This is a genomic window from Pandoraea horticolens, assembly GCF_902459555.1.
In the GTDB taxonomy this organism is placed as follows: Bacteria; Pseudomonadota; Gammaproteobacteria; order Burkholderiales; family Burkholderiaceae; genus Pandoraea; species Pandoraea horticolens.
In genome coordinates this window covers 1-114,497 of sequence record NZ_CABPSM010000005.1, presented here as the reverse complement: position 1 = coordinate 114,497, position 114,497 = coordinate 1, and the positions used below count along the sequence as shown (strand labels likewise).

Here is a 114,497-nt window from a genome sequence, read left to right as displayed (position 1 = left end):
GCCGAGTGCGACGACCACGTCGGCCTGAGCGAGCAGCTTCATCGCGGCCTTCGAGCCTTGATAGCCGAGCGGGCCGCACCACAGCGGATGGCTGGCCGGGAACGAGTCGTTGTGCAGATAGCTGTTCACCACCGGCGCACCCAGGCGCTCGGCGAGCGCCTTGCACTCCTCGACGGCGTCGGCCATGACCACGCCGCCGCCCGAGATGATGACCGGGAACCTGGCTTGTGCGAGCAGTTCGGCCGCTTCGTTCAGGCGTTCGTCACCGCCAGCGCCACGGTCGAGACGTTGCGGGCGCGGAATCTCGGTCTTGATCTGACCGTAGAAGTAGTCGCGCGGGATGTTGAGTTGCGTCGGCCCCATTTCGGCCATTGCGCGATCGAAGCAACGGCCCGTGAATTCGGCCATGCGGGCCGGGTGCGTCACGTGACCCTGATACTTCGTGAACTCCTGGAACATCGGCAATTGCTTCGCTTCCTGAAAGCCACCGAGGCCGATGCCCATCGTGCCGGCCTCCGGCGTGACGATCACGACCGGGCTATGGGCCCAGTAGGCGGCGGCAATGGCCGTCACGCAGTTGCTGATGCCGGGGCCGTTCTGGCCGATCACGACACCGTGACGGCCCGACACGCGAGCATAACCGTCGGCCATGTGACCGGCGCCTTGCTCGTGCACCACCGGGATCAGGCGAATGCCGGCCGGCGCAAAGATGTCCATCGCGTCCATGAAGGCCGAGCCCATGATGCCGAACATCTCGCTCACGCCATTGGCGACCATCGTTTCGACGAAGGCTTCAGACGGCGTCATGGCCTGCGGGCCGTCGTCGGCGGCAACCGGTTGCTGGGGGGCCGTAGCCGGATCTTTGGCATTCATGGGTGTCTCCAGTGAAAAATAAACGGAACAAATAATTCCGATTTCAGTGTGTAAAGCGAAATCTAGGGGATCTGTTTGTCATGGTCAATCAGTATTTTTATTATTTGGTACGTTTTGTATTGAAAAACGAAATAAATTGCAACCAATGCCATTGGCGCTGCGAAGGTGACGAATGCGCGTCAGAACGCGGGGCGGTCTTTACGGAAGGCGTTCTTCACCTCGATCTTGCCGTCGCGCAGGGTGAAGACGTCGACCATGCGCGCCTCGACGCGACTGCCGTCGGCCTTCGTGCCGCGGAATGTCGATTCGGATACGCCGCGATTTCCGGTGACGAAGTGCACGCCCTCGGTCCACGACGCATCAGGGAAGTTCTCCCACGCGGACGCAAATGCGGCGCGCACGGCGTCGCGTCCTTCGAAGGTGCGGCCCAGCACGTCGGGGCCGGCCACGGCGTGAAACACACAGGTGTCCGTCATGCAGGCCATGAGGGCGTCGATGTCGTGGTGATTCCAGGCGTCGTTGAAGGTCTTGAGCAACTGGATGTCGGCGGATTCGTTCTGAGTCGTCATTGCGGCGTCCAAAATATATGGGATGGAGATGGATCAACGCGCTTCGTCTTGCGCGTGATATCGCTGATAGAGAAAGCGCTGGCCGATGCGGCGGAACGGCGCGAAGCCTTGCCACTGCACGGCACCGAACACGTTCGGGTATTGCAGGGCCGAGTCGTAGATCGGCAGATCCCACGACGGGTCGCGCTGACCGGCGATGCGTTGTGCGAGGCGGCGTCCTGCGTGCGCGGAGAACGACACGCCGTTGCCGCCGTAGCCCACGGCGTAGAAGAGGTTCTGGCGCGGATCGGGTTGCGTGACGCGCGGCATCATGTCGTGGCTCACGTCGACCCAGCCCCACCACGAGTAGTCGATATGAATGCCCCGCAGCGCTGGAAATTTGCGATGCAGTCCTTCGACGAGCACCGCCATGTGTTTCGGATTTTGCGCATCCGCGCCGGTGATCGAGCTGCGGCTGCCGATCTGCAGGCGGTTATCCGGCAGCAGACGGTAGTAATAGCGCAGCGTGCGCGTATCGGTGATGACCTCGTGGGTGCGGAAATTCGTCGCCGCGATTTCGTCCGGCGTGAGCACGCGGGTGACGAGCGAGTTCGACAGAATCGGCATGATCTTCGCGCGCAGCGCCTTGGTCACGTCGTTGCGCGTGTAGCCGCCTGTCGCGAAGGCGACGGCCTTGGCGCGCACGATACCGCGCGGCGTGCGCACGTGATGCACGCCCTTGATCGTCTCGACACTCAGCACCGGGGTGGACGGATGCACGCGAGCGCCGAGCGCGCGCGTCATGCGCAAATAACCGAAAGCGAGCTTGAGCGGGTGCACACCGATGCCGTCGGGTTCATGCAAGGCGCCGCAGTTTTCCTGATCGTCGACGTACTGCTCGCTGACTTCGGCACGCGAGAGGATGCGTGTGTCGTAGCCGAACACGTCGTGCATGACCTTGGCTTCGTTGCGCAGAAATTCCATCTTGCGATCGCGGTGGGCGATATAGAGATGGCCACCCGGTTGCGGGTCGCACTCGGGCACTTCGGCCACGAGCGACTTGAACGTGTTGAAGCCCTCGCGGATTTCGGCGTCCAGCCGCAGCGCGGTGTCTTTGCCCCAGCGCGCAATCCATTGCGAGCGATAGAGTCGTCCGCTCGCGTTCTGCCCCTGACCGCCGTTGCGGCTGGTGCAGCCCCAGCATGTGCGGTTCGCTTCGAGCACCATGGCGCGGATGCCGTGTTCGCGCGCGAGGAATAGTGCGGTGGACAGACCGGTGAAACCGGCCCCGACGATGACCACGTCGACATCGGCATCGCCGGGCAGCGGGCCGTCGTCTTCGGGCGGTTCGCCGGCCGTGGCGACCCAGTAGGTTGGTGCGTAGTCCATGCCCAGGCCGGGGCCGGACGAGACCAACGGATCGTAAAGCGGATCGTATGGTGCAGCTTCGGAGCGACGATCCAGCGCGAAGGATTCAATCGTACCCACGTTAGGCTCCTGACGGAAATGAGCCCATACTGCCAAGAACATTTTCCGGGGATTAGTACCACCGCCGCTTTGTGATGGTGCCAGCGCAAAGCAGCACCGCCGCAGCGTTTTCGCACCGTTCGGCAGGGCTCGCTGGCACTACATTTTTATGGTGTGTGGTGCCACATGCCGCAAAAGAAAATGGCTGGCGGCAGAGTGTCTGCCGCCGGCCATCATCTGGACGCCCGTATTAGATTTCGAAGCCCGGATCGGGCGAGCGCAGCTTGCGCCAGATCGAACGCACGGTGAAGGCAACGAGCAGCATCGTCAGGCTGGCGATACCCAGCGCGAGCGGCGTGCGCTGGTCCGGAATGAAGGCCATTGCGGCGACGATGGACAGCATGCCGATAATCGCGATCCAGGTGAGGTACGGATACCCCCACATCCGAACCTTGAGCTTGCCCGGCGCCTCGCGTTCCAGCCGTTTGCGCAACTTCAATTGCGAGAACGCGATCAGCACGTACACGAAGATCGCCACCGTGCCGTAAGAATTCACGAGGAAGGCAAACACCGTGTCGGGCGAGACGTAGGACATCACCACGGCGACATAGCCGAACACCGTACCGACGAGAATCGCGCGAACCGGCACGCCATGCGCGTTGAGCGTAGCAAGCGAGCGTGGCGCGTCGCCACGGCGCGTGAGCGCGAAGAGCATGCGTGACGAGGCGTACAGGCCCGAGTTCAGCGCCGAGAGCACGGCTGTGAGCACGACCGCATTCATGATGTGCGCGGCCGCCGGGATGCGCATGGCTTCGAGCGCGCTCACATACGGCGTGGCCATACCGGCCGAGTTCCAGGGCACGAGCATCACCACCAGCAGGATCGAGCCGATGTAGAAGAACAGCACCCGTCCGATGACCGAATTGGTCGCGCGTGCCACCGCTTGCTGAGGTTCGGCGGCTTCGGCGGCGGCAATCGTCACGATCTCCGCCCCGAAGTAAAAGCCGGTGGCCGCGACGGCGCCGGCCATCACGGGGCCGATGCCGTTGGGCATGAAGCCGCCACGCGAGAGCAGATTGCCGGTACTCGCCATCGCGCCAGGCCACAGACCGGACACGAAGAGTGCACCGAGGAACAGGAACACGACGATGGCCGCGACCTTGATCGACGCAAACCAGAATTCGAACTCGCCATATGACGCTACCGACACCAGATTGGTCAGTGTGAGCACCACAAGCAACGCGAGGCTGATGGCCCACGCGGGAATGTCCGGCAGCCAGAACTGAATCAGGTTGGCACCCGCCACGGCTTCCACCGCGACCACGATCACCCAGAAATACCAGTACATCCAGCCCGTCAGAAAGCCAGCTAGCTCGCCGCCCACCGGCTTGTCGTTCCACGCCAGCCGTGCGTATTCGTAGAACGATCCGACGGCGGGCAGCGCACACGCCATCTCGCCGAGCATGCGCATGACGAGCACCACGAGCGCACCGGTAATGAGGAATGACAGCACCGCCGCCGGGCCAGCGGCGTGCACGACTACGCCGCTGCCGACGAAGAGTCCGGCGCCGATCACGCCACCCAGCGCAATCATGCTCATGTGCCGTTGCTTGAGGCTCGATTGCAGACGCGCGCCGTTGTCACGATGGGTCATGACGACCTCCCGTGAGATGGCACGCGATCGGTACGGCGTTAGGGGAGAGACGAGGGGAACGGGGAGAAAGAACGAACCGGGGGGAAACGGCTACAGCGGCTACAGCGACAACAGCAACAAAATGCCGCTCGCGGGCAAGACGCCCGCTCTGCAATGTCTCGACTGCCACACAACCTCCTGAATGCCTTGTTTGACGGCAGGTGCGGCGGGGGAGCCGCCCTGCGTTTTTTTGTCATGACCAACGGACCTGCTCTGCCATGGCCTGCTTTGTCAGACCTTGCCTTTCCAGGGCACGAGCACACGCTCCAGATAGCGCATGATCAGATCGAAGCCGAAGGCGAAGAAGCCGATCACGATGATCCCCATAATCACGATGTCCGACGCGAGGAACTCTGCCGCGTTGAGCACCATGAAACCGAGCCCGCTCGATGCCGCGACCATTTCGGCGGCGACCAGCGTGGTCCAGCCCACACCGATGCCGATACGCATGCCGGTGAAGATCTCTGGCAGCGCCGACTTCACGATCACGTGCATGACGATCTGGCGCGGCGAGGCGCCCATCGAATACGCGGCGTGAATCTGTTCCATCGAGACCGAGCGCACACCCGCACGCGCCGCGATGGCGAGCGGGGCGAAGATCGCCAGATAAATCAGGAACACTTTCGAGAACTCGCCGATGCCGAACCAGATGATGACGAGCGGCAAATAGGCCAGCGGGGGCAGAGGACGGTAGAACTCGATGGGCGGATCGAACACGCCACGCGCCACGCGCGACACGCCCATCAGAATGCCGACCGGGATCGCCGTGACGCACGCCAGCGCGAAGGCCCCGAACACGCGATACAGACTCGCGAGGGTGTGTTGCCACAGCGTCGAGCCTGCGAATCCCTCGGTCATGACTTGCGTGAATTTCTCGACAATGGCGCGCGGTCCCGGCAGGAACAGCGGCTTGATCATGCCCGACGAGGTAATGGCAACCCACAGCAGCAACAGCACGATCACCGTCACGATGCTGATCGCGAGGCTGGGGCCCTGGCCAGGGGCGCCGAACGATTCTCCTGCCTTGACTGGGCGTGGCGCGAACATGCGGGCGAACCAGCCGCGCCGGCGTGGCGTGCGGGGCGTACTGGGCGGCATGGCGGGGCGTTGCACGCCGCTGCCGGGCGCCGCGCCGGTGGATGGGGCGTGGGGAGTGGTGACGGGTTTGGTCATCATGATGGCAACGTCTCCTGCGTCGGTCAGGCGGCGACCGCGCGGGTGCCGGACGTCGCCGTCTGGCCTGCACGTTCGTCGCCATAGATGATGCCGAGCACGGTTTCTCGCATGGCGATGAAATCGGGGCTCGACTTGATCGCGCGCGCATCGCGGCATTCGAGATAGCGCTGATTGAAGTCGAGTTCGTAGGTGTGTGTGATACGGCCGGGACGCGGTGACATCACGATCAGACGGCTCGCGAGAAACAGCGCTTCCTCCACGCTGTGCGTGATGAAGAAGATCATCTTGCCGGTCTCGCGCCATACGTCGAGCAGCAGTTCCTGAATGGTCTCCCGCGTGAGTGCGTCCAGGGCGGCCATCGGCTCGTCCATGAGCAACATCGATGGGTTGCAGGTGAGCGCGCGTGCAATGCCCACCCGTTGCTGCATGCCGCCCGAGAGCTGGTAAATCATGTGGTTGTGAAAATCTTGCAGGCCGACGAGCGCGAGATTGCGTGCCGCGCGGGCGCGCCGTTCCGTCTTGGGGATGCCTTGCAGCTTCAACCCGAATTCGGTGTTCTCCATCACGTTGAGCCACGGCAGCAGCGCATGCTTCTGGAACACCACGCCGCGGTCGGCGCCGGGGCCTTCGATGGGGGCGTCGCCCAGCAGCAATTCGCCGGAAGTGGGCGCGATGAAGCCGGCCATCAGACTGAGCAGCGTGGTCTTGCCGCAACCCGAGGCGCCCAGCGCCACCACGAAATCGCCGGGGGCGATGCTCAGATCGACGTGAGCGAGCGCCTGCACCTGCTCGCCGGGACGCCGGCCGGGATAGACGACGCTGACGTCGTTGACGATGAGTTGTTCCATGAAGCCCTTCTCCTGTCGATCCAGCGATCGGGGAGGGGCGGTCGCACCAGTGACATCCGGCGTGGCCGCCCCGGCACGGCTTACTTCAATTTGAGTGCGGCGTCGACGTAGCGCGACGTGACGTACGGTGTGTAGTCGGTCTTGACGGCGTTGATCTTCTGCTGGCTCTTGAGGAACTCGGCCGTGTCCTTGAGGGCCTTGGCCGCGCGGCTGTCCTTGCCGCCGCCCAACCAATCGCCGGAGGCCTGTTGCTGCGCCGACGGATAGGCGTAGAGCGAGAGCGCGCCGGGAACGTCTTCCGGCTTGCCGCCGATCATCTTCACGATGGCCTTGACCTGCGGCGAACCGGCGGACCATGCGGCCTGATTCTGGCGATACGCGGCGTCCGCGTCGGCAATCACCTTGACGAATTTCGCCATGAAGTCGGCGTTTGCTTCGCCCCATTTGCGGTCGACGGCGATACCGTCAAACGTCGGTTTGCCCTGCTTCGACAACTCGCCGGACGTGATCAGCACATGGCCGCTTTGCTTGATTTGCGCGAGCGCCGGGTCCCACACATAGGCCGCATCGATGTCGCCGCGCTCCCATGCCGCCACGATCTGGTTCGGTTGCATGTTGAGCACCGTCACCTCGCTCGGCTTGATGTTCCACTGTTGCAGCGCAAACATCGTGTGGTAGTGCGTGGTCGAGACGAACGGCACGCCGATCTTCTTGCCCTTCAGGTCGGCCGGCGCCTTGATGTTCGACGCGTTGCGCACCACCATCGCTTCGGCCTGGTTGATGTCGTCGAGAATCCAGAACAGTTGCAAGTCCAGCCCTTGTGAGACGGCCGCCGCCATGGGGCTGGAGCCGAGCACGCCGATCTTGATGTCGCCCGAAGCCAGGGCCGTTGCGACCTTGGCGCCGGATTCGAACTGACGCCAGTGAATCTTGTAACCGGTGGCTTTCTCGAACTCGCCGCCGGCAATCGCGACCAGCCACGGATCGACGATCTGCTGGTACGCAATCGTCACCTCTTTTTCCTGCGCCTGTGCCGTGGCCGGCAGCGTCAATCCGAGCGTCAGGGCGGCGGGTAGCGCGGCGGCGGCCAGCGCGGTGGCAGCGAACACCCGTCGCAGCCGGTTCGGAAGTCCATTCATGGTTCACCTCTGATCGGGAAGTTATCGGTGGAACACTCGGTTGACGCAACGGTGGTGACGAATCGGCGTCAAGTGACTGCATCATTGCTGCCCGTATTTTTGTTCGTTAGAGCCAGTTGGCCGTATTTGATGATGCCAACTGGTCCAGATGGCGAGAAATCGGCTCGTAAGCCGCATGGATGCTGGAATTCGACCGGATTCCGCGCGACTGCGGATAAACCCGAATTCGGAATTAACGTCACCTTCTCATGAGTAATAATTGACGTTCTGGAAGTGACATGAAGAGAGGGCGCGATGTCGAGCCGGATTTCTGCGGCGATGTGGAACCAGTTGTTTTTGATGTCGGCGCGCGCTGGCATGGGGTTGCAGAGCCAGATTCGCCAGATGCTGGTGTCGGCGATTCTGGACGAGCGGTTGATGCGCGGTGCTGCCGTGCCTTCGTCGCGCGAGTTGGCCGAAGGGCTTGGCGTGGCGCGCAACACGGTGGTGCTGGCCTATCAGCAACTGGTCGACGAGGGATATCTGATCGCACGCGAGCGGCGCGGATACTTCGTCAACGGCGACATCCTCGCGCCGCGCGTCGGGTCGCAGAGCGCGCCCGTACGCGCCCCAGCGCCGGTGCCGGCGGCTGGCACCATCGCGCCACTCGCCCCGTCGACCCCGGACTGGGAAGGCCGCTACGTGGTGCGCCCATCGGGGCAGCGCAACATCGTGAAGCCCATCGACTGGCAGCAGTACCAGTACCCGTTCATCTACGGTCAGTTCGATCCGACGATGTTCCCGACGGCCGACTGGCGCGAGTGCTGCCATAAGGCGCTCACCGTCATGGAGATTCGTGACTGGGCACCGGACATGATCGCCCGCGACGACGAGACGCTCATCCAGCAGATCCGCACTCGCGTGCTGCCACGACGTGGCGTGTGGGCCGACGCCGACGAGATCGTACTCACCAACGGCGCACAACAGGCGCTCTATCTGCTGGCGGATTTGCTCGTCGGGGCGCGCACGACGGTGGGGATCGAAGATCCCGGCTATCCGGATGCGCGCAACATCTTCGCGATGCGAACGCCAAAGCTGGTCGGCCTGCCTGTCGACGAACATGGGGTGCCCGTCGACGACCGGCTGTCGCAATGCGACTACGTGTACGTCACCCCCTCGCATCAGTGTCCGACGACCACCACGATGCCGCTCGCCCATCGCGAAGCGTTGCTGCGTCGCGCAGAAGCCGAGGACTTCGTGCTCATCGAAGACGATTACGAGAGCGAGAACAGCTATTCGGACATCCCGATTCCGGCGCTCAAGAGCCTGGATCGCAGCGACCGGGTGATCTATATCGGGAGTTTGTCCAAATCGTTTGCGCCCGGCTTACGGCTGGGGTACATCGTCGCGCCTGCGGCGTTGGTGGCCGAGTTGCGTGCGCTGCGGCGTTTGATGATTCGCCATCCTTCGGCGTTCATTCAGCGCTCGTTCTCGATGTTCCTCGCGCTGGGCCATCACGACGCGTTGCTGCGCCGGCTGGCGGACACCTACGCCCATCGCGCAGAAGTGCTGAGTGTGGCGCTCGCCACGCATATGCCGGAAGTGTCGTTCGTGCAGGTGAAGGGCGGGGCGTCGTGCTGGGTGCGGGGGCCGGAGACGCTGAACGCGAACGTGCTGGCGACGCGCGCGAAGTCGCGCGGCATTCTGATCGAGCCGGGCGACGTGTTCTTCATGGGCGATGCGCCGCCGCGCAACATGTTCCGGCTGGGCTTTTCCTCGATACGGCTCGAGCATATCGAGGCGGGCATTATTGCGCTGGCCGAGGTGTTGCGCGAGACGTTGGCGGCGGACTAAGAGACTCTAACAAAATGAATTTTGAAGATTGCGCCAGCAGATGATGCAGCAGGCGATTTTCATAAAGGCTTCGTGAACGATGGCAAGGCGCACGAAGCGAACGCGCAAGCGCCTGAAGTTGTGTAGCCAGGCGAAGGTGCGCTCGCCGACCCATCGGGTTTTGCCGAGGCCGCTGCCATGTGGCTCGCCGCGACGCGCAATTTCGGTGGCGATGCCAGCGGCGTGAAGCGGTTTGCGGTACTTGTCGTGGTCGTAGCCGCGATCGGTGGGGGTGGGGCCTGTTTTTGACCCGACCTCACGGATGGACGAGGAATCGACGACGACACGCGACCAATCGATGCGCTCGGCCGCACGCAATTTGGCTAACAGCACTTCGTGCAGATGCTCCCAAACACCGGCATGCTGCCACGCGTGCAACCGTCGCCAGCAGCTCATCCCGGAGCCGCAGCCCATTTCCTTGGGCAGCATCTCCCAGGGAATACCGGACTGCAGCACGAAGAGGATGCCGGTGAGCACTGCCCGATCGTCCAGCGTCTTGCGCCCGGGATGGCGGAAGCGCTGGGGGTTGGGCGGTGGCAGCAGGGGTTCAATGAGCGCCCACAGATCGTCGTCGAGTATTGGCTCGGCCATGTCCTTTGCGTGGGAAAAACAACGCAAAAGCTAACAAAAATCGCTGGAAGTTAACAGCCCTATAACTTCATTTTGTTAGAGCTTATAAGTGAACAGCGGTTCGGTGGCAGGCATTTGAAGTTGCCGATAGTAGCTTGCCTCAGCTTCGGCGGGCGGGATATAGCCGAGGGGTTCCATCAGCCGGTGGTAATCGCGAAGCTGCGCGGCATGGTGCCGATAGCCCGACGGGGCAATCCGCAAGACCTTGCAGATCGGCTCGACCCGGAACATGTCGCGATGCTGATCCACAAAGACTTTCAGGCTTGGTTTGCTTGCTCATAGGCTCCATCTCCTGGCAGAGACGTACACGACTTCCAGCGTGGTGGCGCCCCGATGCTCGTTTTTTGATAGCCGCCCATGCGGTTCATCCTCCAACATTCGCCTATCCAACGGATGATGGCTGTACGCTGGCATCCCGTCGCACAAGCGAAGCTGGCTGCTGACAACGTAGAAACGATGCCAGAGCGACCTGCTTCAAGCAGAGCAGAACCGTTGGGAAACCTCAGCGGCGATGCTGCGCTCCACTGTCATTCCACCCATGATGCCGATCACGCACACCGGATCACCTTCGCTAGCTCAGCTGTTAAACGCGACGCCCTGCTCGCCCCGGCAAGTCAATGAAGCGAAAAGGCTGGTGCTTGAGTATATGGGCCAACGCGACGATCCGGGTCATGAACGGCGCTGCACGGCGTTATTAGCCGCACTTGCCTGGACCCATCGCCAGTTCGGCCAGACGGGCGGTGCCGACATCAAGTCGGTGTGCCGGGACCTGACGCAGCACCTAGCGCGCTCGTGCCGCGAAGGTGTAGACGCTGAGGCATTGGTTGACGCTCTCGTAAGCCTTTGCTCGGAAAATTCGCGCGGTAGCCACTCCACCGAACCCTCACCCGCGTATGTTCAGCTCGCTCGTGATGTACTCGCCACGTTGGAGACTCAAGTTGACGCGAGCAAGCTCCTAAGCGAACTGATCGGGAACATGCCTGAGCGGCAAGAGGGGCAAGGCAGTGGCGTCGACGAGCTCTACCGGTCTGCCTTATGCGCATGGGTAGCCCTTATGCCGCCGGGGTGGGCTATGAATTACCGAGCGCGTGTGAAGGACCTCATCCTCAACATGGCAGATGGCAAACTGGATTTGCGTGGATTAAGGTTGGAAAGCCTGCCGGAATTGCCCGCGGGTCTCACGGCGCTTAACGTAAGCGGCAATGGATTGACTGAGCTGCCAGCCTTGCCCTCTGGCCTTAAGACGCTTGATGTAAGCGTCAATAAACTCACCCACCTGCCGGAATTACCCACGGGCCTCAAGAGCCTTGACGTAAGCACCAACCGGTTGACGGTGCTACCGGCCTTGCCTCCGAGGCTCGAGATACTTGACGTCACTGCCAACCACCTCGTCGAACTGCCGGAATTGCCCTCCCGCATCAGGATGCTCCACGTCAGTGATAACCAACTGCGTCGGCTCCCGGCCCTGCCCGCCGCTCTCACAGAGCTCGCCGCGTATCGCAACCAGTTGACCGAGCTGCCGCCCTTGCCTGCGGGACTCGCTTACCTCAGCGTGTATGAAAACCGCCTGCGCTGGCTGCCGGAATTGCCTGCGGGCCTCACAATGCTTGACGTCCGTAACAATCAGTTGGTCCACCTGCCGCCAAGCGCATTGAGCATGCGGCACAAGGGACTGGTCTATGTCGATGGCAACCCGTTGTCGCCTGACTTCCTGCAGGGGCTGCGTGAGACCACGTCTGCGCTGGGGTACAGCGGGCCTCGGATCTACTTCTCCATGGCTGCTCCCGACAAGTAGCGTGTCCGCTTCACGAAGCGATTCGGGACTGATTCAGCAATGAAGAGCAAGCCCAGGTGGTCCAGTGGCAAGCGCACAGCGAGGAGGTAAGCTGCGCTGACCGGTTGAATCTGCCTTTGTCGTGGTCGTAACCGCGATCGGCCTGCACGATGACGCGCTTTGACAGAGGCCGCCCGCGCTTGCCACGGATGCGCGGAATGGCCTCGATCAGAGGCAGTCGTTGGGTGACGTCGATGCGATCGGCTGCACGAAGCGCAGCCGGTTAACGGCCCCCGACACTCATCTTGTTCGAGCTTTTATAAGCAGAACCCGCCGCAGGTGCCGTCAGGGCGTTCCGTTGCGCCCATAGCGACGAAAGCCTTCCCTGGACGACAGACGTTCGTAATAGGTCGCGACCGCGTCGAGCGGGGGATGCTCGATGGGCGTGACGAACCAGCGATGCACGGCCAGACCGATGGCGATGTCCGCGAGCGTGAACCGGTCGCCACAGACGAACGCTTGTGTGGACTGCAATTGCTGATCGAGCACTTGCATGAGTTCACGCCATCGCACCACACTGGCGGCAATCCTGTGGGTGTCGTCGTAGCCGGGGGCCTGGCGAACAAGCGCCTTGAACGGGTACACCCATGCCGGGTTCAGGTCCGAGGCTTGCCAATCGATCCACTGATCGACACGCGCGCGCTCACGCGGCGCAATCGGGTAAAGATCGGCGCGTTCGCGCGTGGCGGCGAGGTAACGCAGGATGCTGTTGGATTCCCACATGACGAAGCCGTCGTCGTCGATCACCGGCACCATCTTGTTCGGGTTGAGGGCAACGAACGCTGGGGCGTCGAGCTTGCGCGACGCATCGCCGTCTCCCCAGGGCACATTGTCGAATGGGATGCCGAGTTCATGACACAACCACAACACCTTGCGAACATTGATGGACGACGGTCTGCCGAGGATGCTGAGCATGAGGAGCCTTTATCGGTTGGAAAGGGACGGACGGCTCCATCTTAGTGACGACAGCGGCACGGGAATAGATACAGATTCGCGACCTTCCGGGCATAGCAGTTCGCGCGGCGGCGGCCGACCGAAGTCGCCTCGCCGTTGTGCGCCCGCGAGGTACGTCTTATGCCGGCATGGCGTAAGTGCGGCAGTTTTGCAAAGCCCGGCAATACCGGGGCGGCTAGGATGTGGCACTTTCCTATGTGCATCCGACTTCCGGGAGACTGTATGCAAGCCATTCGATGGGGTGCGGCGCTGGCCGTTTTGACGTTCAATGCGGCCGCGCAGGCGGCTTCGCCCTGCGACAATCCGACGGACCAGACGACGATGAATCAGTGCGCCGGCAAGGCGCTCGCGGCATCGGACAAGCAGCTCAATGACGTCTATCGGTCGCTCAATCAGAAGGTCAGCCCCGAAGGCAAGGTGGCGTTGCAGCGATCGCAGCGTGCCTGGATTGCCTGGCGCGACGCCCAGTGTGCATTCGAGACGATTGGCACGGCTGGTGGCAGCGTGCATGCGGCAATGTATGCGTCCTGTGTCGACGAATTGACACAGGCGCAGACCAAGCGGCTGAGCGCCGTGAATACGTGTCAGGAAGGCGACGTGTCTTGCATTCACCGGTAATCGGACGTCGCTCGACACCAGTGTTGCCATAGCGCGCGCCGGAACACCGAACGGCATGCCCGCTACGCCGTTCCGTCAGGGCTTCGCAGCCTCGGGACCGGAATTCTCCGGCGCAGCAAAGCGGCTTTGCACGGCGGCCAATTGATCGTCGGTGGTGGCCACTAGCCACAAGCGTGCTTGCTCCACGACGTGGCGATTGTGGTCCTTCAACGGCCCCATCGCGGCGGCGGCTTTCCAGACCACCGGCCCGATTTTGCTTTTCCTGCCGGACGGCGCGCCCACGAGCAGGCAGTGCGGACCCAGCGGAAACGATACGAGGGGGAGGGCGGGGCTGGGGAGCGCGCGCCAGTCGATGAAAGGCGCGTCGCCGATGAGCAGCGGTGTGGGCAGGCCGTAAAGCACACTGAAATCGTATAGCGCCAGTTGCGCCCGCATGCCCACATAGACGCGCCGGATATCGTCCACGACCGCCGCGCGGATTTCATCCTCGAACATCGGCTCTTGCGCGTAGCGGGCAAGGGCCTCACGGGCGGCTCCCTGATAAGCGCTGAACAGTCCCAGTTCCAGGCAATCGGCAACGGCCCGCTGAACTTCGGCGACTGATCCCGCTTCCTCCGGCTTGCCCAACTGCGCGGCTTTCAGAAAACGGGCAAGCCCCGCTTCCTGAATCGCGGGGCCATCCACGGACGGATCGTCGACAGCGTTCTCGCCCAGGGGCACGTACACATAATCTTCGGCCGCAAAGTGCGACTTCTTGCCTTCGTCGAACTTGATTTCGCCATCGACGCAATCCAGATAGCGAGTGCCGATTCGGCCATGCTCCCAAACCCAGTTTTTCAGGAACGGGCGTAGCGGATGCAGCGTGTCGTGAGTAGCCATGCAAATCTCCAAGGTGCCCGGTATCGTGCCAACCGGTCACTTGTTCGGGTGGGGGCGTGGCGACGAAATCCGTCGTCGGTTCAGATGGCCGGTTTGCGCCACACGCTCGCGAGCCAGGGCTGCTGCTCCCGCGGCAAGCCGTCGGGGCGGTAATAGTGTTCGAGTTCGACGAAGCCGGCATTCGTCATATATCGACGCCATGATTCCAGATCATGGAACGTGCCGTAGCGGCCGTGATGCCAGCCTTCCTGATTTGCGCCGCGCGGGTTGGAACTGAATAGCACCCCACCGGGCTTGAGCGTTGCGTGCAATTGCCGCAGCACGCGCGGCAGATCCTGACTCGGGACATGGAATAGCACGGCGTTGGCGAAAATGCCGTCAAAGCGTGCGTCCGGTAAATCGAGGTGCAGAAAGTCCTGATGCCAGACCTCGCAACCGGTTGCGTCGAGCGCCATTGCGACGAAGCGTTCGGCGCCGTCGAGACCGATTGTGTGATGTCCCAGTGCCGTGAACGCCTTGAGATCTCTGCCGGGGCCACATCCAAAATCGAGAATCGTGAAAGGCGGCGTTACGTCGATATGACGTAACAGCGCCGCAATGTTCTGCGTGACGTCATGATCGCGCGTGCCTTCCCGGAAGTCTTCGGCATTGGCGTTGTAGTGCTGCAACGTCCCGGTACTGATTTGCTCGAGATCGCGAGGGGTGAGTTTCATGGGGACACCCAAATCTTGCCGGGCTTTACTGGATAGGTGGATGGATGTCGAACTTAGCCGTCAGTATGCCACCGAAGGCTTCGTCGAATCGTTCGGCGCCGCTAACGCCTACGTCGCGCAGGATCGCGACACCTAGCAGGGAAATCCGTCGGTAAACGCGCCGCGCAGATAATCGACGAAAAATTTGACGGCTCGTGGCACATGGGAGGCATACGGGCGCACCACATAGATTCTCTCGGCGAATGCGCCGACCGGACGCCATTCGGGCAACAGCACGATCAGCTTGCCGGCGCGAACGGCAGCCTGTGCCGTGAAATCGGGCAGCAGCGCGATACCCAGATCGTCCAGCGCGGCATCGCGCAGTGCTTCGCTGTTGTTCGCCGCCACCGGGCCACTGATATTTACCGTGACAGGGCTCGCGGCCGATTTGCGGCTCGTATTCGGTTCAAACGACCACGTGTTCGCCGATTGCGCTCGCGGATAGGAGAGACAATCGTGCGCCGTCAGATCCCAGGGCGAGGCGGGCGTGCCGCGACGCTTCAAATACGCGCGCGTGGCGACGATGAGCGAACGTGTGTCGCACAGCTTCCAGGCCACGTGGGTCTCGGGCGCGTTCGTACTGTGCCGGATGGCGAGATCGAAGCCCTCCGTGGCGATCGAACTCAATCTGTCCGACAGGTCGAGCTGCACGCGAACCTCGGGGTGCGCGCGCAGGAACTGCGACAGTCTTGGAATCACCTGCTGCCGCCCGAGCGCCACCGGTATCGTGACGCGAATCAATCCTCTCGCCACGCCGGCCTGATCCCTCACATTCGAAAAACTGGTCGCGATGTGTTCGTACTGGCCTCGTGTGTCGTCGACGAGTTGTTGTCCCGCCTCCGTAAAACGGACACTGCGCGTGGTGCGCTGCACAAGCGACACGCCTGCGGCGCGCTCCAGTTCCGCGATGCGCTGACTCATCGCCGCTTTGCTCACGCCCAGACGGGCTGCGGCCGCTGTAAAGCTGCCCTGTTCGGCGAGCACCGTCAGCCAGTGAAGGTGCGTCCAGAGGCCTTCAATTTTTTCCGGATCCATCAATCGATTGTTCGCCAATGTAAACAATGAATTCAATGATACCGCCTATGCGTCGACCCCGGCGATTCATACACTGCTGGCATCGTTCATCCATTCATGAGGAGTCGAAATGCAAGCGTTCAACGATACCGCCGACGTGGTTCACTACATACAGGGCCAACGCGTGAAGGGGAACAGCGAGCGGACTCAGCCGGTTTTCAACCCGGCGACCGGCGCCAGCGCGCGTCGATTGGTGCTGGGGGAGACGTCTGACGTCGATGCGGCCGTGGCCAGCGCCAAGACGGCGTTCCCGGCATGGAGCGACACACCGCCCATTCGCCGCGCACGCGTCATGCTGAAGTTCCTCGAATTGATGAACAAGCATCGCGACGAACTCGCCGCGATCATCACCGCCGAGCACGGCAAGGTGTTTTCGGACGCGCAGGGCGAAGTCTCCCGTGGTATCGACGTGATCGAATTCGCCTGTGGCATTCCGCAATTGCTCAAGGGCGACTATACCGAGCAGGTGTCGACCGGTATCGATAACTGGACGACGCGTCAGGCGCTTGGCGTTGTTGCCGGCATTACGCCGTTCAACTTCCCGTGCATGGTGCCTTGCTGGATGTTCCCGGTGGCCATTGCCGCAGGCAACGCCTTCGTCCTGAAGCCGAGCGAGCGCGACCCGTCGGCATCGCTGTTCATGGCCGATCTGCTCAAGCAAGCGGGCTTGCCGGATGGCATTTTCAACGTGGTGCAGGGCGACAAGGTGGTTGTCGATGCGTTGCTCACGCATCCGGACGTCAAGGCGATCAGCTTCGTCGGTTCGACTCCGATTGCCAACTACATCTACGAGACCGGCGCGAAGCACGGCAAGCGCGTGCAGGCACTGGGCGGCGCGAAGAACCACATGGTCGTGATGCCCGACGCGGATCTCGATCAGGCCATCGACGCACTCGTCGGCGCGGGCTACGGTTCGGCCGGCGAGCGCTGCATGGCCATTTCGGTGGCGGTGCTGGTCGGCGACGTTGCCGACAAGATCATGGATCGTCTGGCAGAGCGCGCACGCACGCTGGTCATCAAGAACGGCATGGAGCCGGACGCCGAGATGGGGCCGATCGTGACCCGGCAATCGCTCGAGCGTATCGAGCGCTATATCGCGCTGGGGGTGGAAGAGGGCGCCAAGCTAGTGGTCGACGGCCGCGGACTGAAAGTGCCGGGCCATGAAGCGGGTTTCTTCACCGGCGGCACGTTGTTCGACCATGTCACACCGGAAATGCGCATCTACAAGGAAGAGATCTTCGGCCCGGTGCTCGCATGCGTGCGCGTGAAGGACTTCACCGAAGCGGTCGATCTGATCAACGCGCACGAGTTCGGCAACGGGGTGGCGTGCTACACCCGAGACGGCCACGTCGCGCGTGAGTTCGGCCGCCGTATCGAAGTGGGTATGGTTGGCATCAATGTGCCGATTCCCGTACCGATGGCATGGCATGGCTTCGGTGGCTGGAAGCGCAGCTTGTTCGGTGACATGCATGCCTATGGCGAAGAAGGCGTGCGCTTCTACACCAAGCAGAAGTCGATTATGCAGCGCTGGCCGGAGAGCACCGAAAAGGGCGCCGAGTTTGCGATGCCGACGGCGAAGTAAATCGCAGGTACAGTGTTGGATTGCCGTTCCTGGGCGGTGCAACGGGTTATCCCGTTGCACCGCTTTGTTCGTGGCATGTCGCGGTGGGTGTGAGGGCGCGTGGCTGGCTTCACAAAAGCACGCACTGCCCCGTAAAGCGAATGCCGCTCCAGGTGATGTTGAGGGGGCGAGCCGGGTCTTTGCAGATGAGCGTTTGCAAGGTGCCGAACCGGTCGGCGTGCAGCGACAACTGTTCACCCGGCGATAGCCCGTAGAAGCCCGAGTAGTTCTTTTCGCATCGCGCCGAGTCGTCGGCCGCATTATTGGCGCTCACGCACCACGCGACATTGACGGCATAGCCGCAGGTATTCCTGACACCTGTCTCGACTTCGTACCAGCCGACATAACCCTTGGCTCCCCGTGGGATTCGCACTTGTTCGACGCAGCCTGTGATGGGATCGGTCGTCTTGCGTCCCGCGCTTGCCGCATTGCCGCCAGCGCTTGCGCCGTAGTTGCCCGACGGCGTGACCGGCAGCGGCATGGCCGACGGTGGCGCGGCCGTCCCCGAGGTGGCTTGCAGCGCCGTGGCGACAGCCTGATATTGTGCGGCGTTGCGTCCGCCGCCGCTTGCGACACCTTGCGCCGCTGCGCCCAGTAGACCCGCGACGAAGGACAGTACGCCGGGGCCGTCGTCGGATGACGTGGCGCTTGTGCGTACCCCGTTGGCATAGGTGGCGATGAGTGTGCCGTCAGCACGGGTGTCGGTGCCGTCGTAGATCTTGCCTTTGACAAACCGACCCGCACGCACGGAACCATCGGATGCAAAGGTGATGACGCCGGGGCCGTCGAACGTGTTGTTGAGCCACCGACCGCGGTAGGCGTTGCCGTTGGGTTCGCGTTGGTCGCCCTGACCGCTCAGGGCGCCGTCGACAACGTCGCCTTCATACCGCTTCCCGTTAGCCCATACGTAGATGCCTTTCCCGGTGCGTTTGCCTGCGATGAAATCGCCCTCGTAGGTATCGCCGTTGACCCAGAAGAGTTTCCCCTTGCCGGTGCGTTCGTCGTTGACGAAGGGGCCTTCGTAGCGATTGCCGCTTGCCCATGTGTAGGTGCCGACGCCGGTTCGTTTGCCTTTGCTCAGTTCACCTTCCAGACGCTGATCGAATACGCCGTCCTTGAACCACTCCTGCACGCCCGGCCCATCGGCGTAGCCATTTTTGCAGGGGCCGCTCCACGTCGAGGTCCAGGTGATGCCGGTGTTGCTCGGATCGTTCGACCAGACTTTGCAGTCTTTGTTGGCGACCGTGATCCAGCCCTCGGCATGCGCCGAGGCGCTGCCCAGCAGGCCGTATACGCCTGCCGTACCGAGCGCGAGCATCGCGCCGCGCCGGAGGTTTCGCCCGTGAGCCATGACTTTCTCCCCAATCCTTCATGTGCGACTGTTCGCCCAGGACGATATCGAATGATCGCGCTGCCCCGCATCCTCCATTTGGGGGATGTTTTCGTCACAAACGGACGATCGCCCGCGAAATACTATTTTTTTCTCTTTGACACTTTATTTTCGTTTACATAATTTACTGAAACATAAGTTCCAAGAATGCCATGCTGTTGAAACGTGCGATGCAAACGGCACGGTCAATGGCAGCATGCTGGAACCCGCAACTTTGTGCCCGCCGGCAACGGACGGGCGACTGGAAAACACCATGAACGGCACGCTTCAAGACCGGATCCTGCAACTGCAAGACGATTTCACGCCCAGCGAGAAGCGTCTGGCGGATGTGACCCTGGCCCACTTGCCGCAGTTGGCCTCGTATTCCGCCACCGAGCTGGCCGAGATGGCCGAGGTCTCGAAGGCTTCGGCGGCACGCTTCTTCAAGCGTCTTGGCTATGAGACGTTCAATGACCTGCGCACCCGCATGCGCGACGACGCCGATCACGGCTCACCCCTCTTCGCCCTGGCGGGCATTACGGCACCGCAGGCCGAAGACGACGCCCCGGAAGGCGCGCTCGGCGCGCATCTGGCGACCGATCTGCAGAATCTGGCGCACACCTTTGAGCGTATCGACGCGGCCGATATCGAGCGAGCTGTGGAAATCGGCGCCCGTGCGCGGCGTGTCTTCATCGCGGGTTTCCGCAACGGCCGGGTGCTCGCGCAATACATGTGGGCATTGCTCACTCAGGTGCGCGACGGCGTGTTGCTCGTGCCGGGCGCGGGCCTGAACCTGGCGGAAGACCTGGCCGACATGGGCGCCGGCGACATGCTCGTCATGATGGACTTCCGTCGCCGCGTGACGCTGCTGCGTCCGATGGTCGAGCACGCCAACCGCGTGGGCGCACACGTCGTGATTCTGACCGATCCGACCGCGACTGAACTGCCGGCGCGTAGCGACGTCGTGCTGCGCTGTGTGAATCGCACGACCGGCATGTTCGATTCGTATGTCGCCGTCATGAGCCTGATCAACCACCTTTGCACGCGTCTGGGCATCGCCCTGGGCGACGCGGCGCGCGAGCGCCTCGCTCACATCGAGCGTCTGCACGACGACTACGGCGACTTGCGCCGTTAGCCGGTAGTTCACCGACAGATCCATCCAGAGAAACGAGGAGATTGTATGACCCACCCCCTTCCCAATCTGCGCCTGCAGCGCTTCGTGAACCCGGCCGTCGAGCCCGGTGCACCGTATGGCGAAGCGCGCCGCGCGATTCTGGGCGGAGACGCGTTTGCCACGGCATCGCGTGAAATTACGCGCTGGCCCGGCTACGCCGAGACGCCGCTCGTGGCGCTCGACGGGTTGGCACGTACCGCTGGCGTGGCACAGATCCGGTACAAGGACGAGGCCGGCCGGTTCGGTTTGGGAAGCTTCAAGGCGCTGGGGGGCGCATACGCCGTGAGCCGTCTGCTGATCCGCGAGATCGAGGCGCGCACCGGGAAGAAGGGCATCACCGTGGCAGACCTGCTGTCGGGACGCTTTGCCGATCTGACCCGCACGCTGTGCGTCACTTGCGCCACCGATGGCAATCACGGCCGTTCGGTGGCCTGGGGGGCGCAACGCTTCGGTTGCCAGTGCGTGATCTACGTTCACGCGACGGTCAGTCAGGGCCGCGTCGACGCCATTGCGCACTACGGCGCCGAGGTTGTGCGCACGGCGGGCAACTATGACGATGCCGTGCGTCAGGCGGCGGAAGATGCGGCTCGTCTGGGCCGCTTCGTGGTGTCCGATACGTCATACCCCGGCTACATGGACGTGCCCAAGGACGTGATGCAGGGCTACGCCGTGATGGCCGACGAAGCGCTGCGTCAGTTCCGCGACGAAACGGGACAATTGCCGACGCACGTCTTCCTGCAAGGGGGGGTGGGCGGCTTGGCGGCTGCCGTGCTGGCCCATTTCTGGGAAACGCTCGAAGCTGGCGGCGAATCGCGTCCGCGCTTCATCGTGGTCGAGCCGGACAAGGCGGCGTGCCTCTTCGAGAGCGCACGCGCCGGCAAGCCGGTGGCCGTCCATGGCGATCTCGACACCGTGATGGCCGGGCTGGCGTGCGGCGAAGTGTCGTTGCTCGCCTGGGAAATTCTGCGTCCGGGTGCGCACGCCTTCCTGACCATCGATGACGAGTCGGCATTGGAGACCATGCGCATCCTCGCGCAGGGCCGTTTCGGCGACGCCCCGATGGTGGCGGGCGAGTCTGCCGTGGCGGGTCTTGCGGGTTGTCTTGGCGCCGCAGCCGATGCGCGGTCGCGGGCCGAACTCGGTCTCGACGCCGCGAGCCGCGTGCTGGTCTTCGGCAGCGAAGGCGCGACCGACCCGGTGCTGTTCGAGACGATCGTCGGCAAATCCGCCGAAGCCGTGACAGCGGCCGCCGTCAAACAAGCCGCCTGACTACCGGAGCCGGAACGCACCATGAGCATGCTTTTCTCTGCCACTTCCTCAGACGGCGCGATGTCGGACCCGCGCATCGACTTGCCGCGCCTGCTTGCCCGCATCGCTGCGCTGGCGGAAGTTGGCGCGATCGATGGCGGGGGTTGCAGCCGTCTGGCGCTCACCGACGACGATGGCGAGGGCCGCAAGCGCGTCGTCGGCTGGATGCGCGACCTCGGGCTGACGGTGAGTGTGGACGCCATCGGTAACGTCGTGGGCGTACGTGCCGGTCGCGAAGACGGTCCGCCGGTGATGACGGGGTCGCACATCGATACCGTACGCACGGGCGGTCGTTACGATGGCAACCTCGGCGTACTCGCCGGACTGGAGGTCATCGCCGCACTCAACGACGCTGGCATTGTCACGCGCCGTCCGCTCGCGGTGGGCTTCTTTACGAACGAGGAGGGCGCGCGCTTCTCGCCCGACATGATGGGCAGCCTGGTCTATGTGGGCGGTATGCCGTTGGACGACGCGCTCGACACCGTGGGAATCGATGGCACCACCGTGAGCGAGAACCTCACCCGCATCGGCTTCGCCGGCCAGCATCCGGTTGGCAAACCCGATGTGCACGCGTTCGTCGAGCTGCACGTCGAACAGGGGCCGGTGCTGGAGCACGAGGGCATCACGATTGGCGCCGTGACGGGGGTGCAGGGCATTCACTGGACCGAATTCACGGTCGAGGGAGTGTCGAACCACGCGGGCACCACGCCGATGCGCATGCGTCACGACGCCGGCTACGCGGCCTACGCCATCGCCAGCTTCGCTCGCGAAGTCGCGCGTGAGCTGGGCGGCGCGCAGTTGGCGACCGTGGGACATGTGTCCGTCTCGCCGAACCTCATCAACGTGATTCCGAACCGCGCGGTCTTCACCGTCGACCTGCGCAATACCGATGCCGAGGTGCTCGCCGAAGCCGTGCGTCGCGTTTTTGCGAAGGCCGATGCGGTGGCCGAGACCGAGGGTGTACGCATCACGCATCGCTCGCTGGCGGACTTCGCGCCGGTGCAGTTCGACGAGCGCATCGTCGCGCGTGTCGAATCGCTGGCGCGGGCGCGAGGGCATTCGGTGCGTCGCATGCCGAGTGGCGCGGGCCACGACGCGCAGATGCTTGCCCGCGTCTGCCCGGCCGGCATGATTTTCGTGCCGAGTGTAAAGGGTCTCTCGCACAACGTGGCCGAGTTCACCCAAGACGCCGATATTGGCGCCGGGGCCAATCTGCTGCTCGCGATCATGACCGAGCTCGCAGCGTAGTTCACGCAATTGTCTTGCAGTCCCCCTGAAGGAGGCGCCCGGAATACCGGCCGCTCAGGGGTTCGAGATTCATCAAGGAGATAACGAAATGTCCCGTATCGTCAACGTCGCCGCCGCGCAGCTCGGACCGATCCAGCGCGCTGATTCCCGAGCCGACGTGATGGAGCGTCTGCTCGCTCATCTGCACAATGCGCACGCGATGGGCTGCCACCTTGTGGTCTTCCCCGAGCTTGCGCTCACGACGTTCTTCCCGCGCTGGTACATGGAAGACCCGGCCGAGATCGACGCATTCTACGAGCGCGAGATGCCCGGCCCGCAGACGCAGGTGCTGTTCGACACGGCCAAACGTCTGGGTATCGGCTTCTACCTCGGGTATGCCGAGATGACGCTCGACGACGCCGGTCGTGCGCGGCGCTTCAACACCTCGATCCTGGTGGGCGCCGACGGCAACATCATCGGCAAGTACCGCAAGGTGCATCTGCCGGGCCACGCTGAGAACGAGCCGTGGCGCGCGTTCCAGCATCTGGAAAAGCACTACTTCGAGCCGGGCGACTCGTTCGACGTCTGGCGCGGCTTCGGCGGCGTGATGGGCATGGCGCTGTGCAACGACCGTCGCTGGTCGGAGACCTACCGCGTGATGGGGTTGCAGGGCGTCGAGATGATCCTGCTTGGCTACAACACGCCCGTGCACAACCCGCCGGCGCCGGAGCACGACGACCTGTCGATGTTCCACAATCAGTTGGTGATGCAGGCCGGGGCGTACCAGAACGGTACGTGGGTGGTCGGTGTTGCGAAGGCGGGCAAGGAAGAAGGCTGCGAGATGATCGGCGGGAGCTGCATCATCGCCCCGTCGGGGGAAGTGGTGGCGGCGTGCTCGACCAAGGGCGACGAACTCGCCATCGCACGCTGCGATCTCGACCTGTGCAACTCGTACAAGAGCACTACGTTCAATTTCGCGAAGCACCGCCGCCCGGAGGCGTACCGCATGATCGTCGAGCGGCGCGGTGCTGTAGCGCCGGAGGCTTGATGCCGCCGGCATGCAAGGCGTGAGGCGCGAAAGCGTCTGACGAGGGGGCGCGCGGCAGGCAACGCGACGCTTCCAGATTTCCCCAACCCCATAACAGGCATGCAGGCCGCGAGGCCCGCAGGGGAACGTGTTGCCCGAAGCTTATGCCGAAGTCTTCGTGCGCATCACGCCTGGCCAACAGTTCGTCACGATTATTTTCGCGCTGGAGCCTATGATGAAAAACGCACCATCCCCTGTATCCCTTGCGGGCAGCTCGCCCGAGCAACGCATGCATGCCGACCCTCGCGTCCTGAGCGACGCCGACGACAATACGCTGTATCGCCGCGTGGCATGGCGGCTGGTCCCGTTCCTGATGCTCTGCTACGTGGCCGCGTTCCTCGATCGCGTGAACGTTGGTTTCGCGAAGCTGCAGATGCTCGACGATCTGGGCTTCTCCGAGACCGTGTACGGCCTGGGTGCGGGCATCTTCTTCATTGGCTACTTTCTTTTCGAAGTGCCCAGCAACGTGCTGATGCATCGCATTGGCGCCCGGAAGACACTGGCGCGCATCATGGTTCTGTGGGGCGTGATCTCTGCCGCCATGGCCTTCACGCAAACGCCCACCCAGTTCTACGTGCTGCGCTTTCTGCTCGGTGCAGCCGAAGCCGGCTTCTATCCGGGCATCATTCTGTATCTGACGTACTGGTTCCCGTCGGCGCGTCGCGGCCAGATCATCGCCATCTTCATGACGGCGGTGCCGTTCGCCGGCATTCTCGGCGGCCCGCTCTCGGGCTGGATCATGCAGACGTTCCACATGGGGCACGGCATGGCCGGCTGGCAATGGATGTTCGTCATCGAAGCCGTGCCGTCGCTGGTGCTGGGTGTCGCGGTGCTGGCCTACCTCGACGACCGTATCGCTGACGCTTGCTGGCTCAACGACGCGGAGAAGGCGCGTCTCGCCCACAATGTCGCTGCGGAAACGCACGAGAAGGTCGAGCACGTTTCGCTGTGGAAGCTGCTGCAGGATCGACGCGTGCTGCACATGGCGCTGATTTGCTATTGCACGGTGTCGAGCCTCTCGGGCCTTGCGTTCTGGATTCCTTCGGTGATCAAGTCGACCGGCGTGAAGTCGCTGCTGGAGATCGGCTTGCTGACTGCCGTGCCCAACGCCTGTGCGGTGGTGTCGATGGTGCTGGTGTGCCGTCATTCCGACAAGACGCGCGAGCGCCGCTGGCACATGGTGATTCCGTTCGCCGTCGGGGGCACGGGTCTGATCCTGTCGACGTTGTTCGGTCATAACCCGCCGGTCGCTGTTGCGATGCTCTCGGTGGCTGCCGCCGGCTGCATGGTCTGCTCGCCGCTCTTCTGGAGTTTGCCGACGGCCTTCCTCGAAGGGCGCAGTGCTGCTGCGGGCATCGCGGGCATCAACGCCTTCGCCGGTCTGGCCGCGTTCGTCAGCCCGTATGCGATCGGCTGGATCAAGGACACCACCGGGTCGACCGACTGGGGCATGTACTTCCTCGCGAGCTTTGCGTTCATCGGTGCCTTCCTGGTGCTGAGAGTGCCGGCGCGGCTCGTCAATCGCTAAGCATGGGGAGCCGGAACGACATGACGATCGACGTCATTGCCCTGACGCAGGAAATGGTGCGCACGCCGAGCCTCTCGGGCGACGAGGGAAGCATGGCGGCGCTGGTGGAGCGGCGCATGGGGGATCTCGGTTTCGACGAGATCCATCGCGACGAGAACGGCTCGGTGCTGGGCCTCATCGGGCCGGCAGGCACCGATGTTGCCGTACTGTTCGACGGCCACATGGATGTCGTGCCGGTGGTCGGCCAGTGGAGTGTCGAGCCTTTCGGGGGCGAGATTCGCGATGGCCGGCTCTACGGGCGCGGCAGCACCGACATGAAGGGAGGCATCGCGGCGGCCATGTGCGGAGTCGCACAGGCGGCGGCCACGGGGCGCCTCACGCAACGCGTCGCGGTGTCGGCCAGTGTGATGGAGGAGGTGATCGAAGGCTTTGCACTGGCACCGGTCCTTGATCGATGTTCGCCAGCGGCCGTCATCATCTGCGAGCCGTCGAAGTTGCAGATCAAGTCGGGGCAGAAGGGGCGCATGGAGATTCTGCTGACGTTCGAGGGCACGCCCGCGCATGCGGCGTCACCCGAGTGCGGCGTGAATCCGTTGCACGCGGCTGCGCAGGCCCTGATCGCCTTGCAGGATCTGCAATTGCCGACGCATTCGTCGCTGGGAGAAGCGTTGCTGGTGCCGACGGACATCGTATCGACACCGTATCCGTCGATCTCGATGATCCCGACGGCGGTGACGATCCGTTTCGACCGGCGCACGTTGCCGGGCGAAACATCGCAGGACGTACTCGCTGCCATCGAATCGCGACTGCACGCGGCGGGACTGGAGCGCTTCACGCTCGCCGTGACAGGCGACAAGGTGAGGACATTCACCGGTTGCTGCGCGCGGCCATTCCGATGGCTGCCCGCGTGGCAGATGGCGGATGACCATGCGCTGGTGTCGGCGGCGGGACGCGCGGTTCGGGCGGCGGGGCGTGTCGCCAGTCTCGGTACATGGCGTTTCTGTACCAATGGATCGGAGTCTGCGGGCCGCCGCGGAATTCCGACAATTGGGCTAGGGCCCGGCAACGAGGAGGACGCGCACACGATAGATGAATCGATCGCCCTCGATCAACTCAAAGGCGCGTGCGGCATCTATCGAGAACTGGCACTTCAACTGGCGGCGCGGTAGTGGTGCGGGGGCGCATTCTCACGGCTGGCACGACGCAGCCCCGCAGATCAGGGGCGGCGTCTGCTGTGGCCACCCGCAGGTTTGCCAGCGGGCTTGCGTGAACCCGTAGCCGGCTTGCTGGAAGGCTGGCTACGCGGCTTTTTCGCACCGAATGGGTTGCCGTTGGATACGCTTGCGGTTTGACTCGCGTTTGCGGTGCGCTGCACGGCGGGTTTGCGTTTGCTCTCGCGACTTTGACGACGCGGTTGCTTGCTTGGCGCCGGCACGCCGCCCGGCGTAGCCTGCGGCACTTTGGGCTTCTTCGGCTTCTTGGGTTTCTTGATGACCTGGCCTGTCGCGTTCGTCTGCGGCACGCGGTGCTCGGCTTCAAAACCCGACACTTCTTCGCGGGGCAGCGTTTGCCGGATCAGCGCTTCAATCGCGGCGAGTTGCGGCGCTTCGTCCGCACACACGAGAGACACCGCCACGCCGCTGGCGCCCGCGCGGCCGGTGCGGCCGATACGGTGTACATAGTCTTGCGCCACGATCGGCAGATCGACGTTGATCACTAGTGGAAGGTCGTCGATATCCAGCCCGCGCGCGGCCACATCGGTGGCGACCAGCATCTGGACTTCACCCGTCTTGAAGCGATTCAGCGCACGCAAGCGCGCGGGTTGCGGTTTGTCGCCATGGATGGTGTCGACCGCATAACCGGCTTCATCCAGTATGGCTGCCAGGTAATCTACGCCGTTGCGGGTTTTGACGAACACGAGCGCGTGCTGCCAGTGGTTCTCGGCCACGAGGTGCATGAAGAGGTCGGGCTTGTTCTTTTTATCCACTGTCACCACCCACTGCTTGACCTTGCTGGCCGTGGTATTGGGCGGGCTGACGCTGATATTGACCGGGCCGCGCAGAATGCTCGACGCCATGGCGCGGATGTCATCGGTAAACGTGGCAGAGAACAGCAGGGTCTGGCGCTGAGCGGGCAAGGCCGCGAAGACGGCGTTGAGTTCGCGTGAAAAGCCCAGATCCAGCATGCGGTCGGCTTCGTCCAGCACCAGCGTTTGTACTTGATCGAACTGCACGGCGTTCTGGCGGTTGAGATCGAGCAAACGGCCCGGCGTGGCAACGAGCACATCCACGCCTTTGCGCAACTTCATCATCTGCGGGTTGAGACTCACTCCGCCATAGGCGGCCAGAAATCGTAAGTCGAGGCCTTTGCCGTAAGCGACGAAGCTCTGCAGCACTTGCTCAGCCAGTTCACGCGTGGGCACCACCACCAGAACACGCGCACGGTTGCTTGAGACGGCAGGGCCGTGTTGCACCAGTCGCTGCAACAGCGGCAGCGCAAAACCGGCTGTCTTGCCCGTGCCTGTCTGCGCTTCAGCCATAACGTCCTTGCCACTGAGCACAGCAGGAATCGCCTTGGCCTGCACCGGCGTAGGTGTCTGGTAATTGAGTTCCTGCAGATTGCGCAGCAACGGATCGATCAGGCCAAGCGAGGCGAAAGACATGGACGTAGTCGGGGCGAAAACCGTAATTCTAGCCGTTACCGAACCGATTGCATCGGCGAGACTCTTCGTCAAAAGGATCGGCGTCGATGCCTTGTCCCCAACGCCCTTTCTCGATCCATTCACGAACGCCAAAGGTTCAACCACGACCGGCAGGAATGACGACCTCGTGCACGCCGAACTCATTCGGCGCCACGGCCTCGTGAGTCTCGCCGCAGATTGCGAAGCTCAATGCTTCTGGAGGTGTCGTATTGGGGGTGCGATAAATGTGAGGGATTGCGAACACCGCATTCCAGACCTGCCAGTTCGGTTCCTTCCTGAGCGCACTCGGCGTCGTACCGAATGCCCGCCTGAACGCGCTGCAAAATGCCTCGGGACTTTCAAAGCCCGCACCGAGTGCGGCGTTGAAGCGTTTTGTGTACGCGAAGTCGGTCGGTATGTCGGACCCTGGGAAAGGCTTCCTGGAAGTACGGTTGGCACTAGAGTCGACTATCGCGGCGCAAACGCGCCTAGCCGCGCGTGCTCAAGCACATTTGGGTTGGCCGATGCGATCTCTTCCATGGCGTTCCTCTATCGGTTGAGCAACTGTTAGCCGTTGACGCTGGCCCCCCGCTCATCCAGGACCGAGTCCATTTTCAGCTGTGCCAGCGCGATCAGCTATTGGGGCGGATCCGTTCATAGCCGCATGGGCCGCTCGGAAAATACGCTCCAGTTGAGCGGGAGCTGATTGCAGCGGCTGATGCCTGCCACTGAAGTACCCATATCTAGGCGGACCGGCAGTGCTCGGCAGCGTGCATTGCCAGGTAGGCTTTGAGGTTTTCGTCACCTATCCCCAAGGTGTATAAGATCTCAGCCATGAAACTGACCGGAGCGGTACCCGGGGCTGTAATTACGCGCTTATCGGCGATCGCATAGGGGACATCCTGATAGTAAGCCGCTCCACCATAATTCAGTTTCGACAGGTTCTCAGCCGAGTTGGATGTGTGGCGCAGGTTATCGAGGACGCCCGATTGTGCTAACACACGGGTACCATCGCAAATGCCGGCGAGGATGATGTCTCTTTCATGGGCCGCGACAATCAGGTCCGTGATATTCGGGGCCTGATCGGTCTGCCAAAGGCTACCACCACATATGATTAGCAGGTCGAGTTCATCGAGCTGTATGGCTTCGATCGCCAAGTGTGGAGTGACGATTATCCCTCCAGAGGAGGTGACCTGGGTGCCCCCTGGGGTCGCAAAGCGTGTATCGAAGCCGTAGTAGGCGCGACCGGTGGAGTTGATCAGGGCTGTTTCCCAATCTGAGAAATTCTCGGTGAGAATAGTAACGGCACGTGTCATTAGAATCCTTCTCTTACGGCATTGATAAGCATCTGAGGGTGCCTTTCCCTCGTGGGCCCAAAGGGTAACAAATATGATCGTCAGTTTTTGTCAGTAGCATGTGGGGCATGCGTAGTGCTGGCGCCAACTTCCATGCGGCCCCGGGTTTTGAGAAGCGCTTTTCGGCGCTGGGGGCGTGGTTCATGCAGGCGTGCCGTCAGCAACAAACCGAAACCCATGCAAAGCAGTCAAGGAGGCATGTTGATATTTTTTGATGTCTCTCGAGCATTACGCGTTTTCGGTCGGGCAGGGCGATTTTAAAAAAGTAACCGCACAGCTGCGATCACTTCGCGTCATTGAGTGGAAAAGTAATTCGAGCGAAGGTGGTTCATTTTATTTTTTAGACCTTGATGGCCGTCGGCTAAAGGTGCATGCGGGCACCCATGTTTCTCGACTTGACCAATGTCGGCTGCGACCGTACGAGGGTATGGCGTTTTTCGACTGACCGCTGTTGGCTGTGGATTCAAGCCGTCGTCACCTTGACCTACGCGCGTGGTATGCACTTGCTCAAAGTTCAATTCGGCTCGTTCCCCCGCGGCTGAGGGATACCCCGCCCCGCTTTGCCCCCAACTAACAACTCAGCTTGCAAGCCCCCCGCACCTGACGTGCTAAAATATTTGACCGATCAAACATTGATCCGTCCAAAAAATGGCTCCCAGTCCCAGTACTCCGCATTCGGCGGGGCAGGTATTGCCCTTCCGGCAGTCGCTCGTGGCGATGCTCGGCCTTTGTTTCTGCACGATGATGGTGGCGCTCGATCAGACGGTCGTCGGCACCGCATTGCCAACCATCGTTGCGGAACTCAAGGGGTTCGAGTACTACGCGTGGGTCGCAACGTCATATCTCCTGACCTCCGTCATCACCGTGCCGATCTTCGGCCGGCTCGGGGATTTCTACGGACGCAAACCGTTCGTCGTCGCCGCCATCATCGTCTTCACGGCGGCCTCCGTCCTGTGTGGCGCCGCCACCAGCATGCCGTTCCTCGTCATCGCGCGGGCCTTGCAAGGCATCGGCGGCGGCATGCTCGTCGGTACCGCGTTCGCCTGCATCCCGGAACTGTTTCCCGATTCGCATGTGCGTCTGCGCTGGCAGGTCATGCTCAGTTCCGCATTCGGTATCGCCAACGCCATCGGCCCCTCGCTCGGCGGCTTCCTTACCGAAGGCTACGGCTGGCGCTCGGTCTTCTACGTCAACGTGCCGGTCGGTCTGCTCGGCCTTTGGTTCGTCGCGCGCCACCTGCCGCATATGCGCGCCGAAGGCCATGGCAAGGCGAGCCTCGACTGGCTCGGCGCGCTTCTCATCACCGCCGCGCTCGGCAGTTTGCAGATGCTCGTCGAATGGCTGCCCGCCGACGGTCTTTCGCGCGGCGTGGTGACGTTGTTCGTCGTGTTGGTCGTCTCGTCGTATGCACTTTACTGGTGGGAGAGGCGCACGTCGCATCCGATCCTCCCCTTCGAGATGTTCCGCGACAAGAGTCTGGCGCCGCTCTTCGTGCTGTCCGTGTTCGCGGGCTTCGCCATGTTCGGCGTGCTCTTCTACGCGCCGCTGATGCTGCAAGGCGGTTTCGGACTCTCGCCGCGTGAAACCGGTCTGCTCATTACACCGATGGTGGTGTGCATCACCGTGGGCAGCATCGTGAACGGCCGGCTCATCACCCGCTTGCGGAACCCGAACGTCATGCTCTACGGCGGCTTCTTCCTGCTCGCGCTCGCTTGCGCAGGCGTCGTCACCACGCATCGCGGCACACCTCACGGTCTGATCGCGACCTATATGCTGCTCGCCGGCCTTGGCCTCGGCTTCGTCATGCCGAACCTCACTGTCTTCGCGCAGGAAGTCGCCGGGCGCGCGCATCTCGGCATTGCGACCGCACTCATGCAATCGCTGCGGATGATCGGCGGGATGCTCGGCACGGCCATCGTCGGCACGCTCGTGAATCACAGCTACACCGCGCGGGTGAAGGAGGCCCTTGCCGTCAGCGAGGGCACGCAGTGGACCGCTCAACTCTCCGACCCGCAGATTCTCGTGAACACCCAGGCGCAAAACGACTTCATGATGACGCTCGCGCACATGGGGCAGAACGGCGCACTGTTCATCGAATCGGCGCGCACGTCGCTCGTTGCCGCCATTCACAACGGACAGATGGTCTCGCTCGCGGCCGCGCTTGCCGGTCTGTGGTTTGTGCGGCGCGTGCCGCTCATTCGTCTGACGCGCGGCGCGAAGCCGCAGGCGCCAGCCGGGGAGTGACGCGATGCCTATACCACTGAAACGTAACGTCATCCAGCAACTCAGCCTGACGTATCGGGCGATGATGCTCGCGTTCGACGCGCAGGTCGGTCACCCTCTGCCACGCTGGCGAATCATTCTCGCGCTGGCAGAACGTGGCACCTGTTCGCAGAAGTTTCTTGCAGAACACTGCCGGCTCGACCCCGCGTCGCTCACGCGTCAGTTGCAGTCGATGGAAGCGCTCGGCTGGCTCTCGCGCGCGACGGATCCGCAGGACAATCGCCTCACGAACGTCACGCTCACCGCGGCAGGCATGAGCGTGTACGACGAAGCGACGCCGCGCCGCCAAGCCTTTTTCGACGACGCGCTCGCAGGCATGACACCCACCGAGATCGCAACGCTGGAAAGCGCGCTTAGTCATCTCGAGGCGCAGTTCAAGGCGGTGGCGACCCGGGCGAAAGAGGCCGAGCCGGTCGAGAAGGCCAGTGGCGAGACCAAACGACGAACCGCTGCCGCCCCGACCGAACAGGCCCCGCCCGTGCCGGTCGCGGCACCGCGCAAACGTGCGTCGAGAAGCCAATCGTAAGCGTGTGCATGCGACGGCGCCGTGAGACGAAAAAAGCCGCCCATCGGGCGGCTCTTCATTTGGGGCAGAGTCTGCGAATTTCGCGTTTCAAACGCGCCGGCATTCAGAAGAACGTCTGTACGATCTCGATGACGTTGTAGTCGCTGTCGACGACCGGTAGATGACGCCATTTGTCGAACGTGAGGCACGGATGCGAAATGTCGAACGCGATCATGTCGCCGACGCGGACATCGTCGCCCGGCGCAATGCGCAGGTACGCGTGCTGATCCATCATGCCGGTGATTTCCCAGTGCGCGGGCGTCGCCTTCGGTGTCTTGCTCTGCCCCGGACGGAACTGTTGCGCCGGCTCCGGCATGCCCGCATCGAACGCCGCATCGCGCTTGCCGAGGGCAATGATGGCGCGCTCCGGTTCGGGGATCGACTGCACGTACGCCCAGAGTTGCAGCGCCGGTTGCAGTTGCGAGCGCATTTGCTTCGCGATCGGGTTACGTGTGGCGATCTGCGCCTGCGCGGCCTTGTAGATGCCGACATCGTGCGTGAGGTAGCAGCCGGGACGCAGAACTACGTCGAGCGCCGTGCCCACGTCCTTGTGCGCAAACTCGTCCGCGACCACGTCGTACCACGCCGAACCCGCGCCGGAGAGTACCGCCGGGCTGCGCTCAATGCGACCCGCCGCGACCAGCTCGCGCGTCATGCTCACCGCACGTTGCAGGAACGCACGAATGTCCGTCTCGGTGCTGAGCACGCCTTCATAGACTTCCACGCCTGCCAGCTTGACGGCGTCGTGGTACTGCGTCAGCGCGTCGAGCACGGCTTGCTGCTGCGCGGCGTCGCGCACGCCGGTACGTCCGCCCGTCACGCCCAGTTCGATCAGGACTTGAATCGGCTGACCGCGCGCGCGGAAGAACTCGCCCAGATGCGCCACCGCAGCGGCAGAGTCCACCAGGCAGAAGAACTCGAAATCTGGGTCTTTCAGCAGATCGGCGATCACCGCCATGTTGCGCTTGCCGACGAGCTGGTTCGCCATGAGGATGCGTCGCACACCGTGGTGATACGCCGCATTGGTCTGCTGCGCCGTGGCAAGCGTGATGCCCCACGCACCACCGTCGAGCTGACGGCGGAACAGCTTCGGCGCCATCGTCGTCTTGCCGTGCGGCGCGAGCTTCACACCGTACTCATGAACGAACCGCTGCATCCACGCGAGGTTGTGACGAATCTTGTCTTCATAGAGCACGGCGGTCGGAAGACTCAGGTCTTCGTTGAGCAAATTCCAGCCCAATCCGGCCGTTGCAGACGGCGCAAGCGGGGCATTCAACGCACCCAAACCCTTGTTGAGGGTATCGATCATGCCATGTTGATAGTTTGTATCATTCATTGGGAATCCTCCACGTGACAATGCGCCGACAATCGCCGGATGGCTCCTATAATAGCTTTTAATTACCGGTCTTTGACTGGTTTGTTATAAAGTACCAAAAATTAGCGGATCTTTCAAAAAGGCATCCCGGCGAATCGTCGCGGGCGCCGCACAGACCAGAGATATGGCCGAAACCTTCGATATCGTGACGCGCGTTGCCGAGCGCAGTGACGCCCTGAGTCAGGCAGAGCGCAAAGTCGCGCAGGTGGTGCTGGAAGACGTGGCGGGCGCGGCGGCGGCATCGATCAATGTGCTGGCCGAACGCGCAGGGGTAAGCGAGGCGAGCGTGACGCGCTTTGCCAAAGCGATGGGCTGCCGCGACGTGCGCGATCTCAAGCTGCGTCTGGCCCAGGCGGCCGTGGTCGGTCAGCGCTTTTTCGGCGCGAACGCGGCGAACGGGCAAGACGGAGCGGGCGAGACCATCGACCGGATCGCCGACGATATTCAGACCACGTTGCAGGTGCATCGTGGCCTCATCAAGCCGGAAGTGGTGCGGCGTGCGGCGGGGCGGTTGTTGTCGGCCCGCATGGTGTACGCCTTCGGCATGGGCGGCGGTTCGTCGCTGATGGCTGACGAAGCGCGCTACCGGCTCGTGCGTCTGGGGCGGCCTGTGGCGAGCTATCAGGACGCCGTGATGACCCGTATGGTTGCCGGCACGCTCGGCCGCGACGACGTCGTGCTGGCCTTCTCGGTGAGCGGCCACACGCCCGAGCTGGTCTCCGCATGTGAGATCGCGCGGGAGTACGGCGCACAGGTGGTAGCGATCACCGCGACAGGCTCGCCGCTCGCGGCGTTGGCCGACGAGGTGTTGCCGATCCGTGCACTGGAAACGGATTTCATTTTCAAACCGTCGTCTTCACGTTACGCGATGCTGCTGGCGATGGACGTGCTGGCCACGGAACTGGCGTTGCTCGCCAAGCCGCAGAGCCAGGCGCTGTTGCGGCGAATCAAGTACGTGCTCGACACGCATCGTGGCGGCGGCGATCGCCAGCCTCTGGGAGATTGATATGACTAACAGCCTTGCGAACCGGACGGTCGACACCCTCATCACGAACGTACGTCTGGCGGACGGCTCCGGCGCGCCGATGACCGACGAGCGTTTCGATGTCGCGCTACGCGACGGTCGTATTCACACGATGGCGAAGGCAGGTGCAGTGTCCGGTTGGGATGCCGCGCAACAGATTCACGGGGACGGCCACGTGTTGAGCCCGGGGTTCATCGATGTGCATACCCACGACGACACGAACGTTGTGCGCGCACCGGAAATGACGCCCAAGCTCTCGCAGGGCGTGACGACGGTTGTCGTCGGCAACTGCGGTATCAGCGCGTCGCCTGTGGTACTCAAAGGCGATCCGCCCGACCCGATGAACCTGCTGGGAGACGCCGGCGCGTTCCGGTATCCGACCTTCGCCGCCTATGTCGACGCGCTCGAGAAAGCGCAGCCGGCGATCAATGTGGCCGCGCTGATCGGCCATACCGCATTGCGCAATAACCATATGGACCGGCTTGACCGGCCTGCGACCGAGGCGGAAATCGAGGGCATGCGCGCGCAATTGCGCGAAGCGCTCGAACACGGTGCGTTGGGACTGTCGACCGGTCTTGCCTACGCGAACGCGAATGCCGCGCCGACCGAGGAAGTGCTCGCGCTGGCCGAGCCGCTCGCCGAGGCGGGTGGTCTCTATGCGACGCACCTGCGCACCGAATTCGCCGAGATTCTCGAAGCGCTCGATGAAGCCTTCCGCATCGGACGTCACGCGCGCGTGCCGGTCGTCGTCTCTCACCTGAAGTGTGCGGGCGTGGACAACTGGGGACGCAGCGCAGAAATTCTCGAGGCACTCGACAAGGCGCAACGCTTTCAGCCGGTCGGCTGCGATTGTTATCCGTATACGGCCAGTTCGTCGACGCTCGATCTCAAACAGGTGACGGACGACTTCGACATTCTCGTGACGTGGTCGCAACCGCACCCGGCGCAAGGCGGCAAGCTGCTGGCGACGATTGCCGGCGAGTGGGGCGTCGATCTGATGGAGGCGGCAAAGCGTCTGCAACCGGCGGGCGCCGTGTATCACTGCATGGAAGAGGACGACGTGCGCCGCATCCTGCGTCATCCCGCGACCGTTGTCGGCTCGGACGGGCTGCCGAACGATCCGTTGCCGCACCCGCGTCTGTGGGGCGCGTTCCCGCGCGTGCTCGGCCGCTATAGCCGCGAGCAGCAATTGTTCTCGCTCGCCGAAGCCGTCCACAAGATGACGGGCCTTTCGGCCGAGCGTTTCGGATTGACGCAGCGCGGTTTCGTGCGCGAGGGCTACTGGGCCGATCTGGTGTTGTTCGATCCGGCTACGGTGGCCGATGCCGCCACCTTCACCGATCCGATGCAGCCGGCGTATGGTATCGCCGCCGTATGGGTCAACGGGGTGTTGTCGTGGCAAGACCGCGCGCCTACGCAGAATGCGCGCGCGGGCCGTTTCGTGCGTCGCGGCAAGCCTCAGCCGGTGCTTTGAGTCAGTGTTTGTTGAAGCCGTTTTGTCGAAAGGAGCGATGATGAGTATCAAGCGATATGGCGTGGAAGGCGGGCAGGGCACAGGTGGCCAGCGCATGCCCTTTGCACGCGCAACCGAAGCCGATGGCTTCCTGTTCGTTTCGGGGCAGACCCCGATGAAAGACGGCGAAGTGATTGATGGGGGCATCGTCGCCCAGACGCATCAGGCCATTCAGAACATGCTGGCGATACTCGCCGAGGCCGGTTACGGCACCGAGCACGTGATGCGTTGCGGCGTATGGCTGGACGATCCGCGCGACTTCGCGTCGTTCAACAAGGTATTCAAGGAGTACTTCGGCGAACACCCGCCGGCGCGCGCTTGCGTGGTGTCGAGCATGGTGATCGACTGCAAGGTGGAGGTGGACTGCGTGGCGTACAAGAAGCCTGCCGCCTAAGCTTATTTCCACATCGGCGGCCCCCCGGGTACCTGTTTCACAAAGTCTACGGTTTGGCTTCGATGGCACAGTAGGAGAAGGGCGTGCAGGCTTGCGTTTCCTAACCTGTGAGGAGACGAACCGTGAGACTGGACCCAAATTTGACACCGGCTGTACACCACGCCACGACACCGCAGCGTTCGGAGGGCGCGAACCAGAACGATTCTGCGATCACCATCGACTTCCCGCCTGCGCCCGACGATGTACGCCTTCATCGGCAAATGGGAGGCCGGGTATGTCAGGAGGGATGCTCGTCATTGTTGACGGGGCTGGCTGTGACGATTCTCGGCTTAGCGGGCGTTGTGAGTGGTACGTATTTTATTGTCGACGCTGCGGCGACGGTTGACGATTCGTCGCTGGCGCGAAGCAATCAGAGGGCTGAATACACCGCAGGCGGGTCACTTCTCGGGCTCGGGGTGATGGCTGTCACGATCGGTCTCAGCCGGCTTTGCGCCGGGTGGGAGGAACGTCGTGCGTCGGCGGTCGAAATACGCGAATTGCGCGTGGGGACGCAGTACGAAATGACAGGAGGGGATGCACGTGAATACGCTTGAGGCACCGATCGGTGATACCCCTTCGTCGAAACACATCGCCATCACGATCGATTCGGCGCTCAATCTGGTGCGCGACGCCAGCAAAAAATACGAAGCACTGGGTTTGCCGCAACCCGGTGAGTGGGATGCGACACAGTGCGACACCGCTTACCGCCACGGTTACGGCGCATTTGAGCGTGGCGATTATGCGCAGGCCATCGAGTGTTTTGCTCCCCTGCTATCGGCGTGTCCGCTCGAAGCCGACTACGCACTTGCGCTGGCGCTTTCGGTGCAGAGGCATGGCGAGCCCGAGGTGGCGTTATCTTTGTTCATGGCGGCGGCATTGATGGACGAGGAGGCGCCCGGGCCGATGTATCGCGTTGGTGAATGTCTGATCGAGCTACAGCACTTCGAGGCGGCGTATCGCGCCATGAAGGAGACGCTGCATCGATGTGCCGATCAGCCGAAGTATGCAGACGTAGGCAATGCCGCGCGAAAATTGATGGTCAAGGTCAGCTCCATGAGCTAACTGGTAAGCAAGCACTCCTGAGATGAAATGGCGACGGGACTCACTCACCCGTCGCCATTTTTTTGTGCGTCCAGATATCGATGGAGGCACCGTTGCCCAGATACATCGAGCCATTCGGAACATGCTGGCGATACTTGCCGAGGCCGTTTACGGCACCGAGTACGTACTGCGCAGGAAGCGAGCGGCCGGCGATTTCGTTGGCCGTTTTCGTTTTTCCACCACGCTTTCACATTGACGGGCACCTTGGTAACCGTTTCGCAAAGTCTGCGGTTTGCCTTCGATGGCCGGCGACTTCGGTTGAGCGCAGTCTTCAGTTTTCCCATCAGAAAGGAGACGGACTGTGAGACAAGGGTCAATTTCGGGAGCGGGTCTGCAAGTGCCGCAGCACCGCGAGCCAGTCGAATCCGCCGAGCAGGCGCAGGTCAACATCGATTTTCCGTTAACGCCCGACGAGGTGCGTGTTCGATTTCGGGCGATAGACCGTCTCGCCGCCGCGGGGTGCGCCTCCGGACTGGTGGGCTTTGCGAGTACCGTCCTGGGATTGGCGGGGCTCGCGAGTGCCGCGTACGTCTGTCTCGAGGCCGACTCGCAGCCCGACAACTCGATCGCCGCGCACAACCGCCGGTGGCTGGGATACAGCTTTGGCGCGGGCATGGGATTCGTGTCGACGGTCGCGGTGACGTTCGGTCTCACCCAGGTGTGTCAGTCGTTGCGAAAGCGTCGCGCGGTGGCGCATGAAATCGGTACGCTGAGCACGCGTGTGCGATTCGCGAATGCTAATGCGGAGGACGTCCGGCGTGAGCCCGTTTGAAATTCCCCAAGGCAAGATGCCATCCTCACAGGACATCGCCAATGAGATAGACGTGGCGCTTGCTGCGGTGCGTGACGCCGAAAAGCAGCGCGAGGCGATGGGAATGCCACGTCCCGGCGCGTGGGACGCGATGCAGTGCGATACCGCCTATCGCTGCGGCTACGGCGCGTTCGAGCGCGGCGACTACGCGCAGGCCATCGAATGTTTCGCGCCGCTGCTATCGGCGTGTCCGCTCGAAGCCGACTATGCGGTGGCCCTGGCGCTCTCGGTGCAACGGCATGGCGAGCCCAGGGCAGCGCTACCGTTGTTCATGGCCGCGGCGTTGATGGACGAGGAGGCGCCCGGTCCGATGTATCGCGTTGGTGAGTGTCTGATCGAGCTACAGCATTTCGAAGCGGCGCACCGGGCCATGAAGGAGACGCTGCATCGATGCGCCGGTCAGCCGAAGTATGTGAACGTAGGAAATGCCGCGCGCAGGATGATGGCCAGGGTCAGTTATCTGAGCTGAATGCGCTGAACGATACGCAAGGACTCCTGAGGTGGATTGGGCGACGGGACTCACTCACCCGTCGCCATTTTTTTGCGTCGCGTTCAGATCGCGTCATTGACGCGCAGTGCGCGCGTTGTCCGGCATCGGCAGCGTGAAGTTGGTGCGAAACGGGTTGATGTCCAGTCCGCCGCGTCGCGTGTAGCGGGCGTAGACGGCCAACTGGCTCGGTTTGCACTGACGCAGGATGTCCATGAAGATGCCTTCCACGCATTGCTCGTGAAAGCCGGTATGGCGCCGGTACGAAATCACGTACTTGAGCAGGCCTTCCTGGTCGATCGGCGGCCCGACGTAGCGAATTTGCAGGCTGCCCCAGTCGGGTTGCCCGGTCACCGGGCAGTTGGACTTGAGCAGGTTCGACACGAGTGTTTCGTCCACGTGCGGCTCGCCTTCAGCAGCCTTGAGCAATGTGGCATCGGGTGCGTAGACGTCGGTCTCGATGTCGAGACGGTCGACGAGCAGGCCGTCGAGTTCGTCGAGCTCGAGCTTGACGAAGGCGGCTGGCTCGACGAGGCGCACTTGCACGGCTGCGCCCGCAGCTTCCGACAGGTCTTGCTGAATCAGCGCACGCGCGGCATCGACATTCGCCAGCTTGGTCTGTGCGAATGAGCCGAGATACAGCTTGAACGACTTCGACTCGACGATGTTGGGCGAGTCGGCCGGCACGATGGCGGTGAGCAGCGCAATCTGCGGTTTGCCCTTTTCGTTGAGCCATGAGAGTTCGTATCCGTTCCAGATGTCCGCGCCGAAAAACGGCAGGACGTCGGGCACCCCGATGGCCGCGCGCGCCGGAGCGCGTGCGATCGGAAAGAGCAGGGACGGCGCGTACTGCTCGGTGTAGGCAACTTCTTTGCCGAGTGGAGATTGGTCAGGCGTTGTCATGATTTGCAATGCCACTGATGACGTGTCCGGTCGGGCTGACCCGCGCGGCCGACTCGCAGTGGCGTGTCTGATCGTCGAAGAAGAAATCGGGCTCGAACTCGCGCAGGAATGTGCCTTTGTCCAGCCCGCCCAGGAACATCGCTTCATCGATGTCGATTTGCCAGTCCATCAGCGTGCGAATGGCGCGCTCGTGCGCCGGGGCGGAGCGTGCCGTCACGAGCGCGGTACGGATTCTGACCGGCACTTCGTGACCCGCAAGCGTCTGCAAGCGGTGCAGTGCCAGCAACAACGGTTTGAACGGACCCGGCGGCAGCGGGGTGGCGGCGCGTTCGATTTCATGTTGCTGGAACGCGTCGAGGCCGTTGCTCTGGAAGATCCGTTCGGCTTCGTCGGAGAAGAGCACCGCATCGCCGTCGAAGGCGATGCGGATTTCGTCGGGATGAAGCTCCGCTTTTTTGGCCGAATCGGGATACACGCGCGCTGCCGGAAAGCCGGCTGCCAGTGCACTGCGCACGTCGCGCTCGTTGGCTGACAGGAACAGGTGTGCGCCCAGCGCGTTGAGATACCCGAACGGATCGCGTCCGCGCGTGAACACGCCGCGCTCGATTTTGAGGTCGACCTGACGCGCCGAACGAAACACGCGCATGCCGCTCACGGGGTCGTTCCGCGAGAGCACGACGACTTCGACGCGATGCTTATCGATCTCGTTGCCGTCGTTGAACGCGAGCAGCTTTTTCACGAGCGGGAACGCCACACCGACCCGCGCGGGCACGTCGAGGCGTTCGAGCTGGTAGCGCATGTAGGACTTGTCGTCGCCGTGCGCCACGCCGGTCTCGTACACGCGGTTCTCTTCTTCGAAGTCGAACAGCGCGCGCGAGGATATCGCGACGACGAGTTTGTTCTCGAGCGAGATCGGCATGGTGGCTGCGTGGTCCTGTCGTGATGCGGTGGCGGGAGGCGTCTACGCGGTTCCGGCTTACGCGAGGAACAGTTTGTAGACGGGGTTGTCGCTTTCGTCCCAGTAAGGATAGCCGAGCGTGGCAAGGAAGTCGCGGAACGCGGCTTTCTCGTTGTCCGGCACCTGAATACCCACGAGGATGTTGCTGTAGTCGGCCCCCTGATTCCGGTAATGGAACAGGCTGATGTTCCAGTTCGGGCTCATGGCCGAGAGGAATTTCATCAGTGCACCGGGGCGCTCGGGGAACTCGAAGCGGTACAGCACTTCGTGGCTGGCGAGCGCCGAGCGGCCACCGACCATGTAGCGGATGTGCTGTTTGGACAGTTCGTCGTTGGACAGATCGAGCGTGGGGAAGCCGTGGCGCTCGAAGCCCGCTTTGATGCGGTCGCCTTCGTCGCGATTATGCATCTGGATACCCACGAAGATGTGGGCGCTCGACGCTTCGCTAATTCGGTAGTTGAACTCGGTCACATTGCGGCTGCCCACCACTTCGGTAAAGCGCTTGAAGCTGCCGCGCGCCTCCGGAATGGTGACGGCGAACACGGCTTCACGCGCCTCGCCGACTTCGGCTCGCTCTGCCACGAAGCGCAGGCGGTCGAAGTTCATGTTCGCACCGGAGGTGACTGCCACGAGCGTTTCGCCTTTGAGCTTCTCGCGATCGCTGTACAGCTTGGCCCCCGCCACGGACAGCGCGCCGGACGGTTCGAGCACGCTGCGGGTGTCCTGGAAGACATCTTTGATCGCGGCGCAGAGCTGGTCGGTATCCACGCGCACGACTTCGTCGAGGTAGGCCTGACACAGGCGGAAGGTTTCTGCGCCGACGTATTTCACGGCCGTGCCGTCGGCGAAGAGGCCAACGTCGCCCAGCAACACGCGCTCGCCTGCGTGGATGGATTGCGCCATGGCATCGGAGTCGACGGATTGCACACCGATGATCTTGATCTCGGGGCGCACCGCTTTGACATAGGCGGCGATACCGGCCGCGAGACCGCCACCGCCGATGGGCACGAAGATGGCGTGCAGCGGCCCCTGATGCTGGCGCAAAATTTCCATGGCGATGGTGCCCTGGCCGGCGATGACGTCGGGATCATCGAACGGCGGCACGAAGGTGAGGCCGCGCTCTTCCTGCAACGTCATGGCGTGAGCGTACGCGTCGCTATAGGAGTCGCCCGCGAGCACGACTTCGACGGCGCGCCCGCCGTGGGTTTTCACGGCGTCGATTTTCAGTTGCGGCGTGGTGATCGGCATGACGATGACGGCTTTGCAGCCCAGACGTGCCGCCGAGTACGCCACACCCTGCGCATGGTTGCCGGCCGATGCGGTGAGCACACCGCGTTCGCGCTCGGCTTCGCTCAGGTTGGCCATCTTGTTGTACGCGCCCCGAATCTTGAAGGAGAACACCGTCTGGTTGTCTTCGCGCTTCAGATAAATTCGATTGTGCAGCCGCATGGATAGCGTGCGCGCCAATTCGAGTTCGCTTTCTTTGGCGACGTCGTAGACTTTTGCGGTCAGGATCTTCTTCAGGTAGTCGGGAGCTGCGTCGGACATGATTTAAGGCTTCTTCAGGTTAGGCACATCAAGGAACAAAAGGACAATGATAGACCAGCACGTCCGCCGGGGCGGTCGCGCTTGTCTCTCGGGAAAAAACGGGAAAGGGGAGTGCGCGCCCTAGCGAAGGTCGTCTGGGGTGTCGATGTCGCGCACGATTCCGGCGTCGTCGACATCGACGATCGTAATGTGCTCGCTAATCAACAGGTCGCGCGCGCCAATGTCGCCGTCGAGGGCAGCCAGACGCGAGGTAAAGGCAGAACCGAACGCGACGGGATGGCCACGTTGTCCCTGGTAGCTCGGCGCGACGATGGCTTCGGGCGAAGTGAGCCCGCTGGCGATCGCACGCACGGTATTCGGGTGGATATACGGCATGTCGGCCAGCGCAACGAGCCAGCCATCAAGATGCTCAAGCCCAGGGGGCGGATCTTCATCGACGCCGGACTGGATGCCGGCAGCGAGCGTCGCACCCATGCCGCGCTTGCTCGCGTGGCTCATCACGACTTCGCAACCCGCCTGCAACAGCACGTTCTCCAACTCGGCCGAATCCGGACGCACCACCGCAATGACGCGCGGCAATACCGCCAGCAGCGCATGGGCGCTGGCAAGGGCAACGGATCGGTTCAGCGGATCTCCGGGCAGCGGCGCGAGCAGCTTGTTCCGGCGCCCAGCCGCATCGAAGCGGGTACCGAGTCCGCCAGCCAGTAGAATGGCCACGGGCGGCGTCAGGAGGCGGGTCATGGTCTCGCATTATGCGCCAGACTTTTTGATTCTGCCAAACGACATGCGCTCGCGCGCATTGTGAATGTGCCGACCGTCCGGTCGGTCACGGGGCAGGATTCGCCTCTCTTTTCGATTGGTTTTGATTTTTCCGGAGTTGCATGGAGTCGTTCATCACCTGGCTGCTAGCCGCGCTCGCTCTGCCCGGCATCGGACTGCCCGCCATTTTTCTAGTGTCGTTTCTGTCCGCCACATTGCTGCCCATGGGCTCGGAACCCGCGCTATTCGGGTATGTGGCCCTCAATCCCCACATGTTCTGGCCCGCCATCGCCGTGGCAAGCGTGGGCAACACCGCCGGCGGCATGCTCGACTGGTGGATGGGCTTCGCCGCACGACGCGGCTTGGTCCGTCTCAAGGCCCGCCAGCGAGCGCACGCGCGCGCTGCTGTGCTCGTCAGTGGGGACGCGGCGACAGCGGTGACTGTCACCGCTGACGACGACGACGGCAAACGCGCCGACAGCAAAGCGCCAATGTATGATCGCTATCACCGCTGGATGCGCCGCTTCGGCCCACCCCTCCTCCTCCTCTCCTGGCTCCCCATCGTCGGTGACCCCTTCTGCACCCTCGCAGGGTGGCTTCGACTCTCCTGGCGCACCTGTCTCTTCTATATCGCCGTCGGGAAGACGCTTCGGTATATCGCGATTACCTACCTCATGCTTCGTGTGCCCGAGTCCTTCTGGCAGGGCTTTTTTGCACCGTTCAAACATTTGCTGGTCGGGTAGAGGTGATTAGCTCCCCCCCCCCGCCCCGGAGTTCTGACCGAAGTCCGGGGAGCGGGACCGGGGCCCCTTTCCGCCTCTCAGACATAAACCCAACTCGCTGCAGAAAGGAGCCCCAGTCCCGCTTTTCATCTCTCTTTCTTCACCCCTCTCCCCCCTCTCTCTCTCTCTTTTCTTTATGTCTGCGCCACTTCGAACGGTAGTGCTCGCTGCCGCTTGCCCGTCAACGCAAAGAGCGCATTCGCATACGCCGGCGCCAACGGCGGTAAGCCCGGTTCGCCCATGCCCGTCGGCGCATCCCCAGAACTGACCACGTGCACGCTGATCGCCGGCATGTCCGTCAACCGCGCCACCATGTACTGATGGAAGTTGCTCTGCTCCACTTCCCCATCCTTTAACGTAATGGCCGCACCCGGTAACGTCGTGCCCAATCCCATCAGCGCCGCACCCTCTACCTGTGCTGCCACCGTCAACGGATTGACCGCGAAATTGCAATGCACCCCCGCCGTCGCACTCACCAATCGCGGCGACCCATTTCGCATCTCCGCCACCACCACGTACGCCACCACGGAATCAAAGGACTCATGGACCGCCACGCCCCATGCTTGTCCCCCCGGCAGCTTGGTCTTTCCATAGCCCGAGCGCTCCACCGCCAATGCCAACGCCTCGCGGTGACGCGGATGCTTGTCCCCCATCAACGCATATCGATACGCCACCGGGTCCTGCCCGGCATTCTTCGCCAACTCGTCTACCAGCGTCTCCACGACAAACGCCGTGTGTGTGTTACCCACCGACCGCCACCACAACACCGGGACGTTGACCTGCGGACTGTGCAACGTCAGACGCAATGGCACGGCGTACGGGGTTCCCGACACACCCTCCACACTGGTGCCGTCGATCCCGTTCTTGACCATCATTTTTTCAAATGGCGTGCCCTGCAAAATCGATTGGCCCACGATGGTGTGATTCCACGCCAGTACGTTGCCCTTGGCATCAAGTCCGATCTCGGCTCGATGCACATACATCGGGCGGTAGTAGCCCCCGCGAATGTCGTCCTCGCGGCTCCAGATCACTTTGACCGGCTCAGGGTGCCCCGCACGCCGCCACGCCTTCGCCACCTGTGCCGCCTCAACACCATAGTCCGACGTCGGCACCGCCCGGCGGCCAAATCCGCCGCCCGCCATCAAGGTGTGCAACTTGACCTGCTCAGGCTTCAAGTCGAGGGTGCGCGCAATGGCCGCCTGATCGACGGTCTGGAACTGCGTGCCCGTCCACACTTCAGCCCCCTTGTCGGAGAGCTGCACGGTGCAGTTCAAGGGCTCCATCGGCGCATGCGCCAGATACGGGAAGCTGTACTCCGCCACGAGCGTTTTGGGTGCACCCTCGAGTTTGGAAATGTCCCCATCGATGGCGACCGTGCCCGGCGTCTTTGCCATCTCTTTGAATTTGGCCAACTGCGCCGCGGTGTCTACGTGCTCTACGCCGCTGGTGTCCCACGTGGCATTGAGCGCGTCACGGCCAGTCTTGGCCTGCCAGTAACCGTCGGCAATCACCGCCACCGCAGTGCCGCCTCGGTCGTCCGGGATCTCCAGCACGTCACGCACACCCTTGACCGCACGCGCCGCTTTGGCGTCGAAGCCTTTTACCTTCGCACCGAAGACCGGCGGACGCGCCACGACGGCCACTTTCAGGTTCGGCAGCTTGAAGTCCATGCCATACATCGGCACGCCGGTAGATTTGGCGCGCGCATCAAGCCGGCCAGTCGGCTTGCCAAGCAATCGGAACGCCGATGGATCTTTGAGGGCGACGTCAGCCGGCACCGGCAGCGCCTGTGCACGCGCGGCGAGGCTGCCGTACGTGGCGCGCTGGCCGTTCGGACCCAGCACGACGCCATTTTCGGTGCGCAACCGTGCCGCCGGAACTTTCCATTGCTGCGCCGCCGCCGCGATGAGCATGGCGCGCGCAGATGCCCCGATGCGCCGGTACTGAAGCCACGAGTGGGCGACGGAACCGGAGCCACCCGTCATCTGGATGCCGAACAGCGGGTCTTTGTAGACATCGGCCGCAGGCGCCAGTTCGCTTCGCACGTTGGACCACTCGCAATCGAGTTCTTCCGCGACGAGCATGGGCAGCGCCGTCTGCACACCCTGTCCGAAATCGAGGCGGTTGACTTGGATGGTGACGGTGTTGTCCGTGCCAATGTGTACGAACGCCGACGGCACGACGGGCATGGCCGCCGCCCCCTGAGCACTGGCGGTGCGCGCCGCTCCGGGCAGCGACATCTCGAGCATCAGGCCGCCGGCAGCAACGGCCGACGTCTTGAGAAACGCACGGCGCGTCAGGCCGGTGAAGTCGCCCACAGCAACGCCAGGGCGCTGGGAAAAACGAAGTTCACGCATGGTGATGTCTCCTCGCCTCAGGCCAGCGACGCCGCAGCGTCTTTAATGGCCGCCCGAATGCGGGCGTAGGTGCCGCAGCGGCAAATATTGCCCGCCATGGCCGCGTCGATCTGCTCGTCGTTCGGCCGCTTGTTCTCGCGCAGCAACGCAGCGGCAGACATGATCTGGCCGCTCTGGCAGTATCCGCACTGGGGCACGTCGTGCTTGACCCAGGCATCCTGCACGGCGCGTCCGACAGGGTCTGCGCCAATGTTCTCAATGGTGGTGACTTTTTTGCCCGCGACGGCAGAAATCGGGGTGATGCAGCTCCGGATGGGCGCACCGTCCAGATGCACGGTGCACGCTCCGCACAGCGCCATGCCGCAACCGAACTTGGTGCCGGTCATATTGAGCGCATCGCGCAGAGTCCAGAGCAAGGGCGTGGCAGGGTCGACATCGACCTGCACGGGACGGCCGTTCAGTTGAAACGTAACCATAGAGACACCTCTTGACGGGTGGATGGATCGGGGGACCGGCCAAACATACTCCCATTCGTTGGAAATTTCAGCCCAGAAGTAGGGCGCAAGTCGTTGTGTTTAAACGAATATAGCGCTATACGGGGATCGCGCGATCGCCCTGGAGGATTCGTGGAGCGAGCGGTCGTGGACGCACCGTCAACGCTGCAATGAATCTGCCGGGGCGCGGCAGAGGAGGGGGGGCGGAGGGGAATCGCGCGCCGCCAGGGGGAATTCGCTGCGGCGCCGACGTGTTGCGGTGCAATGAAGTACAATTCTGACTACATTCCCCTACCAACACTTTCCAAGCCGGAAGAAAGATCTGGGCATGCGCACCAACTGCCTCACCCCTCTGTGCTTCTGCTCGATGACCGGACACGATTCGTCATCGGCGTTTTCGCACGGCAGTCGTCGATCTCGCTGACCGCAGATCGTCTGTTGCCGGCGCACGCGCATCCGTCGCGTCTGCCGTCGGCATTCTTAGCGCATACCCGATTTTGACTTTCGGCGCGTCCCGCGAGACGAACGCCGACGGCGGATGCACCGCCGCACTGACGAGCCCGACAAGATGAACGCACCCTTGCCTGCCTTCGAGCCGCACGACGCAAAGCATGCCGTAGCTGCACAGCCCGCGCGACTGCGCGAGATTCCCTATAACTACACGTCGTTTTCGGATCGCGAAATCGTCATGCGCCTGCTGGGCGCCGACGCCTGGGCCATCCTCGATGAACTCCGCGCAGAGCGCCGTACCGGCCGCTCGGCCCGCATGCTGTATGAAGTCCTCGGCGACATCTGGGTGGTTCGCCGCAATCCCTATCTGCAAGACGACCTGCTCGACAACCCGAAGCGTCGCAAGCTGCTGATCGACGCCCTCGACCACCGGCTCAACGAGATCGACAAACGTCGTCGTGCCGACGTGGCCGAGCACGCTGATGCGACTGGCCGCGAACGCGCCGCCCGCGTCGAGCAACTGGAAGCGGCCGCTCGCCGCGCCGTAGCGGACTTCGCCGCAGAGTTCGGCAAGATGGCCGATCTGCGCCGCCGCGCGAAGAAGGTGCTCGGCCGCACGACCGCTCACGACAACATCAAGTTCGACGGACTGTCGCGTGTCTCGCACGTGACGGACGCCACCGACTGGCGTGTGGAGTACCCGTTCGTTGTGCTCACACCGGATAGCGAGGCCGAGATGGCGGCGCTGGTGAAGGGCTGCTTCGAACTCGGGCTGACGGTCATTCCGCGCGGAGGCGGCACCGGTTATACGGGCGGCGCCATTCCGCTCACGCCGTTTTCGGCCGTCATCAATACGGAAAAGCTCGAGCAGCTCGACGAGGTCGAGTATTCGGCCCTTCCGGGTGTCGACAAGCCGGTGCCGACGATTTTCTCGGGCGCGGGCGTCGTGACCCGACGCGTCGCCGAAGCCGCCGAACGTGCCGGCCTGGTGTTCGCGGTCGACCCGACGTCGATCGACGCGTCGTGCATCGGCGGCAACGTGGCGATGAACGCCGGTGGCAAGAAGGCCGTGCTGTGGGGCACCGCGCTCGATAACCTCGCGTGGTGGCGCATGGTTGACCCGCAAGGCAACTGGCTTGAAGTCACCCGCCACGATCACAACCTCGGCAAGATTCACGACATTCCGGTCGCTCGCTTCGAATTGAAGTGGTTCGACGGCAATCAGGCGCCCGGCGCCGTGCTGCTGAGGACGGAAATGCTGGAGATCGAGGGCAAGCGCTTCCGCAAGGAAGGCCTCGGCAAGGACGTCACGGACAAGTTCCTCGCCGGTCTGCCCGGCATTCAGAAGGAAGGCTGCGACGGGCTGATTACGAGCGCACGCTGGATTCTGCACAAGATGCCCGCGCACACGCGCACGGTTTGTCTGGAGTTCTTCGGCCAGGCGAAGGAAGCCATTCCGAGCATCGTCGAAATCAAGGACTACATGTTCGCCCAGACGGCGGCGGGCGGTGCCATTCTGGCCGGCCTCGAACATCTGGACGAACGCTATCTGCGCGCCGTGGGCTATGCCACGAAGTCGAAGCGCAACGCGTTCCCGAAGATGGTGCTGATCGGCGATATCGTCGGAGACGACGACAACGCGGTCGCACAGGCGACGTCGGAAGTCATTCGCATGGCCAACGGCAAGAGCGGCGAAGGCTTCGTCGCCGTGTCGGCCGAAGCCCGCAAGAAGTTCTGGCTCGACCGTTCGCGTACCGCCGCCATCGCGCGCCACACCAACGCCTTCAAGATCAACGAAGACGTGGTGATCCCGCTGCCGCGCATGGGCGAGTACACGGATCACATCGAACGCATCAACATCGAACTGTCGCTCAAGAACAAGCTGCAACTGGTCGATGCGCTCGAAACGTTCTTCGAAGCCGGTAATCTGCCGCTGGGCAAGACCGACGACGCGAACGAAATTCCGTCGGCCGAACTGCTCGAAGATCGCGTGCAGACGGCGCTCACGCTGTTGCGTGACGTGCGCGCACGTTGGGTGTTCCTGCGCGATCACTTCGAACTGCCGCTGGCCGAGGCGATTCCGCTGCTCAATCGTCACGGTATCCGCGACATGAACGTGGCGCTGAACGACAGACTGAACAAGCAGCCGCAAACGCGCCTGATCGATCTGCTGCAAGATCGTACGATCCGCGTGTCGTGGAAGCAGGAAATTCGCGCCGAGCTGCGCCAGATTTTCACGGGCGGCGAGTTCAAGCCGATCCTCGACGAAGCGCAAGCCATTCACAAGCGCGTGCTGCACGGCCGTGTGTTCGTCGCGCTGCACATGCACGCAGGCGACGGCAATGTGCACACGAACATCCCGGTGAACTCGGATAACTACGAGATGCTCCAGGACGCGCACAAGGCGGTGGCTCGTATCATGGGCATCGCTCGCTCGCTCGACGGTGTGATCTCGGGCGAACACGGCATCGGCATCACCAAGCTGGAGTTCCTGACGCAAGAGGAGATCGGCGAATTCCGCGCGTACAAGCAACGCGTGGACCCGGAAGGACGCTTCAACAAGGGCAAGCTGCTCGACCTGCCCGACCTGCCCGCCGATCTGCGCAATGCCTATACGCCCAGCTTCGGGCTGATGGGCTACGAGTCGCTCATCATGCAGCAGTCGGACATCGGGGCGATTGCCGACAGCGTGAAGGACTGCCTGCGCTGCGGCAAGTGCAAACCGGTGTGTGCCACGCATGTGCCGCGCGCGAACCTGCTGTACAGCCCGCGCAACAAGATTCTCGCGACCTCGCTGCTCATCGAGGCGTTCCTGTACGAGGAACAGACGCGCCGTGGTGTGTCGATCAAGCACTGGGACGAGTTCAACGATGTGGCCGATCACTGCACGGTCTGCCACAAGTGCGTCACGCCCTGCCCGGTGAAGATCGACTTCGGCGACGTGACGATGAACATGCGCAACCTGCTGCGCAAGATGGGCAAGAAGAAGTTCAATCCGGGCGCCGCCGCCGGCATGTTCTTCCTGAACGCCACCAATCCGGAAACGATCAACATCACCCGTAAGGTGATGATCGACTGGGGTTACAAAGCCCAGCGTTTCGGTGCGGACATCTTCAAGAAAATCGCGAAAAAGCAGACGGCGCGCCCGCCCGCGACGGTTGGCAAGCCGCCCCTGCGCGAGGAGGTGATCCACTTCGTGAACAAGAAGATGCCGGGCAATCTGCCGAAGAAGACGGCGCGCGCACTGCTCGACATCGAAGACAACAAGGTGGTGCCGATCATCCGCAATCCGAAGACCACGACGGTGGATTCGGAAGCGGTGTTCTACTTCCCGGGTTGCGGCTCGGAGCGTCTGTTCTCGCAGGTCGGACTGGCCACGCAAGCCATGCTCTGGCATGTGGGCGTGCAGACGGTGCTGCCGCCGGGCTATCTGTGCTGCGGTTATCCGCAGCGCGGCTCGGGGCAGGGAGATAAGGCCGAGAAGATCGTGACGGACAATCGCGTGTTGTTCCACCGTATGGCGAACACGCTGAACTACCTCGACATCAAGACCGTGGTCGTGTCGTGCGGCACTTGCTACGACCAACTCGCGGGCTATGAATTCGAGAAGATCTTCCCGGGCTGCCGCATCATCGACATCCACGAATACCTGCTCGAGAAGGACGTGAAGCTCGCAGGCGTGAACGGCACGCGCTACATGTATCACGATCCGTGCCACACGCCGATCAAGACCATGGACCCGGTCAAGCTCGTGAACCAGTTGATGGGCAGCGAGAACGACGGCTACAAGATCGAGAAGAACGATCGCTGCTGCGGCGAATCGGGTACGCTGGCGGTCACGCGCCCCGACATCTCGACGCAGATCCGCTTCCGCAAGGAAGAGGAAATGCGCAAGGGGGCCGCGAAGCTGCGTGCAGATGGCAAGGTCGACGATGTCAAGATCCTCACGAGCTGTCCGTCGTGCCTGCAAGGTCTGTCGCGCTATAACGAAGACGCTAACGTCACGGCCGACTACATCGTCGTCGAGATCGCCAAGCATGTACTGGGCGAAGAGTGGCTGGTGGATTACGTCAAGGATGCAAACAACGGCGGTATCGAACGCGTGTTGGTCTGATGCACCTCCTGGGGACGCGGCCGATGCTTGACCGACGGGCCACGGAGGTGGCATGGAAGTAGTCTACACAGCACTTATCCTGCTGTTCGTGGTGGCGCTGACCGGCGTGCTGGTCAGCTTCATGCGATTCCTGCCGGTACCGCTCGTGCAGATCGCCGTGGGCGCCGCGCTCGCCTACCCGGGCGCGGGGCTGCACATCGATCTGGACCCCGAGATTTTCTTCCTGCTGTTCATCCCGCCGTTGCTCTTCGCCGACGGCTGGCGCATGCCCAAACGCGAGTTCTGGCACCTGCGCGTGCCGATCATCGCCATGGCGCTCGGCTTGGTGATCTTCACCGTGCTCGGCGTGGGCTATTTCATCCACTGGATGATTCCGTCGATTCCGCTCGCCGTGGCGTTCGCGCTCGGCGCCGTGCTCTCGCCGACCGACGCCGTGGCTGTCTCCGCGCTCACCGGACGCATGCGCATGCCCACGCGGCTGATGCATGTGCTCGAGGGCGAGGCGATGATGAACGACGCGTCGGGCCTCGTCGTCTTCAAGTTCGCGCTCGTTGCCGCCACCACGGGACTCTTCTCCATCGGCAGCGCGACGTTCTCCTTTTTCGTCATCGCGCTGGGCGGGTTGCTCGCCGGCTGGGCCGTGACGTGGCTCTTCACGCAATTCCATCGCCGGGTGATGCACGCGTCCGCGGAAGAGCCCGCCACTGTCGTGCTGCTTCTGCTGCTGCTGCCGTTCGCCGCCTATTTGCTGGCCGAACACTTTGGTTTTTCCGGCATTCTCGCGGCCGTGGCCGCTGGCATGACGGTTAGCTCGACAGACTTGCTCAACTCCCGCACCGCGACGCGCATTCTCGGTAACGGCGTGTGGTCGATGCTCGAATTCGTGTTCAACGGCGCCGTGTTCGTGCTGCTCGGTCTGCAATTGCCGGACATCGTGCGCGCCGCACTGCCCCCGGGCGAGCCTCTGTGGGGCACGCTCACGAATCTCGGCGAGTTGATGTTCTACGTCGGCGCGATTTCGGCGGTTCTCATCGTGCTGCGCTTCTGCTGGGTGTGGGTGGCGTGGCGGGCGATGTATTTCCTCGGCATGCGACGCGGTGAAATCACGATGAAGCCCGGCATGCGCTTTACCGGCGTGACGGCCCTCTCGGGCGTGCGCGGCGCGGTGACGTTGGCCGGCGCGCTCTCGGTGCCGCTGGCATTGCCGGGCGGGGCGCCGTTCCCAGGGCGCGATCTGCTGATCTTTCTGGCCGCAGGCGTGATCCTGCTCTCGCTGATCGGGGGCAGCGTCGGGTTGCCGATCTTGCTGCGCGGCGTTCGCTGGCCCGCGGAGGACATGCGCAATCGCGAACTGAGCGAAGCGCGGCTGGCGGCCTCGGAGGCCGCCATTCGGGCCATCGAATCGTTGCAAAAAGTGATCGCCAAGTCGGGCGACGAACTCGATACCGCTGTTTGTGCCGAAGCCGCCGCGCGGGTCATGGGACGCTATCGCCGCACGCTCAACGTGTCGAGCGCCACCGACGAAATGCGCGCGCGTGCGGTGCGCGAGGTCGAAGTCGAGCGTCGGTTGCGGGCGGCGTCGCTGCAAGCCGAGCGCGTGGAGTTGTCGCGTTTGCGCATTACCCATCGAATCAACGACGAGACGTTGCGTGAGTTGCTCAGTGAGATCGATTTCGCCGAACTCGCGCTCGGACCGGTGGACCCAGCCACTGGCAAGCGCAAGAAGAGCAGGAAACACTGACGCGAGCCGGTTCCGGTGGCGGTACCGGCGTCGGCGCATGTCAGGCTAACAAAGGGAGAACGATCATGGAGTGTCCGTTTTGCACGGGGGATGGCGGGGAAGTCGTGTGGCGCGATCCGGTGCTGCGCGTGGTGCTTGCGAACGAACCTGGCTATCCGGGCTTCGCGCGGGTGATCTGGCATGCCCATGTTGCAGAGATGAGCGATTTACCCGAAGCCGCGCGCGAACACGTGATGCGTGTGGTGTTTGGCGTCGAGACCGCCCAGCGCACGGCCATGTCGCCCGACAAGGTCAATGTGGCCAGCCTGGGCAATATGGTGCCGCATGTGCATTGGCACGTGATTCCGCGATATCGGGACGACGTCCATTTCCCCGGTTCGGTCTGGAGTGCGCCGCAACGCGAGGTGCCACAGCCAGTGCTGGCCGAACGCGCGGCCTGGATGCCCGCGCTGCGCGGGGCTATCGTGGCAGAATTGGATCGTGTTCCGGCGTGGCCGGCATGACCGTTGGGACCTGAGCGGCTATACTGCCGGCCGATGTGCCGCATGTCGGCACACCGACCGATTCTTCTGGAGCAAGACAATGGCTGGGCTGGAGAAAGACACGCCGATTCCCGTTTCCCTGACGCTGCATCGCGCATCAAAGGTGCTGGAACTTGGTTACGAGGACGGCACGCACTACCGCCTGCCGTTCGAATTGCTGCGCGTGCTCTCGCCATCGGCGGAAGTGCGCGGTCACGGGCCGGGACAGGAGACCCTGCAAACCGGCAAGCGTGACGTCACGCTGAACGGCCTCGAGCCCATCGGCAACTACGCGGTGCGACCGGTCTTTTCGGACGGCCACGACACCGGTATCTATTCGTGGGATTACCTCTACGAGCTGTGCGTGCGTCAGGACGCCCTGTGGCAGGAATACCTGGACAAGCTCGCGGCGGCGGGTGTCGACCGCGACACGCCGATGCCGTCGCCGGCTGCCGGCGGCTGCCACCACCATTGAGGCCCCGGCGGGGCGCCCGCCGAGTGTGCGCCCGCTCACATGATTTTGGAGATTGCAATGGGCCAACAGACCCACTTCGGTTACGAAACCGTCGACGAGAAGGAAAAGGCCGGCAAGGTTGCCGAGGTGTTCCATTCGGTCGCGAGCAAGTACGACATCATGAACGACCTGATGTCGGGCGGCCTGCACCGGATCTGGAAGGCCTTCACGATCGGGCGCGCTGCCGTGCGCCCCGGCTTCAAGGTGCTCGACATCGCGGGTGGCACCGGCGATCTGTCGAAGGCGTTCGCCCGTGCCGCCGGCCCGACCGGCGAGGTCTGGCTCACCGACATCAATGAATCCATGCTGCGCGTGGGCCGCGATCGCCTGCTCGACGCGGGCATCGTCACCCCGACTCTACTGTGCGACGCCGAGAAGCTGCCGTTCCCGTCGAATTATTTCGACGTGGTGACCGTGGCGTTCGGCCTGCGCAACATGACCCACAAGGACGCCGCCCTCGCGGAAATGCGCCGTGTCATCAAGCCGGGCGGCAAGGTGATGGTGCTGGAGTTCTCGAAAGTCTGGCAACCGCTGGAAAAGGCGTACGACGCCTATTCCTTCAAGGTGTTGCCGTGGCTGGGTTCGCGCATTGCGGGCGACGCCGAGAGCTACCGCTATCTGGCCGAGTCGATTCGCATGCATCCCGACCAGGAAGCGCTCAAGACGATGATGGAAGAGGTCGGTCTGGAGCGCGTGGAGTACCACAACCTGACCGCCGGCGTGGTCGCGCTGCATATCGGACGCAAGTTCTGACGCGTCGGAAAACTAAGCACTCACTTACCTGATTCGCCCCAGTGCCTCGGTTTACGGAAAAATTCCGCGCCGGGGCGCTTCTCTAAGTACAAGCTAATTTTGCTGTGGCAGAATCGGTCGTCGCCTAATCCGGTTTCAATACGTAAAAAAGTGCTGAACCATTCGGGTTGACGCATGTCAGTAGACAGCAACCTATAAACTCCACGGAGAGACCAGAACGATGTTCCAGTTCCTGAAAAACAAGCTGTTGTTGGGCGTAGTGGCCGGCGTATTGGCGGTCGGCATGACGATCGCGGATGCCGACGCCAAACGCGTTGGCGGCGGCCGGAGCATCGGCAAGCAGTCCAACACCGTGACGCAACGCCAGCAAACGCCGCAACAACCGGCGCAAGCCGCACCGGGCGCTGCGCCGCAGCAAGCCGCGCCGGCTGCCGCAGGTGCGGGGGCCGCAGGGGCCGCCGCCGCCAAGCCGGCCAATCGCTGGCTCGGCCCGATCGCCGGTCTGGCCGCTGGCCTCGGTATCGCGGCGCTGCTGTCGCACTTCGGTATGGGCGGCGCCTTCGCGAGCATGATGGCCAACGTCATCATCATTGCGCTGATCGCTTTTGCCGCCCTGTGGCTGATCCGTCGTTTCCGCGGCAATAAGTCGCAGTCGCAGACGCCGGCCTATGCAGGCGCAGGCAACGATGCGTCGAACAACACCCTGCGTCAGTCGTGGGACAGCCAGCAGCAACCGTCGTCGCAACCGGCGCCGTCCGCTCAGCCGTCGCTGTCGGCTGTGCCGGCCGCCGTTGCCGGTGCTGCCGCTGCTGCCCCGTTCGGGGTGCCGGCCGGCTTCGACGTCGAGGGTTTCCTGCGTAGTGCCAAGGTGTACTTCAACCGTCTGCAAGCCGCATGGGACAAGGGCGATCAGGCCGATATCAACGAGTTCACCACGCCGCAGATGTTCGCGGAAATCAAGATGGACCTCGAAGAGCGCGGCAAGTCGACTAACCGTACGGACGTCGTGCAACTCGACGCCGAACTGCTCGGCATCGAGCAAACGGCGACCGAGTACATGGCAAGCGTTCGCTTCTCGGGCCTGATCCGCGAAGCCGAAGGCGCACCGGCCGAGCCGTTCAACGAGGCGTGGAACCTGACCAAGCCGGTCGCCGGCAGCGGTGGCTGGGTGCTCGCCGGAATTCAGCAGCTCTAAGCCTCGCGCCGTTTTTGCCGTAACCTGCCTTACAATGAGAGCCCGCGTTTGAAGCGCGGGCTCTTTTGTTTTTGCCGTCCGCAATGCATCGCCGGGCGGCGTCTTTCGGTACGACCGGTGTTCAGTCCGGCCGGCCGCCAAGCTCATGACCGTAGCCGCCAAAGCCTTTGCCGCCACCGTGAACCACCTGCTTGCCCGCGAACCGTGGGCGCGCGAGCGCTTGCGCCATCATATCGGCGCGTCTGCCCGGCTCGCGATGTCGGCTATCGACCTGCGTCTGCGCGTGGGTGACGACGGCTACCTTGCCGCCGCCGAGGCCAACCTGCCTTGCGACGTCAGCATCTCGGTGCCACCGGCAGCGCTCGCCGATTTCGCGGGGGGCGGTCAGGCCGCCGTCATGCGCCACGTCAAGATCGAAGGCGATGCCGAGTTTGCCAACACTGTGTCGTATCTTGCCCAGCACCTGCGCTGGGAGGTGGCCGAAGACCTGAGCAAGGTCATCGGCGACGCCGCCGCCCATCGGGTGACGCAGACCGGCAAGGCCGCCGTGGCCAGCGCGCGCCGCACCGGCGACACGCTGGCACGGTCGCTCGCCGATTACCTCGTGGAAGAGAATCCGCTGCTCGTGGCGCGTGGGCGCCTCGACGCGATACGTAACGATATCGGTACATTGCGCGACGACCTCGCGCGTCTGGAGAAACGCATCGAAAAGCTCGAACGCCAGAAGGGCGTGCGCGACAGCGCCCCCGCCCCGGCATCCCGCACTCAGGGAGGCCGCTGACCGATGCGTCTTCTGCGCCTGATCAAGATCTTTTTCGTCTGCTATCGATACGGGCTCGACGAGTTGGTGCTCTCGAGCATTCCCCATCCCTTCGCGCGCGGCGTGTTGCGCGTGCTGTCGTTCGGACGCAGCGGACTGAAGGCCCCGCGCGGCGAACGCCTGCGTCTCGCTCTCGAATCGCTGGGCCCGATCTTCGTGAAGTTCGGACAGGTGCTCTCGACGCGCCGCGATCTGATGCCGCCCGACATTGCGCAGGAGCTGGCCCGACTGCAGGATCAGGTGCCGCCGTTCGATCCCGAGGTGGCGCGCGCCGCCATCGAGAAGTCGCTGGGGCACCCGCTCGAAGAGGTGTTCGTGGAGTTCGAGCGCACGCCGGTTGCGAGCGCGTCGATTGCGCAGGTGCACTTCGCACGCATTCGTCATGGCGAACATGCGGGCAAGGAAGTCGCAGTCAAGGTGCTGCGCCCGAACATGCTCGGCGTGATCGACAGCGATCTGGCGCTCATGCGCGATCTGGCGGGCTGGGTGGAGCGCCTGTGGCCGGACGGCAAGCGTCTGAAGCCGCGTGAGGTGGTTGCCGAATTCGACAAGTATTTGCATGACGAACTCGATTTGATGCGCGAAGCCGCCAACGCAGCGCAGCTTCGCCGCAATTTCCTCGACTCGGGCATGTTGATGGTGCCCGAGATCTACTGGGAGTTCAGCTCCAGCTTCGTTCTCGTGATGGAGCGTATGCACGGGGTGCCGATCAGCCAGATCGAAGTGCTGCGCGAGGCGGGGGTCGATCTGAAGAAGCTCGCCCGCGAGGGTGTCGAGATTTTCTTCACGCAGTTCCTGCGCGACGGCTTTTTCCACGCCGACATGCACCCAGGCAACATTCTCGTCAGCCTCGACCCCGCAACGTTCGGCCGTTACATCGCGCTTGATTGCGGCATCGTCGGCGCGCTGTCCGAATTCGACAAGAATTATCTGGCCCAGAACTTCCTTGCGTTCTTCCGTCGCGACTACCACCGGGTGGCTTCGCTGCACCTCGAGTCGGGCTGGGTGCCGTCGGACACGCGCGTCGAAGAACTGGAAGGGGCCATTCGCGCGGTCTGCGAACCGTACTTCGACCGGCCGCTCAAGGAAATTTCGCTGGGGCTGGTGCTCATGCGTCTGTTCCAGACGTCGCGCCGCTTCAATGTGGAGATTCAGCCGCAACTCGTGCTGCTGCAAAAGACGCTGCTCAATATCGAAGGACTCGGTCGTCAGCTCGATCCGGATCTGGATCTGTGGAAGACGGCCAAACCGTTCCTCGAGCGCTGGATGGCCGAGCAGATCGGCCCGCGCGGCTGGCTCGAACGCCTGAAGACCGAGGCGCCGCAGTGGAGCAAGACGATGCCGCAACTGCCGCGTCTCATTCATCAGGCGCTGGCGGCCCATGCACGTCCGCAAGACGACACGCTGCTGCTTGCGCTGTTGCAGGAGCAACGCCGCACCAATCGGTTGCTGACGGGCGCGTTCTGTCTGGTGGGCGGGCTCGCCATCGGCGTGCTGGCGGCGTTCGTCTGGCTCTATAGCTGATTCCCAGACAGGAGCCGACGGTGCCCTTCGCTCGGAAGATGTATGTCATGCCCGCTGCGCCTCGCGGCGATGACCGCCCGGAGGCGGGCGGGGCACCCGTGCCACCAACCGTGCCGTCGACGCCATCCGTGCCGTCCGCTTCATCTGCTCCATCTGCTCCATCTTTTTCCCACCGCGATCCTTCGCGCGCGGAATTCTGGGATGAACGCTTCGCAAACGCCTTCATGCCGTGGGATGCCGCCGGCGTGCCGCAGGCGCTGCGCGATTTCGTGGCGGCCGAGAGCGTACCGCGCGCCACGCTGATTCCAGGTTGCGGCGCGGCGTATGAAGCAGCGTGGCTCGATGCCCAAGGTTGGCCTGTGCGGGCCATCGACTTCTCTCCGGTCGCCGTCGAATCGGCGCAGGCCCAGCTGGGGCCGCGTGCGTCGCTTGTCGAGCAGGCCGATTTCTTCACCTACACCCCGCCGTTCGCGCTCGACCTGATCTATGAGCGGGCGTTTCTCTGCGCCTTGCCTCGCACACTCTGGCAGGACTATGCCCGCCGCATGGCGCAACTGCTGCCGCAAGGGGCGCGTCTGGCCGGATTCTTCTTCCTCAAAGAGACGGTAAAGGGCCCGCCGTTCGGCATCGCTCCCGACGCGCTTGACACCCTGTTGGCCCAGGACTTCGTCTGCGAGACGAATCGGCGGGTCGACGACTCGGTGCCGGTCTTCGCTGGGGCCGAACACTGGATGGTCTGGCGCCGCCGCTGAGCCGCAACCTACCGTTGCGGCGAACTGACCGTAGCCAAGCGTTGACGCCAACTGCCGGTAAGTCGCTCCGGACACTGGGCATTTCCCGATATTTGCCATGATCCACGAGGGGAATTGTGATTTTTTCCCCGCGCGTCTTTCACGCCGCTATAATCGGCCGGAAATTTTTTCGCCAGGTGGCAAAACGGGCGCCCCCGAGTGCTGAATCGCATCAGCCCCGTCATGCTCGACCTGATTTTCTGTTGCCCGGAAGGCTGCGGCCCAAGGCTCGGTATCGTTAGCTCGCGCGGCGGCTTCATGCGGCCGGATCACGCCCGTGCTGACGCCGCTCCGCCATGACCGTCGCCCTGGGGCTTGGCTGGGGCCGCGTTATGCTGATTTGGTTTGTCATTCTGTATTGGGTCATTTCGGTGGCCATCGGACTGTTGGCCGCCCTCAAGGTCCGCAATACCAAAGATTTCACTGTTGCCGGCCGCCGTTTGCCCTACGGTATGGTCGTGGCCGTGGTGTTCGCCACATGGTTCGGCTCGGAAGCGGTGCTCGGCATCCCCGCCACCTTCCTCGGGGAAGGGCTGCGCGGCGTGGTTTCCGATCCGTTCGGGTCGTCGATGTGTCTGGTTCTCGTGGGCATGTTCTTTGCCCGCAAGCTGTATCGCATGAACCTGATGACGATCGGCGACTTCTACAAGCTCAAGTACAACCGCACGGTCGAACTCGTGACCAGCATCGCCATCGTGATCTCGTACCTCGGCTGGGTCGGTGCGCAGATCAAGGCGTTGGGCCTCGTGTTCCATACCGTGTCGGGCGGTGCGATGTCGGAGCCGACGGGCATGATCGTCGGCGCGGTCTCGGTGCTGGCCTACACGCTGCTCGGCGGCATGATCTCGGTGGCGGTGACCGACTTCATCCAGATGATCATCATCGTTGTCGGCCTCGTGTACATCGCCGTGGTCGTCTCGGGTATGGTGCCGGGCGGGGCGAGCGCCGTGATCGAGCACGCGTCGGAGGCCGGCAAGTTCGTGTTCCTGCCGGAGATGAATCCTGCGGACGTATTGGCGTTCATTGCGGCCGGCGTGACCATGATGTTCGGATCGATTCCGCAGCAGGACGTGTTCCAGCGTGTCATGTCGTCCAAGTCGGAGAACATCGCGGTTTCCGGCTCGGTGACGGGCGGCGTGCTGTATTTCTTCTTCACGTTCATCCCGATCTTCCTCGCCTACTCCGCGCTGCTGATTGCCCCGTCGATGGTGCAGAAGTACATCGGTACCGATCCGCAACAGATTTTGCCGCAGTTGGTGCTCACTAGTGTTCCGATCGTCGCCCAGGTGATGTTCTTCGGTGCGCTGCTCTCGGCGATCAAGAGCTGCGCGTCGGCCACGCTGTTGGCGCCGTCGGTGACGTTTGCCGAGAACATCGTTCGCCCGATGCTCAAGGGCCGTATCGACGACAAGCACTTGCTGCGCCTCATGCGCATCGTTGTGCTGTGCTTCACGGCGCTCGTGCTGGTGTACGCACTGAATTCGAAGGCCTCGATCTTCCAGATGGTCGAAAGCGCGTACAAGGTCACGCTCGTGTGCTGCTTCGTGCCGCTGGCGTTCGGTCTGTATTGGAAGCGTTCGAGTTCGCTGGGCGGCACGCTGGCCGTCTTCTTCGGGCTGATCGTGTGGATCGCCTGCGAAGCGATGGCGCCCGATGCGCTGGTGCCGCCGCAACTGGCCGGTTTGCTGGCGTCGATCACCGGCATGGTGCTCGGCTCGCTCCTGCAACCCGCGTCGGCGCGCGATCAGCCGCCGGAGCAGCAGATTTCGACGATCTGACGGCATGTGACGGCAGGAGGCGTACCCGCTACGCCAAGTGCGGGCACGCTGCCGTCTTGATCTTGCTCGACCGTGGCCCCATATATCTCCGACAAATCCCGAAAGCCTTGTGAAGCGGTTATAATTCAAGGCTTTGCGCGCCTTTTCCCGTCGGAAGAATCATGCCTATCTACGCTTATCGTTGCGAAACATGCGGTTTCGCCAAGGATGTGCTGCAAAAAATGAGCGATGAACCGCTCTCCCAATGCCCGGAATGCGGCAAGGACACGTTTCGCAAGCAGGTGACTGCGGCCGGGTTCCAGCTCAAGGGGTCGGGATGGTATGTGACTGACTTCCGCGGTGGTTCGGGCGGCACGAGCGCCCCGGCTGCGGGAGCGTTGTCGTCTGCGGAGGCACCGGCGGCAGCGTCGGGCGAGAGCGCGTCGTCGGCATCGTCGTCCGGCGGCGAGTCGTCCGGCACTCCGGCGGCAAGCTGTGGTGGCGGTTGCGCCTGCCACTGAACGAGACAAGACATTGCACGCCGAGCCTGGCGGCCTGGCGTGCGGATAGTACGAAGCAGCCACCGGGCGCCCGTGGCGCCTGGCGCTGTGAAGCCCCGTTGACACCCCATAGCCGCCAATATTCGCGAGTCCTGCCATGAGCGTTAAGAAACCCGCGCTGAAGACGATTTTCCTCACCGGCCTGCTGGTGCTGGTGCCTCTCGCCATCACGCTGTGGGTGCTGGGCCTGATCATCGGCACGATGGATCAGACCTTGCTGCTGCTGCCGGACGAATGGCAGCCGTCGCGCCTCATCGGCATGCGCGTGCCGGGCTTCGGCGTGGTGGTCACGCTGGCGTTCGTTTTCGTCGTCGGTCTTCTGGCGCATAATTTCATTGGCCAGAAGCTGGTCGGCTGGTGGGAGGCCGTTCTGACGCGCATTCCCATCGTTGGACCGTTGTACGGCAGCGTCAAGCAGGTGTCCGACACATTGCTCTCGAGCAACGGCAACGCGTTTCGCAAGGCGTTGCTCGTGCGTTATCCGCATGCGGATTCCTGGACCATCGCCTTCCTGACCGGCGCGCCGGGCGGCGATGTGGTCAATCACTTGCAGGGCGACTACGTGAGCGTCTATGTCCCGACGACGCCGAACCCAACGTCAGGCTTCTTCCTGATGATGCGGGCGAGCGACGTCGTTGAGCTCGACATGTCGGTCGACGCGGCCCTCAAGTACATCGTATCGATGGGCGTGGTGGCGCCCGCCCACAACCCGCGCCAGCAACGTCCCGGCCCGCTCCTATGAGCCACCGGGAATCGCCGGCGCCATTTTTTGAAAATCGGAACAGCAAAATGTCCATGCGTACCTCCTACTGCGGTCTGGTGACCGAGCAACAACTGGGCCAAACGGTCAAGCTTTGTGGCTGGGTCAATCGCCGCCGTGATCACGGCGGGGTCATCTTCATCGACCTGCGCGATCGCGAGGGTCTGGTGCAGGTCGTGTGCGATCCGGACCGCGCGGAGATGTTCAAGGCCGCCGAAGGCCTGCGCAATGAGTTCTGTGTGCAGATCACGGGCCTGGTGCGCAGCCGTCCGGCCGGCACCGAGAACGCCAACCTGACGAGCGGCAAGATCGAAGTGCTGTGCCACGCGCTGGAAGTGCTCAACCCGTCGGTCACGCCCCCGTTCCAGCTCGACGACGAAAACCTGTCGGAAACCACGCGCCTCACGCATCGCGTGCTGGACCTGCGTCGTCCGCAGATGCAATACAACCTGCGCCTGCGCTACAAGGTGGCGATGGAAGTGCGCAAGTATCTGGACGCGCAAGGCTTCATCGACATCGAAACCCCGATGCTCACGAAGAGCACGCCGGAAGGCGCGCGTGACTATCTGGTGCCGTCGCGTGTGAACGCCGGCATGTTCTTCGCGCTGCCGCAGTCGCCGCAGCTGTTCAAGCAGTTGCTGATGGTGGCCGGCTTCGACCGCTACTACCAGATCACCAAGTGCTTCCGCGACGAAGACCTGCGCGCCGACCGTCAGCCGGAATTTACCCAGATCGACTGCGAAACCTCGTTCCTGTCGGAGCAGGAAATTCGCGATCTGTTCGAGAACATGATCCGCCACGTATTCAAGGAAGCGATCAACGTGGATCTGGACACCAAGGTGCCGGTCATGGAGTACTCGGAAGCGATGCGTCGCTTCGGCTCCGACAAGCCCGATCTGCGCGTGAAGCTCGAGTTCACCGAGCTGACCGATGTGATGGGCGACGTGGACTTCAAGGTGTTCTCGGTGCCGGCCACGACCGAGGGCGGCCGTGTGGTCGCGCTGCGCGTGCCGGGCGGTGCGGAGATCTCGCGTAGCGAAATCGACGCTTACACCGAGTTCGTGAAGATCTACGGCGCAAAGGGGCTGGCGTGGATCAAGGTCAATGAAGTGGCCAAGGGTCGCGACGGTCTGCAAAGCCCGATCGTGAAGAACCTGCACGACGCTGCGGTTGCCTCGATTCTCGAACGCACCGGCGCACAAGACGGCGACATCATCTTCTTCGGTGCCGACAAGGAGAAGGTTGTCAACGACGGTATCGGCGCACTGCGTCTGAAGATCGGTCACTCGGAATTCGGTAAGAGTCACGGCCTGTTCGAAGCCGGCTGGCGTCCGCTGTGGGTCGTCGACTTCCCGATGTTTGAGTACGACGAGGAAGATGCCCGCTGGGTTGCTTGCCATCACCCGTTCACGAGCCCGAAGGACGAGCACATCGACTATCTCGAGACCGATCCGGGCAAGTGCCTGGCGAAGGCCTACGACATGGTGCTGAACGGCTGGGAAATCGGTGGCGGTTCGGTCCGTATCTTCCAGGAAGACGTGCAGAGCAAGGTGTTCCGCGCGCTCAAGCTGGGTGAGGAAGAGGCCCGTGCGAAGTTCGGCTTCCTGCTCGACGCGCTTCAGTACGGCGCGCCCCCGCACGGCGGTATCGCCTTCGGCCTCGACCGCATCATCACGATGATGGCGGGCGCCGATTCGATCCGGGACGTGATTGCGTTCCCGAAGACGCAGCGTGCACAGGATCTGCTCACGCAGGCGCCGTCGCCGGTCGACGAGCGTCAACTGCGCGAATTGCACATCCGTCTGCGTCAGCCGGAAGCGCCGAAGGCCTGACGGCAGCCATGACGGCACTGGCAAACGCCGGTGTGCTGAACTCGAACCCCCTCGGCCGAAAGGCGAGGGGGTTTTGTCTTTGGAGGGGAAGATGATCGTTAGTGCCAAAGCGATCTTGCGACGAGGCGACACGGTGTTGTTCGCCCGGAATCCTCGCGACGAATGGGAACTGCCAGAGGGCCAGCCCGAGCCGGGCGAATCGCTCGAAGACGCGGTGCGGCGCGAAGTGCTGGAAGAGTGTGGTTGGCAAGTGGCGGGGGTGAGCTATGCGGGGAGCGCGGCTTTCGAGGTCATTCCCGCGCGCCACGTCATGCTCGTTTTCTTTGAGTGCCATCGCGAAGCCGGCGACGGCTCATCGCTGGCCGGCAGTGAGGAACACTCGGCGTTCGCGTGGATCGATGTGAGCGCAGCGCGCCCTGACGATCTGCCGCTCAGCTACTGGAACGCCGTGCAGCGGCGTATTTCGGACTAATACGCGGCATTGCAGCAACGAGACAGTGCCATTGCCCATTACAATGAGGCGCTCAAACCGGTCTTCGTCGCTGGTCTTCCGTTGTTCATGAGTCGAACCCAAGCTACCGCCGCCTGCATGAAGCCCTTCAAGATTCCCGAATCCGTGCTTGTCGTGATTTATACGCCGGCGCTCGACGTCCTGCTCATCGAACGTGCCGACGCCGAAAATTTCTGGCAGTCCGTCACTGGCAGCAAGGATCGGCTCGACGAGCCGCTGGTCGAGACGGCTGCGCGCGAAGTGTTCGAAGAGACCGGCATCCGCGTGGCGGACGGGACGGCAGTGCCCACGACCGCCCTGACCGACTGGCAGCACAAAATTCAGTACAACATCTATCCGCGCTGGGCGCATCGCTACGCGCCGGGTGTCACGCGCAACACGGAGCACTGGTTCGGACTGTGCGTGCCGGAGAATACCGCCGTGACGCTCGCGCCGCGCGAGCACGTCGCCTACGCCTGGTTGCCATGGGAAGAGGCCGCTGCGCGCTGTTTTTCACCCTCGAACGGCGATGCCGTCCGGCAGTTGCCGTTGCGCGTGCGCTAGCCGCTGCGTCGCGCGCCGATGAGCAAGTATCTTCCGTTCTCTCACAACAATGATCTGACGCTGCTCTACCTCGGTCAGAACTACTTCACCGCACTTGTCGCGGCGATCGACGGCGCCACTCGCGAAGTTGCCCTCGAGACGTACATCTTCGAGGCCGACGAGGCTGGGGCGAACGTCTCGGCGGCGCTGCAACGGGCTGCACAACGTGGGGTTGAGGTACGTGTCATCACCGATGGCCTCGGTACCAGCCAGCGCCTGGCACTATTCGCCGACTGGCGTGAGAGCGGGATGACGCATCGCATCTACAATCCGCGTCTTTTCGGCAAGTTCGGTTTCTCGCGTACGCACCGCAAGCTTGCCATCATCGATCACGAAGTGGCCTTTGTCGGTGGCATCAATATCGTCGACGACTTCAACGGTGGAGGTGGTGCGCGCATGAGCGATCCGCGTTGGGACTTCGCCGTGCAATGCCGGGGGCCCATCGTTGCCGAGATCGCCATTGCATTTCATGTTCAGTGGCAGCGTCTCGCACCAGGGTATCTGGGCACGCCGTTTCGTCACCGGCGTCGCGGGCAACGCGGACGACTACATGCGCCGTATGGCGGTCAGGCCGCCTTCGTGGCGCGTGACAATCTGCACAATCGCCGCGCGGTCGAAAAAGCCTATCTGATGGCACTGGGTCACGCTCGTCATGAAGTCTGGCTCGCAAATCCCTACTTCGTGCCCGGCCGGCGGCTGCGGCGCGCACTGACACAGGCGGCCAGGCGCGGTGTGTCAGTGCATCTGCTGATCGGTCGCAAGGAGTTTCGTCTGCTCGACACGGCAGTGCCATGGCTTTACGCCAAGTTGCTCGACGCCGGCGTTCGTATCGGCGAGTACGACATGCGGCAACTGCACGGCAAGGTGGCCGTGGTCGACGATGTCTGGGCAACGGTCGGCTCGTCGAATCTCGACGCCTTGTCCCTGTTCGTGAATCACGAAGCCAATGTGGTCGTGCTCGACGACCCGGTGGTCATCGAGCTGCGCGACCATATCCGCCAGGCCTTCGCCGAGGCGCGTCTCATCGACCCCCACTGCTACGGCGGACGCTCCCGCTGGCGGCGCTTGCGCCAATGGGCGGCCTACCGCCTCTATCGCCTTGTGATGAAGGTTCTCACACGCGGTAAGTACGACTGACCCACGACTGACGACCGACCGGCTGCCGGCGGCTTTCCGCCTGCCTGCTATGCCTGCGGCCCTTGTGCAGTCACGGCCGAAGCCCCTCTGGGCAACAAAACCGATTAGGTATTCCGATCTAATAAATTCCTTGTTCGCCCATGGGCGCCCCCCAATAATAGGACGGCCGTTCGATTTTTTGGTTAGCATCGGGGAACGGATAACGATAGCGATGCCATACACATGCGAAAGGGTGAACAGACACGTGCCGCAATCCTGAATGCCGCGCTGGAGCTGGCGGGGCGGGACGGACTCGAGGGACTGACGATCGGCTTGCTGGCCGATCGTATGCAAATGAGCAAGAGCGGCGTCTTCGCGCACTTCGGTTCCCGCGAAGACTTGCAGATCGAAGTGCTGATGGAATACCACAGGCGCTTCGAGGAAGAGGTGTTCGCTCCCAGCATGGAAGCACCGCGCGGCCTGCCGCGTCTCAGAGTGCTGATGGACCGCTGGATAGACAAGCGTATTCGCGAAGTGACGACGGGCTGCATTTATATCAGCGGTGCGGTCGAGTACGACGACCGCGCGGCCAGCCCGGTACGCGAAGCCTTGGTGAAGAGCGTGCGGTTGTGGCGATCTGCCCTGCTGCGCGCCATCACGCAAGCGAAGGAGGAGGGACATCTGCGTGCGGACACCGATCCGCGCCTGATGCTTTTTGAAATGTACAGCCTGACACTCGGCCTGCATCACGACGCGCGTTTCCTTCGGGAGCCCGGCGCCGTCGACATGACCCGGGTGGCACTGGAAAAACTGATTTCGTCTTATCAGCGCGGGTGAGGCGCGAGCCGTCCGCGATTCAATTCGATTTGTTCGGAGGAGTAGGTCATGGGACAGTACAACGCGCCCCTGCGCGACATGCAATTCGTGATGCACGAACTGCTGGGCGTGGAAAACGAATTGAAGGCATTGCCGAAGCACGCGGACATCGATGCCGACACCATCAATCAGGTGCTGGAAGAAGCCGGAAAATTCTGTAGTGAAGTGGTCTTCCCGCTGAATCAAGTGGGCGATCGCGAGGGCTGCAAGTACGCGGGCGACGGTGTCGTCACCACGCCGACCGGCTTCAAACAGGCCTATCGTCAATACATCGATGCCGGCTGGCCGGCACTGGCGTGCGATCCCGAGTTTGGCGGGCAGGGCCTGCCGCAGGTCATCAACAACGCCCTGTATGAGATGCTCAACTCGGCCAACCAGGCATGGACGATGTATCCCGGCCTGTCGCACGGCGCCTACGAGTGCCTGCACGCCCATGGCACCCCCGAACAACAAGCCAACTACCTGCCGAAGATCGTCTCCGGCGAGTGGACCGGCACGATGTGCCTGACCGAGCCGCACTGCGGCACCGATCTGGGCATGCTGCGCACGAAGGCCGAGCCCAACGGCGACGGCTCGTATGCCATCTCCGGCACGAAGATCTTCATCTCTGCCGGCGAGCACGACATGGCCGCCAACATCATCCATCTTGTGCTGGCGCGCCTGCCGGATGCGCCGCCGGGAACGAAGGGCATTTCGCTGTTCGTCGTGCCGAAGTTCATCCCCGACGCGAATGGCGCACCGGGCGAGCGCAACGGTATCAAGTGCGGTTCCATCGAGCACAAGATGGGCATTCACGGCAACGCCACCTGCGTGATGAACCTTGATGGCGCCCGTGGCTGGCTTGTCGGCGAGCCGAACAAGGGCCTGAACGCCATGTTCGTGATGATGAACGCCGCGCGTCAGGGCGTTGGCATGCAGGGGCTGGGGCTGACGGAAGTCGCTTATCAGAACTCGCTGGCGTATGCGAAGGAACGCATTCAGATGCGCTCGCTCACCGGCCCGAAGGCACCGGACAAGCCGGCCGATCCCATCATCGTGCATCCGGACGTGCGCCGCATGCTGCTCACGCAGAAGGCCTATGTGGAAGGCGGCCGCGCGTTCTCGTACTGGACCGCGCTGCATATCGACAAGGAACTGTCGCATGGCGACGAAGCCGAGCGTCGCGAGGCTGCCGATCTGGTCGCGCTGCTCACGCCGATCATCAAGGCGTTCCTGACCGACAACGCGTTCGAGTGCACGAACCACGCGCTGCAGATCTACGGCGGCCACGGCTATATCGCCGAGTGGGGCATGGAACAGTACGTGCGCGATGCGCGTATCAACATGATCTACGAAGGCACCAACTCGATTCAGGCGCTCGATTTGCTGGGCCGTAAGGTGCTCGGCGACATGGGCGCGAAGCTCAAGAAGTTCGGCAAGCTCGTGCAGGACTTCGTGGAAGCCGAAGGCGTGAAGGAAGAGATGCAGGAGTTCGTCAACCCGCTTGCGGACATCGGCGACAAGGTCCAGAAGCTGACGATGGAAATCGGTATGAAGGCGATGGCCAACCCGGACGAAGTCGGTGCGGCAGCCGTGCCGTATCAACGCGTGGTCGGTCATCTCGTGTTCGCCTACTTCTGGGCGCGCATGGCACGTATCGCGCTCGACAAGCAAGGCAGCGGCGACAAATTCTACGAGTCGAAGCTCGCCACCGCGCGGTTCTACTTCGCCAAGCTGCTGCCGGAGACCGCGTATCACATTCGCGTAGCTCGCGCTGGCGCGAAGACGCAAATGGAAGTCGACGTCGACCTGTTCTGAGAGCGGAGGAGATTACCGTGAGTCAAACCAACAAACCCCTGATCGTACGCAAGGTCGCCGTGCTCGGTGCCGGCGTAATGGGGGCGCAGATCGCCGCGCACCTCGTCAACGCGAAAGTGCCCGTTGTCCTGTTCGATCTGCCGGCCAAGGAAGGCCCGAAGAACGGCATCGTCACGCGCGCCATCGACGGTCTGAAGAAGCTGAGCCCCGCGCCGTTTGCCGACAAGGCCGACGCCCAATACATCGAAACGGCGAACTACGAGGACGACCTCGAGAAGCTCGCCGGCTGCGACGTCGTGATCGAAGCGATCGCCGAGCGCATGGACTGGAAGCACGACCTGTACAAGAAGGTCTCGCCGCATCTGGCCAAGCATGCGATCTTCGCATCGAACACGTCGGGCCTGTCGATCACCGAACTCTCGGAAGGCTTCGACGCCGACCTGAAGTCGCGCTTCTGCGGCGTGCACTTCTTCAATCCGCCGCGCTACATGCATCTGGTCGAGTTGATTCCGACCGCGACGACTGCGCCGGCGATTCTCGATCAGCTCGAAACGTTCCTCACGTCCACGCTCGGCAAGGGCGTGGTGCGCGCGAAGGACACGCCGAACTTCATCGCCAACCGCGTGGGGGTGTTCTCGATTCTGGCGGTGTTCGCCGAAGCGCAGAAATACGGCATTCCGTTCGACGTCGTCGACGACCTGACCGGCAGCAAGCTCGGCCGCGCCAAGTCGGCCACGTTCCGAACGGCCGACGTGGTCGGTCTGGACACGATGGCGCACGTCATCAAGACGATGCAGGACGGTCTCAAGGACGACCCGTTTGCCCCGACGTACGCCACTCCGCCCGTGCTCAAGGCGCTCGTGGAGAAGGGCGCACTGGGTCAGAAGACGGGCGCCGGTTTCTACAAGAAGGAAGGTAAGGTCATCAAGGTGCTCGACCCGCAATCGGGCGAGTACGTCGAGTCGGGCAAGAAGGCCGACGAAATGGTCGTGCGCATTCTGAAGAAGGCCCCGGCCGAGCGTCTGCGTCTGTTGCGCGAGTCGACCAACCCGCAAGCACAGTTCCTGTGGGCCGTGTTCCGCGACGTGTTCCACTACATCGGCGTGTATCTTGAGCAGATCGCCGACAACGCACGTGAAGTGGACTTCGCGATTCGTTGGGGCTTCGGCTGGAGCACCGGTCCGTTCGAGGACTGGCAGGCTGCGGGCTGGAAGGATATCGCGCAGTGGGTGCAGGAAGACATCGACGCAGGCCGCGCGCTGTCGAGTGCACCGCTGCCCAAGTGGGTGACGAGCGGCAAGGTCGCCGAGGCGGGCGGTGTGCACACCGCTGAAGGCTCGTACGCGCCGGCCAAGGACACCTTCGTGCCGCGCAGCACGCTGCCGGTGTATCAGCGTCAGGTGTTCCCGGCCTCGCTGGTGGGCGACGCCAGCGCCGATCCGCGCAAGTTCGGCAAAACCATCGAAGAGAACGAAGCCGTGCGCCTGTGGGTCGACGAGACCCCTGGTCAGGACGACGTGCTCATCGTCTCGTTCAAGTCGAAGATGAATACCATCGGGCCGGACGTCATCGACGGCCTGACCCGCGCCATCGATCTGGCCGAGCAGCAATATCGCGCCGTGGTAGTGTGGCAGCCGACGTCGCTGCAACTCGGCGCGCCGGGCGGTCCGTTCTCGGCCGGTGCCGATCTGGCGGCCGCCATGCCGGCCTTCATGATGGGCGGTGCAAAGGGGATCGAACCCTTCATCAAGAAGTTCCAGGACGGCATGATGCGCGTGAAGTATGCGCAGGTGCCGGTCGTCTCGGCGGTCTCCGGCATTGCGCTGGGCGGCGGATGCGAACTGCTGTTGCATAGCGCCAAGCGCGTGGCGGCGCTCGAGAGCTACATCGGTCTTGTGGAAGTCGGCGTGGGTCTCGTGCCGGCGGGCGGCGGTCTGAAGGAAGCGGCGATTCGCGCGGCCGACGCCGCAAATGCCGCGAGCAGCGTGCAGTATCTCCAGTTCGTGACGAAATCGTTCACCAACGCAGCCATGGCGAAGGTCTCGGCCTCGGCGTTCGATGCCCGCGACATGGGCTACCTGAAGCCAACGGACACCATCGTCTACAACGTGCACGAACTGCTGTCGGTCGCCCGCAATGAAGCACGCGCGCTGTCGGTGGCCGGGTATCGTCCGCCGCTCAAACCGGCCGGCATTCCGGTGGCAGGCCGCTCGGGTGTTTCGACGATCAAGGCGCAACTCGTGAACATGCGTGACGGCAACTTCATTTCGGCGCACGACTTCCTGATCGCCTCGCGCATTGCCGAAGCCGTGTGCGGCGGCGACGTGGAAGCGGGCAGCCTCGTGAACGAAGAATGGCTGTTGACGCTCGAGCGCCGCGCCTTCATCGAATTGCTGGGCACGTCGAAGACCCAGGAACGCATCATGGGCATGCTGCAATCCGGCAAGCCGGTGCGCAACTAAGCCGATCGGAGACTGACATGAGCAAACAACTGCAAGACGCCTACATCGTTGCCGCCACGCGTGCGCCGATCGGCAAGGCACCCAAGGGCAGCTACAAGAACACCCGTCCCGACGATCTGCTCGCGACCATCCTCAAGAGCGCGCTCGTGCAGGTGCCGGATCTCGATCCGAAGGTGATCGAAGACGCGATCATCGGCTGCGCCATTCCCGAAGCCCAACAAGGTCTGAACGTGGCGCGCATTGGTGCGCTGCTCTCGGGCCTGCCGAACACGGTGGGCGGCGTGACCGTCAACCGCTTCTGCGCCTCGGGCCTGACGGCGCTCGCCATGGCCGCCGACCGCATTCGTGTGGGCGAAGCCGACGCGATGTTCGCCGGCGGTGTGGAAAGCATGAGCATGGTGCCGATGATGGGCAACACGCCGTCGCTTTCGCCGTCGATCTTCGAGCGCGACGAGAACGTGGGCATTGCCTACGGCATGGGGCTGACGGCCGAGAAGGTGGCGCAGCAGTGGGGCGTGACGCGCGATGCGCAGGACGCCTTCGCGCTGGCCTCGCACCAGAAAGCGATCAAGGCGCAACAGGCCGGTGAGTTCACCAACGAGATCACGCCGATCGAGATCGTCGAACGATTCCCGAACCTCGCAACGGGCGAATTGTCCATCAAGACGCGCACGCTCTCGCTCGATGAAGGTCCGCGCCCGGATACGTCGATCGAAGGGCTGGGCAAGCTGCGTCCGGTGTTCGCGAACAAGGGCTCGGTCACGGCCGGCAATAGCTCGCAGACGTCGGACGGCGCCGGTGCGCTGCTTGTTGTGAGCGAGAAGATTCTCAAGCGGTTCAACCTCACGCCGCTCGCCCGTTTTGTATCGTTCGCCGTGCGCGGTGTGCCGCCGGAGATCATGGGCATCGGTCCGAAGGAGGCCATCCCGGCCGCGCTGCGTGCCGCAGGGCTCACGCAAGACCAGATGGACTGGATCGAACTGAACGAGGCGTTCGCGGCGCAGGCCCTGGCCGTCATCAAGGATCTGGATCTCGATACCAGCAAGGTCAACCCGATGGGCGGCGCGATTGCCCTGGGCCACCCGCTGGGTGCGACCGGAGCGATTCGTGCGGCAACGGTGGTGCATGCACTGCGCCGTCACAACCTGAAGTACGGCATGGTGACGATGTGCGTGGGTACCGGCATGGGCGCCGCGGGGATTCTGGAGCGTATGTAAATAGGTAAGCGCAGACGGCCGGCGACGGCTCAGGGCGCCGGGGTGCGGGTTCGCGAATGCGGGGCCGCCCCCGGCGTTGTCATCTACAGCGGGCGATGATCCGGCGCCCCTGGATTTGCGGAAAACCCGAGGAGACACAAGAGATGGAAGACGTATTGGTGCAGCGTCAGGGCGCCGTGCAGGTGCTGACTTTCAACCGCGCGCACAAGAAGAACGCGATTACCGCCGAGATGTATCAGGCCATCGCCGAGGGTATTGCCGAAGCGGAGGCCGACTCCTCGCTGCGCGTGATCCTGATTCAGGGGCAGCCGGAGGCCTTTTCGGCAGGCAACGATCTCGAGGATTTCCTGAAGCATCCGCCGAAGGACGACGATGCGCCGGTGTTCCAGTTCCTGCGCGCGATCAGTCAGGCGACCAAGCCGATCGTCGCGGCCGTGTCGGGCAACGCGGTCGGTGTCGGCACGACGCTGCTGCTGCACTGCGACGTGGTGTATGCGGCCGATACGGCACGCTTCTCGCTGCCGTTCGCGCAACTGGCGCTGTGCCCGGAGGCGGCGTCGAGCTGGCTGCTGCCGCGCGTGGCGGGTTACCAGCGTGCGGCCGAGAAGTTGCTCTTCGGTGAGCCGTTCGACGTGAACGAGGCAGTGGCGATGGGGTTCGTCAATCGCATCGTGCCAGCGGCCGAACTGGCGGAGTACGCCGCGAAGCGCGCCGCGCAACTGGCCGCCATGCCGGCGGGATCGCTGCGCGCGACCAAGCAGTTGATGAAGGGCGACAGCGCACGCGACGTGCAGGCGCGTATTCGCGACGAAGCGCTGGAGTTCGGCAAGCGGCTGGTGTCGCCCGAAGCGCGCGAAGCTTTCACCGCGTTTTTCGAGAAACGTAAGCCGGATTTCGGCCAGTTCTCGTAATACAGACCACCGTCACCGGACTTCCCGGCGGGCGGGCAGAAACACGAACACCGCACGCCCCGGTTCGCGAGGCGGCGGCGTTTGTCGTTCGAGGGCTGCTCAGATCAGCGTTTCGAGTTCGGGCAGCGGCCGCGGACGGCGATTTTCGTCAGTCGCCACGTAGGTCACCATCGCTTCGGTGACTTTGACGATCTCGTGCGACAGGCGCATACGCTGCGCATACGCCTCGACGTAGACGGTGATCGACGTGCGGCCTGTCTTCACGATCGTGGCGTAGAAGCTCAGCAGATCGCCGACGAAGACCGGCTCCTTGAACAGGAACGAGTTGACGGCGATGGTCGCCACGCGGCCGTTGGCACGCTGCGCGGCGGGGATCGAGCCGGCAATGTCGACCTGCGACATGATCCAGCCGCCGAACACGTCGCCATGGGCATTGGCGTCGGCGGGCATGGGCAGCACACGTAACGCCAGTTCTTTTTCTTCAGGCAGGGCCGTGAGGGCAGGGGTTGGGGTACTCATGAGATTCCTTGCGTGAGCGGGAAAAGCCGGAAACCGCGGGGACGACGGGTATTGGCAGGCGCCACCGGTCATTCCGCGGCCCTTTACAGGCGGGGAGGGCCGCCCGGCGTCGGCTCAGCATGAGACGCCGGGTTCTGCGAAAATACGCCATCGACGATTTTAGCGGAAAGCCCTCTCGCGAGCCGGACGCCGCCCCAACCCAATCATGAGACGTTTCACTCCGGCCGAGCCTGCGCCGGCGGCCCCCGGCGCTCCCAAGCCTTCTCGCGGCGACTGGCAAGTCATCAAGTCGCTGTTTCCCTACCTGCTCGAATTCCGTGGACGCGTTGCGCTGGCCCTGTCGTGCCTCGTTCTGGCCAAGGTGGCGAACCTCGGTGTGCCCATCATCATGAAGCACATCGTCGACGCGCTCGGCCCGGTGACGGCACTCTCGGCCACGGCCCGCGCGACGGGCGACGCGAGTCTGATCGTCGTGGGCAGCCTTGGCCTGCTGGTTATCGCGTACGGGATCGTGCGTCTGTCTACGTCGCTCTTCACCGAGTTGCGGGAAATGCTGTTCTCGAAGGTGACCGAGAGCGCGGTGCGGCAAATCGCGCTCAAAGTGTTTCGGCACCTGCATGCGCTGTCGCTGCGCTTTCACCTGGAGCGTCAGACGGGCGGCATGAGCCGCGATATCGAGCGCGGCACGCGGGGCATCCAGTCGATGATCTCGTATTCGCTCTACAGCATTCTGCCAACGCTCATCGAAGTGGCGCTCGTGCTGGGCTTCTTCGTCGTGCGCTACGACGCCTTCTACGCCATCGTCACGCTCATCGCGCTCGCGTTCTACATCGTGTTCACGGTGAAGGTCACGGAGTGGCGCACGCACTTTCGCCGCACGATGAACGAACTCGACTCGAGGGCCAATGCCCGCGCCATCGATTCGCTCATCAACTACGAGACGGTGAAGTATTTCGGTAACGAAGCGTTCGAGACGCAGCGTTACGACGAAAACCTCAAGCGCTATCGTGCAGCGGCGATTCGGTCGCAGAACTCGCTGTCGGTGTTGAATTTCGGGCAGCAGGTCATCATCGCGGGCGGGCTCATCCTGATTCTCTGGCATGCCACGCAGGGCGTGATGAGCGGACGCATGACGCTTGGCGATCTGGTGCTCGTCAACACGTTCATGTTGCAGCTCTACATTCCGTTGAACTTTCTCGGCGTCATCTACCGCGAACTCAAGCAGGCGATGACCGACATGGACCGCATGTTCACGCTGCTCGATGTCAATCGCGAAGTGGCCGATCCGCCGGGGGCGAAGCCGCTCGTCTGCCGTGGCAGCACGGTGCGTTTCGAGCACGTGAATTTCGGCTATGAACCATCGCGTCAGATTCTGCACGACGTCGATTTCACGGTGGCGGCGGGGACGACCACGGCGGTGGTCGGACACAGTGGCTCGGGCAAATCGACGCTCTCTCGCCTGTTGTTCCGCTTCTACGATGTTGGCTTCCCCGGCGTGCCGGCGGGGCGCATCACTATCGACGCTCAGGACATTCGAGACGTGACGCAGGATTCGCTGCGCGCGGCCATCGGTATCGTGCCGCAGGACACGGTGCTGTTCAACGACACCATCTACTACAACATTGCCTACGGCAATCCGTCGGCATCGCGTGAGCAGGTGATCGCGGCGGCCCGTGCGGCGCACATCCACGACTTCATCGAGAGCCTGCCGGCCGGTTACGAGTCGATGGTCGGTGAGCGCGGCCTCAAGCTCTCCGGGGGCGAGAAGCAACGTGTGGCGATTGCCCGCACCATCCTCAAGAATCCGCACATCCTGATTTTCGACGAAGCGACCTCGGCGCTGGATTCGCGCTCCGAGCAGGCAATTCAGTCGGAGTTGCGCAACATTGCCCGCGAGCGCACAACGCTCGTCATCGCGCACCGGCTCTCGACGGTCGTGCATGCGGCGCAGATCATCGTGCTCGACAAGGGGCGTATCGTCGAGCGCGGTACGCACGACGAACTGCTGCGTGCCGAAGGGCTCTATGCGCAGATGTGGGCGTTGCAGCAGCAACGTCGCGGCGGGGAAGGGGATACCGAGGCGTCGCACTTCGCGACGGTAGTGTCCTGAACCTTGGCGGGGCAGGCGAGAGTGAGACGAAGGCGAGGGCAGTGACGGCGAGCGGGACGATGGCCTGACGCAGGATGATGGGCGCAGGCCTGTCATCCGGGCGGGCGATTGAGTAGACTAGCGCGCTGACATTGCCGACGCGGGAGTACCGCATGGAAATCAAATGGCTCGAGGACTTCGTGTCGCTCGCCAAGACGAACAGTTTCAGCCGTTCGGCCGAGTTGCGCCATGTGACGCAGCCGGCGTTCTCGCGCCGCATTCAGTCGCTCGAGGCGTGGCTCGGCAGCGAACTGATCGACCGTTCCAGCTACCCGACGCGTCTCACCTCGGCCGGCGAGGTGTTCTACGAGCAGGCGCTTGCACTGCTCTCTCAGGCGCAGGAAGCCCGCGCCCTGCTGCGCGAACAGCGCTCGGCCGATCATTCGGTGCTTGATTTCGCCGTGCCGCATACGCTGTCGATGACGTTCTTCCCGCGCTGGCTCAAGACGCTGGAAAAGCGCATGGGCCTGCTGCGCAGCCGTCTGCGCGCGCTCAACGTGCACGACGCCGCCATGTCGCTCACCGACGGCGGCTGCGATCTGCTCATGTGCTACTACCACCCGAGCCAGCCGCTGCAACTCGATGCGGCACGCTACGAGATGATCGTGCTCGGCAGCGAACGCTTCAGCCCCTACAGCGCACCGACGGCGCAAAAGCGCGCCCGGTTCAGGCTACCCGGCACACCGGACGCTCCGGTGCCTTATCTGGCCTACACGTCGAATGCCTACCTCGGACGGATGGCCGATCTGCTTGCCGGGGATGCATCGAGTCCGCCATATCTGGACAAGGTTTACGAGACGGATATGGCCGAGGCGCTCAAGGCGATGGTGCTGGCCGGGCACGGCGTGGCCTTTCTTCCGGAAAGCGCGGTGATCGATTCGGTCGCGCGCGACGAACTGATTGATCTCGCACCCCCAGGCAAGGCGGCCGCACCGTGGCACCTGGATATGGAGATCCGCCTGTATCGCGACCGCCTCGCCTATACCGATGCCAGCAACCGGCGCGAGCGCGCCAAGCGCGATGTCGTGGAGGCGTTCTGGCAGGCCGTGCGCGATCAGGTCAAAGGCTGACGCCGCGTCGGCGCGGCGTTCCTCTCGCAGGGGACATTCCCCAGCATTTTCCATCCTTTCCGGGACGAGACCCGTCCCAAAGTCGGGGCTCGCAGGCACGTGGGGCGTTCGAGGGTTTTCGCAGGCATTCGCGTGGCATAACGGCGGAATAGCCATCAAGTCGCCACCAAGTCGAAACTATGCACAAAACGCATAGATACATGTTTATTCGGCATTGGATTGTTCTTCGCGGTTCTTTGTAAAGTGCCAGCCATTCGTGCCGTGCGTGCGGCACTGAATGATCAAGCCGGAGAATCCAACGATGTCGCAAACGTCACATGTCTTGCCCTCTTACCTCGACGCCGAGCACCTTGGCCCGTGGGGTAACTACCTTCAACAGGTGGATCGCGTCACGCCCTATCTGGGCCCGCTTTCGCGCTGGGTCGAAACCCTCAAGCGTCCGAAACGTATCCTGATCGTCGATTGCCCGATCGAACTTGATAACGGCACTATCGCCCATTTCGAGGGCTATCGTGTCCAGCACAACACCTCGCGCGGCCCCGGCAAGGGCGGCGTGCGCTTTCACCAGGACGTCACGCTCTCCGAAGTCATGGCCCTGTCGGCCTGGATGTCGGTCAAGAACGCCGCCGTGAACGTGCCGTACGGTGGCGCCAAGGGCGGTATCCGCGTCGATCCGCGCAAGCTCTCGCGCGGCGAACTCGAGCGTCTGACACGTCGTTACACCAGCGAAATCAACATCATCATTGGGCCGACGAAGGACATTCCGGCACCGGACGTCAACACCAATGAGCAGATCATGGCGTGGATGATGGACACCTACTCGATGAACGAGGGTTCCACGGCCACGGGTGTCGTGACCGGCAAGCCGATTTCGCTGGGCGGCTCGCTGGGCCGTCGCGAAGCGACCGGCCGCGGCGTGTTCGTGGTGAGCTGCGAAGCGGCCCGCCGTCTCGGCATGGACGTGCGCGGTGCGCGCGTGATCGTGCAGGGCTTCGGCAATGTGGGCGGTATCGCCGCCCGCCTGTTCCAAGAAGCTGGCGCCCATGTCATCGGCGTGCAAGATCACACCGGCACGATCTACAAATCGGACGGCCTCGATGTGACGAATCTGCTCAAGCACGTGGCCGAGACCGGCGGCGTGGGCGGTTTCCCGGCCGCCGAGACCATTAAGGACGACGAATTCTGGTCGCTCGACTGTGAATTCCTGATTCCGGCGGCGCTGGAAAACCAGATTACCGAGAAAAACGCCGCCAAGATCCGCGCGAAGGTCGTGGTCGAAGGCGCCAACGGCCCGACAACGACGGCAGCCGACGACATTCTGCGCAGCAAGAACATTCTTGTCGTGCCGGATGTCGTGGCCAATGCCGGTGGCGTGACGGTCTCGTACTTCGAGTGGGTGCAAGACTTCTCGAGCTTCTTCTGGACCGAGGAAGAGATCAACCACCGTCTGGAGCGCATCATGCGCGAAGCGTTCGACGGGGTGTGGAATGTGGCGCAGGAACACAAGGTTTCGCTGCGTACTGCCGCATTCATCGTCGCGTGTACCCGTATTCTGCAAGCCCGTGAGATGCGCGGCCTGTATCCCTGATAAGGGGGGCTGTCGAGCTAAGTAGTAATACGCATTAGTGCGTGAAAACAGAATGTTCGGGGCGATTTACGTCAAAAAAGACGTACGTTCCGAACATTCGAGAATAAAAAAATGGGCAATTGCAGTGCTAAAATGCATTCGTTTTGTGCCAAGGAGACCAAGGAATGACCCTCTCGAAAATTGCGTTGGCGATGTGCTGTGTGGGCCTGATGGCAGGTGCTGCTCAGGCGCAGGAAAGCGGTACCCTCAAAAAAATCAAGGACACAGGCATTATCTCGCTGGGGAACCGCGAGTCGTCGATCCCGTTCTCGTTCTATGACAACAACCACAATGTCGTCGGCTATGCCAACGATGTGGCCATGGCGATCGTTGCCGAAGTCAAGAAAGAGCTGAAGCTGCCGAAGGTGGAAGCCAAGCAGACCCCGATCACGTCGCAGAACCGCATTCCGCTGGTTCAAAATGGCACGATCGACATCGAGTGCGGTTCGACCACGAACAACGCTGATCGTCAGAAGCAGGCTGCGTTCTCGAACACGTTCTTCATCATCGGCACGCGCCTGCTGGCGAAGAACAGCTCGGGCATCAAGGACTTCGCCGACCTCAAGGGCAAGAACGTCGTGACCACGGCGGGTACAACCTCCGAGCGTCTGCTGCGCGAGATGAATCAGAAAGAAAACATGGGCATGAACATCATCAGCGCGAAGGACCATGGCGAAGCAGCAATCACGCTGCATTCGGGCCGTGCCGTCGCGTTCATGATGGATGACGCCCTGCTCGCCGGTGAGCGTGCCAAGTTCAAGGACGCCAAGGACTACAGCATTGTCGGCAAGCCGCAATCGTACGAAGCCTACGGCTGCATGATGCGCAAGGACGATCCGGCCTTCAAGAAGCTGGTGGACAAGGCTGTCGGTGACTACCAGAAATCGGGCCAGGCGCAAAAGGACTACGCCAAGTGGTTCCAGCAACCGATTCCGGCACTGGGTGGCGTGAACATGGACTTCCCGCCGTCGGCTGAAATGGCCGCCCTGTGGAAAGCGCCGAACGATAATGCTGACGTTCAAGGCACCAAGTAAGCCTCGCCGGCTTGATGGAACGCTGAGCACCGTCAGTGCGTAATGCCGAAGCGGAAGGAGTCAATCCTTCCGCTTCTTTTTAAGCAAGACAAGTAGAAAAGGGGAGATCATGGCTCTCGGTCTCGATTTCAGTTTTTTCTTCCAGCCGGTAGCTACCGGCGAGGGCGCGACCTACTTCGGGTGGTTGCTCTCGGGCTTCAAGCTCACGCTTGCGGTCGGCCTTGGCGGCTGGATCATTGCGCTAATCGTGGGCTCCGTGCTCGGCGTGATGCGTACCATTCCCAACAAATGGATTTCCGGCTTCGCGGCAGGTTACGTGGAGCTATTCCGGAATATCCCGCTGCTCGTGCAGTTGTTCTTTTGGTATTACGTGGCGCCCGACTTCCTGCCGGAAGGCGTCCGCCAATGGCTGTTCTCGCTCAATCCGGCGAATGTCTCACTGCTGACCGGGGTGATCGGCCTGGGGCTCTTTACGGCAGCCCGGGTGTGTGAACAGGTGCGCTCCGGTATCAATTCGCTGCCCAAGGGCCAGAAAAATGCCGGTCTGGCCATGGGGCTCACGCTGCCGCAGACGTATCGCTTCGTGCTGCTACCGGTGGCCTTCCGCGTGGTGATTCCGCCAATCACCTCGGAATTCGTCAACATCTTCAAGAACTCGGCCGTGATCTCGACCGTGAACCTGCTCGAACTGACAGGTCAGGGCAAGCAGCTCATCGATTACACGGCGCATAGCTACGAATCGTTCATCGCGGTGACGCTCGCGTACATGCTCATCAACATCGTCGTGCTCACGTTCATGCGTTGGCTCGAATCGAAGACCCGCCTGCCGGGCTACATCGGGGGCAAATAATGGGTGAAATCTTCGCTTGGGGCGGCGCGGTCGATGCGATGCCGCTACTCGTCAAGGGCATGATCACCACGCTGCAAGTCACGGGTCTTGCAGTGGTCGTGGGTATCGTCTGGGGCACATTGCTCGCGATGATGCGCCTGTCCGGCGTGACAGCGCTGAAGTGGTTTGCGGATCTGTATGTGAACGTGTTCCGCTCGATCCCGCTGCTGATGGTGCTGCTGTGGTTCTTCCTGATCGTGCCGCAGGTGCTGCGGACGCTGCTCGACGTGCCGCCTACGTGGGACATCCGGATGGTCTCCGCGCTCGTCGCCTTCTCGCTGTTCGAAGCGGCGTATTATTCGGAAATCATTCGTGCGGGTATCCAGAGCGTGTCGCGCGGACAGTTGTCCGCCGCTTTCGCGCTGGGCATGTCGTACTGGCAGGCGATGGGGCTCGTGGTGCTGCCGCAGGCGTTCCGCAACATGGTGCCTCTGCTGCTCACGCAGGGCATCATTCTGTTCCAGGATACGTCGCTCGTGTATGCGATTGCTTTGTCCGATTTCTTCGGCATGGCGTATCAGGTGGGCCAGCGTGACGGCACGCTGCCTGCGATGATTGTGTTTGCCGGAGCGGTCTACTTCGTGATCTGCTTCTCGGTTTCGATGTTGGTTAAACGTCTTCAAAAGAGGTTGGCGAAATGATTACCCTTAAAAACGTCTCCAAGTGGTACGGCCAGTTCCAGGTGCTCACGGACTGCTCCACTGAAGTCAAGAAGGGTGAAGTCGTGGTGGTGTGCGGCCCGTCGGGTTCGGGCAAGTCCACGCTCATCAAGACCGTCAACGGTCTCGAGCCGATCCAGCAAGGCGAGATCATTGTCGATGGCACGTCGGTCGCCGATCCGAAGACGAACCTGGCCAAGCTGCGCTCGCGTGTCGGCATGGTGTTCCAGCACTTCGAACTGTTCCCGCACCTGTCGATCACCGAAAATCTGACGCTCGCGCAGATCAAGGTGCTCGGCCGCAGCAAGGACGCCGCTCGCGACAAGGGCCTGAAGCTGCTCGAGCGCGTGGGCCTGAAGGCGCATGCCCACAAGTTCCCGGGCCAGCTCTCGGGCGGTCAGCAGCAGCGTGTGGCCATCGCCCGTGCCTTGTGCATGGACCCGATCGCCATGCTGTTCGACGAGCCGACCTCGGCACTCGACCCGGAAATGATCAACGAAGTGCTCGACGTGATGGTCGAACTCGCTCAGGAAGGCATGACCATGATGGTGGTCACGCACGAAATGGGCTTCGCCAAGAAGGTCGCGAACCGTGTGATCTTCATGGATCAGGGCATCATCGTCGAAGACGACAAGAAGGACGAGTTCTTCGCGAATCCGAAGTCGGACCGCGCCAAGGACTTCCTGGCCAAGATCCTGCACTGATTCCGGTCAGCCGCTGAAATGAAAAAGCGTGCCTTCGGGCACGCTTTTTTTATGGGCGTCGCAGGCAGACGGATGTCCGCCCGGCGCTGTCTGCCTTACTGGCAGGCCGTGTTTTGCGCGTTGCGCAGGCGCACCGCTTCCGGAATCGGCACCACCGTGCGCAGCGACGGCGCGCCCTTCTCGAACAGGATCAATTCGCCTGGCTCGAAGGTCGTCCAGACTTCGTTGTCCGTGAGCGGCGCGGTGGCGATCACGGCGACGCGATCGGCCGGCGTGGTGAACTTGGCGAAATCGATTTCCCAGTCGGCGTCGATCAGATGCGCCTTCGCGAACGGCCATTGGCGAGCGATGAAGTGCAGCCGCGTCGAGCAGTGGGCGATAAGTGCCTGGCCGTTTGAAAGCACGAAGTTGAACACGCCGTGCCGGGTGATCGTGCGTGTAATGTCTTCGACGGCGTGGAACAACTCGTCGAGCGGCGGTTGCGAGCCGGGGAAGCGCTTGCGCAAGCCCTGCATGATGTCGCAGAAGGCGCGCTCGCTGTCGGTCGTCCCCACAGGCTGATAGACGCCCGAGAGAAACGGGTCGTAGTCGTGCAGATCGCCGTTATGCGCGAAGATCCAGTGGCGTCCCCACAGTTCGCGCTGGAACGGATGGCAGTTCTCCAGCTCAACGATGCCTTGCGTCGCCTTGCGGATATGCGCGATGACGTTTTTCGACTTGATCGGGTATTTCTTCACCAGTTCGGCGATGGGCGAATTCGCCGCCGCCTGATGATCGATGAAGAGGCGGCAGGCCTTGTCTTCGAAAAACGCGATGCCCCAGCCGTCGGCATGGTGATCCGTACCGCCCCCACGCGCCGCGAAACCGGTAAACGAGAACGTGATATCGGTCGGTTCCGCGCAATTCATTGCGAGCAGTTGGCACATGGGACGGGCTAATCGAAGATTGGCTGCGCACGTCGTGTCTGAGCGCCGCTGCCGTTACAATATGGGGTTGCACAAGCATAGCACCGGCCCCTGTGCACGTACATTCCCGCCCAAGAAGTCCGTCGCGCCGACGCGTCACCACGCAGCCGCGGTTTCATGGGCCAGCAGCCTTCCCAGCCCCCGGAAAACGCCCATGATCACAGAACTGACAATCACCCGTCCCGATGACTGGCACTTGCACGTGCGCGACGGCGCCGTGCTCAAGAGCGTGCTGCCCGACAGCGCCCGCCAGTTCGGCCGCGCGATCATCATGCCGAACCTCAAGCCGCCGGTCACCACGACCGAACATGCGGCGGCGTATCGCGAGCGCATTCTCGCGGCGCGTCCGGCGGGCAACACGTTCGAGCCGCTGATGACCCTGTACCTCACCGACAACACGCCTGCCGACGAGATCCGTCGCGCGAAGGCGTCGGGCTTTGTGCATGCCGTGAAGCTGTATCCGGCGGGCGCAACGACGAATTCGGACGCCGGCGTGACCGATCTGGCCAAGTGCCGCAGCGCGCTCGAGGCCATGCAGGACGTCGGCATGCCGCTGCTCGTGCACGGTGAGGTGACCAGTTCCGACATCGATATCTTCGACCGTGAAAAGGTCTTCATCGACAAGGTCATGTCACCACTGCGCCGCGATTTTCCGGGCCTCAAGGTGGTGTTCGAGCACATCACGACGAAGGATGCCGCCGAGTACGTCGCTCAGGCCGAAGGCCCCATCGCCGCGACGATTACCGCGCATCACCTGCTGTACAACCGCAACGCCATCTTCACGGGCGGCATTCGTCCGCATTACTACTGCTTGCCGGTGCTCAAGCGTGAGACCCATCGCGAGGCGCTGGTGAAAGCGGCAACCTCGGGCAGCCCACGCTTCTTCCTGGGCACCGACAGCGCGCCGCACGCGCGTGGCGTGAAGGAAGCCGCCTGCGGCTGCGCGGGCTGCTACACGGCACTGCACGCGGTGGAGTTGTACGCCGAGGCGTTCGACAAGGCCGGCGCGCTCGACAAGTTCGAAGGATTCGCCAGCTTCCATGGCCCGGATTTCTACGAACTGCCGCGTAACGCCGGCAAGATCACGCTGGTGCGCGAAGACTGGGAGCTGCCGGCCGAACTGCCGATGGGCGACGAGACCGTCGTGCCCCTGCGCGCTGGCGAAGTTATCGGCTGGAAGCTCAAGGGGTGAGTGTGGGCGGCGCCGTGGCGCCCGCGGGGTGCGCCCCTTCCGGCTTGCCGGAGATCGACTGGCGCTCACCGTGGTTCGACGCCGTATCGGAACGAGGCCAGGCCGCATTGGCCGACGGCGATTGGCGCGAGGCGCTTTCGGCCTATGCCGCCGCAGCCGGGCTCGTGAGTGGTCAGGGACGGGCGCTTCGCTTCGTCGCGCAGGAAGACCTGCCCGCCGCCACGGCCTACGAGGCGTTCATCGCGGCCACCGGCGGCGTGCCAACGCGCCAGAACCTGCACGACTTCTTCAACGCGCTGATCTGGCTGACCTATCCGCGCGGCAAGGCGGCGCTCAACGCGCGTCAGGCGGTAGCGATCGCGGCCGAAGGCGTGCAGGCCACGCGCGGCGCTACGCGCGACGCCGCGACGGTCTTCGATGAGAACGCCGTCCTCTTCGCCTGCAGCGACGCTGCCCTCGGCGAGGCGCTGCGCGCATTCGACTGGCACACGCTGTTTGTCGCGCGCCGTGCCGACTGGGGCCGCGCCTGCGAAGTCCAGCTTTTTGGGCATGCCTTGCTGGAAAAGCTTGTCGCGCCCTACAAATCGGTGACAGCGCATGCCTGGATCGTGGGCGTTCCCCATGCCTATTTTGGCTGGACGCCATCTGAGCGTCGCGCCTGGCTCGACGGCCGGATAGCGCCGGCGCTTGCCAGCGCCGCGTGGACCACACGCGACTTCGCGCCGTTGCCGGTGCTTGGCATTCCCGGTTGGTGGCCTGCTAACGACGACCCTTCCTACTATCAGGACCTGTCGGTCTTTCGGCCGGGGCGGCGACAAAAGGGCGAATGACGTCGGCCGAGCGTGGTCTCGGCGCGCATGACCGACGGGCAATGATGGCGGTCCGCGTGCTACACTTCGGCCCGCAGAGTCGGCCAGACAATCGCCGCTTCCCTTTGGGAGGGGGAGGAAAGTCCGGACTCCACAGGGCAGGGTGATGGCTAACGGCCATCCGTCGTGAGACGCGGAACAGGGCAACAGAGAACAGACCGCCGATGGCCCCTGGCGCAAGCCAGGCGGATCAGGTAAGGGTGAAACGGTGCGGTAAGAGCGCACCGCGGCGTGCGGCAACGCACACGGCACGGTAACCTCCACCCGGAGCAATTCCAAATAGGCAGGTGAGCGGCATTCGCCTCGTGCGGGTGCCGGCAACGGGGCCCCCGGGAGCCTGCGGGTAGGAAGCTTGAGCGGCGTAGTGATGCGTCGCCTAGAGGAATGATTGTCAGGCGCGGCGCGAGTCGCGTTCACAGAATCCGGCTTATCGGCCGGCTCTGCATCCCAACAAAACACAAAAGGCTCCCGGTGGGAGCCTTTTGTGCTTCATCGCCAGTGCAAACGAATCTTAGCCTTCGACGATCTCGACACTGTGCGTCAGCTCGGCGGTCTTGGCGAGCATGATCGACGCCGAGCAGTACTTGTCGTGGGAGAGCGTCACGGCGCGCTCCACGGTGGCGGGGTTCAGGTTACGGCCCGTGACGGTGAAGTGAAAGTGAATCTTGGTGAAGACTTTCGGGTCTTCGCTTGCGCGTTCTGCCTTGAGCGCGACGCTGCAGCCCTTCACTTCGGCACGGCTCTTCTTGAGAATCAGCACCACGTCATAGGCGGTGCAGCCGCCGGTGCCGACCAGCAGCATTTCCATCGGGCGCGGTGCCTGATTGTGGCCGCCGCCTTCCGGCGCGCCATCCATCGCGACGATGTGGCCGCTACCCGTCTGAGCGACGAAGGCCATACCCTCCTGGCCCATCCAACTCACCTTGCATTCCATATTTCGAAACCCCGATATGCCGTTCAAGCAAAAATTGTAGCGGCTTCCGCAAACTCGCGTACCGCCGCCCGCAAACCCTGACAGTCATCCATTCTGGCCTTGGTTGCTGCGTCGCAATATTGGCGCTTTTTTGATCGAGTTTTCAGAGGGATAAACCCTAAATTCAAATATCAAGCGCGATTTTTCGGAGCGTGGCACATGATTTTTATTTATAAATTATTGATTTTTAAGGAAATGATGTGGTTCGCTCGGTTTCGTCGAAATTTCATATTATGGTAATGTGTTTCGCACTATAAATTTTCTTGCGTCGCACAATTCGATTTGCTAGACTGCAGTCATTGGTTGTTGTGCTTCACAGCAATCCTGCAAGTGTCTCCTCCACCCTCCTCCTTTGGTGGATTTAACCCGGACCCATGAGGTTCGGGTTTTTTTTGTGCGCCGGAAATGCCGTTTACCTGCGGCGCTTTACCGGTGGGTGGTTTTTTCTGTATAATCAACGACTTTTCCGGAAATGCCCACGGAAAAAGCATCAGGGAGAGCCTGCAAGCACAGGACTGCGCCATGCGACCCAAATCGCAAGGACGCGGCCGGCAGACAAGCAGGAAGTTGGTGTTAATGGGGCAAATGCATTTTATTTGGATCGATCATGAAGACGTTTTCCGCTAAGCCGGCAGAGGTGACGCGCGAATGGTTTGTGATTGACGCGACGGACAAAGTCCTCGGCCGTGTCGCCAGCGAAGTGGCACGCCGTCTGCGCGGCAAACACAAACCGGAATTCACGCCGCACGTTGACACGGGTGATTACATCATCATCGTCAATGCTGCCAAGCTGAAAGTTACGGGCGCAAAGCAAACCGACAAGAAGTACTACCGCCACACGGGTTACCCGGGCGGTATCTACGAAACCACGTTTGGCAAGATGCAAGAGCGTTTCCCGGGCCGCGCGCTCGAGAAAGCCGTGAAGGGCATGCTGCCGAAGGGTCCGCTGGGCTACGCGATGATCAAGAAGCTGAAGGTTTACGCCGACGGTAATCATCCGCACGAAGCGCAGCAACCGAAGTCGCTCGAGATCTAAGGGCCAGCCATGTTCAAAAACGATTGGAATTACGGCACCGGCCGTCGCAAGAGCGCTGTTGCTCGTGTGTTCATCAAGGCTGGCAAGGGCGACATCGTCGTCAATGGCAAGCCGATCAAAGAGTACTTCGCTCGTGAAACGTCGCTGATGATCGTTCGTCAGCCGCTCGAGCTGACCAACCACGCTGAAACGTTCGACATCAAGGTCAACGTTTCGGGCGGCGGTGAAACGGGTCAGGCCGGTGCGGTTCGTCACGGTATCACCCGCGCCCTGATCGACTACGACGCGACGCTCAAGCCGACGCTGTCGACCGCAGGCTTCGTCACTCGCGACGCCCGTGAAGTCGAACGTAAGAAGGTTGGTCTGCACAAGGCCCGCCGTCGCAAGCAATTCTCGAAGCGTTAATCGCCCGGGTGCTTGTGGGCATCTGCCTCTGGCAGGTGCAGAGAAAGGCCGCCTCGCGCGGCCTTTTTTCTTTTTTCACCGTGTTTTGTCCGCGTGTAAAAGGGAGGCGCCCGTTGGGTCACCGTCTCACGCGTGTCGTGGAAGCTTGATAGAATCGCATTTCCGATTGAGAGGGGGTAGGGCATGGTCAAGGTAGGTATCGTAGGCGGCACCGGCTATACCGGTGTGGAACTGCTCCGTTTGCTGGCGCAGCACCCGGAAGTGCAGTTGACGGCGATCACTTCGCGTAAGGAAGCGGGCACGCCGGTCGCCGATATGTATCCGAACCTGCGAGGCCGTGTCGACCTGGCGTTTTGCACGCCTGACGATGCCCGTTTGACCGATTGCGACGTGGTGTTTTTCGCCACGCCGCACGGGGTTGCCATGGCGCAGGCGCGCGAGCTGCTTGCTGCTGGCGTGCGCGTAATCGATCTGGCGGCAGACTTCCGCCTGAAGGACATTGCCACATTCGAGAAGTGGTACGGCATGCCCCATGCCTGTCCGGACATTCTCGAGGAAGCCGTGTACGGCCTGCCCGAGATCAACCGCGAGCGAATCAAGAGTGCCCGCGTGATCGGTCTGCCGGGCTGCTATCCGACGTCCGTGCAACTGGGCTATGCGCCGCTGTTCGCCGGTGGCCGGAAGCTGGTCGATCCGAAGCATCTGATCGCAGACGCCAAGTCGGGCGCGAGCGGTGCCGGCCGCAAGGGCGAGACATCGCTGATCCTCGCGGAGACGGCCGACAACTTCAAGGCGTATGGTGTGAAGGGCCATCGCCACCACCCGGAAATCAAGCAGGGTCTCGAGGCGATTGCCGGTTACCCGGTGGGGCTGACGTTCGTGCCGCACCTGCTGCCGACGATTCGTGGCATTCACTCGACGTTGTACGCGACGATCCTGCCCGAAGCGCGCGACACGGACTTCCAGGCGCTGTTCGAGACGTATTACGCAGGCGAGCCGTTCGTGGACGTGCTGCCGGCCGGCTCGATGCCGGAAACGCGCTGGGTGCGCGCGTCGAATTATGTCCGTATGGCGGTGCATCGCCCGGGCAATGAAGATACGCTGGTGATCCTCGTGGTCGAGGACAATCTGGTCAAGGGCGCGTCCGGTCAGGGCGTGCAGTGTATGAACCTGATGTTCGGCTTGCCGGAGAACATGGGGTTGACCCATATTCCCGTACTGCCGTAACGGTATTTATCGTCCCTAAGCCATTGATTTTCCAACTATCGGCACAATTTTGGATTAGGGACTAGAATGGTACCGAACCGCTTTTTGGAGATTTGCGATGAACGCACCGCTTGAGGCTGCCGTCACGGAAATGCCCGCATTCCTGGTCTTTACTGACAGCGCTGCGGACAAGGTCAAGCAACTGATCGACGAAGAAGGCAATGCCGAGCTGAAACTGCGCGTTTTTGTGCAGGGTGGCGGTTGCTCCGGCTTTCAGTATGGTTTCACCTTCGATGAAGATGTCAACGAAGACGATACCGTGCTCGACAAGAACGGCGTGTCGCTGCTGATCGACTCGATGAGCTATCAATACCTCGTCGGCGCCGAGATTGACTACAAGGAAGACATCAACGGCGCACAGTTCGTGATCAAGAATCCGAACGCAACCACCACCTGTGGCTGCGGTTCTTCGTTCTCGGTCTGAACGACGCGCTGGAATTCCGTTGGTTGTTCCTTTGAGCACAGCTCAAAGGAACGCCAAGATTCGGGCATTCTGCACCCCTCCGTGAGAGGGGTGTTTTTTTGTGCCATGGATGACGCGATGGGGTGTCCCGTACGACGCAAAGTCGAAGGGCTATACGTCGAGAGGGTTAAGCGCTACCCAGCGCCTGAATGAGATCTTCTTTGAGATCGTCAACATGCTCAATGCCGACGGAGTAACGAATCAGATTGGCTGGAATTGGTGCGGTTGCCGGTCGTGTTCCCAACCACATCGTGGCGACATGAATCACAAGGGAATCGACCCCGCCCAAGCTACCGGCATTGAAAGGGATGCGAAGCGCAGAAACGACACGCTTTGCCGTATCGGGGCCTTCGCGTAATCCAAAGGCAAACACGCCGCCAAATCCCTTCATTTGCCGATGCGCCAAATCGAACTGAGGATGCGTTTCCAGTCCCGGGTAGATAACGCGTTCGATGCTTGGGTGTTGAGAAAGAAATCTCGCCAGCGTCAATGCGTTTGCATTGATTCGTTCCATCCGTATCGGCAGCGTACGTAATCCACGCAGCAACAGCCATGCATCCATAGGAGACAGCACCGATCCAAGGGTAACGTGTGTGCGCCAGATCTGTTCGGCAAGGGAGCGGCTTGTGCAAACCACGCCGCCCGTCAGGTCGTGATGCCCACCGAGATACTTGGTTGCGCTATGGACAATGATGTCGATGCCAAGCGCATGGGGCTGCTGATTTATTGGAGACGCAAACGTATTGTCTGCAACGGTGAGGATGCCGTGCGCACGCGCGATCTTGGCGACACCCTCGATATCCGTCAATTCGAGCAATGGATTGGCGGGAGATTCCAGCAAAATGAGTTTTGTATTTTGTCGAATCGCCGACATAAATGCGGACGGTTGTGTCTGATCGACCAATGAGACTTCTACTCCCAATCGACTCAGCATCTCGTCGAATAGGTTCGCCGTGCTCATGTAATGGTGGGTTTGAGCGATGACGTGATCTCCCGCACTGAGCAGTGCAAGCAGTGTGGTGACCATTGCGCCCATGCCGGAACTCATCACCAAGGCGGTTTCGGTGCCTTCAAGTGCGGCCATGATCGACTTGACTCTTTCGTGAACCGGGTTGCCATAGCGAGTGTAGTTCCGGGCATGCTGAGGCACGCTCGACATCTCTGCGAATTCGTCGCTATCGGATGCGGCAAAAACCGCAGAATAATGAATTGCCGGCGCAACGCCTTTTTCGCCCGTAATCTTCCGGTCGCCGATGATTGAGGTGGTTTCGATGCGCGACATATCTAACGCTCCTTTGTCGCGGGCTCTGCGGCTATTTTTGACGGGCGGATTTTCGCCAGATAGGCCTTGCCCTCGTTATTGGGCAGTTCTTTGAATCCAGTGATCCATTTTCTGCAGTTGGGCGCCCCGCACTGGCACTCGAACTGCCTGAAGAGAAAATCTTCCGTGGACGCATAGTCCATCGTCAGAAACTCACCCGCCTCAATATCCCGCAGCGCCCAGACTTCCAGCCGCTGCATATCAAGACCGACAGATGGCGAGCATGAGTGCAGGAACAGGCCGGAAAAGTAGGGGTCGTACAAGTGGATCGTCTCCGTCACCTGCAATGTATGCAGCCTGCGCCTATTGGAAATCAGCCCGGTCATTCGACTGACGAGTTCTCCACGCGAAAACGGCGCCAGTGTTCGAACGCCATACCCTTGCCCTTCCGAGTTCAAGGCCACTTCGAATCTGGCATTCGATGTGGGGCGCTCTTCGTCAAGCCATTCGATTGGATAAAGGAATTTCTTTTCTGTCATGGCAAAGGAATGATGAGTGAGATTGGACTTCCTGTACTTCCCGGTAATGTCGTGACGACGCCTGAAGAGTTGCATGTTGGGGGCGGGGAACAAGGGAATCCGCTGGTTTTTTGGGGTGAATCCTATATTTGGGATTTCGTAAAAACAGCGGGGGATACACGGAATTTGCGCGTCGAAGAGGGCCGTGAAATCACGTTGCCGAGCGCTATCGGCAGCCGGATTCGTGGTGTAAAGCGAGGGGAAGAGGAGCGTAGGCCCGGATCAATGCCGGGCGCCGGACATCGTCACAGGAGTATTCCGCGCATGATGCGCGAAGTGCGGTGTGGGAGGGGTGTCGGCAATCCGTTGCGATCGCCACATTGCAGACCGCAAGCTGTTTGTACGGCGTGGCCTGCCTTTAGTGGGGATAGATTGCGCCAAGAATGCGCGGGCCGTTCGCGCCGGTCACGGTGGGCAGATTGCCCGGTTGTCGCGCCAGGCACCGCTCGGCCAGCCATGCAAACGCGAGCGCTTCGACTTGATGGGGCGGCACGCCAAGCGCCTGCGTTGTTGCCACGGTCACACCCGGCAGGCGGGCCGCGATGGCTTGCATGAGCGCTTGATTGCGAGTGCCCCCGCCGCAGGCGTAAAACCCCCGGCAGCCGCAGGCATAGCGAAGTACGTCGTTGGCGACGCACTGGGCGGTGAGGGCGACGAGCGTTGCCTGAACGTCTACAGGCGTGACTCGCGGGAATGCCGCCAACCGGGTGTCGAGCCACCTGGCATGGAACAAATCGCGCCCGGTGCTCTTGGGGGGCGTTTGGGAGAAATAGGGTTCGCTTAGCAGTGCAGCCAGCAGGGTGTCGTCAACGCTTCCGCTCGCCGCCCACGCGCCACCGTCGTCGTAGGTCTTGCCGAGGTGGCGTGCGGCCCAACCATCGAGTAGGGCGTTGCCGGGGCCGCAATCGAAGCCGCAGACCGGTTTGCCTGACGCGGCCGAAGGCAGAATCGTCACGTTGCTGATGCCGCCAAGATTACAGACGACACGCGTTTGCCCCGGGTCCGAAAACACCGCCTGATGATAGGCCGGCACGAGCGGCGCACCCTGGCCGCCGGCTGCGACGTCCCGGCTGCGAATGTCCGCGACGACATCGATGCCAGTCAGTTCGGCGAGCAGCGCGGGAGCATTGAGCTGGCGCGTATAGCCAACACCGTCGAATTCACCCGGGCGATGGCGGATCGTCTGCCCGTGCGCGCCGATGGCGGCGACGGCCGATGCGGGCACCCCCGAAGCCGCCAGCAATTCGCGCACGCAATCCGCATAGACGCGCGCCAGGGCGTTTGCCGCCAGCGCCTCGCAATGCAATTCGTTTTCCGAAGGCGCTTGCAGCACCATCAGCGTTTCGCGCAAATCGCTCGGGAACGGAAGATAGGCTTCTGCGAGCACCCGGCCATCCGCCGACGCTACCAGCACGCCGTCAACGCCGTCGAGGCTCGTGCCGGACATCAGGCCGATGAAATGGGCGGCGGAATTCGGAGAGCGGGAGTGATGAGCGATGTCGGTCATGAGCGAAGCGCGAGCGCGTGGGGAGCCGAAGAAATCAAGTCCGCGCCGGCAGGGCAAGCATGTCGAACACATGTTGCTCGCGCAGCGCGGCTTCCAGCATACCTTAATCGCGCTCGGCGACCTGTACCGTGCGCATCAGATCGATGCGCTTGAGCAGGTTCTCGGCGTACATGTCGAACACTCTCAGGCGGGCGCCTGAGAGCGGTGCGACGGCCGCGACATCCGTCGAGAACGGATTGCGCGGAACGCCGTTGTAGCGCAGTTCGTAATGCAGATGGGGGCCTGTTGCCCAGCCTGTCTGACCGACGAAGCCGATGACCTGGCCCTGCGTGACCCGAGTGCCGGCCTTCATGCCCTGTCCGAAGCCGGACAGGTGGGCGTAACGCGTCTGGTAGTTGCCCGCGTGATCGATCGTCACCAGATTGCCGTAACCGCCCTGCGTGCCGACGAACGTGACGACACCGTCACCCGCCGCGAACACGCGCGTGCCGATGGGGGCAGCCAGATCTATGCCCTCGTGCTTCTTCCACTGGTGCTGGAACGGATGCTCGCGACCGCCGAACGCCGACGAAATCCGCGAAAACTCGACTGGCGTGCGCAGGAATGCCTGCTTCAGGTTGCGGCCGTCGAAGCCGTAGTAAGCGCCCTCGGGCGCTCCCTGCGGTTCGGCGTACCAGATGGCCTGATGCGTCTTGCCCTGATTGATGAACTCGATGGCGAGCACGCGCCCGGTGCGAACCGTACGATCCTGCTGCTTGACGACTTCGTACACAAGGCGGAAGCGGTCGCCGCGGCGCACGTCGCGCTGGAAGTTGATCACGCCGGAGAAGATATTCACCATCTGCGCGACGACGGCGTCGGGTACGCCCGCATCGTCCATCGCGGTGAAGAAGTTATTCGCAATGGCGCCGGAGCGCATGGCCCATTCGGTGTCGTTCGTGAGCTGTTCCACGCGCGCGCGCAGACGGCCGTCGTCGTTGCGCTCGATCACCAACTGCTGGGCACCGGTGCTGCCGGTCGACAGGACGGTGGATAGCGAGACGAGTTTGCCGTCGTCATCCGTTTCCGCCTGCACGACTTGCCCGGAGGGCACGCCGATAAGACGCCGGGCGACGGCGTTCTCACGAATGAAGCGTTCTGCGGTGGGGTCTTGGATCGACAGGCGCGAGAGCATGTCGCCAAGGGTTTCGCCACGTCGCAGCGCCACCTGATGGATAAAGGTCTGGGATTGCGCGTCGAGCTGCTGGATCTGTTTGGCCAGGTCGGGGAAGGTGAGCGGTAAAGTCACGCTCGCACCGTTGCGCGCCGCTTCGGGCACCATGGGTGCCACGCCGAAGGCGGTCACCATTCCCAACGTCAGGGCCGAACCGACCGTTGCCACGATTTGCACCTTTCTGCGACGGTGCTTCGGCTGCGTGGGATCGATCAGGGTCAGCAGTTCACGCGCAAAAAAATCACGGAGTTTTGGCCACATCACGTAAAATTCTGCGCAACTTACGAAAAAAGCCCGGGCGGAGCGACACGCTTCGAGATTGCCTGCCGGAATTCCGGGGCAACCCGGCGTCGCTTCGGCCCGAGCCGAGAAATTGAGCGGCAATTATAGCAGACCCGCCGCTGCCTCCGCCTTTACTGGCTGGCTAAGGGAAACCCTGAACCAGTCTGGACAATGATGTTATGACAAGTGAACACGTACTCACATCGGAAAAGAAGTACCCCGTGACCGACGCCACGCGGGCCGCTCTGGCGATCGCCAAGCGCGGTTGCGACGAGCTTCTCGTGGAAGAGGAGTTCCTGCAGAAGCTGGCGCGCAGCGAAGCGACCGGCAAGCCGCTGCGCATCAAGTTGGGGCTCGACCCGACGGCGCCCGACATCCACATCGGTCATACCGTGGTGCTCAACAAGATGCGTCAGTTGCAGGATCTGGGGCACACGGTCATTTTCCTGATCGGCGATTTCACCTCGCTGATCGGCGACCCGTCGGGCCGCAACAGTACGCGCCCGCCGCTCACGCGCGAGCAGATCGAGTCGAACGCCAAGACCTATTTCGAGCAGGCCGCACTCGTGCTGGACCGCAACAAGACCGAAATCCGCTACAACAGCGAATGGTCGATGAAGCTGGGTGCCGACGGCATGATCAAGCTCGCGTCGCGCTACACCATGGCGCGCATGCTCGAGCGCGAAGATTTCACGAGGCGCTTCCAGGGCGGTGTGCCCATCGCCATCCACGAATTCCTCTACCCGCTCATGCAGGGCTACGACTCGGTGGCACTGGAGTCGGATCTGGAGTTGGGCGGTACGGACCAGAAGTTCAACCTGCTCGTGGGCCGCGAACTGCAAAAGCAGTACGGTCAGGAGCCGCAGTGCATTCTGACGATGCCGCTGCTCGAAGGGCTGGACGGTATCGAGAAGATGTCGAAGTCCAAGGGCAACTACGTGGGCATCAGCGAGAAGCCGAGCGAAATGTTCGGCAAGCTCATGAGCATCTCGGACGATCTGATGTGGCGCTACTATGAGCTGCTCTCGTTCCGTTCGCTCGAAGAGATTGCCCAACTGCGCAAGGACGTCGAAGGCGGGCGCAATCCACGCGACGTGAAGGTGCTGCTCGCGCAAGAGATCGTGGCGCGTTTCCACTCGCAGGCCGACGCCGAGCACGCACTTGAGGATTTCAACGCCCGCGCCAGGGGCGGCGTGCCGGACGATATTCCGGAAGTTTCGCTCGACGGCGCGCCGCTGGGCATCGCACAACTGCTCAAGCAGGCGGGGCTGGTGCCGTCGACGTCGGAAGCCAACCGCAACATCGAGCAGGGCGGTGTGCGCATCGATGGCGAGGCCGTGTCCGACAAGGGCGTGAAGATCGATGCCGGCAGCTATGTCGTGCAAGTCGGCAAGCGCCGCTTCGCCCGCGTGACGCTCGCCTGAGCGTCGCCGGCCCGATGTTCCCGCTGCCGTACATGATGAATCGCTCGCGATGATTGCGCTCATCCAACGTGTGCTCGAGGCCTCGGTAACGGTCGATGGCCGCACGGTCGGTGTCATCGGCCCGGGCCTGCTCGCGCTGGTGTGCGCCGAACGCGGCGACACCGAGGCGAGTGCTGACAAGTTGCTGGCGAAGCTGCTCAGCTATCGCGTGTTCCCGGACGAGGCGGGCAAGATGAACCGCAGCGTGTCGAGCCTCGACGGGAACGGGGCGGCGGGTGGTTTGCTGCTCGTCTCGCAGTTCACGCTGGCCGCCGACACCAACAGCGGCACCCGCCCGAGTTTCACCCCGGCGGCGAGTCCGGCCGACGGCAAGCGACTCTTCGATCATTTCGTGACGCAGGCGCGCGCGCGCCATCCCATCGTGGAAACGGGCGAGTTTGGCGCATACATGCGCGTCTCGCTCGTGAATGACGGACCGGTCACGTTCTGGCTTCAGACGCGCCCCGACGCCGTTTAAGCCTTTTGCGGCGGCACGGCGCCAGACGGCGCCGCCCGCGCCACCAGGCTTATCCCGAAAATCGCTCGGAATCGTCCTGATGTGTAGGACCCATCGCGCGCGATTCGCATCGGTGTGATACCGTCGTTGGGTTCCGAAATATCAATGCTTGGGAGAATCTGATGAAAGTCTGGAGTGACTCGTTCGCCGACAATGCAGCAATGGATGCACAGTTCGCCTTCGGCAAACCGGATGCGCAGTCGCACGTCGCGCTGTCGCAGAACAAGAATCCCCATCTGACCTGGTCCGACGTGCCCGCCGGTACGCGTTCGTTTGTCGTGATCTGCACCGACAGCGACGTGCCGAGTCAGGGGGACGACGTCAACAAGGAAGGCTGCGAAGTGCCGGCAGACCTGCCGCGCGTCGATTTCTATCACTGGGTACTCGTTGACGTGCCGGCATCGGTCTCCGAGATCCCGGCGGCAAGCCACAGCAATCACGTTACACCGCGCGGCAAGTTTGGTCCGGACGCGCTCGACGGCATGCGCCATGGCGTGAACGACTACACGGCATGGTTTGCGGGCGACGAGGGCATGAAGGGCGATTACTACGGCTACGACGGCCCGTGCCCGCCGTGGAACGACACGATCGTGCACCACTACCACTTCACCGTGTATGCGCTGGACATCGCTCGCGTACCGCTCGAAGGCCGCTTCGGTGGCGACGACGTGCTCGCGGCGATCAAGCCGCACGTGCTCGGCAGTGGCAGCGTGACCGGTACCTACACGCTTAACCCGAAGGTAGCCTGACGGCGCGCCGCCTGCCTCCCGTTTCCTCTGGACTCGCGCAAAACGCATTCGCACCGATGACCGGCACGACCACTACCCTCACTTTGATTCGCCACGGCGAGACCGACTGGAACCGCGTCAAACGGGTTCAGGGACACACGGACATTGCGCTGTCGACGGAGGGCGAGCGTCAGGCGGTCTTGCTGGGGGAGCGTATCGCACGCGAGGTTGCGGCGCACGGGCACGTGTTCGACCACGTGCTCACGAGCGATTTGCAGCGCGCGGCGCAGACGGCGGCGCCCGTCGCCCATGCTTGCGGTTTGCCGCTCGTGCGCACGGCCAGTCTGAGGGAGCGTCACTACGGGATCTTCGAAACCCGCGTGCCCGACGAGATTCAGACGGCATTTCCGCAGGAGTATTCGCGCTGGCAGAGCCGCGATCCCGATTTCGTGATTCCCGGTGGCGAGTCGACACGGGGTTTCTACACGCGCATCACGGATTTCGTCGTACAACTTGTGCGCGAGTACACGGGCCAGCATCTGGCGCTGGTAGCACATGGCGGCGTGCTCGACTGCTGCTATCGGCTGGCGACGGGGCTCGCATTGTCCGAGCCGCGTTCCTATCCGTTGCTCAATGCGAGCGTGAATCGTCTGGCATACGGCGGCGCGCGTTGGCATGTGTTGAGCTGGGGAGATGTCACGCATCTGGACGACGCGGCGCGCGACGAAAACAACGACAAGCCGGCCGATGTTCATGCCTGCGCGACGGATCGCGTGGACCCGCGCGTGGTGTAGGACATCCGCTCGACGTTTTTCCTGCGTGCCAGCGTAACGGTGTAACAGCCGCAATGGCCTTCCGACGCACGCGCTTAGCGCTCCAGCGACGGCTGCACGACGGCGACATCGGGGGTGGCCAACGCACGGCGTCGCGCCCGGTGAGCCACGCTGTTTCGCATCGACCAGCGCGCAACCTGCGCCATGTGACGCACGGCAGGCCGCACCGTGAGACGGCGCACCATCGACTGTGCTTCGAGTCCGAGCATCGCCTGCGACCAGTCCGGTAACAGATCGATACCTGCGCGGAACAATAACCCGCTGAATATACGCGCACCTGCGAACGGCGCAGGCAAGTTGCGCAATACATGCACGACTTCTTCGGTGCGTTCGCTCGCGCACAACGCAGGACGCATCGTGGCGAGATATTCATCGATCTGCGACACACTCATCGGCACATCACGTGCACCAAGCGCCACGGCAATGCGCGAGACTTCCGCGTAGTAACGGTCCTGCTCGCTGCGCGCGAACCCCGGATTCTTGTAGACGAGATAGCTGCGCAGAAAGCTCGACGTCTCCGCCACATGGACCCACGTCAGCAACTCGGGATCGTAAGCGGCATAGGGGCGGCCATCGGGCGCGGTGCCCGTGACCTTCAAGTGGATGCGCCGCACACGTTCGAGCAGCGCTTCGGCGTCGGCAGTGTTGCCGAACGTCGTGCCGCCAATGAACGTCGCCGTGCGGCGCAGACGGCCGATCACGTCCTGCCGGAAGGTCGAATGATCCCAGACGCCGGCCATCGCAAGCGGATGCAGCGACTGCATCAGCAGTGCGCTGATCCCACCGATCATCATCGAGGTGAAGTCGCCGTGCACGTGCCAGCAGGCGGCATCGGGGCCAAACAGGCCGGGATCGCCCGCCGGGGTGTCGTAGTTAAGACGCGGTGCGCCGGGGCCCGACGTCAGGCTCACCAGCCGCATCGCGATGGCATGCCGCACGTGTCCCGACACGCCTGTCACCGGTCCGGCAGGCCGCAGAGGCGTTGCCGGAGGGGGCGTCGGGAGGTCGTCGTGCGAGGACATACGTCTTTCAGCGTGACGTGACGGCGGGCGTCACTTGCCGGTGACGTCCGGGGACCAGAGCGAGCCGCTTTCCGGCGCGCTGCCGAGAGCGCTCACGCCGAAGTGACGGAACGCCGCGAGGGTGGCGACGCGTCCGCGCGGTGTGCGTTGCAGGAAGCCCTGCTGAATCAGGTACGGCTCGATCACGTCTTCGATGGTGTCGCGCTCTTCGCCGATGGCGGCGGCGAGGTTGTCCACGCCTACCGGCCCACCGTCGAACTTGTGGAGCACGGCTTCGAGCAGTTTGCGGTCCATCACGTCGAAGCCGACCGAGTCGACGTCGAGCATTACCAGGGCGGCGTCGGCGACGGCGGCGGTAATGCGCCCGTCGGCCTTCACTTCGGCGAAATCGCGCACACGCCGCAGCAAGCGGTTGGCGATACGCGGCGTGCCGCGCGCACGGCGGGCGATCTCAAAGGCGCCGTCGTCGGCAATGACCGCGCCGAGCAGGCTGGCGGAGCGGCGCACGATACCCGCCAGTTCTTCGGCCGAATAGAACTCGAGACGCGCTACGATCCCGAAACGGTCGCGCAGCGGATTCGTCAACATGCCGGCGCGCGTGGTGGCACCGACAAGGGTGAACGGTTGCAGATCGAGCTTGACGCTGCGCGCGGCCGGTCCTTCGCCGATCATGATGTCGATCTGATAGTCCTCGAGCGCCGGATACAGAATTTCCTCGACGACCGGTGAGAGCCGGTGAATTTCGTCGATGAACAGCACGTCGTTGGCTTCGAGGTTGGTCAGCAGCGCAGCGAGGTCGCCCGGACGCTCGAGCACGGGACCGGACGTCTGGCGCAGGTGCACGCCCATTTCGCGGGCGATGATGTGGGCGAGCGTCGTCTTGCCCAGACCCGGCGGCCCGAACAGCAGCACGTGGTCGAGCGGTTCCGAGCGGTTCCGAGCCGCCTCGATGAAGATCTCCAACTGCTCGCGCACCTTGCGCTGACCGACGTATTCGTCGAGCAGCTTGGGGCGCAGCGCGCGCTCGAAGGCTTCTTCGTTGGGCGAGACCGGGGTGGGCGCAATGATGCGCTCGGCGGCGAGTTTGTCGGTTTCGATCATGGCTGCATTGTAGCGCTTCGGACGTCGCTTGCCGGGGCCGGGCGACGGGATTTCCTACGATGCCCGACGGGGGGCGGTGCTCAGCCGATCAGGCGTCCGCGCCGCACGCGCAGGCCCTTGGCCGCGAGGGCGGGGGAGACCTCGGCCAGCGCCGCGTAAGTCTCGCCGCTGTGCGCGTGACAGATGGCCACCCCCAACGCATCGGACGCGTCCTTGCCCGGCGTGCCGGTGAGTGTGAGCAGGCGTGCGACCATCTCCTGCACCTGTTCCTTGCGGGCGCGCCCGTAGCCGACCACTGCCTGCTTGAGCTGCATCGGCGTGTACTCGAAGACTTCGAGCCCGCCGACCGACAGCGCGGTAATGGCCGCACCGCGCGCCTGCCCGAGCAGCAGCGTGGATTGCGGGTTGACGTTGACGAACACTTTTTCGACGGCGGCCTGATCGGGCCGGTAAGTGTCGACCAGTTCCGCCACGCCTTCGAAGATGATGCGCAGCCGCGCGGGCAGCGTGCCTTCGCCGGTGCGGATGACGCCACTGGTCACATACTGCAGACGGCTGCCGTGCTTTTCGAGCACGCCAAAGCCGGTGACACGCAGCCCGGGGTCGATGCCAAGAATTCTCATGCGGGGGCCAATGATCGGCGTACAGACCGATTCGGGCAAAGAAGCCAATATGGCCCGTATTCTGGCACAGCCGGGCGGAGGCGTCGCCGAAGTCGTGTTTCGTCGGGTGAGACGCGCCAATGTCCTGCGTCGATGCGTTGCCTTGCGAAGCCTGATTGGCGCGCTCGCCCGGTCGCGTCGATATGCCGCAGGTTCCACGCGCGAAGGCGCTGGGTGCTGCACATCGCGACACGGCAGATTGTTGTACATTGTTTGCTATTCAAAATATCCGACGGCCTGCGTGCGGGCCGCTCTCCCCGATGCTCTGGATCAAATCGCTTCACATCGTTTTCGTCGCCTCGTGGTTCGCCGGTCTGTTCTATCTGCCGCGCATCTTCGTCAACCTCGCGATGGAGAGCGACGCCGCCGCCACGCAACGTCTGTTGCTCATGGCGCGCAAGCTGTATCGCTTCATGACGATACTCGCGGTGCCTGCCCTCGCTTTCGGACTGATCCTCTGGCTGTATTACGGTATCGGACGCTACGGCGGCTGGTTGCACGCCAAGTTGCTGATCGTGGTGTTGCTGTTGGGCTATCACCATGCGTGCGGCCGTCTGCTGCGCAAGTTCGAGACTGGCCGCAACACGCATTCGCATCGCTGGTATCGCTATTTCAACGAATTCCCGGTGCTCGGATTGCTGGCCGCGGTGATCCTCGCGGTTGTCAAACCGTTCTGACGTCCCCCTTCATCGATTCCGCACACATCGTTACGCAATTCGAGCGCTGCGCATAAGCGCCGACTACCGATAGCCCGGAGGAGTCTGCTGTGAGTTTGACCTGCGAATATTTTGTGGCGCCGCCGTCGCCTTTTGTGTACATGGGGCACGCACGCTTCGTCGAACTGGCGCGTCGCTATGGCGTACGGATTCAGTTCAAGCCGATCGATCTCGGACGAATCTTCGCGGGCTCGGGCGGGCTGCCGCTGGCCAAGCGCACACCACAACGGCAGGCGTATCGCCTGGTCGAACTCGCGCGCTGGTCGAAGTACCTGGGCGTGCCCCTCAACTTGCAACCGAAGTTCTTTCCGGTGGCGGGCGATCCGGCCGCGCGTTTGCTCATCGCCACGCAACTCGCGCACGGCACGGACAAGGCGCTCGACCTGTCGGCCGCCATCTCGAAGGCGCTCTGGGCCGAGGAGCGTAACATCGCCGACGACGCCACGCTGCAAGCCATTGCCGAGAGCCTGTCGCTCGACGGCAAGTCGCTGCTCGCGGCGTCGAACGGCGCGAGCGTAGAGGCGGCGTACGACGCCAATACCGAAGAAGCCGCGAGCGCGGGCGTGTTCGGTGCGCCGTGGTTCGTCTTCGAGGGCCAGCCCTATTGGGGGCAGGACCGCCTCGACTTTCTCGAACGGGCTTTTGCCGAAGCGCGTCTCGCAAAGCGCTGAACCGGCAAGCCGATCATTTCGTCTGCCGCCGGCGGGTGCCGGCGGCGGCAACCCCCCAGGAGTGAACAGGATGAGTCGTCCGGAAGTCGTGTTGTACAAGGGCGTGCCGCCAGACGTGCGTGCGCGATTGGTGGAGGCATTCACGCTCACCGAATTCAAGGGAGTGAACGACGGCAACCGGGCGGAATTCGCGGCGGCGCTGCATTGCGCCGACGGCGCCATCGGCGTGGGCATGAACGTGACGCCGGCGTTGCTCGACGCGGCACCGAAGCTCAAGGCATGGGCCACCATTTCGGTGGGCTACGATCCGTTCGATGTGCCCGATCTCACGCGCCGAGGCATTGTGTTGATGAATACGCCCGACGTGCTCACCGAGACCACGGCGGATACCGTCTTCTCGCTGATCTTGGCGAGTGCCCGGCGGGTGGTCGAGCTTGCCGAACTGGTGAAGGCAGGCGGTTGGAAGTCGAGCCTGGGCGAGGAGTATTTCGGCACCGACGTGCAAGGCAAGACGCTGGGCATTGTCGGCATGGGGCGCATTGGCGGGGCCGTCGCACGTCGCGCGGCGCTCGGATTCGGCATGAAGGTGCTGTACAGCAACCGTTCGCGCAACGACGCAGCGGAGCAGGCGTACGGCGCTCAATACCGGACGTTGCCGGAATTGCTCGCACAAGCCGATTTTGTCGTGACGCTGGTGCCGCTGTCGCCGGCCACCGAGCGTTTGATCGGCGCACGTGAATTCGCGCAGATGAAGCCCGGCGCGATCTTCGTCAACGCGGCGCGCGGTATGGTGATCGACGAGGCGGCGCTGGTCGACGCACTGGCGTCTGGCCATCTGCGCGCGGCCGGTCTGGACGTGTTCGAACGCGAGCCGGTGCCGGTCGATTCGCCGTTGCTGAAAATGAAGAACGTGGTGGCGTTGCCGCACATCGGTTCGGCAACGCACGAGACGCGTCACGCGATGGCATCGTGCGCGGCGGATAACCTGATTGCCGCGCTCACCGGCAAGCCGCTGCAAAACGTCGTGAATCCGCAAGCGCAGCAGCGCGGATAACGCCGGCGGCACTCAGGCGACGAGAGACGGCGGCGGAGAATGCCGCCGTTGCCGCTACCGGCCGTCGTTCGTCGTTCTGCGGCGATTGATGACTTCCTTCGCGCGGGCCAGTTGTGCAGGCAAGCGCTCACCCAGACGCAGCGCCATGCCCACGGCGAGCACGTCGCCAATGGCCAGATGTGCGATGCGCGACGTCAGCGGCGAGTAGACGTCGGTGTCTTCGTCGACATCGGCAAAGAGCGCCACACTGGCCAGACGCGACAGCGGCGAGTTGCTGTGCGTAATCGCGATCACGCTGGCGCCTGCCGTGCGTGCCAGTTGGGCCGCTTCGAGCAGATCCTGCGTGCGGCCGGTGTTGGAGATCGCCACCACCACATCCCCCTCGCGCAGCAACGCGGCCGACATGCCGTAGACGTGCGGATCGTTGTACGCGACGGCCGGTACACCGAGCCGGAAGAACTTGTGCTGCATGTCGAGCGCAGCAATCCCCGACGCTCCCGCGCCGTAGAACTCGATGCGCCGCGCACCCGCGAGCAGGTCGATGGCTTGTCCGATGCTGTCCGGCGATAGGTTGTTGCGAACCTGCATGAGACTGCCGATGGTGCGGTCGAGTACCTTGCTCGCGATGCCGGGGACCGGCTCGTCGGGCCGCACATCGCGATGCACGAACGGCACCCCTTGCGCGATGCCCTGTGCCAGCCGGATCTTGAATTCACGATAGCCGCTGCATCCGACTGCCTGACAGAATCGCGCGATCGTGGGTTGGCTGACGCTGGCGCGCTCGGCAAGTTCGTTCATCGACAGATCGACGACTTCGCGCGGGGCATCCAGCACATAGGTTGCGAGCTTGCGCTCGGACGGGCGCAATTGGGTCAGCGTGGCTTCGATTCGGTTCAGCATGGCAAGCAGGCGCCCACAAAAGCAGAAGCGCGCAGCGGACCTCGCCACGCGCCGTCATTCCCCTAATTCCCCTGTTTCCCGTAACGCCATGATCGTGCACGCCCTGTGATGCAGGCTTGCGCCGGGGCGGTCCGGCGGGGCTAGCACCCACTATAGCACCCGCAAGCCGTGGCGCCGCAGCGCGACGCCGGGTGTTTCGGTAGGGGGATTACGACAGAAATGTACAAAAACTACAAAAATATAAGATTTCATATTATGAATCGTCATTTCTCAATATGACAATAACTCGCGTAACTCATGGAAAAGACTAAGTAAAACCCCGGATGCCGATGGCTTTTGATTGATGGGATGTAGAATTTCTACTAAACTCCGCTCCCAATCGCGCCTGCCCCTGGGTGCGTTGCAATCCCGTTCCCCGGCATGACGTCAGAGCAAACGAAGCCCCTGCACCCGACCGTAATGGCAGTCACTGCGCGCATTGCCATGCGCAGTCAAGACACGCGTGCGGCGTATCTGGCTCGCATCGACGCGAGCGCCGGCCGCTTCCCGCAGCGCGGTGCGCTGTCCTGTGCCAATCTGGCGCACGGTTTCGCCGCCATGCCGGCCAACGACAAGCTCATCCTGCGCGAGCAGCGCCGTCCGAACGTGGGCATCGTCACTGCTTACAACGACATGCTCTCCGCGCACCAACCTTACGAGCAGTACCCGGCACGCCTGCGCGAGGCGGCACGCAAGCTCGGCGCGACGGCGCAGGTCGCCGGCGGCGTGCCGGCCATGTGCGACGGTGTCACGCAGGGCAACGCGGGCATGGAACTGTCGTTGTTCTCGCGTGAAATCATCGCGATGAGCACGGCCATTGCGCTCTCGCACAACATGTTCGACGTTGCGCTGATGCTCGGCGTGTGCGACAAGATTGTGCCGGGCCTTGTCATCGGGGCGTTGCAGTTCGGCCATCTGCCGACGATCTTCGTGCCGGCCGGCCCGATGGCGAGCGGCTTGTCGAACGACGAAAAGGCCAAGATCCGCCAGTTGTACGCGACCGGTAAAGTCGGCCGCGACGCGCTTCTCGAATCCGAGTCGCAGGCCTATCACGGCGCGGGCACGTGCACCTTCTACGGCACGGCCAACAGCAACCAGCTCCTGATGGAAATCATGGGCCTGCATCTGCCGGGTGCGGCGTTCGTGCATCCGCAACTGCCGTTGCGCGACGCGCTGACCGACGCCGCCCTCGCGCGCGTGCTGGCCATCGGCGCGGATACCCCCGAATACACCCCGATCGGCCGCGTGGTCGACGAGCGTGCCGTGGTCAACGGCATCGTTGGCTTGCTGGCCACGGGCGGCTCGACCAATCACACGCTGCACCTCGTGGCGATGGCCCGCGCGGCGGGCGTCGTGATCGATTGGGACGACTTCGACGCCTTGTCGGCCGTGGTGCCGCTCATGGCGCGCGTCTACCCGAACGGCAAAGCCGACGTGAATCATTTCCACGCGGCCGGCGGCATGGGCTTCCTGATCGGCGAATTGCTCGACGCGGGGCTGTTGCACAACGACGTGAAGACCGTGGCCGGCCCCGGCCTGGCCCGTTACCGCGCGGAGCCCTGGCTCTCGCCCGAAGGGCTGGCATGGCGAGACGGGAGCGCCTACAGTGGTGATCGTGACGTCTTGCGCGGCCATGCCGAGCCGTTCGCCCCCGATGGCGGACTGCGGCTTATGCACGGCAATGTGGGGCGCGGCGTCATCAAGGTGTCGACGGTCAAGCCGGAACATCGGCGCGTGAGCGCAACGGCACGCGTGTTTACTTCTCAGGAAGCGGTTCAGGCCGCGTTCGATGCCGGCGAGTTGCATCGCGACGTGGTTGTGGTGCTGCGTGGCCAGGGGCCGCGCGCCAATGGCATGCCCGAGCTGCATCGCCTCACCCCGCTGCTCGGCGTCTTGCAGGATGAAGGGTTCGCAGTGGCACTCGTGACCGACGGCCGGATGTCCGGCGCATCGGGCAAGGTGCCTGCCGTGATTCACGTGTCGCCCGAAGCGGCCGGCGGCGGCCCGATCGCCCGTGTGCGCGACGGTGATCTGATCGTGCTCGACGCGAACGTCGGCATGTTGCACGTCGAGGTGGCGCCGCAGGAATGGGTGGCCCGCGAGATCGCGCAGGTACCGGTCTCGGGCGACGACGCCGGACGTGTGCTCTTCGGCCATATGCGCGCGGCAGTGGGCGCGGCAGAAACCGGCGCTTCCGTGTTCTTCGGTACTGAGTGACGTGCAGTCCACGTCACGGCATTCAAGGAAAACGTAATGGACATCAATGACATCGTTCGTGCCGGCCCCGTGGTTCCGGTGCTCCAGTTCGACAGCGTCGAGCAGGGCGAGCAAGTTTCGCGCGCACTGCTCGCGGGCGGCGTGCGGGTACTCGAAATCACGCTGCGTACGCCGGCCGCAATGGACGTCATTCGCCACGTGGCAGGCCTGTCCGACGACCTGATCGTCGGTGTGGGCACGCTCACACGTGCGGAGGAAATGGCGCAGGCCGTGGCTGCCGGGGCGCGCTTCGGCGTCTCGCCGGGCTACACGAGCGTGCTGGGCGCTGCGTCCAAGGCGGCGGGGCTGCCGCTGCTGCCGGGCGTGGTTACGCCCTCCGACATTCTGGCGGCGCTCGCCGACGGCTACGAGACGGTGAAGTTCTTCCCGGCCGAGCCCTCGGGTGGCGTGCCCATGCTGCGGGCACTGTACGGCCCGTTCCGCCAGGTGCGTTTCTGCCCGACGGGCGGCATCAGCGCAGAGTCGGCGCCGTCGTATCTCGCGCAACCGAACGTGGTGTGCGTGGGCGGCTCGTGGCTGACGCCTAAGGCGCTCGTCGACGCCCGCGACTGGGACGGCATCACGCGTCTGGCCCGCGCCGCTGCGGCGTTGCCGCGCGGCTGAGCGCGAGGCGGTAGTACGGCCGTGCAACGCTGGTGTTACCCATAACAGGATTCCAATAATCGGGCGCAAGCCCATCGGGCATCCGCCCAACTAGCCAAACGAGGAGACCCCCATGGTCGCGGTGCAAGGCAACTTGTTGCTGGTGTACGCGCTTGTCGCGGTAATCGCGCTGATTGTGCTGATCGCGCGCTTCAAACTGAGTCCGTTCATCACGCTGATCGTCGTTTCGCTCGTGCTCGGGCTGGCGGTGGGCATGCCGATGGGCGGCATCGTCAAGGCATTCGAGACGGGCGTGGGCAACACGCTGGGGCACATCGCCCTCGTGGTGGGGCTTGGCACGATGCTTGGCAAGATGATGGCCGAGTCCGGCGGCGCGGAGCGCATTGCGCGCACGCTCATCGGGCTCTTCGGCGAAAAGAACGTGCACTGGGCGATGGTCGTGATCGCGTTCATCGTCGGTCTGCCGGTGTTCTTCGAAGTCGGCTTCGTGCTGCTGATTCCGATTGCGTTTAACGTTGCCAAGCGTACCGGTACGTCGATGGTGCTCGTCGGCATTCCGATGGTCGCGGGGCTGTCGGTCGTACACGGCCTGATTCCGCCGCACCCGGCCGCGTTGCTGGCCGTGACCGCCTATAACGCGGACATCGGCCACACCATCATGTATGCGCTGATTGTCGGCATTCCGACGGCGGCAATTGCCGGTCCGCTCTTCGCGAAGCTGATCTCGCGCTACGTCGTGCCGAACCCGGACAATCCCCTGCTCGCACAGTTCGTCGAAAAAGATCGTGCCATGAGCGAACTGCCGGGTTTCGGCGTCACGCTGTTCACGATTCTGCTGCCGGTGATCCTGATGCTTATCGGTAGCTGGGCCGACCTGTTCTTCGCGCCGAAGACCTTCGCCAACGATTTTCTGCGCCTCATCGGCAACTCGGTGATGGCGCTGCTCATCGCCACGCTGGTGAGCTTCTTCACGTTCGGCAAGCGGCGCGGCTTCAATCGCGACCAGATTCTGAAGTTCACTAACGAGTGTCTGGCGCCGATTGCCACGATCACGCTGGTGGTGGGAGCGGGCGGTGGTTTCGGGCGTATTCTGATGGACAGCGGCGTGTCGAAGGCGATCGTCGATGTGGCGACGCACGCGAACCTCTCGCCGCTGTTGCTGGGCTGGCTGGTGGCGGTGCTGATCCGTATCGCGACGGGCTCCGCCACGGTGGCGATGACCACCGCGTGCGGCATCGTCGCACCGATCGCGGCGGCCGCAGGCACCACGGTGAAGCCTGAACTGATGGTGTTGGCCACGGGCGCGGGGTCGCTGATCCTGTCGCACGTGAACGACGGCGGCTTCTGGTTGGTCAAGGAGTACTTCAACATGACCGTGCCGCAGACCTTCAAGACCTGGACGGTTTGCGAGACGATCATTTCGGTAGTGGCGTTGTTGCTCACGCTCGGCCTCGCGACGGTGGTCTGAGGTTTCGATGCAGAACGCGCAACGTCGGCAACACGCCGACGCAAGTCGGCAGGTAGCAAAAGTGATAAGGAGGCGAGCCATGATCGTCGTGGTAATGGGCGTATCGGGCAGCGGCAAGAGCACGGTCGGGCAGCAGCTTGCCGACCGCTTGGGCTGCGGGTTTTCCGACGCGGATTCGTTTCACAGTGCCGCGAACATCGAAAAGATGCGTCGCGGCGAGGCACTGGGCGATGACGACCGTGCCCCGTGGCTTGCCGCGATCCGTGAGGCCATCGTCGCGCGCCGGTTGTCGGGGCGTCATCATGTGTTCGCCTGCTCGGCGTTGCGCTCGCGCTATCGCGATGTCCTGGGCGAGCACGACGGTGACGTCGTGTTCGTGTATCTGAAAGGCGCCCCGGAAGTGATTGGCGAGCGATTGGCCTCGCGCTCGGGGCATTTCTTCGATCCGGCGCTGCTGCAAAGCCAGTTCGACACGCTCGAAGAGCCGCGCGACGCGCTGGTGATCGATATCCGCGAGTCGCCCGACGCCATCGTCGAGACCCTGCTGCACAAACTCGCCGCCTGCCCCGGTGGCGTGCCGCTGACGTCTGCCGGGGCGGCGCGCGTACAATAGCGGTTTATTCCCTCCGCCGGCACTTCGCGTGCCGGTCGTACGCATCGAAATGGCTTCCTTCGAATTCTTCGCGCCCTGTCCTCGCGGACTGGAAGAGGCGCTTGCCGCCGAACTGGCAGAGTTGGGCCGTCTGGCGCCGGTATCGGTGGGCAAACAGGTGCCGGGTGGCGTGCATTTCGCCGGTCCGTGGGCGGCCGGCATTGCAGCTAACCTGCATTCGCGCATCGCGAGCCGTGTGTTGCTGCGCGTGGCCCAGCAGGCCTATCGCACCGAGCAGGACATCTACGCCTTCGCGCTCTCGCAACGCTGGGAAGAATGGTTCTCCTATCAGCAGACCTTGCGCGTGGACGTCACCGGTATCAAGGCGCCGGTGCGCAGTCTCGAATTCGTCACGCTACGCGTCAAGGACGCCGTGTGCGATCGTCTGCGCGAGAAGACCGGCGCGCGGCCGAACATCGATACGTCGGAGCCTGACGTTCGCGTGTTCGCGTTCCTGACCGCGACCGACGCCACACTCTATCTCGACACCTCCGGCGAAGCGCTGTTCAAGCGCGGCTGGCGTCTGGACAAGGGCGCGGCCCCGCTGCGCGAGAATTTGGCCGCCGGCATCTTGCGACTGGCCGGCTGGCGCACCGATACGGCCGCCGACATGGTGCTGTACGACCCGATGTGCGGCAGCGGCACGTTCCTTGCGGAAGCCGCGCAGATCGCACTGGGCGTGCCTGCGGGCGCCGGCCGCCGCTTCGGTTTCGAGAAGCTCAAGGACTACGACATCACGGCGTGGCAAGCGCTGAAGGTGCAGGCGGCAGACGCGCAGCGCGACGCGCGCGTGCGCGGCGTGCCGTCGACGATTTTCGGCAGCGATATTTCGGGTGACATGCTGGTCAAGGCGCGCGCCAATCTGGAGCGTGCTGGGGTGGGCGACATCGGCCTTAAGCAGGTGGATGCGCGTGATATGTCACCGCCGGTGGATCGTCCGGGGATCATCGTGGCGAATCCGCCGTACGGTGAGCGTATCGAAGTGCGCGGACGCCGTGCTTCGCGCGACGGACGTGACAGCCGTGACGGCCGGGACGACGACGAGCGCCATTCTCCCGATGTGCAGGGCAATCGCGGCGGGTTTCAGCGTAACCAGCCGGACGGCGTGGATGCCGAGTTCTTCCGCGCCTTTGGCGACGCCCTCAAGCAGCGCTTTACCGGTTGGAGCGCGTATCTGCTGACGGCCGATATGAGCCTGCCGGGCCAGATGCGTCTGCGCGAATCGCGTCGCACGCCACTGTACAACGGTGCGCTGGAATGCCGCCTGTTCCGCTTCGATCTGATTGCCGGTTCGGTGCGCAAGCGCGGCGAGAGCGAAGGCAAGGGAGACGACGGCGCGCCGCAAGCGTAAGCGAGTCGTTGCCCGGCGTTGCGAAAAAGACCGGCGATTGCCGGTCTTTTGCTTTGTTGAGGGCACCGATTACGCGAGGCTATCGGCTCTCGTCGGAGGGTGATATGTTCACGCCGTGCGAAGGCGATACGAAGGGGGGCGTCGGGGTCGCTCGCACCGCCCGCCGTCCGGTGGCCGATGCCGCGCGGCGGTCCCACAGTTCGCTTGGTCTGATGGGGGGCAGGGCGGGATCGCACGTCAGGTTGTCCGGGTCGGAGAGATCGCTGTCGTAGTCGGGGCCGGTGCGTGGCGAGTGACCCGGAATGTCGACGCACCCCACTACCGTGACGTTCCTGAGCCACCGCTCCGTCTCGCAGGTCACTGCATTGTGGGACACGATGTCGTCCCGGAATGTCGCCCCGCGCGGGTCCGGATAAATCTCCCAGAGCCCGTTTCTCACCTCCCAATGCGGCCAGACCTGTCCGCCTGCGCCATGGTGCGTATGCACCAACGCCTGATAGGCCCTGCGGCAGGCGTCGCGTATGCAGTCGTCGTCCAGTCGATCCATGGTCGCCATATCGAGCAGCTGTCTGAGACTTCCCGTCTCGCTCGTGGAGGCGCTGTAGAAATGCACCCATTTGTTGGTGACGTCGAACGACCAGGGCACGGCGACGTCGTGGCCGAAGGCCTGCAAGATCCGCAGCGTCAGAACATCGTCGGCGACATGGACAGCCTCGTCTCGCTCGATCACCGAGCGCGCCCAGGCGTTCAGGTTCGGCGTGAGCACGAGCCGCTCGAAGATTGTCCAGCCTGTGGGGCGCGCGATCAGCCGATGTACGAGGTCGACGGCAATGGCATCGGGCAGGCCGGCATCTCTGAGCAAATCCACCGTCACCTCATGATCTTCCAGCACCGCGAGGTGACGCAGCGTGAGGCGCTGTTGCGCGTTGCGGGCTGGTTCGCCGATGGGCGTCTTGCCGACGTAAGGCTCGATTTCTCGTCCGAATACACTGTCAGGGTGCGCGGCGGCGAGTGCGATTGCGGCTTTCGTCGGATTGCATTTCGGATTGAGAGCCCGGATCTGGACGACGTCGCTCCAACTGAGCGATCGGTAGATCGGCTCGAGTGCCGTCACACCCAGGTGCGCCTGCGCGCTTGCCGCGACATGAGAGTCTCCAACGTTCATCGACAATTTCCTTCGGACAATGTGGAAAGGGGCATTGTCGAGAGGGAATCCGGCGCGCGATGTCGATATCGCGCGCCGGATTGTCCAAACGGGGAGGGCGACGCACGCGCGGCGTCGGACGCGGATATCCCGCGGTGCCGGCAGCGCTGTGCTCGTCAGTCTACGCGTGCCGTGCCGTCAGGAAACGACGCAGGATGCCGTGCGAATAATGGCTGGCCACCTCGCGCAGGAAGCGTGCGAAGTCGACGTGCGCGTCGTCGTCGGCAGCATCGGAGAGCGTGCGCATCACGGCGAACGGGATGCCGTACTCGTGACACACCTGTGCCACGGCCGCGCCTTCCATCTCCACGGCGAGTGCCTCGGGTAGCGCGTCGCGCAGACGATCGACTTCTTGCGCACTGGAGACGAACCGGTCACCACTCGCAATCTTTCCGATGTGTACGCGCGGCGTGGTCATCTGCAATTCGGCGCGCACCGCCGCGCGAATCTGTGCAGGCATCTCGTCGGCGAGCCAGTCGCGGGCGGCTTGTGCGAGCGCGTCGCGCAGGGCCGGGGCGGTGTCGAAGGTAGCACGTCCGAGCAGGGGGATTTCGAAGCGGGGGAAGAGGGGGCTGGCGTCCATGTCGTGTTGCACGAACGTGTCTGCTATCACGACATCACCGACCGACAATCCGTGGGCGAGTCCGCCCGCCAAGCCGGTGAAGACGATTTCGTCGACGTCGAACCGGTGAATCAACGCGGCCGTGGTGGCCGCCGCCGCGACTTTGCCGATGCGCGCGAGCACGATGACACAGTCGTGCCCGTGCAATTTGCCCACATGATAGTCGCGCATACCGATGTGCTCGACGTGCGCCCCAGGGGCCATTTCGGCGAGCAGATCGGCAATTTCTTCATGAAGGGCAGCGACAATACCGAGCGTCATGACGCGATTCCAGCGGGCAACGAGAAGCGCGCATTGTAGCGCGGGGCTGCGCCTTGCCGTGCCATGCAGCCCCGCTTCCCCGCCGACGCCGGCTCGTCGCGTTAATCCACCGCTTTGACCATCTCTTCGACAACCTTCTTCGCGTCGCCGAAGACCATCATGGTCTTGTCGAGATAGAACAGTTCGTTATCGAGACCGGCGTAACCCGCGGCCATCGAACGCTTGTTGACGATGATCGTCTTGGCCTTGTACGCCTCGAGAATCGGCATCCCGGCAATCGGCGATTGCGGATCGTTCTTTGCCGCCGGGTTCACCACGTCGTTCGCGCCGAGCACCAGCACCACGTCCGTCTGGCCGAATTCACCGTTGATCTCGTCCATCTCCAGCACCTGATCGTACGGCACTTCGGCTTCTGCGAGCAGCACGTTCATGTGACCTGGCATGCGGCCCGCCACCGGGTGAATGGCGTAGCGCACGTTCACGCCTTTCTCCGAGAGCTTGTCTGTCAGTTCCTTGAGCGCGTGCTGCGCGCGGGCCACGGCCAGACCGTAACCCGGCACGATCACCAGCGATTCGGCGTTGCTCATGAGGAACGCGGCGTCATCCGGCGAGCCCGATTTCACCGGACGTTGCTGTTGCTCGCCGCCCGCGGCGCTTGCCCCGGGCGTTGCCCCGAAGCCGCCGAGAATCACGTTGAAGAACGAGCGATTCATGGCTTTACACATGATGTACGACAGAATCGCACCCGACGAGCCAACCAGCGAACCCGCGATGATGAGCATCGGATTGTTCAGCGAGAATCCGATGCCTGCGGCGGCCCAGCCGGAGTACGAGTTCAGCATCGACACCACGACCGGCATATCCGCCCCGCCGATCGGGATGATGATGAGCACACCCAGCACGAAGGCGATGGCCGTCATCAGAATGAACGGCAGCCAGCTTTGCGACAGGAAAAAGATCACACCGAAGCCGAGCATTGCGATGGCGAGCAGCAGGTTGATCGTGTGCTGGCCCGTGAACTGGACCGGTGCGCCCTGGAACAGGCGGAACTTGTACTTACCCGAGAGCTTGCCGAAGGCGATGACCGAACCCGAGAACGTGATCGCACCGACGAACGTGCCGATGAACAACTCGATGCGGTTGCCCGGCGGCAATACCGTTTCCCCGGCAGGCACGATGCCGAACGCGGCCGGTTCTGCGACGGCGGCCACCGCGATACACACGGCGGCCAGACCGATCAGCGAGTGCATGGCCGCGACCAACTCCGGCATCTTGGTCATCTCGACCTTGCGCGCAACGAACGCACCGATGCCGCCACCGACAACGAGGCCCGCGAGGATCAGGCCGAGGCCCGAATAGCCGCCGCCCATCAGCCGTCGCAACTCGTAGATCAGCGCAAGCGTGGTGAGCGCCGCAATGGCCATCCCGATCATGCCGAACGCGTTGCCGCGACGCGCCATTTTTGGGTTCGACAAGCCCTTGAGCGCCTGAATGAAACAGATCGACGCGACCAGATATAGCAGCGTGACGAGATTCATGCTCATTGCTTGTCCCCTTCAGCCTTCGCCGGCTTGTCTTTCTTCTTGAACATCTCGAGCATGCGCTGCGTAACGAGGAAGCCCCCGAACACGTTCACCGCAGCGAGCGCCACCGCGACCACGCCCATCGTCTTGCCGAGGCTGCCTTCGGTCAGGCCCGCGGCGAGCATCGCGCCCACGATCACGATGGCCGAGATCGCGTTCGTCACCGCCATGAGCGGCGTGTGCAGCGCTGGCGTGACGTTCCACAC

The 114,497-nt window shown here is 62.9% G+C and carries 103 protein-coding genes, 1 other RNA gene and 1 pseudogene (1 of these 105 running past the window's edge); 66 read left to right on the top strand and 39 right to left on the bottom strand.

Annotation, left to right across the window (positions count from 1 at the left end):
• The 7 genes from xsc to tauA form a co-directional block, all read right to left on the bottom strand.
• On the bottom strand, positions 1-873 hold the start of the coding sequence (xsc, locus tag PHO31112_RS10590) for a sulfoacetaldehyde acetyltransferase (protein ID WP_425495176.1). 960 nt of this gene lie to the left of the window's left edge; only the first 873 of its 1,833 coding nucleotides appear in the window; it begins with the start codon at positions 871-873; its stop codon lies off the left edge, out of view.
• 179 nt (positions 874-1,052) lie between these two features.
• Positions 1,053-1,442 carry a nuclear transport factor 2 family protein gene (locus PHO31112_RS10585; protein ID WP_150620472.1) on the bottom strand — a complete coding sequence of 130 codons (390 nt, stop codon included), beginning with the start codon at positions 1,440-1,442 and terminating at the stop codon, positions 1,053-1,055.
• A gap of 33 nt (positions 1,443-1,475) precedes the next feature.
• Positions 1,476-2,909: an NAD(P)/FAD-dependent oxidoreductase gene (locus PHO31112_RS10580; protein ID WP_150620471.1), complete on the bottom strand. Its 1,434-nt coding sequence runs from the start codon at positions 2,907-2,909 to the stop codon at positions 1,476-1,478.
• A 229-nt stretch (positions 2,910-3,138) separates the two neighbouring features.
• Positions 3,139-4,542 carry an amino acid permease gene (locus PHO31112_RS10575; protein WP_150620470.1) on the bottom strand — a complete coding sequence of 468 codons (1,404 nt, stop codon included), beginning with the start codon at positions 4,540-4,542 and terminating at the stop codon, positions 3,139-3,141.
• Between the two features lie 270 nt (positions 4,543-4,812).
• Positions 4,813-5,754: an ABC transporter permease subunit gene (locus PHO31112_RS10570; protein ID WP_425495178.1), complete on the bottom strand. Its 942-nt coding sequence runs from the start codon at positions 5,752-5,754 to the stop codon at positions 4,813-4,815.
• 26 nt (positions 5,755-5,780) lie between these two features.
• The gene (locus PHO31112_RS10565; protein ID WP_150620469.1) at positions 5,781-6,605 is read right to left on the bottom strand and encodes a taurine ABC transporter ATP-binding protein; all 825 of its coding nucleotides are present in this window, start codon (positions 6,603-6,605) and stop codon (positions 5,781-5,783) included.
• A gap of 80 nt (positions 6,606-6,685) precedes the next feature.
• Complete coding sequence (tauA, locus tag PHO31112_RS10560; RefSeq protein ID WP_150620468.1) at positions 6,686-7,744, bottom strand: taurine ABC transporter substrate-binding protein; 1,059 nt, start codon at positions 7,742-7,744, stop codon at positions 6,686-6,688.
• 294 nt (positions 7,745-8,038) lie between these two features.
• On the opposite strand from tauA, the gene pdxR reads away from it, so the two are divergent.
• On the top strand, positions 8,039-9,577 hold the full coding sequence (gene pdxR / locus PHO31112_RS10555) for a MocR-like pyridoxine biosynthesis transcription factor PdxR (protein ID WP_150620467.1): 1,539 nt from the start codon (positions 8,039-8,041) through the stop codon (positions 9,575-9,577).
• A 6-nt stretch (positions 9,578-9,583) separates the two neighbouring features.
• Here pdxR and PHO31112_RS10550 read toward each other — a convergent pair whose 3' ends face one another.
• Together PHO31112_RS10550 and PHO31112_RS10545 are read right to left on the bottom strand one after the other, a co-directional pair.
• Positions 9,584-10,207, bottom strand: a complete 624-nt coding sequence (locus PHO31112_RS10550) for a transposase (RefSeq protein ID WP_150620466.1) — start codon at positions 10,205-10,207, stop codon at positions 9,584-9,586.
• 75 nt (positions 10,208-10,282) lie between these two features.
• A complete protein-coding gene (locus PHO31112_RS10545; RefSeq protein ID WP_150620465.1) occupies positions 10,283-10,495 on the bottom strand; it encodes a hypothetical protein in 213 nt (70 codons plus the stop codon).
• Positions 10,496-10,757: 262 nt separating this feature from the next.
• Here PHO31112_RS10545 and PHO31112_RS10540 point away from each other — a divergent pair, with 262 nt between their 5' ends.
• A complete protein-coding gene (locus tag PHO31112_RS10540) occupies positions 10,758-12,041 on the top strand; it encodes an NEL-type E3 ubiquitin ligase domain-containing protein (RefSeq protein WP_150620464.1) in 1,284 nt (427 codons plus the stop codon).
• 109 nt (positions 12,042-12,150) lie between these two features.
• On the opposite strand, the pseudogene PHO31112_RS10535 reads toward PHO31112_RS10540, so the two are convergent.
• A pseudogene (locus PHO31112_RS10535) lies at positions 12,151-12,294 on the bottom strand (IS5/IS1182 family transposase); the annotation flags it as partial.
• 71 nt (positions 12,295-12,365) lie between these two features.
• On the bottom strand, positions 12,366-12,995 hold the full coding sequence (locus PHO31112_RS10530) for a glutathione S-transferase family protein (RefSeq protein ID WP_150620463.1): 630 nt from the start codon (positions 12,993-12,995) through the stop codon (positions 12,366-12,368).
• 261 nt (positions 12,996-13,256) lie between these two features.
• On the opposite strand from PHO31112_RS10530, the gene PHO31112_RS10525 reads away from it, so the two are divergent.
• On the top strand, positions 13,257-13,652 hold the full coding sequence (locus PHO31112_RS10525) for a lysozyme inhibitor LprI family protein (RefSeq protein WP_174995675.1): 396 nt from the start codon (positions 13,257-13,259) through the stop codon (positions 13,650-13,652).
• 75 nt (positions 13,653-13,727) lie between these two features.
• Here the strand turns inward: PHO31112_RS10525 and PHO31112_RS10520 are convergent, their stop codons facing one another.
• From PHO31112_RS10520 to PHO31112_RS10510, 3 genes are all read right to left on the bottom strand, one after another.
• Positions 13,728-14,531 carry a hypothetical protein gene (locus tag PHO31112_RS10520; RefSeq protein WP_150620461.1) on the bottom strand — a complete coding sequence of 268 codons (804 nt, stop codon included), beginning with the start codon at positions 14,529-14,531 and terminating at the stop codon, positions 13,728-13,730.
• An 80-nt stretch (positions 14,532-14,611) separates the two neighbouring features.
• Complete coding sequence (locus PHO31112_RS10515) at positions 14,612-15,244, bottom strand: class I SAM-dependent methyltransferase (protein ID WP_150620460.1); 633 nt, start codon at positions 15,242-15,244, stop codon at positions 14,612-14,614.
• Between the two features lie 132 nt (positions 15,245-15,376).
• On the bottom strand, positions 15,377-16,318 hold the full coding sequence (locus tag PHO31112_RS10510) for a LysR family transcriptional regulator (RefSeq protein ID WP_150620459.1): 942 nt from the start codon (positions 16,316-16,318) through the stop codon (positions 15,377-15,379).
• A 109-nt stretch (positions 16,319-16,427) separates the two neighbouring features.
• Here PHO31112_RS10510 and PHO31112_RS10505 point away from each other — a divergent pair, with 109 nt between their 5' ends.
• The gene (locus PHO31112_RS10505; RefSeq protein ID WP_150620458.1) at positions 16,428-17,939 is read left to right on the top strand and encodes a CoA-acylating methylmalonate-semialdehyde dehydrogenase; all 1,512 of its coding nucleotides are present in this window, start codon (positions 16,428-16,430) and stop codon (positions 17,937-17,939) included.
• A 109-nt stretch (positions 17,940-18,048) separates the two neighbouring features.
• Here PHO31112_RS10505 and PHO31112_RS10500 read toward each other — a convergent pair whose 3' ends face one another.
• A complete protein-coding gene (locus tag PHO31112_RS10500) occupies positions 18,049-19,329 on the bottom strand; it encodes an MORN repeat-containing protein (RefSeq protein WP_150620457.1) in 1,281 nt (426 codons plus the stop codon).
• A 292-nt stretch (positions 19,330-19,621) separates the two neighbouring features.
• Here PHO31112_RS10500 and PHO31112_RS10495 point away from each other — a divergent pair, with 292 nt between their 5' ends.
• The 6 genes from PHO31112_RS10495 to PHO31112_RS10470 all read left to right on the top strand — a co-directional run bounded on the left by PHO31112_RS10495 (position 19,622) and on the right by PHO31112_RS10470 (position 26,840).
• Positions 19,622-20,482 carry a MurR/RpiR family transcriptional regulator gene (locus PHO31112_RS10495; RefSeq protein ID WP_150620456.1) on the top strand — a complete coding sequence of 287 codons (861 nt, stop codon included), beginning with the start codon at positions 19,622-19,624 and terminating at the stop codon, positions 20,480-20,482.
• 45 nt (positions 20,483-20,527) lie between these two features.
• Positions 20,528-21,790: a diaminopropionate ammonia-lyase gene (locus PHO31112_RS10490; RefSeq protein WP_150620455.1), complete on the top strand. Its 1,263-nt coding sequence runs from the start codon at positions 20,528-20,530 to the stop codon at positions 21,788-21,790.
• 21 nt (positions 21,791-21,811) lie between these two features.
• Positions 21,812-23,077 (top strand): M20 family metallo-hydrolase, encoded by a 1,266-nt coding sequence (locus tag PHO31112_RS10485; RefSeq protein ID WP_246178015.1) that lies wholly within the window; start codon positions 21,812-21,814, stop codon positions 23,075-23,077.
• 88 nt (positions 23,078-23,165) lie between these two features.
• Complete coding sequence (locus PHO31112_RS10480) at positions 23,166-24,104, top strand: N-carbamoyl-D-amino-acid hydrolase (RefSeq protein WP_150620454.1); 939 nt, start codon at positions 23,166-23,168, stop codon at positions 24,102-24,104.
• Between the two features lie 268 nt (positions 24,105-24,372).
• Entirely contained in the window at positions 24,373-25,671 is a 1,299-nt protein-coding gene (locus tag PHO31112_RS10475) for an MFS transporter (RefSeq protein WP_246178051.1), read from the top strand.
• Positions 25,672-25,691: 20 nt separating this feature from the next.
• Entirely contained in the window at positions 25,692-26,840 is a 1,149-nt protein-coding gene (locus tag PHO31112_RS10470) for a YgeY family selenium metabolism-linked hydrolase (RefSeq protein ID WP_246178013.1), read from the top strand.
• Positions 26,841-26,887: 47 nt separating this feature from the next.
• Here PHO31112_RS10470 and PHO31112_RS10465 read toward each other — a convergent pair whose 3' ends face one another.
• Both PHO31112_RS10465 and PHO31112_RS10455 read right to left on the bottom strand, forming a co-directional pair.
• A complete protein-coding gene (locus PHO31112_RS10465) occupies positions 26,888-28,333 on the bottom strand; it encodes a DEAD/DEAH box helicase (RefSeq protein WP_150620452.1) in 1,446 nt (481 codons plus the stop codon).
• A gap of 761 nt (positions 28,334-29,094) precedes the next feature.
• Positions 29,095-29,667 carry a DJ-1/PfpI family protein gene (locus PHO31112_RS10455; RefSeq protein ID WP_150620451.1) on the bottom strand — a complete coding sequence of 191 codons (573 nt, stop codon included), beginning with the start codon at positions 29,665-29,667 and terminating at the stop codon, positions 29,095-29,097.
• A 687-nt stretch (positions 29,668-30,354) separates the two neighbouring features.
• On the opposite strand from PHO31112_RS10455, the gene PHO31112_RS10445 reads away from it, so the two are divergent.
• On the top strand, positions 30,355-31,950 hold the full coding sequence (locus tag PHO31112_RS10445) for an MDR family MFS transporter (RefSeq protein ID WP_150620450.1): 1,596 nt from the start codon (positions 30,355-30,357) through the stop codon (positions 31,948-31,950).
• A gap of 4 nt (positions 31,951-31,954) precedes the next feature.
• Positions 31,955-32,515, top strand: coding sequence for a MarR family winged helix-turn-helix transcriptional regulator (locus PHO31112_RS10440; RefSeq protein WP_150620449.1), 561 nt, complete (start codon positions 31,955-31,957; stop codon positions 32,513-32,515).
• A gap of 103 nt (positions 32,516-32,618) precedes the next feature.
• Here PHO31112_RS10440 and PHO31112_RS10435 read toward each other — a convergent pair whose 3' ends face one another.
• A complete protein-coding gene (locus PHO31112_RS10435; protein WP_150620448.1) occupies positions 32,619-33,890 on the bottom strand; it encodes an amino acid deaminase in 1,272 nt (423 codons plus the stop codon).
• Positions 33,891-34,053: 163 nt separating this feature from the next.
• Between PHO31112_RS10435 and PHO31112_RS10430 the strand changes: the two genes are divergently transcribed.
• From PHO31112_RS10430 to PHO31112_RS10400, 6 genes are all read left to right on the top strand, one after another.
• Positions 34,054-34,935, top strand: coding sequence for a MurR/RpiR family transcriptional regulator (locus PHO31112_RS10430; RefSeq protein WP_150620447.1), 882 nt, complete (start codon positions 34,054-34,056; stop codon positions 34,933-34,935).
• Between the two features lies 1 nt (position 34,936).
• Entirely contained in the window at positions 34,937-36,427 is a 1,491-nt protein-coding gene (locus PHO31112_RS10425; protein WP_150620446.1) for an N-acyl-D-amino-acid deacylase family protein, read from the top strand.
• 46 nt (positions 36,428-36,473) lie between these two features.
• Positions 36,474-36,860 (top strand): RidA family protein, encoded by a 387-nt coding sequence (locus PHO31112_RS10420; RefSeq protein ID WP_036663661.1) that lies wholly within the window; start codon positions 36,474-36,476, stop codon positions 36,858-36,860.
• 579 nt (positions 36,861-37,439) lie between these two features.
• Positions 37,440-37,961, top strand: a complete 522-nt coding sequence (locus PHO31112_RS10415; protein ID WP_150620445.1) for a hypothetical protein — start codon at positions 37,440-37,442, stop codon at positions 37,959-37,961.
• Positions 37,962-38,301: 340 nt separating this feature from the next.
• Positions 38,302-38,772 carry a hypothetical protein gene (locus PHO31112_RS10405; RefSeq protein ID WP_150620444.1) on the top strand — a complete coding sequence of 157 codons (471 nt, stop codon included), beginning with the start codon at positions 38,302-38,304 and terminating at the stop codon, positions 38,770-38,772.
• Positions 38,759-39,280, top strand: a complete 522-nt coding sequence (locus PHO31112_RS10400; protein WP_150620443.1) for a hypothetical protein — start codon at positions 38,759-38,761, stop codon at positions 39,278-39,280. Before PHO31112_RS10405 ends, PHO31112_RS10400 begins: the two co-directional genes overlap by 14 nt.
• A 93-nt stretch (positions 39,281-39,373) precedes the next feature.
• Here the strand turns inward: PHO31112_RS10400 and queF are convergent, their stop codons facing one another.
• The 4 genes from queF to PHO31112_RS10380 form a co-directional block, all read right to left on the bottom strand.
• The gene (queF, locus tag PHO31112_RS10395) at positions 39,374-40,201 is read right to left on the bottom strand and encodes an NADPH-dependent 7-cyano-7-deazaguanine reductase QueF (protein WP_150620442.1); all 828 of its coding nucleotides are present in this window, start codon (positions 40,199-40,201) and stop codon (positions 39,374-39,376) included.
• On the bottom strand, positions 40,188-41,120 hold the full coding sequence (locus tag PHO31112_RS10390; protein ID WP_150620441.1) for a 5'-nucleotidase: 933 nt from the start codon (positions 41,118-41,120) through the stop codon (positions 40,188-40,190). The genes queF and PHO31112_RS10390 overlap by 14 nt, the downstream gene beginning before the upstream one ends.
• A gap of 57 nt (positions 41,121-41,177) precedes the next feature.
• Positions 41,178-42,707 carry a threonine ammonia-lyase, biosynthetic gene (ilvA, locus tag PHO31112_RS10385; protein WP_150620440.1) on the bottom strand — a complete coding sequence of 510 codons (1,530 nt, stop codon included), beginning with the start codon at positions 42,705-42,707 and terminating at the stop codon, positions 41,178-41,180.
• Positions 42,708-42,827: 120 nt separating this feature from the next.
• Complete coding sequence (locus tag PHO31112_RS10380; protein ID WP_150620439.1) at positions 42,828-43,448, bottom strand: nucleotidyltransferase family protein; 621 nt, start codon at positions 43,446-43,448, stop codon at positions 42,828-42,830.
• A gap of 140 nt (positions 43,449-43,588) precedes the next feature.
• On the opposite strand from PHO31112_RS10380, the gene PHO31112_RS10375 reads away from it, so the two are divergent.
• Positions 43,589-44,209: a YqaA family protein gene (locus tag PHO31112_RS10375; protein ID WP_150620438.1), complete on the top strand. Its 621-nt coding sequence runs from the start codon at positions 43,589-43,591 to the stop codon at positions 44,207-44,209.
• Between the two features lie 173 nt (positions 44,210-44,382).
• Here the strand turns inward: PHO31112_RS10375 and PHO31112_RS10370 are convergent, their stop codons facing one another.
• Positions 44,383-46,605 carry a xanthine dehydrogenase family protein molybdopterin-binding subunit gene (locus PHO31112_RS10370; protein WP_246178011.1) on the bottom strand — a complete coding sequence of 741 codons (2,223 nt, stop codon included), beginning with the start codon at positions 46,603-46,605 and terminating at the stop codon, positions 44,383-44,385.
• Positions 46,606-46,622: 17 nt separating this feature from the next.
• Positions 46,623-47,081 carry a (2Fe-2S)-binding protein gene (locus tag PHO31112_RS10365; protein ID WP_150620437.1) on the bottom strand — a complete coding sequence of 153 codons (459 nt, stop codon included), beginning with the start codon at positions 47,079-47,081 and terminating at the stop codon, positions 46,623-46,625.
• 586 nt (positions 47,082-47,667) lie between these two features.
• Here PHO31112_RS10365 and PHO31112_RS10360 point away from each other — a divergent pair.
• The 21 genes from PHO31112_RS10360 to PHO31112_RS10260 all read left to right on the top strand — a co-directional run bounded on the left by PHO31112_RS10360 (position 47,668) and on the right by PHO31112_RS10260 (position 73,903).
• Positions 47,668-51,663, top strand: coding sequence for a DUF3683 domain-containing protein (locus PHO31112_RS10360; protein ID WP_150620436.1), 3,996 nt, complete (start codon positions 47,668-47,670; stop codon positions 51,661-51,663).
• A gap of 52 nt (positions 51,664-51,715) precedes the next feature.
• Positions 51,716-53,404 (top strand): Na+/H+ antiporter, encoded by a 1,689-nt coding sequence (locus tag PHO31112_RS10355; RefSeq protein ID WP_150620435.1) that lies wholly within the window; start codon positions 51,716-51,718, stop codon positions 53,402-53,404.
• Positions 53,405-53,469: 65 nt separating this feature from the next.
• Positions 53,470-53,907 carry an HIT family protein gene (locus tag PHO31112_RS10350; protein ID WP_150620434.1) on the top strand — a complete coding sequence of 146 codons (438 nt, stop codon included), beginning with the start codon at positions 53,470-53,472 and terminating at the stop codon, positions 53,905-53,907.
• 79 nt (positions 53,908-53,986) lie between these two features.
• On the top strand, positions 53,987-54,400 hold the full coding sequence (locus PHO31112_RS10345) for a gamma-butyrobetaine hydroxylase family protein (protein ID WP_010805062.1): 414 nt from the start codon (positions 53,987-53,989) through the stop codon (positions 54,398-54,400).
• 57 nt (positions 54,401-54,457) lie between these two features.
• Positions 54,458-55,192 carry a bifunctional demethylmenaquinone methyltransferase/2-methoxy-6-polyprenyl-1,4-benzoquinol methylase UbiE gene (gene ubiE / locus PHO31112_RS10340; protein WP_150620433.1) on the top strand — a complete coding sequence of 245 codons (735 nt, stop codon included), beginning with the start codon at positions 54,458-54,460 and terminating at the stop codon, positions 55,190-55,192.
• 220 nt (positions 55,193-55,412) lie between these two features.
• Positions 55,413-56,387: a Tim44 domain-containing protein gene (locus tag PHO31112_RS10335; RefSeq protein WP_150620432.1), complete on the top strand. Its 975-nt coding sequence runs from the start codon at positions 55,413-55,415 to the stop codon at positions 56,385-56,387.
• Positions 56,388-56,532: 145 nt separating this feature from the next.
• Entirely contained in the window at positions 56,533-57,168 is a 636-nt protein-coding gene (locus tag PHO31112_RS10330) for a ubiquinone biosynthesis accessory factor UbiJ (protein WP_150620431.1), read from the top strand.
• Positions 57,169-57,171: 3 nt separating this feature from the next.
• Positions 57,172-58,731, top strand: coding sequence for a ubiquinone biosynthesis regulatory protein kinase UbiB (gene ubiB / locus PHO31112_RS10325; RefSeq protein ID WP_150620430.1), 1,560 nt, complete (start codon positions 57,172-57,174; stop codon positions 58,729-58,731).
• Positions 58,732-58,829: 98 nt separating this feature from the next.
• Positions 58,830-59,483: a methyltransferase domain-containing protein gene (locus PHO31112_RS10320; protein ID WP_343042732.1), complete on the top strand. Its 654-nt coding sequence runs from the start codon at positions 58,830-58,832 to the stop codon at positions 59,481-59,483.
• A 371-nt stretch (positions 59,484-59,854) separates the two neighbouring features.
• Complete coding sequence (locus PHO31112_RS10315) at positions 59,855-61,300, top strand: high affinity choline transporter 1 (protein WP_150620429.1); 1,446 nt, start codon at positions 59,855-59,857, stop codon at positions 61,298-61,300.
• Between the two features lie 161 nt (positions 61,301-61,461).
• The gene (locus PHO31112_RS10310) at positions 61,462-61,800 is read left to right on the top strand and encodes an FmdB family zinc ribbon protein (protein WP_150620428.1); all 339 of its coding nucleotides are present in this window, start codon (positions 61,462-61,464) and stop codon (positions 61,798-61,800) included.
• 136 nt (positions 61,801-61,936) lie between these two features.
• Positions 61,937-62,581, top strand: coding sequence for a DUF502 domain-containing protein (locus PHO31112_RS10305; protein WP_010805070.1), 645 nt, complete (start codon positions 61,937-61,939; stop codon positions 62,579-62,581).
• 47 nt (positions 62,582-62,628) lie between these two features.
• Positions 62,629-64,431: an aspartate--tRNA ligase gene (gene aspS, locus PHO31112_RS10300; protein WP_150620427.1), complete on the top strand. Its 1,803-nt coding sequence runs from the start codon at positions 62,629-62,631 to the stop codon at positions 64,429-64,431.
• 91 nt (positions 64,432-64,522) lie between these two features.
• Positions 64,523-64,903: an NUDIX domain-containing protein gene (locus tag PHO31112_RS10295; protein ID WP_150620426.1), complete on the top strand. Its 381-nt coding sequence runs from the start codon at positions 64,523-64,525 to the stop codon at positions 64,901-64,903.
• 87 nt (positions 64,904-64,990) lie between these two features.
• Positions 64,991-65,485, top strand: coding sequence for a dihydroneopterin triphosphate diphosphatase (gene nudB / locus PHO31112_RS10290; protein WP_425495175.1), 495 nt, complete (start codon positions 64,991-64,993; stop codon positions 65,483-65,485).
• Between the two features lie 18 nt (positions 65,486-65,503).
• Positions 65,504-66,661: a cardiolipin synthase ClsB gene (gene clsB, locus PHO31112_RS10285; RefSeq protein ID WP_150620425.1), complete on the top strand. Its 1,158-nt coding sequence runs from the start codon at positions 65,504-65,506 to the stop codon at positions 66,659-66,661.
• A 222-nt stretch (positions 66,662-66,883) separates the two neighbouring features.
• On the top strand, positions 66,884-67,477 hold the full coding sequence (locus PHO31112_RS10280; protein WP_010805074.1) for a TetR/AcrR family transcriptional regulator: 594 nt from the start codon (positions 66,884-66,886) through the stop codon (positions 67,475-67,477).
• A 48-nt stretch (positions 67,478-67,525) separates the two neighbouring features.
• Positions 67,526-69,313 (top strand): acyl-CoA dehydrogenase C-terminal domain-containing protein, encoded by a 1,788-nt coding sequence (locus PHO31112_RS10275; protein ID WP_150620424.1) that lies wholly within the window; start codon positions 67,526-67,528, stop codon positions 69,311-69,313.
• Between the two features lie 17 nt (positions 69,314-69,330).
• Positions 69,331-71,775 (top strand): 3-hydroxyacyl-CoA dehydrogenase/enoyl-CoA hydratase family protein, encoded by a 2,445-nt coding sequence (locus PHO31112_RS10270; protein ID WP_150620423.1) that lies wholly within the window; start codon positions 69,331-69,333, stop codon positions 71,773-71,775.
• Between the two features lie 17 nt (positions 71,776-71,792).
• On the top strand, positions 71,793-72,992 hold the full coding sequence (locus PHO31112_RS10265; protein WP_150620422.1) for an acetyl-CoA C-acyltransferase: 1,200 nt from the start codon (positions 71,793-71,795) through the stop codon (positions 72,990-72,992).
• A gap of 143 nt (positions 72,993-73,135) precedes the next feature.
• On the top strand, positions 73,136-73,903 hold the full coding sequence (locus tag PHO31112_RS10260) for an enoyl-CoA hydratase (RefSeq protein ID WP_150620421.1): 768 nt from the start codon (positions 73,136-73,138) through the stop codon (positions 73,901-73,903).
• Between the two features lie 99 nt (positions 73,904-74,002).
• Here the strand turns inward: PHO31112_RS10260 and PHO31112_RS10255 are convergent, their stop codons facing one another.
• The gene (locus tag PHO31112_RS10255; RefSeq protein WP_150620420.1) at positions 74,003-74,422 is read right to left on the bottom strand and encodes an acyl-CoA thioesterase; all 420 of its coding nucleotides are present in this window, start codon (positions 74,420-74,422) and stop codon (positions 74,003-74,005) included.
• Positions 74,423-74,627: 205 nt separating this feature from the next.
• Here PHO31112_RS10255 and PHO31112_RS10250 point away from each other — a divergent pair, with 205 nt between their 5' ends.
• From PHO31112_RS10250 to PHO31112_RS10220, 7 genes are all read left to right on the top strand, one after another.
• Positions 74,628-76,532, top strand: coding sequence for an ABCB family ABC transporter ATP-binding protein/permease (locus PHO31112_RS10250; protein ID WP_150620419.1), 1,905 nt, complete (start codon positions 74,628-74,630; stop codon positions 76,530-76,532).
• 152 nt (positions 76,533-76,684) lie between these two features.
• A complete protein-coding gene (locus tag PHO31112_RS10245; RefSeq protein ID WP_150620418.1) occupies positions 76,685-77,641 on the top strand; it encodes a LysR family transcriptional regulator in 957 nt (318 codons plus the stop codon).
• A gap of 301 nt (positions 77,642-77,942) precedes the next feature.
• Positions 77,943-79,229, top strand: a complete 1,287-nt coding sequence (locus tag PHO31112_RS10240) for a Glu/Leu/Phe/Val family dehydrogenase (protein ID WP_174995674.1) — start codon at positions 77,943-77,945, stop codon at positions 79,227-79,229.
• 164 nt (positions 79,230-79,393) lie between these two features.
• A complete protein-coding gene (locus tag PHO31112_RS10235; protein WP_150620416.1) occupies positions 79,394-80,302 on the top strand; it encodes a glutamate/aspartate ABC transporter substrate-binding protein in 909 nt (302 codons plus the stop codon).
• A gap of 109 nt (positions 80,303-80,411) precedes the next feature.
• A complete protein-coding gene (locus PHO31112_RS10230; RefSeq protein ID WP_150620415.1) occupies positions 80,412-81,152 on the top strand; it encodes an amino acid ABC transporter permease in 741 nt (246 codons plus the stop codon).
• Entirely contained in the window at positions 81,152-81,832 is a 681-nt protein-coding gene (gene gltK / locus PHO31112_RS10225; RefSeq protein WP_150620414.1) for a glutamate/aspartate ABC transporter permease GltK, read from the top strand. The genes PHO31112_RS10230 and gltK overlap by 1 nt, the downstream gene beginning before the upstream one ends.
• On the top strand, positions 81,829-82,554 hold the full coding sequence (locus PHO31112_RS10220; protein WP_150620413.1) for an amino acid ABC transporter ATP-binding protein: 726 nt from the start codon (positions 81,829-81,831) through the stop codon (positions 82,552-82,554). Before gltK ends, PHO31112_RS10220 begins: the two co-directional genes overlap by 4 nt.
• A gap of 95 nt (positions 82,555-82,649) precedes the next feature.
• Here PHO31112_RS10220 and PHO31112_RS10215 read toward each other — a convergent pair whose 3' ends face one another.
• Complete coding sequence (locus PHO31112_RS10215; RefSeq protein ID WP_042114625.1) at positions 82,650-83,480, bottom strand: class II glutamine amidotransferase; 831 nt, start codon at positions 83,478-83,480, stop codon at positions 82,650-82,652.
• A gap of 193 nt (positions 83,481-83,673) precedes the next feature.
• On the opposite strand from PHO31112_RS10215, the gene pyrC reads away from it, so the two are divergent.
• From pyrC to rnpB, 3 genes are all read left to right on the top strand, one after another.
• Positions 83,674-84,711 carry a dihydroorotase gene (pyrC, locus tag PHO31112_RS10210; RefSeq protein WP_150620412.1) on the top strand — a complete coding sequence of 346 codons (1,038 nt, stop codon included), beginning with the start codon at positions 83,674-83,676 and terminating at the stop codon, positions 84,709-84,711.
• Positions 84,712-84,713: 2 nt separating this feature from the next.
• On the top strand, positions 84,714-85,541 hold the full coding sequence (locus PHO31112_RS10205; protein ID WP_246178008.1) for a DUF3025 domain-containing protein: 828 nt from the start codon (positions 84,714-84,716) through the stop codon (positions 85,539-85,541).
• Positions 85,542-85,616: 75 nt separating this feature from the next.
• Positions 85,617-86,026: RNase P RNA component class A (gene rnpB, locus PHO31112_RS10200), an RNA gene on the top strand.
• A gap of 65 nt (positions 86,027-86,091) precedes the next feature.
• Here the strand turns inward: rnpB and PHO31112_RS10195 are convergent.
• Positions 86,092-86,514 (bottom strand): OsmC family protein, encoded by a 423-nt coding sequence (locus PHO31112_RS10195; RefSeq protein ID WP_150620411.1) that lies wholly within the window; start codon positions 86,512-86,514, stop codon positions 86,092-86,094.
• Positions 86,515-87,160: 646 nt separating this feature from the next.
• On the opposite strand from PHO31112_RS10195, the gene rplM reads away from it, so the two are divergent.
• The 4 genes from rplM (at position 87,161) to erpA (ending at position 89,684) form a co-directional block, all read left to right on the top strand.
• A complete protein-coding gene (gene rplM / locus PHO31112_RS10190) occupies positions 87,161-87,589 on the top strand; it encodes a 50S ribosomal protein L13 (protein ID WP_010805091.1) in 429 nt (142 codons plus the stop codon).
• Between the two features lie 9 nt (positions 87,590-87,598).
• Positions 87,599-87,994 carry a 30S ribosomal protein S9 gene (gene rpsI / locus PHO31112_RS10185; protein WP_010805092.1) on the top strand — a complete coding sequence of 132 codons (396 nt, stop codon included), beginning with the start codon at positions 87,599-87,601 and terminating at the stop codon, positions 87,992-87,994.
• A 183-nt stretch (positions 87,995-88,177) separates the two neighbouring features.
• A complete protein-coding gene (gene argC, locus PHO31112_RS10180; RefSeq protein ID WP_150583151.1) occupies positions 88,178-89,221 on the top strand; it encodes an N-acetyl-gamma-glutamyl-phosphate reductase in 1,044 nt (347 codons plus the stop codon).
• Positions 89,222-89,318: 97 nt separating this feature from the next.
• Entirely contained in the window at positions 89,319-89,684 is a 366-nt protein-coding gene (erpA, locus tag PHO31112_RS10175) for an iron-sulfur cluster insertion protein ErpA (RefSeq protein WP_010805094.1), read from the top strand.
• Between the two features lie 166 nt (positions 89,685-89,850).
• Here erpA and PHO31112_RS10170 read toward each other — a convergent pair whose 3' ends face one another.
• The 4 genes from PHO31112_RS10170 to PHO31112_RS10155 form a co-directional block, all read right to left on the bottom strand.
• Positions 89,851-91,005 (bottom strand): trans-sulfuration enzyme family protein, encoded by a 1,155-nt coding sequence (locus PHO31112_RS10170; RefSeq protein WP_150620410.1) that lies wholly within the window; start codon positions 91,003-91,005, stop codon positions 89,851-89,853.
• Positions 91,006-91,007: 2 nt separating this feature from the next.
• Positions 91,008-91,598, bottom strand: a complete 591-nt coding sequence (locus tag PHO31112_RS10165; RefSeq protein ID WP_150620409.1) for an SET domain-containing protein-lysine N-methyltransferase — start codon at positions 91,596-91,598, stop codon at positions 91,008-91,010.
• 322 nt (positions 91,599-91,920) lie between these two features.
• Entirely contained in the window at positions 91,921-93,069 is a 1,149-nt protein-coding gene (locus PHO31112_RS10160) for an anhydro-N-acetylmuramic acid kinase (RefSeq protein WP_150620408.1), read from the bottom strand.
• A 103-nt stretch (positions 93,070-93,172) separates the two neighbouring features.
• The gene (locus tag PHO31112_RS10155; protein ID WP_150620407.1) at positions 93,173-94,543 is read right to left on the bottom strand and encodes a M23 family metallopeptidase; all 1,371 of its coding nucleotides are present in this window, start codon (positions 94,541-94,543) and stop codon (positions 93,173-93,175) included.
• A 200-nt stretch (positions 94,544-94,743) separates the two neighbouring features.
• On the opposite strand from PHO31112_RS10155, the gene tyrS reads away from it, so the two are divergent.
• From tyrS to PHO31112_RS10135, 4 genes are all read left to right on the top strand, one after another.
• Entirely contained in the window at positions 94,744-95,988 is a 1,245-nt protein-coding gene (gene tyrS, locus PHO31112_RS10150; protein ID WP_150620406.1) for a tyrosine--tRNA ligase, read from the top strand.
• Between the two features lie 49 nt (positions 95,989-96,037).
• Complete coding sequence (gene dtd / locus PHO31112_RS10145) at positions 96,038-96,505, top strand: D-aminoacyl-tRNA deacylase (RefSeq protein WP_150620405.1); 468 nt, start codon at positions 96,038-96,040, stop codon at positions 96,503-96,505.
• 161 nt (positions 96,506-96,666) lie between these two features.
• Complete coding sequence (locus PHO31112_RS10140; RefSeq protein ID WP_150620404.1) at positions 96,667-97,293, top strand: YbhB/YbcL family Raf kinase inhibitor-like protein; 627 nt, start codon at positions 96,667-96,669, stop codon at positions 97,291-97,293.
• Between the two features lie 56 nt (positions 97,294-97,349).
• Complete coding sequence (locus tag PHO31112_RS10135; protein ID WP_150620403.1) at positions 97,350-98,066, top strand: histidine phosphatase family protein; 717 nt, start codon at positions 97,350-97,352, stop codon at positions 98,064-98,066.
• Positions 98,067-98,140: 74 nt separating this feature from the next.
• Here the strand turns inward: PHO31112_RS10135 and PHO31112_RS10130 are convergent, their stop codons facing one another.
• The 3 genes from PHO31112_RS10130 to ruvC form a co-directional block, all read right to left on the bottom strand.
• Positions 98,141-99,127 carry an oxygenase MpaB family protein gene (locus tag PHO31112_RS10130; RefSeq protein WP_425495174.1) on the bottom strand — a complete coding sequence of 329 codons (987 nt, stop codon included), beginning with the start codon at positions 99,125-99,127 and terminating at the stop codon, positions 98,141-98,143.
• 30 nt (positions 99,128-99,157) lie between these two features.
• A complete protein-coding gene (gene ruvB / locus PHO31112_RS10125) occupies positions 99,158-100,228 on the bottom strand; it encodes a Holliday junction branch migration DNA helicase RuvB (RefSeq protein ID WP_150620402.1) in 1,071 nt (356 codons plus the stop codon).
• 80 nt (positions 100,229-100,308) lie between these two features.
• On the bottom strand, positions 100,309-100,851 hold the full coding sequence (ruvC, locus tag PHO31112_RS10120; RefSeq protein ID WP_150620401.1) for a crossover junction endodeoxyribonuclease RuvC: 543 nt from the start codon (positions 100,849-100,851) through the stop codon (positions 100,309-100,311).
• A gap of 299 nt (positions 100,852-101,150) precedes the next feature.
• Between ruvC and PHO31112_RS10115 the strand changes: the two genes are divergently transcribed.
• The 3 genes from PHO31112_RS10115 (at position 101,151) to PHO31112_RS10105 (ending at position 103,331) form a co-directional block, all read left to right on the top strand.
• Positions 101,151-101,567, top strand: a complete 417-nt coding sequence (locus PHO31112_RS10115) for a CopD family protein (RefSeq protein WP_150620400.1) — start codon at positions 101,151-101,153, stop codon at positions 101,565-101,567.
• An 89-nt stretch (positions 101,568-101,656) separates the two neighbouring features.
• Positions 101,657-102,277, top strand: a complete 621-nt coding sequence (locus tag PHO31112_RS10110; RefSeq protein ID WP_150620399.1) for a 2-hydroxychromene-2-carboxylate isomerase — start codon at positions 101,657-101,659, stop codon at positions 102,275-102,277.
• 70 nt (positions 102,278-102,347) lie between these two features.
• Positions 102,348-103,331 (top strand): 2-hydroxyacid dehydrogenase, encoded by a 984-nt coding sequence (locus tag PHO31112_RS10105; RefSeq protein ID WP_150620398.1) that lies wholly within the window; start codon positions 102,348-102,350, stop codon positions 103,329-103,331.
• 54 nt (positions 103,332-103,385) lie between these two features.
• Here PHO31112_RS10105 and PHO31112_RS10100 read toward each other — a convergent pair whose 3' ends face one another.
• Positions 103,386-104,231, bottom strand: a complete 846-nt coding sequence (locus PHO31112_RS10100) for an SIS domain-containing protein (protein WP_036663648.1) — start codon at positions 104,229-104,231, stop codon at positions 103,386-103,388.
• 420 nt (positions 104,232-104,651) lie between these two features.
• Between PHO31112_RS10100 and edd the strand changes: the two genes are divergently transcribed.
• The 5 genes from edd (at position 104,652) to PHO31112_RS10075 (ending at position 110,621) form a co-directional block, all read left to right on the top strand.
• Positions 104,652-106,487 (top strand): phosphogluconate dehydratase, encoded by a 1,836-nt coding sequence (edd, locus tag PHO31112_RS10095; RefSeq protein ID WP_150620397.1) that lies wholly within the window; start codon positions 104,652-104,654, stop codon positions 106,485-106,487.
• 36 nt (positions 106,488-106,523) lie between these two features.
• Entirely contained in the window at positions 106,524-107,150 is a 627-nt protein-coding gene (eda, locus tag PHO31112_RS10090; protein WP_150620396.1) for a bifunctional 4-hydroxy-2-oxoglutarate aldolase/2-dehydro-3-deoxy-phosphogluconate aldolase, read from the top strand.
• 112 nt (positions 107,151-107,262) lie between these two features.
• Positions 107,263-108,618 (top strand): GntP family permease, encoded by a 1,356-nt coding sequence (locus tag PHO31112_RS10085; RefSeq protein WP_150620395.1) that lies wholly within the window; start codon positions 107,263-107,265, stop codon positions 108,616-108,618.
• A gap of 79 nt (positions 108,619-108,697) precedes the next feature.
• The gene (locus PHO31112_RS10080; RefSeq protein WP_150620394.1) at positions 108,698-109,231 is read left to right on the top strand and encodes a gluconokinase; all 534 of its coding nucleotides are present in this window, start codon (positions 108,698-108,700) and stop codon (positions 109,229-109,231) included.
• 49 nt (positions 109,232-109,280) lie between these two features.
• A complete protein-coding gene (locus tag PHO31112_RS10075) occupies positions 109,281-110,621 on the top strand; it encodes a THUMP domain-containing class I SAM-dependent RNA methyltransferase (RefSeq protein WP_150620393.1) in 1,341 nt (446 codons plus the stop codon).
• Positions 110,622-110,700: 79 nt separating this feature from the next.
• Here the strand turns inward: PHO31112_RS10075 and PHO31112_RS10070 are convergent, their stop codons facing one another.
• From PHO31112_RS10070 to PHO31112_RS10055, 4 genes are all read right to left on the bottom strand, one after another.
• Complete coding sequence (locus PHO31112_RS10070) at positions 110,701-111,786, bottom strand: hypothetical protein (protein WP_150620392.1); 1,086 nt, start codon at positions 111,784-111,786, stop codon at positions 110,701-110,703.
• A 160-nt stretch (positions 111,787-111,946) separates the two neighbouring features.
• Positions 111,947-112,708, bottom strand: a complete 762-nt coding sequence (locus tag PHO31112_RS10065) for a 5'-methylthioadenosine/adenosylhomocysteine nucleosidase (protein ID WP_150620391.1) — start codon at positions 112,706-112,708, stop codon at positions 111,947-111,949.
• A 101-nt stretch (positions 112,709-112,809) separates the two neighbouring features.
• Entirely contained in the window at positions 112,810-114,252 is a 1,443-nt protein-coding gene (locus PHO31112_RS10060) for an NAD(P)(+) transhydrogenase (Re/Si-specific) subunit beta (protein WP_150620390.1), read from the bottom strand.
• A partial coding sequence (locus tag PHO31112_RS10055; protein WP_150620389.1) for an NAD(P) transhydrogenase subunit alpha part 2 occupies positions 114,249-114,497 on the bottom strand: 249 nt, incomplete at its 5' end. The genes PHO31112_RS10060 and PHO31112_RS10055, both read right to left, overlap by 4 nt.

Excerpts from the sequence above, each read along its gene's own strand:
- PHO31112_RS10585 (WP_150620472.1), bottom strand. The coding sequence starts at position 1,442 with ATGACGACTCAGAACGAATCCGCCGACATCCAGTTGCTCAAGACCTTC.
- PHO31112_RS10575 (WP_150620470.1), bottom strand. The coding sequence starts at position 4,542 with ATGACCCATCGTGACAACGGCGCGCGTCTGCAATCGAGCCTCAAGCAA.
- PHO31112_RS10570 (WP_425495178.1), bottom strand. The coding sequence starts at position 5,754 with ATGACCAAACCCGTCACCACTCCCCACGCCCCATCCACCGGCGCGGCG.
- PHO31112_RS10565 (WP_150620469.1), bottom strand. The coding sequence starts at position 6,605 with ATGGAACAACTCATCGTCAACGACGTCAGCGTCGTCTATCCCGGCCGG.
- tauA (WP_150620468.1), bottom strand. The coding sequence starts at position 7,744 with ATGAATGGACTTCCGAACCGGCTGCGACGGGTGTTCGCTGCCACCGCG.
- pdxR (WP_150620467.1), top strand. The coding sequence starts at position 8,039 with ATGTCGAGCCGGATTTCTGCGGCGATGTGGAACCAGTTGTTTTTGATG.
- PHO31112_RS10550 (WP_150620466.1), bottom strand. The coding sequence starts at position 10,207 with ATGGCCGAGCCAATACTCGACGACGATCTGTGGGCGCTCATTGAACCC.
- PHO31112_RS10540 (WP_150620464.1), top strand. The coding sequence starts at position 10,758 with ATGCTGCGCTCCACTGTCATTCCACCCATGATGCCGATCACGCACACC.
- PHO31112_RS10530 (WP_150620463.1), bottom strand. The coding sequence starts at position 12,995 with ATGCTCAGCATCCTCGGCAGACCGTCGTCCATCAATGTTCGCAAGGTG.
- PHO31112_RS10525 (WP_174995675.1), top strand. The coding sequence starts at position 13,257 with ATGCAAGCCATTCGATGGGGTGCGGCGCTGGCCGTTTTGACGTTCAAT.
- PHO31112_RS10520 (WP_150620461.1), bottom strand. The coding sequence starts at position 14,531 with ATGGCTACTCACGACACGCTGCATCCGCTACGCCCGTTCCTGAAAAAC.
- PHO31112_RS10515 (WP_150620460.1), bottom strand. The coding sequence starts at position 15,244 with ATGAAACTCACCCCTCGCGATCTCGAGCAAATCAGTACCGGGACGTTG.
- PHO31112_RS10510 (WP_150620459.1), bottom strand. The coding sequence starts at position 16,318 with ATGGATCCGGAAAAAATTGAAGGCCTCTGGACGCACCTTCACTGGCTG.
- PHO31112_RS10505 (WP_150620458.1), top strand. The coding sequence starts at position 16,428 with ATGCAAGCGTTCAACGATACCGCCGACGTGGTTCACTACATACAGGGC.
- PHO31112_RS10500 (WP_150620457.1), bottom strand. The coding sequence starts at position 19,329 with ATGGCTCACGGGCGAAACCTCCGGCGCGGCGCGATGCTCGCGCTCGGT.
- PHO31112_RS10495 (WP_150620456.1), top strand. The coding sequence starts at position 19,622 with ATGAACGGCACGCTTCAAGACCGGATCCTGCAACTGCAAGACGATTTC.
- PHO31112_RS10490 (WP_150620455.1), top strand. The coding sequence starts at position 20,528 with ATGACCCACCCCCTTCCCAATCTGCGCCTGCAGCGCTTCGTGAACCCG.
- PHO31112_RS10485 (WP_246178015.1), top strand. The coding sequence starts at position 21,812 with ATGAGCATGCTTTTCTCTGCCACTTCCTCAGACGGCGCGATGTCGGAC.
- PHO31112_RS10480 (WP_150620454.1), top strand. The coding sequence starts at position 23,166 with ATGTCCCGTATCGTCAACGTCGCCGCCGCGCAGCTCGGACCGATCCAG.
- PHO31112_RS10475 (WP_246178051.1), top strand. The coding sequence starts at position 24,373 with ATGCATGCCGACCCTCGCGTCCTGAGCGACGCCGACGACAATACGCTG.
- PHO31112_RS10470 (WP_246178013.1), top strand. The coding sequence starts at position 25,692 with ATGACGATCGACGTCATTGCCCTGACGCAGGAAATGGTGCGCACGCCG.
- PHO31112_RS10465 (WP_150620452.1), bottom strand. The coding sequence starts at position 28,333 with ATGTCTTTCGCCTCGCTTGGCCTGATCGATCCGTTGCTGCGCAATCTG.
- PHO31112_RS10455 (WP_150620451.1), bottom strand. The coding sequence starts at position 29,667 with ATGACACGTGCCGTTACTATTCTCACCGAGAATTTCTCAGATTGGGAA.
- PHO31112_RS10445 (WP_150620450.1), top strand. The coding sequence starts at position 30,355 with ATGGCTCCCAGTCCCAGTACTCCGCATTCGGCGGGGCAGGTATTGCCC.
- PHO31112_RS10440 (WP_150620449.1), top strand. The coding sequence starts at position 31,955 with ATGCCTATACCACTGAAACGTAACGTCATCCAGCAACTCAGCCTGACG.
- PHO31112_RS10435 (WP_150620448.1), bottom strand. The coding sequence starts at position 33,890 with ATGAATGATACAAACTATCAACATGGCATGATCGATACCCTCAACAAG.
- PHO31112_RS10430 (WP_150620447.1), top strand. The coding sequence starts at position 34,054 with ATGGCCGAAACCTTCGATATCGTGACGCGCGTTGCCGAGCGCAGTGAC.
- PHO31112_RS10425 (WP_150620446.1), top strand. The coding sequence starts at position 34,937 with ATGACTAACAGCCTTGCGAACCGGACGGTCGACACCCTCATCACGAAC.
- queF (WP_150620442.1), bottom strand. The coding sequence starts at position 40,201 with ATGACAACGCCTGACCAATCTCCACTCGGCAAAGAAGTTGCCTACACC.
- PHO31112_RS10390 (WP_150620441.1), bottom strand. The coding sequence starts at position 41,120 with ATGCCGATCTCGCTCGAGAACAAACTCGTCGTCGCGATATCCTCGCGC.
- ilvA (WP_150620440.1), bottom strand. The coding sequence starts at position 42,707 with ATGTCCGACGCAGCTCCCGACTACCTGAAGAAGATCCTGACCGCAAAA.
- PHO31112_RS10380 (WP_150620439.1), bottom strand. The coding sequence starts at position 43,448 with ATGACCCGCCTCCTGACGCCGCCCGTGGCCATTCTACTGGCTGGCGGA.
- PHO31112_RS10375 (WP_150620438.1), top strand. The coding sequence starts at position 43,589 with ATGGAGTCGTTCATCACCTGGCTGCTAGCCGCGCTCGCTCTGCCCGGC.
- PHO31112_RS10370 (WP_246178011.1), bottom strand. The coding sequence starts at position 46,605 with ATGCGTGAACTTCGTTTTTCCCAGCGCCCTGGCGTTGCTGTGGGCGAC.
- PHO31112_RS10365 (WP_150620437.1), bottom strand. The coding sequence starts at position 47,081 with ATGGTTACGTTTCAACTGAACGGCCGTCCCGTGCAGGTCGATGTCGAC.
- PHO31112_RS10360 (WP_150620436.1), top strand. The coding sequence starts at position 47,668 with ATGAACGCACCCTTGCCTGCCTTCGAGCCGCACGACGCAAAGCATGCC.
- PHO31112_RS10355 (WP_150620435.1), top strand. The coding sequence starts at position 51,716 with ATGGAAGTAGTCTACACAGCACTTATCCTGCTGTTCGTGGTGGCGCTG.
- PHO31112_RS10350 (WP_150620434.1), top strand. The coding sequence starts at position 53,470 with ATGGAGTGTCCGTTTTGCACGGGGGATGGCGGGGAAGTCGTGTGGCGC.
- PHO31112_RS10345 (WP_010805062.1), top strand. The coding sequence starts at position 53,987 with ATGGCTGGGCTGGAGAAAGACACGCCGATTCCCGTTTCCCTGACGCTG.
- ubiE (WP_150620433.1), top strand. The coding sequence starts at position 54,458 with ATGGGCCAACAGACCCACTTCGGTTACGAAACCGTCGACGAGAAGGAA.
- PHO31112_RS10335 (WP_150620432.1), top strand. The coding sequence starts at position 55,413 with ATGTTCCAGTTCCTGAAAAACAAGCTGTTGTTGGGCGTAGTGGCCGGC.
- PHO31112_RS10330 (WP_150620431.1), top strand. The coding sequence starts at position 56,533 with ATGACCGTAGCCGCCAAAGCCTTTGCCGCCACCGTGAACCACCTGCTT.
- ubiB (WP_150620430.1), top strand. The coding sequence starts at position 57,172 with ATGCGTCTTCTGCGCCTGATCAAGATCTTTTTCGTCTGCTATCGATAC.
- PHO31112_RS10315 (WP_150620429.1), top strand. The coding sequence starts at position 59,855 with ATGCTGATTTGGTTTGTCATTCTGTATTGGGTCATTTCGGTGGCCATC.
- PHO31112_RS10310 (WP_150620428.1), top strand. The coding sequence starts at position 61,462 with ATGCCTATCTACGCTTATCGTTGCGAAACATGCGGTTTCGCCAAGGAT.
- PHO31112_RS10305 (WP_010805070.1), top strand. The coding sequence starts at position 61,937 with ATGAGCGTTAAGAAACCCGCGCTGAAGACGATTTTCCTCACCGGCCTG.
- aspS (WP_150620427.1), top strand. The coding sequence starts at position 62,629 with ATGTCCATGCGTACCTCCTACTGCGGTCTGGTGACCGAGCAACAACTG.
- PHO31112_RS10295 (WP_150620426.1), top strand. The coding sequence starts at position 64,523 with ATGATCGTTAGTGCCAAAGCGATCTTGCGACGAGGCGACACGGTGTTG.
- nudB (WP_425495175.1), top strand. The coding sequence starts at position 64,991 with ATGAGTCGAACCCAAGCTACCGCCGCCTGCATGAAGCCCTTCAAGATT.
- clsB (WP_150620425.1), top strand. The coding sequence starts at position 65,504 with ATGAGCAAGTATCTTCCGTTCTCTCACAACAATGATCTGACGCTGCTC.
- PHO31112_RS10280 (WP_010805074.1), top strand. The coding sequence starts at position 66,884 with ATGCGAAAGGGTGAACAGACACGTGCCGCAATCCTGAATGCCGCGCTG.
- PHO31112_RS10275 (WP_150620424.1), top strand. The coding sequence starts at position 67,526 with ATGGGACAGTACAACGCGCCCCTGCGCGACATGCAATTCGTGATGCAC.
- PHO31112_RS10265 (WP_150620422.1), top strand. The coding sequence starts at position 71,793 with ATGAGCAAACAACTGCAAGACGCCTACATCGTTGCCGCCACGCGTGCG.
- PHO31112_RS10260 (WP_150620421.1), top strand. The coding sequence starts at position 73,136 with ATGGAAGACGTATTGGTGCAGCGTCAGGGCGCCGTGCAGGTGCTGACT.
- PHO31112_RS10255 (WP_150620420.1), bottom strand. The coding sequence starts at position 74,422 with ATGAGTACCCCAACCCCTGCCCTCACGGCCCTGCCTGAAGAAAAAGAA.
- PHO31112_RS10250 (WP_150620419.1), top strand. The coding sequence starts at position 74,628 with ATGAGACGTTTCACTCCGGCCGAGCCTGCGCCGGCGGCCCCCGGCGCT.
- PHO31112_RS10245 (WP_150620418.1), top strand. The coding sequence starts at position 76,685 with ATGGAAATCAAATGGCTCGAGGACTTCGTGTCGCTCGCCAAGACGAAC.
- PHO31112_RS10240 (WP_174995674.1), top strand. The coding sequence starts at position 77,943 with ATGTCGCAAACGTCACATGTCTTGCCCTCTTACCTCGACGCCGAGCAC.
- PHO31112_RS10235 (WP_150620416.1), top strand. The coding sequence starts at position 79,394 with ATGACCCTCTCGAAAATTGCGTTGGCGATGTGCTGTGTGGGCCTGATG.
- PHO31112_RS10230 (WP_150620415.1), top strand. The coding sequence starts at position 80,412 with ATGGCTCTCGGTCTCGATTTCAGTTTTTTCTTCCAGCCGGTAGCTACC.
- gltK (WP_150620414.1), top strand. The coding sequence starts at position 81,152 with ATGGGTGAAATCTTCGCTTGGGGCGGCGCGGTCGATGCGATGCCGCTA.
- PHO31112_RS10220 (WP_150620413.1), top strand. The coding sequence starts at position 81,829 with ATGATTACCCTTAAAAACGTCTCCAAGTGGTACGGCCAGTTCCAGGTG.
- PHO31112_RS10215 (WP_042114625.1), bottom strand. The coding sequence starts at position 83,480 with ATGTGCCAACTGCTCGCAATGAATTGCGCGGAACCGACCGATATCACG.
- pyrC (WP_150620412.1), top strand. The coding sequence starts at position 83,674 with ATGATCACAGAACTGACAATCACCCGTCCCGATGACTGGCACTTGCAC.
- PHO31112_RS10195 (WP_150620411.1), bottom strand. The coding sequence starts at position 86,514 with ATGGAATGCAAGGTGAGTTGGATGGGCCAGGAGGGTATGGCCTTCGTC.
- rplM (WP_010805091.1), top strand. The coding sequence starts at position 87,161 with ATGAAGACGTTTTCCGCTAAGCCGGCAGAGGTGACGCGCGAATGGTTT.
- rpsI (WP_010805092.1), top strand. The coding sequence starts at position 87,599 with ATGTTCAAAAACGATTGGAATTACGGCACCGGCCGTCGCAAGAGCGCT.
- argC (WP_150583151.1), top strand. The coding sequence starts at position 88,178 with ATGGTCAAGGTAGGTATCGTAGGCGGCACCGGCTATACCGGTGTGGAA.
- erpA (WP_010805094.1), top strand. The coding sequence starts at position 89,319 with ATGAACGCACCGCTTGAGGCTGCCGTCACGGAAATGCCCGCATTCCTG.
- PHO31112_RS10170 (WP_150620410.1), bottom strand. The coding sequence starts at position 91,005 with ATGTCGCGCATCGAAACCACCTCAATCATCGGCGACCGGAAGATTACG.
- PHO31112_RS10165 (WP_150620409.1), bottom strand. The coding sequence starts at position 91,598 with ATGCAACTCTTCAGGCGTCGTCACGACATTACCGGGAAGTACAGGAAG.
- PHO31112_RS10160 (WP_150620408.1), bottom strand. The coding sequence starts at position 93,069 with ATGACCGACATCGCTCATCACTCCCGCTCTCCGAATTCCGCCGCCCAT.
- PHO31112_RS10155 (WP_150620407.1), bottom strand. The coding sequence starts at position 94,543 with ATGTGGCCAAAACTCCGTGATTTTTTTGCGCGTGAACTGCTGACCCTG.
- tyrS (WP_150620406.1), top strand. The coding sequence starts at position 94,744 with ATGACAAGTGAACACGTACTCACATCGGAAAAGAAGTACCCCGTGACC.
- dtd (WP_150620405.1), top strand. The coding sequence starts at position 96,038 with ATGATTGCGCTCATCCAACGTGTGCTCGAGGCCTCGGTAACGGTCGAT.
- PHO31112_RS10140 (WP_150620404.1), top strand. The coding sequence starts at position 96,667 with ATGAAAGTCTGGAGTGACTCGTTCGCCGACAATGCAGCAATGGATGCA.
- PHO31112_RS10135 (WP_150620403.1), top strand. The coding sequence starts at position 97,350 with ATGACCGGCACGACCACTACCCTCACTTTGATTCGCCACGGCGAGACC.
- PHO31112_RS10130 (WP_425495174.1), bottom strand. The coding sequence starts at position 99,127 with ATGTCCTCGCACGACGACCTCCCGACGCCCCCTCCGGCAACGCCTCTG.
- ruvB (WP_150620402.1), bottom strand. The coding sequence starts at position 100,228 with ATGATCGAAACCGACAAACTCGCCGCCGAGCGCATCATTGCGCCCACC.
- ruvC (WP_150620401.1), bottom strand. The coding sequence starts at position 100,851 with ATGAGAATTCTTGGCATCGACCCCGGGCTGCGTGTCACCGGCTTTGGC.
- PHO31112_RS10115 (WP_150620400.1), top strand. The coding sequence starts at position 101,151 with ATGCTCTGGATCAAATCGCTTCACATCGTTTTCGTCGCCTCGTGGTTC.
- PHO31112_RS10105 (WP_150620398.1), top strand. The coding sequence starts at position 102,348 with ATGAGTCGTCCGGAAGTCGTGTTGTACAAGGGCGTGCCGCCAGACGTG.
- PHO31112_RS10100 (WP_036663648.1), bottom strand. The coding sequence starts at position 104,231 with ATGCTGAACCGAATCGAAGCCACGCTGACCCAATTGCGCCCGTCCGAG.
- edd (WP_150620397.1), top strand. The coding sequence starts at position 104,652 with ATGACGTCAGAGCAAACGAAGCCCCTGCACCCGACCGTAATGGCAGTC.
- eda (WP_150620396.1), top strand. The coding sequence starts at position 106,524 with ATGGACATCAATGACATCGTTCGTGCCGGCCCCGTGGTTCCGGTGCTC.
- PHO31112_RS10085 (WP_150620395.1), top strand. The coding sequence starts at position 107,263 with ATGGTCGCGGTGCAAGGCAACTTGTTGCTGGTGTACGCGCTTGTCGCG.
- PHO31112_RS10080 (WP_150620394.1), top strand. The coding sequence starts at position 108,698 with ATGATCGTCGTGGTAATGGGCGTATCGGGCAGCGGCAAGAGCACGGTC.
- PHO31112_RS10075 (WP_150620393.1), top strand. The coding sequence starts at position 109,281 with ATGGCTTCCTTCGAATTCTTCGCGCCCTGTCCTCGCGGACTGGAAGAG.
- PHO31112_RS10070 (WP_150620392.1), bottom strand. The coding sequence starts at position 111,786 with ATGAACGTTGGAGACTCTCATGTCGCGGCAAGCGCGCAGGCGCACCTG.
- PHO31112_RS10065 (WP_150620391.1), bottom strand. The coding sequence starts at position 112,708 with ATGACGCTCGGTATTGTCGCTGCCCTTCATGAAGAAATTGCCGATCTG.
- PHO31112_RS10060 (WP_150620390.1), bottom strand. The coding sequence starts at position 114,252 with ATGAGCATGAATCTCGTCACGCTGCTATATCTGGTCGCGTCGATCTGT.